Below are 115,343 nucleotides of genomic sequence, written 5' to 3' on the forward strand. Positions count from 1 at the left end.
ACAGTTATTTTGCCCTGGCAATAGTATTTTTCTTAATAGATCTGAGTTTACGATTGCATACTTTTATACTCATATACCCTAAATAATTCGAGTTGCAGGCAGGCGGCGACGCAGTGACAAATTCGTCTGATACGAATTTGAACAGCCGAAGGCTGCCTGCGGTGGGGGACAAGGATGTCCCCCATCAATCCCCGGGGCTTACGCTGGTCAGTGACTGGGGGGAGCGAGGACAAATTGGCAAGGCCGATGTGAACGCCACTTACGGCGGCCCTTTAGGGCGAGGCCCGGAGAGCCGGGCCATGCCAACACACAGGCAACGTAAAGTATAACGGGTAGATATATCAGACTACTTTGTAGATAATAACGTTTCACTTTACCCCCCGTGCAGTCGCCGTGCATCAATCACATCCGGCACCTGGTTCAGCTTACCGAGCACGCGGCCCAGCACCTGCAGGTTGTAGATCTCGATGGTCATATCAATGGTGGCGATCTGCTGTTTAATGTCGCTGCGGCTGGCGACGCCCAGCACGTTGACTTTTTCGTTAGCCAGAATAGTGGTGATATCGCGCAGCAAGCCGCTGCGATCGTTGGCCTGGACGCGCACCACCAGCGAATATCCCGCCGAGTAGCTTTCGCCCCATACCGCCTCTACGATCCGCTCCGGCGCATGGGAGCGCAGTTCCGCCAGCTGTTCGCAGTCGGCCCGGTGCACGGAAATTCCCCGCCCCTGAGTAATGAAGCCGACAATTTCATCGCCAGGAATCGGCTGGCAGCAGCGGGCAATGTGGTGCATCAGGTTACCAACCCCTTCCACCACCACGCGCCCGTCGTCTTTACGACGATTTTGCGGCGCGTATGTTTTTTGCTGAAGCTGTTTCAGCGCCGCTGCATCCTGCTCCTCCGCACTCGGCTTATTGAACTGCGATTGCAGGAAATTCACCATCTGATTAAGACGGATATCGCCGCCGCCTATCGCCGCCAGCAACTCTTCCAGCTCATTAAAGTTGTAGCGCGGCAGCAGATGTTTTTCGGCCTCTTTCAGGCTAATCCCCAAATGCGCCAGCTCATCGTCGAGGATCTGCCGTCCAGCCTGGATATTTTTGTCACGATCCTGCTTGCGGAACCAGGCGTGAATTTTCGAGCGTCCGCGGCTGGTCGTCACATAGCCCAGGTTTGGATTCAGCCAGTCGCGGCTGGGATTCGGCTGCTTCTGAGTGATAATTTCAATTTGATCACCCATCTGCAACTGATAGGTGAATGGCACAATACGGCCGCCGATTTTAGCGCCAATGCAGCGGTGCCCAACATCGCTGTGGATGTGGTAAGCAAAATCGAGCGGCGTAGATCCGGCAGGCAAGTCAACCACGTCGCCTTTTGGCGTAAAAACGTAGACCCGATCGTCAAACACCTGGCTGCGCACTTCATCCAGCATTTCGCCGGAATCGGCCATCTCTTCCTGCCAGGCGATCAGCTTACGCAGCCACGCAATTCTGTCTTCATGACCGGAGCGCACGCCGCCGGACGCGGCGCCTTCTTTATACTTCCAGTGTGCCGCCACGCCCAGTTCGGCGTCTTCATGCATCTGTTTGGTACGGATCTGGATCTCAACGGTTTTACCGCCCGGTCCCAGGACCACGGTGTGGATAGACTGGTAACCGTTCGGTTTCGGGTTAGCGACATAATCATCGAATTCATCCGGCAGGTGACGATAGTGCGTATGCACTATCCCCAACGCGGCGTAGCAGTCCTGCAGACGTTCAGCGACAATACGCACGGCGCGCACGTCAAAGAGTTCATCAAACGCCAGATGCTTTTTCTGCATTTTGCGCCAGATGCTATAAATATGTTTTGGTCGTCCGTAGACCTCCGCCTGCACGCCTTCGTTTTTCATTTCGGCGCGCAGATGTCCAACAAACTCTTCGATGTAATGTTCGCGATCGAGACGGCGCTCATGCAGCAGTTTGGCGATGCGTTTGTATTCCGCCGGATGCAGGTAGCGGAAACAGTAGTCTTCCAGTTCCCACTTCAGTTGCCCGATGCCCAGACGATTAGCGAGCGGCGCATAGATGTTGGTACATTCTTTCGCCGCCAGCACGCGCTCATCTTCCGGCGCCTCTTTCACTTCGCGCAAATGAGCGATTCGCTCGGCCAGTTTGATCACCACGCAGCGGAAATCATCCACCATCGCCAATAACATTCGACGGACGTTATCAACCTGCTCCGAAGAAACAGAGTCGTTATGAGTGGCGTTTAGCTGACGGATCGCCGCCATATCGCGCACGCCATGAATCAGGGTAACGATAGATTTGCCGACGCTTTCGCGCAGTACATCTTCGCTGACTACGTTGGCGTCGGCCAGAGGGAACAGTAGCGCCGCCCGCAGCGTGTCGATATCCATACTCAGCGTGGAAAGAATTTCTACCATCTCCACGCCACGCCACAGCAACAGATCCGCATCCGGATGTCCTTGTGTCTGTTGCAGGCAATACGCCCAGGTTTCGGCTAAGCGCTCACACGACTGCTGGCTGGAAATTCCCAGGCTTGCGATCCACTTCTTCGGATCAAATTCACCAGCTTTATTAATATGTGCACTTCTTACCGCGACCATCGTCCTCTCCTTAAGGGACCAGGCCTACCGAAGTCGGTAAGCCGGTAATCATTACATGCGCTCGAACAGAACCATTGATTCCAGATGTCCTGTGTGCGGGAACATGTCGAGCATCGCTAAACGCGTAACCTCATATCCCGCATTGACCAGCGCTTCACTATCGCGCGCCAGCGTCGCCGGGTTACAGGATACATAAACAATGCGAATAGGTTTTAATTTTATAATATGTCGCATCACTCCTGTAGCCCCCGCACGCGCAGGATCGAGTAAGACTTTGTCAAAGCCGTTTTTCGCCCACGGCTGCTTCGTGACATCTTCCTCCAGGTTCTCATGGAAGAATGTCACATTATGTAAACCATTGCGGATGGCGTTTTCACGGCCTTTTTCTACCAGCGCCGGAACGCCCTCAACCCCAATCACGCTTGCCGCGCGCGTTGCCAGCGGCAGCGTAAAATTCCCCATTCCGCAGAACAGATCCAGGACACGATCCTCGGCGCGCACATCAAGCCACTCCAGCGCGCGGGCGACCATTTGCTGGTTTACCGCCTCATTAACCTGAATAAAGTCTCGCGGACTGAAGGCTAAACGTAAGCCGTGCGAATCATACCAGGGCGCTTCGCCAGATACCGTTTCCAGTATCTCGCTAAACGGCGCCAGAAACAGAGACAATCCCTCAGAATGCGAAAAGCGTTCCAGTTTTTCTTTATCCGCCGCACTTAATGGCGCGGTATGGCGCAGAATCATCAGCGTACCGCTTCCCGCCTGTACCAGCTCAACATGCCCAAGATGTTGCCGTGTAAACTCGCCAGACACGCCCTGATTCGGGGCAGCAATGCTGCAAGCTGGGGCGCCAAAACAGGGCACTGTTCGACATTGACGATATCGCTGGAACCCGCTTTGCGAAATCCCATTTGCAGCGGTTTATCCGGCGGGCAATTCAGACTTAACCGCGCACGACGCCGATAACCCCAGGGCGCGCCGGCGATGATGTCATTCACCTCGTGTTTCATCAAACGCGCCAGCGCCGCGCTTTTGCTGCGTTGTTGCAGGGCGATGCTGACATGCTGTTGCTGACAACCGCCGCAGACGCCAAAATGCGGGCAGCGCGGCGTTTCTCGTTCCGGGCTATCATTCAAACGGCGCGAAACGCGTGCGCGGGCAAATTGCTTTTTATCTTCTGTAATAATGACTTCTGCGCTTTCCTCAGGCAATAAACCGGGGATAAACAGCGCTTTTCCGTTATGACGGGCTACGCCCTGACCAAATGAATCGAGGTCATTGACTTTAACGGTTATGATCTGACGCGTCGTCACGCGCCGTTTTGCAGAGTAGAATTGCGCCATCGACCAGCTTTTTCTCAATTTAACAGTGTGACCCTAATTGTCCCATAACGGAACTCCATGACCAACTACAGCCTGCGCGCACGCATGATGATTCTGATCCTGGCCCCGACCGTCCTGATAGGTTTGCTGCTCAGTATCTTTTTTGTAGTGCACCGCTATAACGACCTGCAGCGTCAACTGGAAGATGCCGGCGCCAGTATTATTGAACCGCTCGCCGTCTCCAGCGAATATGGTATGAACTTACAAAACCGAGAGTCTATCGGCCAACTTATCAGCGTCCTGCACCGCAGACACTCTGATATTGTGCGGGCAATTTCCGTTTATGACGATCATAACCGCCTGTTTGTAACGTCTAATTTCCATCTGGACCCCTCACAGATGCAGCTTCCCGCCGGAGCGCCGTTTCCACGTCGTCTGAGCGTCGATCGCCACGGCGATATTATGATTCTGCGCACCCCGATTATCTCGGAGAGCTATTCGCCGGACGAGTCAGCGATTGCCGACGCAAAAAATACCAAAAATATGCTGGGGTATGTGGCGCTTGAACTGGATCTCAAGTCGGTCAGGCTACAGCAATACAAAGAGATTTTTATCTCCAGCGTGATGATGCTTTTTTGTATTGGCATTGCGCTGATCTTTGGCTGGCGGCTTATGCGCGATGTCACCGGGCCTATCCGTAATATGGTGAATACCGTTGACCGCATTCGCCGCGGACAACTGGATAGCCGGGTGGAAGGATTTATGCTGGGCGAGCTGGACATGCTGAAAAACGGCATTAATTCCATGGCGATGTCGCTTGCCGCCTATCACGAAGAGATGCAGCATAATATCGATCAGGCCACCTCGGACCTGCGTGAAACCCTTGAGCAGATGGAAATCCAAAACGTTGAGCTGGATCTGGCGAAAAAGCGCGCCCAGGAAGCGGCGCGTATTAAGTCGGAGTTCCTGGCAAACATGTCGCACGAACTGCGAACGCCGCTGAACGGCGTCATTGGCTTTACCCGCCTGACATTAAAAACGGAGCTGAACCCCACCCAGCGCGACCATCTGAACACCATTGAGCGTTCCGCGAATAATCTGCTGGCGATCATTAATGACGTGCTTGATTTCTCCAAGCTGGAAGCCGGTAAGCTCATTCTGGAAAGTATCCCTTTTCCACTGCGCAACACGCTGGATGAAGTGGTTACGCTGCTGGCTCACTCGTCGCATGATAAAGGGCTGGAGTTGACGTTAAATATTAAAAACGACGTCCCGGATAATGTGATTGGCGACCCGCTGCGCCTGCAACAGGTCATTACTAATCTGGTGGGCAATGCCATTAAGTTCACCGAGAGTGGCAATATCGATATTCTGGTAGAAAAGCGGGCGCTCAGTAACACCAAAGTACAGATTGAAGTGCAGATCCGCGATACGGGGATCGGCATTCCGGAACGCGACCAGTCTCGACTGTTTCAGGCGTTTCGCCAGGCCGATGCCAGTATTTCTCGCCGTCACGGCGGCACCGGGCTTGGGCTGGTGATTACGCAAAAGCTGGTCAACGAAATGGGCGGGGATATCTCTTTCCACAGCCAGCCTAATCGCGGCTCGACCTTCTGGTTTCATATTCATCTTGATCTTAACCCAAATGTCATTATTGACGGGCCGTCGACCGCGTGTCTGGCCGGGAAACGACTGGCTTATATCGAACCGAATGCTACCGCCGCGCAATGTACCCTGGATCTGCTGAGCGACACGCCGGTGGAAGTGGTTTACAGCCCGACCTTCTCCGCGCTGCCGTTAGCGCACTACGATATTATGATTTTGAGCGTTCCGGTGACCTTCCGCGAGCCGCTCACCATGCAGCATGAACGTCTGGCGAAAGCAGCGTCAATGACGGACTTTCTACTGCTGGCGCTACCTTGCCATGCGCAAATTAACGCCGAAAAGCTGAAACAAGGAGGCGCGGCGGCCTGTCTGTTAAAACCATTGACGTCAACGCGCCTGTTGCCAGCGCTGACGGAATATTGCCAGTTGAATCACCATCCTGAACCGCTGCTAATGGATACCAGTAAAATCACCATGACGGTTATGGCGGTTGATGATAATCCCGCTAATCTGAAGCTTATCGGCGCGTTACTGGAAGATAAAGTCCAGCACGTAGAACTTTGTGATAGCGGACATCAGGCGGTGGATCGGGCGAAACAAATGCAGTTTGATCTGATTTTGATGGATATTCAGATGCCGGATATGGACGGCATACGCGCCTGCGAATTGATTCACCAGCTTCCTCATCAGCAGCAAACACCGGTTATTGCCGTTACGGCACATGCGATGGCCGGGCAAAAAGAGAAATTGCTCAGCGCGGGCATGAACGACTATCTGGCTAAACCGATAGAAGAAGAGAAGTTGCATAATCTGTTGCTGCGCTATAAACCTGGCGCCAACGTAGCAGCGCGCCTGATGGCGCCGGAACCGGCTGAGTTTATCTTCAATCCGAATGCAACGCTCGACTGGCAGCTTGCGCTCCGCCAGGCTGCCGGTAAGCCCGATCTGGCACGGGATATGCTGCAAATGCTGATTGATTTTCTGCCGGAAGTGCGCAACAAAATTGAAGAACAACTGGTGGGAGAAAATCCCAACGGTTTGGTCGATCTGGTCCATAAGCTACACGGGAGCTGCGGCTATAGCGGCGTACCGCGGATGAAGAACCTTTGCCAGCTTATTGAGCAACAGCTTCGCAGCGGCGTCCACGAAGAGGAGCTGGAGCCTGAGTTTCTGGAGCTGCTGGATGAGATGGATAATGTCGCGCGTGAAGCGAAGAAGATATTAGGCTGATATTCGCCGGATGGCGGCGTGACCGCCTTATCCGGCCTACAACTCAGCGTAATTGTTGCCCCGCTTTCAGCGTTGCAGCCACGTTGCGCGCGGTCATTCGTACGTTTTCACTCGCATTCTTCAGCGCGTCCTCCAGCGTGCAGATGGTATAAATCACGCTGAAAACGGCATCAAGCCCATGTTCATGAACCACGCCAACGTCCTCCGTCAGGCTACCCGCAATACCAATTACCGGCTTGTTATACCGTTTGGCGATGTTTGCCACGCCAATAGGGACTTTACCGTGAATGGTCTGGCTGTCGATGCGTCCCTCGCCGGTGATGACTAAATCAGCATCCGCAAGACACGCTTCCAGATGAAGCGCATCGGTGACAATCTCAATGCCACGCCGTAGCTGCGCGCCGCAAAACGCGTATAACGCCGCCCCCATGCCGCCTGCCGCGCCGCCGCCTGCCAGATCCAACACATCGACATGCAGATCGCGAGCAATCAAATGCGCATAGCGAGTCAATGCCGTCTCCAGGCGTTCAATCATTTCCGGCGTCGCCCCTTTTTGCGGACCAAAAACCGCAGACGCGCCCTCTTTGCCGGTAAGGGGATTCGTGACATCGCAGGCGACCTCTATATGGCACGCCGACAAACGCTTATCCAGGCCGCTGATATCAATGCTGGCGAGTGTTTCCAGCCCAATGCCGCCTTGCGCAATATCATTGCCCTGCGCATCCCGTAGCCTGGCCCCCAGCGCCTGTACCATCCCCGCGCCGCCATCGTTGGTGGCGCTACCGCCGATACCAATAATGATATGCTCAACGCCCGCATCCAGCGCATGACGGATCAGCTCGCCGGTTCCCCATGACGTGGTCTTCAACGGATCGCGTTGCGCGGGCGGCACCTGCTCCAGCCCGCTGGCGGCCGCCATTTCAATGAATGCGGAACGCGCATCGCCGGAAAGCCCATAAAACGCATTGACGCGATGCCCCAACGGCCCGGTGACCTCAACATGCACGATTCGACCCGCCGTCGCTTCAACCATCGCTTCGACAGTACCCTCTCCGCCATCAGCCAGCGGCAATTTCAGGTAATCGGCGTCAGGCCAGATCTCGCGAAATCCTTGTTCAATGGCGGTCGCTACCTCAAGAGCACTCAAACTTTCCTTATACGAGTCTGGTGCGATCACTATTTTCATAAGTCGTCCTTACGCATGTTGATCCTGTTAAGCATACACCCAGAGAAGAACCGGTTCCTTACGGAACCGGTTCTGACTTAACGCACCATGCAAGGACGCTTATTATCAAACGTCCAGCCAGGAATTAAGTACTGCATTCCCATCGCGTCGTCACGCGCGCCTAAGCCATGTTTTTGATAGAGCTCATGCGCTTTCATCACCTGATCCATATCGAGCTCAACGCCCAGACCCGGTTTGGTCGGTACTTGCACCATGCCGCCTTTAATTTCAAACGGTTCTTTAGTCAGACGTTGGTTGCCTTCCTGCCAGATCCAGTGGGTATCGATCGCGGTGATCTTGCCCGGCGCCGCCGCGGCAACATGGGTAAACATCGCCAACGAAATATCAAAGTGGTTGTTAGAGTGCGAGCCCCAGGTCAGACCGAACTCATGACACATTTGCGCCACGCGTACAGAGCCTTGCATAGTCCAGAAGTGCGGGTCCGCCAGCGGGATATCGACGGATTGCAGCGACAGCGTATGCCCCATTTGACGCCAGTCGGTCGCTATCATATTGGTGGCCGTCGGTAATCCGGTCGCGCGACGGAATTCCGCCATCACTTCACGTCCGGAAAAACCCTGCTCCGCGCCGCACGGATCTTCTGCATAGGCCAGAGAACCTTTCAGGTATTTACCAATGCTGATCGCTTCGTTCAGCGACCAGGCACCGTTTGGATCGAGCGTGACGCGCGCTTGTGGGAAACGTTTCGCCAGCGCCACGATTGACTCGGCCTCTTCTTCGCCCGCCAGCACGCCGCCTTTCAGTTTGAAGTCGTTGAAGCCGTATTTTTCATAGGCGGCTTCCGCCAGACGCACTACCGTTTCCGGCGTCATCGCCTCTTCATGGCGCAGACGATACCAGTCGCATTGCTCATCCGGCTGGCTCTGATACGGCAGCGGCGTAGCCTTGCGATTACCGACAAAGAACAGATAACCCAGCATTTCGACTTCGCTGCACTGCTGACCGTCGCCTAACAGCGAAGCGACGTTGACGCCCAAGTGTTGGCCCAAAAGGTCAAGCATTGCCGCTTCAATACCCGTCACCACATGGATAGTGGTACGGAGATCGAATGTTTGTAAACCGCGTCCGCCCGCATCGCGATCGGCAAACTGGTTGCGAACGGCGGTCAGGACATTTTTATATTCACCCAGCGTTTTTCCCACCACCAGTGGGATCGCATCTTCCAGCGTTTTGCGAATTTTTTCGCCGCCCGGAATCTCGCCGACCCCGGTATGGCCGGAGTTATCTTTAATAATGACGATGTTGCGCGTGAAGAACGGGGCGTGCGCGCCGCTCAGGTTCATCAGCATACTGTCATGACCCGCAACCGGGATAACCTGCATTTCAGTCACTACAGGCGTCGTAAATTGAGTACTCATAACTGTGTCCTTATTCAGAATTAGTGACGACCAAAAACAGGGCGTTTGCGGTCAAAAGTCCAGCTGGGGATCAGGTATTGCATCGGGCCTGCATCATTACGCGCGCCGCCTGGCAGCTTTTTATACGCGTCATGCGCTTTTCGCACCTGTTCCCAGTCAAGCTCCACGCCCAGTCCTGGCGCATCCGGAACGGCAATTTTGCCGTTTTTAATTTCCAGCGGATTTTTAGTCAGGCGGCAATCGCCCTCCTGCCAGATCCAGTGCGTATCAATAGCGGTGGGTTTGCCTGGCGCCGCCGCGCCGACATGGGTAAACATCGCCAGTGAAATATCAAAATGGTTATTCGAATGGCAGCCCCAGGTTAGCCCCCAGTCATCGCACAGTTGCGCCACGCAAACGGCGCCGGTGAGAGTCCAGAAATGCGGGTCGGCAAGAGGAATGTCTACCGCGTTGAGCATCACCGCATGCCCCATTTCGCGCCAGTTGGTGGCGATCATATTGGTCGCCACCGGCAGTCCTGTCGCGCGGCGGAACTCCGCCATGACTTCACGACCAGAGAATCCTTGCTCCGCGCCGCACGGATCTTCCGCGTAGGTCAGTGCATCTTTCAGCCCTTTGCACAACGCAATGGCTTCATCCAGTAGCCAGGCGCCGTTCGGATCCACGGTAATACGCGCGTCCGGGAAGCGTTTTTTTAGCGCGCGAATAGTATCAATCTCTTGTTCGCCCGGCAGCACGCCGCCCTTGAGTTTAAAATCTTTAAAGCCGTAGCGATCCTGAGACGCTTCCGCCAGCCGCACGACCGCGTCGCTGTTCAGCGCTTCCTGATGGCGCAGACGATACCATTCATGACTGCCCGGCGTGCTTTCCAGATACGGCAGATCGGTTTTAGTGCGATCGCCAATATAGAAGAGATAGCCCAACACGGTGACGGCATCGCGCTGTTTACCTGGCCCTAACAGTTCACAGACCGGCACATTAAGCGCCTGTCCCAGTAGATCAAGCAGCGCCGCTTCCAAAGCCGCCACCGCGTTAACCCGCAGTTCAAACGTCCATGCGCCTTTTGCCAAAGGTGTCAAAATCAGCAGCCTGGTTGCCTTTATGCACCTGCTGCACCACTTTGTTCAGGCGGGCGACTTCCTGGCCTAATACCATCGGAATAGCATCGACCAGCGTCTGATAAATCACTTCTCCGCCCGGCGCCTCGCCGACGCCAGTATGCCCGGCGTTATCGGTGAGGACGACGATGTTACGGGTGAAGTACGCGTTATGCGCGCCGCCGATGTTGAGTAGCATACTGTCATGTCCGGCAACCGGAATGACCTTCATGTCCGTAATAACGGGACTGGATTGCGTTGTCATGATAATTGTCCTGCGACAGGTTTCAGTTCAATACGCTTAATATCGCCTACCAGCACCAGATAGCTGATGATGGCCACCAGGGCATGTACGCCGACATAGATCAACGCGCCGTTGAAGGAACCGGTGGTGCCAACGATGTAACCAATCGCGATTGGCGTCACAATACCGGAAATATTGCCGAACATATTAAACAAGCCGCCGGAAAGACCGCTGATCTCTTTCGGCGCGGTATCCGCCATTACTGCCCAGCCCAACGCGCCGATACCTTTACCGAAGAAGGCCAACGCCATAAAGCCGATGATCATCCATTCCACGTTCACATAGTTACAGAACACCATAACCATTGACAGCAACATTCCCAGCACAATCGGCGTCTTGCGCGCGATATTCAGGGAGCCAGTACGACGCATCAGCCAGTCGGAAATGATGCCGCCCAACACGCCGCCGATAAAGCCGCAGACTGCAGGAACCGAGGCGACAAAGCCCGCTTTGAGAATCGACATGCCGCGCGCCTGGACCAAATAGACCGGGAACCAGGTAATAAAGAAATAGGTCAATGCGTTAATACAGTACTGACCGATGTAAACGCCAATCATCATACGAGAGCCCAGCAGCTGTTTGATCTGGCCCCATTTGACGCTAAACGGTACTTTCGCTTTGGTGTCTTTCTGATCCATATTGATCAGCGCGCCGCCTTCTGCGATGTACTCCAACTCTTTCTTATTTACGCCCGGATGGTTATTTGGTTCATGGATAACTTTCAACCAGATAAAGCTGATGATGATCCCTAACCCGCCCATAAAGAAGAAGACATGCGACCAGCCCACTTCGTGCGTCAGCCAGCCCATAATCGGCGCGAAAATAACCGTGGCAAAGTATTGCGCGGAGTTAAAGATGGCCACCGCCGTTCCCCTCTCCTGCGCCGGGAACCAGGCCGCAACGATGCGACTGTTGCCCGGGAAAGAAGGCGATTCCGCCAGACCGACCAGGAAACGAAGCGTAAAGAGGGCGACAATAATGCCGAAACCACTAAAGATATCGACAAAACCCTGCAACAGGGTGAAGACTGACCAAATGAAAATAGACCAGAAATAGACGCGTTTGGAACCAAAGCGGTCCAGCAGCCAGCCGCCCGGGATCTGCCCGATAACATAGGCCCATGAAAAAGCAGAAAAAACATAGCCCATGCCTACCGGATCAAGGCCGATATCTTTGGCCATTTCTGAGCCGGCAATGGACAATGTGGCGCGGTCGCCGTAGTTGAAGGATGTGACGATAAACAGCATCACCACTATCCAGTAGCGGGCGTTCGTGCGTTTCTCCGCACTGCTCGCCGCGTGACTTAATGAACTCATTGTTGCACTCCTGAAATTTCGCGTTAGCTACGCTCACTCTGAACTGCACAACCGGTAGGGAATCAGAGATAACGTTTCCTTGTTGCAGCTTTTATTAGGTCGTTTGCTTTGCACGCTGCATGCTTTTATTCACTGGCAGGAGAAGTATAAAAAGCGCGCCACACACACTCACCGTGCAACAACACAGTATTTTGGCGATGAATTACGCCTGTTTATGGCAAAAGCCCAGGACAGTGGAAGCCACTTCACGGAAATGAAATCAGAAGGCGTCGGCGTCGACGCAGGAGGAATAAAAAGAGAAGAATGTGAAACAGGTCGCTTGATTACATGAAAACGCCCGTAAAAAACTGCCGCTTTTGCGGGCATATGCCCAAAGCTAACACGATTCAGTTACTTTACACTGTGTACAGGTCGTGATTTTGCTTACTGGCAACGCAAGCAAACGAAAAGGTACCCTCCCGTAGGGGGGAGGGATTTACCTCAGGAAAGTAAAGTTCCCCGGTTTTCAACCCAGGGATTGGACTGGCTCTCCGGCTCCGGATGTTCGCTGGCGTCAATGAATAACATCTCCCCCACCCGCTGCGCGCTTTGCTCTTGCAACAGGGCATCAAACTGTTTGCCGCCATTACAGAAATTGGGGTAGCTGCTATCACCTAGCGCAATCACCCCGTAACGCAGGTTTGGCTGAAAACCCAACGTATCTTTAATGCCGTGAAAGAGCGGCGCAATGCTATCCGGTAGATCGCCCTGCCCGGTCGTCGAGGTAACGACCAGCGCAACCTTATCCTGATATTGCTGCCAGTCGGACAGTTCAGGATCTTCAAACACGATCGCGCTGTGCCCCTGTCTGGCGAGGATCGCTTCCGCTTCTTCCGCCACCAGCAGTGAGTTGCCATACATGGTCCCGACAAAAATACCAATTTCTGCCATTATGCGTATCTCCCTGAATTATGCCTGATGAGTCTCATCCTGCCGGGACGCCGCCGTAAACTCAACCCTTTCATTGTCAGGGAGAAGTCCACGCCAGCCAAACTGTGTCAGCGCCTGCATCCAGGTTTCATCCAACCCGGCCTGAATCATCAACGGCTGTCCGGTGAAGAGGTGCGTCAGCTCAAGCCGACTGGCATGAAGCATCAGGCGACGACAGGCAAAATGCTCTGCGGCGCTGCGGTTTTGTCGCAAATCGCCATGTTTACTGTCGCCGATGATAGGATGACGCAGATGCGCCAGATGACGACGGAGCTGGTGCTTACGTCCCGTTTTTGGTTCTAGCTCAACCAGACCATAACGCGTGGTGGGATAACGCCCGGTCGGTACCGCCATTTCGACCGTCGCCAGTCCGCGATACTGCGTTACAGCCGGCTGGGGCGCTTTATCTTCGCGGGCGAATTTATCGGCAATTTTATCGCGCTCTTCCACCAGCGGATAATCCAGTACCGCGTCATCCATCAGCCAGCCGCGCACAATGGCATGGTAGCGTTTACGGATGTGGTGCTGCTCGAACTGCTGCGCCAGACGGCGTCCCGCTTCGCTGGACAGCCCCATTAACAGTACGCCCGACGTGGGTCTGTCGAGACGGTGGGCGGTAAAAACATGCTGGCCGATTTGGTCGCGCACCGTTTGCATGACCACGACTTTTTCGTCGCGATCCAGCCAGCTCCGGTGAACAAGCCAGCCTGCGGGTTTATTCACGGCAACCAGCCACGGGTCTTGATAGAGGATCTCCAGCATCAGGATTTATCGCGGACGAATAGCGCATCCAGATCCTGCAAAACCGCCAGGATCGCCTCCCGCTGCGGATGATCCGCCGCCAGCGCCATTTCATAATAAGGGGCGACGGCAAATGCCTCGGGCAGCGGCTGCGCATTATCAAGTAGGGTATGCATACGTGGAATCAATACCCATTGCAGCCATTCCAGCGGTTCCATGGTATCCATAAAAAATGGTTGGGTGCTGGTAAACAGGTGCGCCTGCGGCGCATCCTGCCGCCAGTGGCGATGCTCGCGCAGCAGCGTTTCAAGCGCATGTAACTGCTGACGCGCACGGTCATGAGTCGTCATGTTAAAAACCTCAATGATGAAAATCTGGCGCGAAGAATAACAAAAAAAAGGGAGCACTGTATAAACAGTGCTCCCGGTTCGTTTCGCAGCATTCCAGCTACTTTTCGTGCTCCCTGCTCATCCGTGACAACTTTTCCTGTGACCTTACGGCCTGTTCATCCTGAACGTTTGCATCCTGCGCACATCGCCCGATGTGATAGCTTCTTCCTGAAGCGTCCCTGGTCATCCAGACCCGCCGAACATCCTGATCGGCTCTCGTTCTCCGTCCTGGAGGTGTCCTTTAACGCATCCTGCGCTTTCCACTTTGCTTCATCCTGAAGCCTTTCCTTGTAACACCATCCTGGCGTGTCCTGCCGAAGCGTCATCATCCTGACGTTCGCTTCGTTGTACGACTCCCTGTCGACGAAGATAGAATCGCCTGTTTCACCTTGTCTTACAAGACGCTTACAGACAATACCTTAAGTAAATTTTCATATGAAAGTGCGCAAAAACATTTTAACATGTTGTTTTATATATATTTATATAAGAAAACGGGGCTCAGTATCCGCTGCTATCCTGGCGATCTCCTACAGACTTTGTAAGAGATCTCTCACACCCGTTAGGGCAAACGATTACAGAAGAGGATTAAGTTGCGTAAGGAATTCCGCAAGCGTTGCGGCAAGAACGGTACGATTACGGGTGCCCAGCGTTTCTTTAATCACCTCGCCGGACAGATTACAGACCGAAATGACCTCAAGCTCATTTTCCTGCGTCGCAATAAAAAGCGTGGGAGGAAGCTTGAGCCGCTTTTGCGTGACCAGGTGGCCTATCAGATTTTCCTGCACGCGCCGAAAGTCATCCTGACTCCAGGTTTGCAGTAGCGTAAGCTTTTCATCCGCAAACTGCGCGGGCATGTCGCCAGCAAACTGCGTGGTGTAAAACGCGTGGAGCGCAGGTTGTACCATAATATCAAAGGCGCGTTCAACCGCGTTTACATTTTCTTCGCCTTCAAAAGGCTGCGGCTGCCAGTAAACGGCATCGCGGGTTGAAGAAATAATGCACGGAGAAGGTACGCCATACAGTTCTTCGCTCAACGGCCAGCTACCGTGTTTTTCTTGCCACGCGTCGCAGTAACGCGTCGTAAAGGCTTTCAATGCCTGCGCTGTCAGTTCGTCCACCAGTTTCTCTCTTCATAAAAGCCAGGATACACTTGACGCATAGTGTATCTGGTTTATGACGGTGAAACATGTCTTCTTATGAAAACCATCAGGCTCTCGATGGCCTGACTCTCGGAAAATCAACGGATTACCGGGACAATTATGACGCCAGCCTGCTGCAGGGCGTACCGCGCAGTTTGAATCGCGACCCACTCGGATTAACAGCCGATAATTTGCCGTTCCACGGCGCGGATATCTGGACGTTGTATGAACTTTCCTGGCTTAACAGCCAGGGTCTTCCGCAGGTCGCCGTCGGGCATGTCGAACTGGATTACACCAGCGTTAATTTAATCGAATCCAAAAGCTTTAAACTGTATCTGAACAGCTTTAACCAGACGCGCTTTGACACCTGGGAGACGGTGCGCCAGACGCTGGAGCGCGATCTGCGCGCCTGCGCGCAGGGCAACGTTAGCGTGAGGCTTCATCGTCTTGATGAGCTGGAAGGACAGCCTGTCGCCCATTTCCACGGCACCTGTATTGACGATCAGGATATCAGTATCGACAACTACCAGTTTACTACCGACTATCTGCAACATGCGGTCAGCGGCGAGAAGCAAGTAGAAGAAACGCTGGTCAGTCATCTGTTGAAATCCAACTGCCTGATCACCCACCAGCCGGACTGGGGCTCGATACAAATTCAGTATCGCGGACGCAAAATCGACAGGGAAAAACTGCTGCGTTATCTGGTCTCCTTCCGTCACCATAATGAATTTCACGAGCAGTGCGTAGAGCGTATTTTCAATGACATTCTGCGCTTCTGCCAGCCGGAAACGTTAAGCGTTTATGCACGCTATACCCGCCGCGGCGGGCTGGACATTAATCCCTGGCGCAGCAATACCGATTTCGTGCCCGCCACGGGCAGGCTGGCGCGACAGTAATTTTTTTGTCAATTTTGCGTGCCGGATTGCGCATGTAAGGTTGTGAAAGGTCATCAGCCAGGGCTATTGTAATCAACAGGGAATGGCGTGTTGCGTCCCATAAGGAGTTTACTTGATTACACATATTAGCCCGCTTGGCTCAATGGATATGTTGTCGCAACTGGAAGTGGACATGCTGAAACGCACGGCCAGTAGCGACCTGTATCAACTGTTTCGTAACTGTTCACTTGCCGTTCTTAACTCCGGCAGCCTGACCGACAACAGCAAAGAGCTGCTGTCCCGCTTTGAAAATTTCGATATTAACGTACTGCGCCGCGAGCGCGGCGTGAAACTGGAATTGATTAATCCGCCTGAAGACGCCTTTGTTGACGGGCGGATTATTCGTGCGCTACAGGCTAACCTGTTCGCGGTGCTGCGCGACATTCTCTTTGTGAATGGGCAGATCCATAATGCCGGCCGTTTCCAGCATCTGGATCTTGAAAGCTCAACACATATCACCAATCTGGTGTTCTCCATTTTGCGCAACGCCCGGGCGCTGCACGTCGGCGAAGCGCCAAACATGGTGGTATGCTGGGGCGGCCACTCAATTAACGAAAACGAGTACCTGTATGCCCGTCGCGTCGGCACGCAGTTGGGATTACGCGAGCTGAACATCTGCACCGGCTGCGGCCCTGGGGCGATGGAAGCCCCCATGAAGGGCGCGGCGGTCGGTCACGCACAGCAGCGCTATAAAGACAGCCGCTTTATCGGCATGACTGAACCTTCCATTATTGCGGCTGAACCGCCTAACCCGCTGGTGAACGAACTGATCATCATGCCGGATATCGAAAAACGCCTGGAAGCGTTCGTCCGTATCGCACACGGTATCATCATCTTCCCGGGCGGCGTGGGTACGGCGGAAGAGCTGCTTTATTTGCTGGGGATTCTGATGAATCCAGCCAATAAAAATCAGGTGCTGCCGCTGATCCTGACCGGACCAAAAGAGAGCGCCGATTACTTCCGCGTGCTGGATGAGTTTATTACCCATACGCTGGGCGAAGCGGCCCGCCGTCATTACCGCATCATCATTGACGATGCGGCGGAGGTAGCGCGGCTGATGAAGAAAGCGATGCCGCAAGTGAAAGAGAATCGCCGCGATACTGGCGACGCCTATAGTTTTAACTGGTCGATGCGTATTGCACCGGATCTGCAGGTGCCGTTTAAGCCGTCGCATGAGAATATGGCCAACCTGAAACTGTACCCGGATCAGCCGGTTGAGATTCTGGCGGCGGATCTGCGGCGCGCCTTCTCCGGTATTGTCGCGGGGAACGTGAAGGAGGTCGGGATACGCGCCATTGAAGCTAATGGTCCGTATAAAATCCACGGCGATCGAGAGATGATGCGTCGCATGGACGATCTGCTGCAGGGATTCGTCGCGCAGCATCGTATGAAATTGCCGGGTTCCGCCTACATCCCCTGTTACGAGATCTGCGCTTAACGCTTATGCCCGGTTGCCGCCAGCAGCCGGGCGCTTCTCCCATTCCTTTCATTGCGGTATGGCGATTCACGTATGCCTTCATTTTTTATGATGATCATCAGAGGCATAGCCCGCATTGTTTTATAAACACCATTTATAATTCACCATAAATAGATTGCCAGGCAAACGTTTACCTGACTCCTCTTACCGTGATTTATCGGTTCAAACTCTCATTCTTCGCAAGAATCCACTAAAAACCTTGATTTTTATAGTCAAACCTCCGTATCTTGCGCCCCAATCTTTCCGGCCTTATATCGTTAATGGTAGCCTTCGCGCCCGGAAATTCGTTATGACGTTTTTTTAATAGATTAATGGTCCAAATTTATCCATGTAAGAAGCGGATTATTGCATTTGAGATCGGGATCACTGATAGATTCATCACTTAAATGTATCTTTCCGCCCGAAAATTATTACGGCGAAAAATTATATAAAAAGCGTCCCTAAGCAGATTTCATTTTACGATCAGGTCTTTTTTCATTGGATTAGACCAGCAACCTGATTTTTAGCATCCTCCAGGAGAAATAGATGGAAACCACTCAGACCAGCACTATTGCTTCGATTGACTCTCGAAGCGCATGGCGCAAAACGGATACCATGTGGATGCTGGGCCTTTACGGCACGGCTATCGGCGCGGGCGTTCTGTTCCTGCCGATCAACGCAGGCGTCGGCGGCATGATTCCGCTCATCATCATGGCGATTCTCGCTTTCCCGATGACCTTTTTCGCACACCGTGGCTTAACACGCTTCGTGCTGTCCGGTAAAAACCCGGGTGAAGACATCACTGAAGTCGTTGAGGAACACTTCGGTATCGGCGCAGGTAAACTGATTACCCTGCTCTACTTCTTCGCGATTTACCCCATCCTGCTGGTTTACAGCGTGGCGATTACTAATACCGTGGAAAGCTTCCTGACCCACCAGTTAGCGATTAATCCGCCGCCGCGGGCGATTCTTTCCCTGATCCTGATTGTTGGCATGATGACCATCGTGCGCTTCGGCGAGCAAATGATCGTTAAGGCGATGAGTATCCTGGTATTCCCGTTCGTCGCTGCGCTGATGCTGCTGGCCTTGTACCTGATCCCGCAGTGGAACGGCGCGGCGCTGGAAACTCTGTCCTTTGATTCCGCCGCGTCTACCGGTAACGGTCTGTGGATGACGCTGTGGCTGGCGATTCCGGTGATGGTTTTCTCTTTCAACCACTCCCCGATCATCTCCTCCTTCGCGGTTGCGAAGCGTGAAGAGTACGGTGAAGGCGCAGAGAAGAAATGTTCTAAAATTCTGGCCTTCGCCCACATCATGATGGTGCTGACCGTGATGTTCTTCGTCTTCAGCTGCGTGCTGAGCCTGACGCCGGCAGATCTGGCAGCGGCAAAAGAGCAGAACATCTCTATTCTGTCTTACCTGGCGAACCATTTTAACGCGCCGATCATCGCCTGGATGGCGCCGATCATTGCGATGATTGCTATCACCAAATCCTTCCTCGGCCACTACCTGGGCGCGCGTGAAGGCTTTAACGGGATGGTGATTAAATCGCTGCGTGGTAAAGGTAAATCCATCGAAATCAACAAACTGAATAAAATTACCGCGCTGTTCATGCTGGTCACCACCTGGATTGTGGCGACGCTGAACCCCAGCATCCTGGGCATGATTGAAACCCTGGGCGGCCCGATCATCGCGATGATTCTGTTCCTGATGCCGATGTATGCCATCCAGAAAGTACCGGCAATGCGTAAGTACAGCGGTCATATCAGCAACGTATTCGTTGTGATTATGGGCCTGATTGCCATCTCCGCTATTTTCTACTCACTGTTCAGCTAAGTCCTTTAGCGCCGCTTACCGCGGCGCTTCTCTATGATACAACCGCAATGGATGCCCTATGATTAGCGTATTCGATATTTTTAAAATCGGCATTGGCCCTTCCAGTTCTCACACCGTCGGACCAATGAAAGCAGGCAAGCAGTTCACGGACGATCTGATTGCCCGCCATATCCTTACAGATGTCACCCGCGTCGTGGTGGATGTCTACGGCTCTCTGTCATTGACGGGTAAAGGCCACCACACTGATATCGCCATTATTATAGGCCTGGCGGGGAATCTGCCGGACACCGTCGATATCGACGCCATTCCGTCCTTTATCCAGGATGTGAACACCCATGGGCGTTTACTACTGGCTAATGGGCAGCATGAAGTCGAATTTCCGGTCGATAAGTGCATGAATTTCCACGCCGACAACCTGTCTCTGCATGAGAACGGGATGCGTATTACCGCGCTGGCGGGCGATAAGGTGCTCTACAGCCAAACCTACTACTCCATCGGCGGCGGCTTTATCGTCGATGAAGAGCACTTTGGTTTGACGAATAGCGAACCCGTTAACGTACCGTACCCTTACAAAACCGCCGCGGATTTACAGCGCCACTGCCAGGAGACGGGTTTGTCGCTCTCCGGTCTGATGATGCAAAACGAACTGGCTCTGCACAGTAAAGAAGCGCTGGAGCAGCACTTCGCCAGGATCTGGGAGGTAATGCGCAGCAGTATTGAGCGCGGTATCACCACCGAGGGCGTATTGCCGGGCAAACTGCGCGTTCCGCGTCGCGCGGCGGCGCTGCGTCGGGTGCTGGTCAGTCAGGATAAGACCACCACCGATCCGATGGAGGTCGTCGACTGGATCAATATGTTCGCGCTGGCGGTGAACGAAGAGAATGCCGCAGGCGGACGAGTAGTCACTGCGCCGACTAACGGCGCATGTGGTATTGTGCCGGCGGTGCTGGCGTACTATGACAAGTTTATCCGCGAAGTAAATGCTAACTCACTTGCTCGCTATATGCTGGTCGCCAGCGCGATTGGCTCGCTGTATAAGATGAACGCCTCTATTTCCGGCGCCGAAGTGGGTTGTCAGGGAGAGGTCGGCGTGGCCTGTTCCATGGCGGCAGCGGGTCTGGCCGAGCTGCTGGGCGGTAGTCCGGCGCAGGTGTGTATCGCCGCAGAAATCGCCATGGAGCATAATCTGGGGTTAACTTGCGATCCGGTTGCCGGTCAGGTACAGGTTCCCTGCATTGAGCGTAACGCGATTGCTTCAGTCAAAGCGGTCAACGCCGCGCGTATGGCGCTGCGCCGTACCAGCGAACCGCGTGTATGCCTCGATAAAGTGATTGAGACCATGTACGAAACCGGTAAAGACATGAACGCTAAGTACCGCGAAACTTCGCGCGGCGGCCTGGCGATGAAGATCGTTACCTGCGATTAATTCTCAGCACATTTTAGGATCTGTAGGCCGGATAAGGCGCTCGCCGCCATCCGGCTTTGTTGCCTGATGTCGCTTCGCTTATCAGGCCTACGGATAGCGCTATTTCGCAATGCTCGCCTCCCCCCGCCGTGAATGTTACCCTACGCGCAGGTTTGTAAGGGAGAACACCGTGGCTGCTCATCTGCTTATCGTCGACGCGCTCAATTTGATTCGCCGTATTCACGCCGTTCAGGGGTCGCCCTGTGTGGAAACCTGCCAACACGCGCTCGATCAATTGATTATCCACAGCCAGCCAACCCATGCCGTAGCGGTATTTGATGACGACGCGCGCAGCAGCGGCTGGCGTCATCAGCGTTTACCGGACTACAAAGCAGGACGTCCGCCGATGCCTGACGATTTACATAATGAAATGCCCGCCCTACGCGCCGCATTTGAACAGCGCGGCATACGCTGTTGGGCATCAGACGGTAACGAAGCGGACGATCAGGCGGCGACGCTGGCGCTAAAAGTTACCGAAGCCGGACACCAGGCAACCATTGTGTCAACCGATAAAGGCTATTGCCAGTTGTTCTCTCCGGGATTGCGCATTCGCGACTACTTCCAGAAACGCTGGCTGGACGCGCCGTTTATTGAAAAAGAGTTTGGCGTACTTCCCCGGCAGTTGCCGGATTACTGGGGTCTGGCAGGAATCAGCAGTTCGAAAGTCCCCGGCGTTGCCGGTATCGGCCCCAAAAGCGCGACCCAGCTGTTGATTCAGTTTCAAAATCTGGAGGGAATTTACGCCCATCTGGACGAGGTGCCGGAAAAGTGGCGCAAAAAGCTTGAGACGCATAAAGAAATGGCATTTCTTTGCCGCGATATTGCACGTCTGCAAACCGATTTACATATCGACGGAAACTTACAGCAGCTACGGCTGGCGCGGTAGTTTTGTTGCCGGATGGCGGCGTGAACGCCTTATCCTGCCTACAGGACTGCACGAAATGTAGAGCGGATAAGCGCAGCGCCATCCGGCAAAATTACCAGGCGATATGATACAGTTCGACAATGTCCGCCAGACTCGCTTCACGCGGATTGCCGCCCGTACAGACATCATCGAACGCCGCCTGCGCCAGCGCCGGGATATCCTCTTTTCGAACGCCGACATCACGCAAATGCAGCGGAATTCCCACATCGCGATTTAGCGTAAATACGGCTTCCACTGCGGCATTACGTGCCTCTTCAAGACTCAATCCTTCTACCTTCACCCCCATCGCCCGGGCGATATCACGGAATTTCTCGTTGGTAGACCCGGCATTAAAACGCATCACATGCGGAAGCAAAATAGCATTCGCGACGCCATGCGGCGTGTTGTAAAACGCGCCCAGCGGATGCGCCATCCCATGCACCAGCCCCAGCCCCACATTGGAAAACCCCATCCCGGCAACATATTGCCCCAGCGCCATCGCCTCACCGGCCTCTTTTTCTCCGGCCACGGCGCCGCGCAGCGCGCCAGCAATAATCTCAATGGCTTTGATATGTAATGCATCCGTCAGCGCCCATGCGGCCCGGGTAATATAGCCTTCAATAGCATGGGTTAGCGCATCCACGCCCGTTGCCGCTTTCAGCGCGGGCGGCATACCGTCCATCATATCGGCATCGATAAATGCCGCCTGCGGAATATCATGCGGATCGACACAAACGAATTTGCGCCGTTTCTCTTCATCGGTAATCACATAATTGATAGTGACTTCCGCCGCGGTTCCCGCCGTTGTCGGGATCGCCATAATCGGCACGCTGGGTTTACGGGTCGGCGATAGCCCTTCCAGACTGCGCACATCGGCAAATTCCGGATTGTTACTGATAATACCGATCGCTTTGCAGGTATCCTGCGGAGAACCGCCGCCAATGGCGATGAGATAGTCCGCGCCGCTTTGGGTAAAGACCTTAAGCCCTTCCTGGACAACGGAAATCGTAGGATTAGGGATCACGCCAGCATAGATCTCCCACGCCAGCCCTGCGGCATCCATTCTGCTTGTCACTTTATCGACCACACCGCATTGCACCAGCGTTTTATCGGTAACAATCAGCGCTTTATGATAACCGCGGCGCGTCACCTCATCGGTTAATGCGTCCACCGCTCCCCGGCCAAACCATGCCGTTTCATTCAGAATCATTCTGTTCGCCATCGCCTGTCTCCTGACATCACTCTTCAATACGTAATCCGTAAGTTTTAAATTTCTCCAGTACGATAGCGATCGCCTCGTCATCCAGTACCGGTACCGGATCGACAATGGCCAGCGTACTTAAATAGAGCTGCGCCAGCACTTCCACTTCATGCGCCAGCCACAACGCTTTGTCTAAATTTTCTTCACAAGCGATAAGCCCGTGATGCTGTAACAGCGTCGCTTTACGATTTTTAAGCGCCACGGCAACATGGTCAGAAAGTTCGCGGGTGCCAAAAGTGGCGTAGGGCGCGCAGGGAATAGAGTTTCCTCCTGCGGCGGCAATCATGTAGTGAATCGCCGGAATCGGGCGATTCAGGATCGAGACTGCCGTACAATGGACAGCGTGGTTATGTACCACGGCATTGGCGTCAGGGCGCGTCTGGTATGCCGCCATATGAAAACGCCACTCGCTGGAAGGCAGCTTGCCCTGCTCATGCTGACCGTCAGCATCAATAAAGACAATGTGCGACTCTGTCAGCTTCTTGTAGGGGATCCCCGTCGGCGTAATCAGCAATCCGCCCTGATAACGTACGCTCACGTTACCTGCCGTCCCCTGATTTAACCCTAACCGCGTCATTTCCAGACAGGTATCAATAATCTGCCGCGCCAGTCTATTTCGTTCCATTATTTACCTCTCTCTGTGATTCAAAATGAGACAACAAAACCGCCTTTCGCATCGCGCTGCTGTCCTGTTGAAATAATCGAATAGTTAGCAACTATCATCATACTGAATAAAGAGAAGGGAATTTAAATAACGATATTTTGTGATTCACATCAATTAATTCACCACGATAAACCAGACGACTACCGTTTCTCTCGCCGATAAATGCCCGCTCTTAATAATATTTTTTAAAACGGGCAAAGATGAAGAATAAGTTACTACTGCCCGTTTTCGTGGCAATAATTTAATTCGGGCATTCAGTCTGTGGTTTTTTAAATTAAACATCTCAAACGGTCATTTTTTTATGAAAATTAAAGTGATGATAATCACAGAACGCTCTGCTCTCAGGTATAAATGTGACCGCCATCATATTAAAAGGCCTTTTTTATTTAAAAATGACTCCATGAGTTCATTCCGGACGCCAATTTATTACCGGTAAGAAAAGCGAACTCACCTAATTTTACGGTCTGGTGACCAGAACCGACCGCACGCAAAAGCTTCTGAACCGATGAGGATGCTATGGGAAACACAACAATACAAACACAGAGTTTTCGTGCTGTGGATGCAGAGCAAAGTAAAAGCAAGCGCTACATTATTCCATTCGCCTTACTTTGCTCGCTATTTTTTCTGTGGGCCGTCGCCAATAATCTGAATGACATTTTATTACCGCAGTTTCAACAAGCTTTTACGCTAACTAACTTCCAGGCCGGACTTATTCAGTCAGCCTTTTATTTCGGTTATTTCGTCATTCCAATTCCCGCTGGGATTTTGATGAAAAAGCTCAGTTATAAAGCAGGGATTATCACCGGGCTTTTTTTGTATGCTGTTGGCGCCGCATTATTCTGGCCTGCCGCCGAGATAATGAATTACACATTATTTTTAATTGGCCTGTTTATCATCGCCGCCGGTTTAGGCTGCCTTGAAACTGCGGCCAATCCTTTTGTTACGGTATTAGGTCCAGAAAGCGGCGGACATTTCCGGCTTAATCTGGCGCAAACTTTTAACTCCTTTGGCGCTATTATCGCCGTTGTGTTTGGGCAAAGCCTTATTTTGTCTAACGTGCCGCATCAATCACAAGAAGCGCTTGATAAAATGACGCCGGATCAGCTTAGCGCCTATAAACACAGCCTGGTGTTATCGGTACAAACGCCATACATGATTATCGTCGCCATCGTATTAGTAGTTGCGCTGCTGATTATGCTGACCAAATTTCCGGCCCTGCAAAGTGACGATCATAGCGATGCTAAACAAAGCTCTTTCTTATCTTCTCTCTCCCGACTCATCCGTATTCGCCACTGGCGCTGGGCGGTGCTGGCGCAGTTCTGCTACGTGGGGGCGCAAACCGCCTGCTGGAGCTATCTGATCCGCTACGCCATTGAGGAGATTCCTGGAATGACGCCCGGTTTCGCCGCCAACTACCTGACCGGCACGATGGTGTGCTTCTTTATCGGCCGTTTCACCGGGACCTGGCTTATCAGCCGCTTCGCGCCGCATAAAGTGCTGGCCGCCTACGCCCTGTTTGCCATGCTCCTGTGTCTGATTTCCGCCTTTAGCGGCGGACATATCGGCCTGCTGGCGCTGACGTTGTGTAGCGCATTTATGTCAATCCAGTACCCGACCATCTTCTCGTTGGGTATCAAAAATCTGGGACAGGACACTAAGTACGGCTCGTCTTTTATCGTCATGACCATTATTGGCGGCGGTATTGTCACGCCAGTAATGGGCTTCGTTAGCGACGCCGCAGGCAAAATTCCGACCGCCGAACTGGTTCCGGCATTGTGCTTTGCCGTCATCTTCATTTTTGCCCGTTTCCGTTCACAAGCGGCGACAAACTGAACATTTATCCGAATAACGTGAGGAATCTGTCATGAAAAAAATCAGCTTACCGAAAATCGGTATCCGCCCGGTGATTGATGGACGTCGTATGGGCGTACGCGAGTCGCTCGAAGAGCAAACCATGAACATGGCGAAAGCGACGGCGGCGCTCATCACCGAGAAAATGCGCCACGCCTGTGGGGCACAAGTGGAGTGCGTCATTGCGGATACCTGTATTGCCGGAATGGCGGAATCCGCCGCCTGTGAAGAAAAATTCAGTAGCCAGAACGTGGGCGTGACCATTACCGTTACGCCGTGCTGGTGCTATGGCAGCGAAACCATTGATATGGACCCGATGCGTCCAAAAGCCATCTGGGGCTTTAACGGCACAGAGCGTCCTGGGGCGGTTTACCTTGCCGCGGCGCTGGCGGCGCACAGCCAGAAAGGCATTCCAGCGTTCTCCATTTATGGCCATGACGTGCAGGATGCCGACGATACCTCCATTCCTGCCGACGTCGAAGAAAAACTGCTGCGTTTTGCGCGGGCAGGGTTAGCGGTAGCCAGCATGAAAGGCAAAAGCTACCTCTCCGTCGGCGGCGTGTCGATGGGGATCGCGGGTTCCATTGTCGATCATAACTTCTTTGAATCCTGGCTGGGCATGAAGGTGCAAGCGGTAGATATGACCGAACTGCGCCGCCGTATCGATCAAAAAATTTATGATGAGGCCGAACTGGAGATGGCGCTGGCGTGGGCGGATAAAAACTTCCGCTACGGCGAAGATCAGAACGCCTCGCAGTATAAGCGCAATGAAGCCCAGAACCGCGCGGTGTTAAAAGAGAGCCTGCTGATGGCGATGTGTATTCGCGATATGATGCAGGGCAACAAGACGCTGGCGGACAAAGGGTTAGTTGAAGAATCGCTGGGCTACAACGCCATTGCCGCCGGCTTCCAGGGCCAGCGCCACTGGACCGATCAATACCCGAACGGCGATACCGCCGAAGCGCTGCTCAATAGTTCTTTTGACTGGAACGGCGTACGCGAACCGTTTGTCGTCGCCACCGAAAATGACAGTCTGAACGGCGTAGCGATGCTGTTCGGTCATCAACTCACTGGTACCGCGCAGATATTCGCCGACGTGCGAACCTACTGGTCGCCGGAAGCCGTAGAACGCGTCACCGGCCAGGCGCTCAGCGGCCTGGCGGAACACGGCATTATTCACCTGATTAATTCCGGTTCTGCCGCTCTGGACGGTGCCTGTAAACAGCGCGACAGCGAAGGCAAGCCGACCATGAAACCGCACTGGGAAATCAGCCAACAAGAGGCGGATGCGTGTCTGGCGGCCACCGAATGGTGCCCGGCGATTCACGAATACTTCCGCGGCGGCGGCTACTCATCCCGTTTTCTGACCGAAGGCGGCGTGCCATTCACCATGACCCGCGTGAATATCATCAAAGGCCTGGGACCAGTACTGCAAATCGCCGAGGGCTGGAGCGTCGAACTGCCGAAAGCGATGCACGATCAGCTTGATGCCCGCACCAACTCTACCTGGCCTAACACCTGGTTTGCGCCGCGTCTTACCGGCAAAGGCCCGTTTACCGATGTCTATTCGGTGATGGCGAACTGGGGAGCTAACCACGGCGTACTCACCATCGGCCATGTAGGGGCAGACTTTATTACTCTCGCCGCGATGCTGCGTATCCCGGTATGTATGCACAACGTGGAGGAGGCGAAGATCTACCGTCCTTCCGCCTGGGCGGCTCACGGTATGGATATCGAAGGCCAGGATTATCGCGCCTGCCAAAATTATGGCCCGCTGTATAAACGTTAATGCGGCTTAGCCCGGTGGCGCAGGCTTACCGGGCCTACGGGCGCGTGAACCGTAGGCCGGATAAGCGTAGCGCCATCGGGCGGCGTTTATGGAGTTATCTATGAAACAAGACGTTATCCTGGTTCTCGACTGCGGTGCGACTAACGTTCGGGCGATCGCCGTTGATCGCCAGGGGAAAATTGTCGCCCGCGCCTCAACCGCTAACGCCAGCGACATTGCCGCAGAAAATAGCGCCTGGCATCAGTGGTCGCTGGACGCCATCCTGCAACGTTTCGCCGACTGCTGCAGGTCACTCTCCAGCGCCCTGTCGGAGTGTGTTGTTCGCGGTATTACGGTGACTACGTTCGGCGTCGATGGCGCGCTGGTCGATGCGCAGGGTAAGCTGCTCTACCCGGTCATCAGTTGGAAATGCCCGCGAACCGCCGCCGTGATGGAAACGATTGAGCGCTTTATCTCGCCCCGGCAATTGCAGACGCTCTCCGGCGTCGGCGCGTTCAGCTTTAACACGCTGTATAAACTGGTCTGGCTTAAAGAGAATCATCCGCGCCTGCTGGAACAAGCTCACTGCTGGCTGTTTATCTCGTCGCTGATTAACCACCGTCTGACCGGCGAGTTTACAACCGATATCACTATGGCAGGCACCAGCCAGCTACTGGATATCCATCAGCGCGACTTTAGTCCGGAAATCCTGCAGGCGACGGGCCTGGCGCGCCGCCTGTTCCCGCGTATCGTGGAAGCAGGCGCCCAGATAGGCACGCTACAGACAGACGCGGCCAGGCTACTCGGTCTCCCGGCGGGTGTGCCGGTGATCTCTGCCGGACACGATACTCAGTTCGCGTTATTCGGCGCTGGCGCGCAGCAAGGTGAACCGGTGCTATCCTCCGGAGCATGGGAGATTCTGATGGTACGCAGCGGTCAGGTGGATACCTCGCTGCTCAGTCAGTATCCGGGCTCGACCTGTGAACTGGACAGTCAGTCGGGGCTTTATAACCCCGGAATGCAGTGGCTGGCCTCCGGTGTACTCGAATGGGTACGAAAACTGCTGTGGACGCCGGAAACACCATGGCAAACGCTGATCGACGAAGCGCGCGCTATTTCCGCTGGCGCGGAAGGCGTACGGATGCAGTGCGATCTGCTCGCCTGCCAAAATGCAGGCTGGCAGGGCGTGACGCTCAATACCACCCGCGGCCATTTCTATCGCGCCGCGCTGGAAGGCCTGACGGCGCAACTGCAGCGTAATCTGCGCACGCTGGAGAAAATCGGTCATTTTAACGCCACAGAACTGTTACTGGTTGGCGGCGGCAGTCGCAACGCTTTGTGGAATCAAATTAAAGCGAATCAGCTTGATATCCCTATCAAAGTGCTGGACGACGCGGAAACAACCGTGGCCGGCGCTGCCATGTTTGGCTGGTACGGCGTAGGCGAATTTAGTAGCCCGGAACAGGCGCGCGCGCAGGTCAATTATCAGTATCGCTATTTCTGGCCGCAAACCGAACCTGAAATTATTGAGGGAGTATGAAATGCTAAAAACCATTTCACCGTTAATTTCCCCGACACTGCTCAAAGTGCTGGCCGAGATGGGCCACGGGGACGAAATCATTTTTTCCGACGCTCACTTTCCCGCGCATAGCCTGGGCCCACAGGTGATTCGCGCCGATGGTCTTAGCGTCAGCGATCTACTGCGGGCAATTATTCCGCTCTTTGAGCTGGATAGCTACGCCCCGCCGCTGGTAATGATGGCCGCCGTGGAAGGCGACACGCTCGACCCCAGCGTTGAAGCGCGCTATCGCGATGCTTTGTCATTAGAAGCGCCGTGCCCGGATATCGTTCGTATCGACCGTTATGCGTTTTATGAGCGGGCGCAAAAAGCGTTTGCGATCGTTATCACAGGTGAGTGCGCGAAGTACGGAAATATTCTTTTAAAAAAAGGGGTAACGCCGTAATCTCTTGCCGGTGCGCCCGCATGACGCGGGCGTTCATCGAATGATGGGGTGAGAAAAATGAAAGCGGCACGCCAACAAGCGATAGTCGATCTGCTGATCAATCATAAAAGTCTGACCACCGAAGCGCTGGCCACCCGGCTTAACGTCAGTAAAGAGACCATCCGCCGCGATCTCAGTGAACTACAGACGCAGGGAAAAGTGCTGCGTAATCACGGACGAGCTAAATATATTCATCGTGAAAATCAGGACAGCGGCGATCCATTCCATATCCGCCTGAAAAGCCATTATGCGCACAAAGCCGATATTGCCCGTGAAGCGTTAGCGTGGATAGAAGAAGGAATGACGATTGCGCTGGATGCCAGTTCAACCTGCTGGTATCTGGCCCGCCAGTTGCCGGATATTCCCATTCAGGTTTTTACCAATAGCCATCCTATCTGTCAGGAGCTGGGAAAACGCGAACGCATTACGCTGATAAGTTCCGGCGGCCAGCTTGAACGTAAATATGGCTGTTATGTTAATCCGTCGCTTATCTCACAGCTAAAATCGCTTGATATCGATCTGTTCATCTTTTCCTGTGAGGGGATCGACGGCGGCGGCGATCTGTGGGACTCCAATGCGATCAACGCCGATTTTAAATCTATCCTGCTCAGGCGTGCCTCGCAGGCTTTATTATTGATTGATAAAAGTAAATTTAATCGTTCAGGAGAGGCGCGCATCGGCCATCTGGATGACGTGACGCATATTGTTTCAGATGCGCCGCAGTCATAGGCCGGATAAGCGTGCGTCATCCGGCGCTGATGACGCGCCGGATGACGGCAGCGCGTTTTTATCGCTCGTCGCGACGCCCGCCAACAGCCGCCCACAACCGACGCACGTGTACCGTCACTTCTTCGCGATCGTGATAAAGCTGACGCGCCTGGATCTGCGCATTAACGCCATGCTCATCCAACTGCGCCTGAAGATACGCCAGGTTATGCGATACCTCTTCATAGCGTTTTTTCATCGGCAGTTTAAGGTTAAAAATCGTCTCCCGGCACCAGCCGTTCACCAGCCACTGCGCCATTAACGCGGTGACTTTGGCCGGCTTCTCCACCATATCGCAGACCATCCATGAAATATTATTCCGGTTCGGACGGTACCTGAAGCCATCCTCACGCAACCAGGTCACCTGTCCGGTGTCCATCAGGCTTTGCGCCATCGGGCCGTTATCTACGGAGTAAACCCACATATTGCGCTTCACTAACTGGTACGTCCATCCGCCGGGACAGGCGCCCAAATCCACCGCATACATGCCGTTCGCCAGACGTTCATCCCACTCATCTTCCGGGATGAAAACGTGGAGCGCCTCTTCCAGTTTCAGCGTTGAGCGGCTCGGCGCATCAGACGGAAACTTCAAACGCGGGATGCCCATATAAAACGGTGAATTGTTATGCGCGAACGAATAACCGGTATAGCAGCATCCTGGCGCGATAAAAAAGACATGAACGACCGGACGCTTCGGCGTTTCATAATTCGTCAATACGCCCGCATCACGCAAAGCCGCGCGCAGCGGCACCGTAAATTTGCGGCAGAACTTCATCAGTTCTTTACTTTCATTGGTGTCGGCGACTTCAACTCGCAGCTCGCCGCCCTTTTCCACTACGCCCTGCAACATGCCGACAATCGGCGTAATTCTGTCTTCCGGCGGTAAATGTTGCAGCAGTTCACCCACCACAAACCACTGGCGGGCGAAAATCAGCGAACTGAACGGCAGCTCTGAAATCAGCTTTTCGCCATCTTCCGGCTGGTAGCATTCATAAATGACATAGCCTGCGTTCTCTTTTACGCGTGCAAAACCAAATATTTCCGTTTTCCCGCTTTATCGGTAATTTCTGCAGCGCACTCTTTTTCAAACCCCGGACGGCAGAGCAATACAACTTTATTCATGGCTCGCGCCCTTACGTTTCATACGAATGGCGCCAATCAGCAATAGCGCCCAGCCCACCAGGAAACTGACGCCGCCGACAGGCGTGATATACGCCCACAGGCGCAGATGCGAAAGCGCAAGGCAGTACAGACTGCCGCTAAACAGCACCGTGCCCAGCGCCAGAAAAACGCTGCTCCAATAAAACCAGATGCTGATACGGCGCTGCATCGCCACCGCCAGGCCAAAGATCGCCAGCGTATGGAACGCCTGATATTGCAGGCCGGTCTGAATCCAGCCCATTTCAACCACGCCCAGGGTTTTACTCAAAACATGCGCCCCGAACGCGCCCAGAGCAACGTAAATAAAACCGCTGATAGCGGCGACAATCAGCATAAAACGGCTGGTCATGGTCATACCCTAAGTTAATTATTGTTCGTAACGAAAACGGAATTTTTCTTGCTCCGTCGCCGCCTTCGCCAAAATCCACTGACGGAAGGCGGCTATTTTACCCAGTTCTGCCTGGCTGTCATGACAAACCAGATAAAAAGCATTCTTACTCACCAGAACATCGTTAAATGGACACACCAGTCGCCCGGCTTCAATTTCCGACTGCGCCATAACATTATTCGCCAGCGCGATCCCCTGTCCGTGAATAGCGGCCTGTAGCACCATCGCGCTGTGGCTAAATATCGGCCCTTGCTGAACGTTAATATGGTTGAGCCCTAACTGACGAGTATAGGCCTGCCAGTCACGCCGGGAGGCATCGTGCAATAACGTGTGTTTCGCCAGATCTTCCGGCGTTTTTAACGGTTTTTCGCCTGTGAGTAATAAAGGAGAACAGACGGGCAGTAAATATTCTGCGTATAATTTTTCGACGCGCAAGCCCGGCCAGTTTCCCCGGCCATAAAAAATCGCGACATCGACATCGTCTGCCAGTTTATCTTCCTGACGGTCAACGGCTTGTATCCGAACGTCAATTCCCGGATAAGCTGAGTTAAAGCTGGAGAGCCTGGGCACCAGCCATTGGATGGCAAAACTGGGCGGTAAACTCACCGTCAGCGCCCCTTTGGCACTGCGCGCCTGGAGCTTACGCGTTGCTTCCGTGAGCTGGGAAAATATCTCTTTAATGTCGAGAAAATAGCTTTGGCCTTCTTCCGTCAGCAGCAGCGAACGATTGCGGCGGCGGAACAGTTTTAGCCCCAAAAAATCCTCAAGTGACTTAATTTGGTGGCTTACTGCGGCCTGCGTCACAAAAAGTTCTTCCGCTGCTCGCGTAAAGCTCAAATGGCGCGCGGCAGCATCAAAAACGCGTAACGCATTTAAAGGAGGTAATCGTTTTGACATGGCCTCTGGACTTAATGTCGAATGAATTTAACAAATAGGTAACAATATGTAACCTATTAGTTTTTTTAATCTGAGACATTATAAATTGTCCGTTGAGGTTCTACCAGCAAATACCTATAGTGGCGGCACTTCCTGAGCCGGAACGAAAAGTTTTATCGGAATGCGTGTTCTGATGGGCTTTTGGCTTACGGTTGTGATGTTGTGTTGTTGTGTTTGCAATTGGTCTGCGATTCAGACCACGGTAGCGAGACTACCCTTTTTCACTTCCTGTACATTTACCCTGTCTGTCCATAGTGATTAATGTAGCACCGCCATATTGCGGTGCTTTTTTTTGTATAACAAACGGTTAGTTTTCCAGAGCCACCATCTCTTTCACGTCAGTACGATTGATCTGCTGTTTGTTGCCATTAGCGTCTTTATACGAAATCATACCGGTATCGTTATCGGTCTGGGGTTTACCGTCGGTCACAATGCTACGTCCACCATTGGTGTGCATAACGTAATTAGGACCGGAACAGGCGCTCAGGGCAAAAGTCAGCATACATGCAGAGATAATTGCGGCAGTCTTTTTCATCTTCTTCTCCTTAAAGCTGTTTGTGCTATTTAAAGCGGACTCCGTAACAGGCTTAAACATTCGCCTAACATTATTCAGCATAACCTCCTTTACATAATTCGCCAGGATATACAGACGATTCCGATGGTTAGGACAAACCTTGTATCAGCCGCGCTTTTACGCCACGATCGGTAAACTGAACCGAGGAATATCATGAACGCTTTTAATCCCACGCAGTTTCGCGCGCAGTTTCCCGCGCTAGCCGATGCGGGTGTTTATCTCGATAGCGCCGCCACGGCATTAAAGCCACAGGCAGTCATTGACGCCACGCACCAGTTTTATTGTTTGAGCGCCGGTAACGTTCATCGTAGCCAGTTTGCGCAGGCGCAGCGCCTGACGGCGCAATATGAAGCGGCCAGAGCAAAAGCAGCGCGGCTGTTAAACGCGCCCGATGAAAAAAGTATCGTCTGGACACGCGGCACCACCGAAGCGATCAACATGGTGGCGCAGTGTTACGCCCGTCCTCGTCTGCGCCCCGGCGATGAAATTATCGTTAGCGTCGCCGAGCATCACGCCAACCTTGTGCCCTGGCTGATGGTGGCGCAACAAACCGGCGCGCAGGTCATAAAACTGCCGCTTAATGACCGACGTCTTCCTGATGTTGAGCGTCTGCCGGAACTGATCACGTCGCGCAGCCGGATTCTGGCGCTGGGGCAAATGTCGAACGTAACGGGCGGCTGCCCGGATCTCGCAAGCGCTATCAGCACCGCTCACGCAGCGGGAATGGTCGTGATGGTAGATGGCGCGCAAGGCGCGGTACACTTCCCGGCGGATGTCCAGCAGCTTGATATCGATTTTTATGCTTTTTCCGCTCACAAACTGTATGGCCCGACCGGTATCGGCGTGCTGTACGGTAAGCCGGAGCTTCTTGAGGCGATGTCGCCCTGGCTCGGCGGCGGCAAGATGATCCGTGACGTTAGCTTTGAAGGCTTCACCACTCAAAGCGCTCCCTGGAAGCTGGAAGCGGGGACGCCGAACGTCGCCGGGGTCATCGGCCTGAGCGCTGCGCTGGAATGGCTGTCCGATATCGATATTGAACAGGCCGAAAACTGGAGCCGGGGGTTGGCGACGCTGGCGGAAGACGCACTGGCGAAACGTCCGGGCTTTCGTTCGTTCCGCTGCCAGGACTCCAGCCTGCTGGCCTTTGATTTTGTCGGCGTGCACCACGGCGATATGGTGACGCTGCTGGCGGAATACGGTATTGCGCTCCGGGCCGGGCAACATTGCGCCCAGCCATTGCTGGCGGAACTTGGCGTCACAGGGACTCTGCGCGCCTCTTTTGCGCCGTATAATACCCAACATGATGTGGATGCGTTGGTTAACGCCGTTGACCGCGCGCTGGAACTGCTGGTGGATTAATGACAAACCCTCTTTATACCGGACACCCGTTCGGCACAACGGTAACGGAAGAGACGTTACGCGCTATCTTTCTCCCGCTGACCCAGTGGGAGGATAAATATCGTCAGTTGATTCTGTTAGGAAAACAGCTCCCCGCTCTGCCGGATGAATGCAAAGCGCAGGCGAAAGAGATAGCCGGCTGCGAGAACCGCGTCTGGCTGGGCTTTACCCAGTCAGATAACGGAACGATGCACTTTTTCGGCGACAGTGAGGGGCGGATTGTCCGCGGCCTGCTGGCGGTATTGCTCACCGCAGTGGAAGGAAAAAACGCCGCCGAATTACAGGCTCGTTCACCGCTGGCGCTGTTTGATGAGCTGGGTTTACGCGCCCAGCTTAGCGCCTCACGCAGTCAGGGGCTGAACGCGCTGAGCGAAGCGATTGTTGCCGCAACGCATAAGGGTTGAAATAGCGTAAATATTCTGTCGCCTGACAGCGCCGTCCTCGGCGGTCAGGCGATGCAGATAAAATAATCCAGTCACTTTATTAGTTTCGGCGTCAGATTTCCCTGATAAACATTCTTTTGATTTTTATCAGCTATCACAATGAAATTACAATGTTAGAATCCATGTTAAAACGGCGTGAAGATTTTAGAGTAAATAAAGCCACTCGATGTAGCGTAGCAGGAGAACTGGAAAATTCATACGCATCGGGTGAAGTTATAACAGGATATGGATAAGTGGAAAAATATCTGCGTAACGGTACCATGTTTGTGGTGCTGGCATTTATATTATGGGGGTTAACACCTTTATACTATCAATATTTATCAGGGGGGAACCTCGCACAAATATTGATATACCGGGTATTCTGGTCAATACCATTATTACTGGCAGTAAGGTTCTTATTTCGGCAGCGAACGCGATTTCATGATGTCTGGAAAGATAAAAAATCCTTTTTCTTCTGCATGATCGCCGGACTTTTGATGATTGTATCATGGTCATCTTTTATTTATGCGCTAACCCATCATCTGGTGCTTGATGCCAGCCTCGGCTATTTTATCAACCCGCTATTTGTTATTGCGCTGGGATGCATTTTTCTTAAAGAAAAACTGTCGTTGTTTCAGGCCATCGCCGTTTTTTCCGGTGTCTGCGGCCTGACTTTTCAAATTATCATGCTACGGCATTTCCCGGCGCTGGCGCTAACCATGGGATTATCATTTGCGCTATATGGCCTGGCGCGAAAGTTTATACATTATGATGTGATGACATCGATAACGATTGAAACATTATGGGCATTGCCTGTCTCACTATTAATTTTTCTCTTTAGCGATACTGGACCAATTATATCCGCTAATACTCCTTTCTTTTTGTATGTCATGACGGCGCCAGTGACGATCATTCCACTGGTATTATTTGCCATCGCGTTAAATCACACCTCGTTGATTGTCACCGGACTGGCGCAATATATAGAGCCGTCTTTACAGTTCTTACTTGCCATTATGATATTTGGCGAGCACATTAATTACGCGGAACTGCTCTGCTTTTGTGCAGTATGGTTCGGGTTGTTTCTATGCATATCTGAAAATTTATATTCCCATTATCTCCGCGCCCGTCTGAAACCGGTGTTCGGCAGGGTACAGCGCTTCTTTCGCTAACGAAGGGCGCAGGGCCGGATACGCGTCTGCGTGACACTCCGCCCCGTCCTTTTATTCTTGTCGCGCCGCTTTAGCCATGATCTTCTTCAGCGCATGGGAAGCGGCGACAAAACCGAACGTTGCCGTCACCATCGTCGCCGCGCCGAAGCCAGAGGCGCAATCCATCCGTTTTGGCCCTTCTGCGGTAGCTTTCATCGCGCATACGGAACCGTCCGCCTGTGGGTAAACCAGCGCTTCGGTGGAAAAAACACAGTCCACGCCCAGTTTACCTTTACTGTTCTTCACTACGCCAAAATTATGTTTCAATCTCTCACGCAGTTTTGCCGCCAGCGGATCCTGGATAGTTTTCGCCAAATCAGCGACCTGGATTTGCGTCGGATCGATCTGCCCGCCCGCGCCGCCTGTGGTCACTAAAGGAACCTTATATCGGCGACAGTACGCAATCAGCGCGGCTTTTGGACGAACGCTGTCAATGGCGTCAATGACATAGGTAAAACCCGCGTTCATATAACCCGCCACATTATCCGGCGTGATGAAATCATCGATAACCGTTACCCGGCACTCCGGGTTAATTTGCCGAATCCGTTCGGCCATCACTTCCGCTTTCGCCAACCCGACGTTATCACGCAACGCATGGATCTGACGGTTCGTATTGGTCACGCAGACATCGTCCATATCAATCAGCGTAATCGCGCCGATGCCCGTACGCGCCAGCGCCTCTGCCGCCCATGATCCCACCCCGCCGATTCCCACGACGCAGATATGCGCCTCAGCAAACCGCTGCAGCGCTTTTTCACCGTACAGACGCGCGGTGCCGCCAAAGCGTTGGCGCCAGGCATCACTTATCACCACTGACATATGACCTCAGAATAAAAAAAGGTGAGGTTATTCCTCACCCCTGCTCACTATTTTCAGGCCCGATAGCGATCGCGTTATCGGGCAATCCGGTTGTCGCAGAATACCACAATCAGCCGCTAAACACGTTACCGGCGCCCGGCGCGCTTTTTAACACCCAGACGCGACCATAGTGATTATACCATCCGGCACGATGCCCGGCATCCGGGCCAATTCCCTGGTAAATATCAAAGTGCTGGCCTTTAATCGCTCCGCCGACATCCAGTGCGACCATCAAACGTAGCTCATACTGACCGCTAAATTTACCGTTGTTATCCAGCAATGGTACTTCCGCCAACAAGGTCGTGCCAGGCGGAATGATGCTGCGGTCGGAGGCGACGGATGCTCGCCCAATCAGCGGTACAGCGCTGACGCCTTTGACCGGCGCAAAAGATTGCGGCTTAAAGAAGACGAACGACGGGTTCTGCTCCAGTAATTCACGCACTTCCGCTTCGCTGTGCTTCTCTCCCCATTCGCGTATAGCCTGCATCGACATATCTTCTTTTTTCACTTCACCGCGATCGATAAGCACTTTACCAATACTGCGATAAGGCCAGCCGTTTTTACCGGCATAACTAAAGAAGTTCAGCGGACTACCGTCACCGAAATCAATATAACCGCTGCCCTGGACATCCATAATAAAGTTATCCATCAGCGAATTACTCCAGGCCAGGATGTACTTATCGCTCAGCGCGCCTGCGTAGATCTGAGCGCGGGACGGTAAGCGTCCGCGTTTTGGCGGCATACTATAGATAGGATACTGGAACGCGCCCTGGCGCGTATGGCGAGCCTGAACGACGGGCGTATAGTAGCCCGTGAACTGGACGTTACCGTAGTTGTCGGTGCCTTCCATCTGCCAGGCATCGATACCAAACTGACGCATAGTGCGCGTATCGCCTCCGGAACGTAACCAGTTCTGGACAGCGTTATAGACGTTGCTTTGATTGGTGTATAAACGCGGCGACGCGGAACGGATCTGGTTGACCTGCTCGGCAAAGTCTCCAGCATTAATCGGCGCGCCCACTGCGTCCGGCTGGTTTACCAGGGAGAAGGGCTGGGTAAATTTCCCGTCCTTATATTGCTGACCGCGATCGGTCGGTTTTGATGAACAGGCAGCCAGCATTGCCAGCATTACGCCTGTCGCCACATATTTTTCCCAACGTCCTTTCATGGTGTCTCGTCTTCTGCGTAATCGAAAGTGCCCGGTGAAGATAACAAACCGTCCGAAGTAATGAAATGCGATCGCGATCTCATTATGTAAATTCGTTTAAAAATCGTGCTATCTGCGGTGTATTTGCGCAATTCATGAGAAATTAGCGATTTATATGAAAAAAGGGTTGCAACAAAAGCTCAGCGGAGTATAGTGCGCATCCACGGACGCGGGGTGGAGCAGCCTGGTAGCTCGTCGGGCTCATAACCCGAAGGTCGTCGGTTCAAATCCGGCCCCCGCAACCAATTACAATGAGAATGCAAGTTTAGACGGACGCGGGGTGGAGCAGCCTGGTAGCTCGTCGGGCTCATAACCCGAAGGTCGTCGGTTCAAATCCGGCCCCCGCAACCAACTTAATGAACACCCTTACGGGTGTTTTTTTGTATCTGTCGTCTGGTCCGCAACGACAGTGCGGGCAGCATCCTACTTACCCGCGCAATAAACTCGCCGTCATCTCAGGTTAACTTCTTCTCGCCAGCGTCGCCCCATCGGCAAAATACGCTTTAATGCCCGCCAGAATCGACTCTGCGACCTGTTGCTGGAACGTCGCGGTCTTGAGCTTGCGTTCTTCTTCAATGTTACTGATAAACGCCGTCTCGACCAGAATAGACGGAATATCGGGCGCCTTTAACACCGCAAACCCCGCCTGCTCGACCTTGTTTTTATGCAGGTCATTAATTTTACCAAGCTGCTTCAACACCGCTTTACCGAATTTCAAACTATCGGCAATGGTCAGCGATTGCACCATATCGAACATCGTATGGTCGACATAACGGTCACCGCTTTTGCTCACGCCGCCAATTAAGTCCGAGGCGTTCTGCGTTTGCGCCAGATATTTCGCCGCGGTACTGGTGGCGCCTTTGGTCGATAGCGCGAATACGGATGAACCGCTAGGCTGCCGGCTGGTGAAGGCATCCGCATGAATAGAGACAAACAGGTCGGCGCGCTGTTTCTGCGCTTTCGCCACCCGGACTTTTAACGGAATGAAGATGTCTTCATTGCGCGTCATATAGACCTTCATGTTGCCTTCTTTTTCGATCAACGCGCGCAGGCGGCGGGCTATCTGGAGCACCACGTCTTTTTCACGCGTTTTGTATTTGCCTATCGCGCCGGGGTCTTCGCCGCCGTGTCCCGGATCAAGCATAATGACAATGGGACGATCGCGCCCCGCTTTACCGGGCTGCGGCCCGCTTTGCGAAGGCGGCACCTGTTTATCCAGATCGCCTTTATTGTAGTCTTCCAGCAGCGCCAGCAGCGGATCCTGCATATCCTGCGCATTGGCAGGATAAAGATCCATCACCAGACGTTCTTTAAAGCCTGCCACAGGCGCCAGCGCAAATAGCTGCGGCTTCACGTTTTGTTTTAGCTCAAAGACCATACGCACAGTCTTAGGATCAAACTGCCCTACCCTTGCGGATTTGATATACGGATCGTCGCTGCGAATCTGCGCGCCAATGCCTTTAAGCACCGAGTTCAGATTCACATCCTCAATATCTACTACCACGCGGTCCGGGTTACTTAAGGCAAATTGTTTATATTTCAGCAGACGATTCGACTCTACCGTGACGCGGGTATAGCTGGACGCAGGCCAGATACGCACCGCAACGACCTGGCTTACGGCAGCCAGCCCGACCTGGCTCACGCTTAATAGCCACATGGCGCCCGCGCCTTGTAGTAAACGGCGACGGCTGATTGCTGAATTGGCTCCCGACATGCTTCTCCCGAGCAAAAACTAAATAGAGATCATACAAAGTTCATCCAAATTGACCGGAAACTTTAGCGAATGACGCATAATCTGTCATCTATAAAAGGGTAAACATTCTTTTTATATTCACGGCATTACTAAGAAAAGCGATCGGACCGCATAAAATTTACGCTTGCACAGAGGGCAAAAACAGAATAAAAATACACTAATTTAGAATAATAATTCACTAGTGGGGCGCGCAATGATAAAGGAACGTAAAACCGAACTGGTAGAAGGGTTTCGCCATTCAGTTCCCTATATCAACACCCATCGCGGAAAAACCTTTGTCATTATGCTCGGCGGCGAAGCCATTGAGCATGACAATTTTTCCAGCATCGTTAGCGATATCGGGCTACTGCATAGCCTCGGTATTCGCCTTGTCGTGGTGTATGGCGCGCGACCGCAAATCGACGCCAATCTGGCCGCGCATCATCATGAACCGATTTACCACAAAAACACGCGGGTGACGGACGCCAAAGCACTGGAGCTGGTGAAACAGGCCGCCGGTTTACTCCAGCTTGATATTACCGCCCGTCTGTCGATGAGTCTGAACAATACGCCGTTGCAGGGCGCGCACATTAATGTCGTCAGCGGCAATTTCACCATTGCGCAGCCGCTGGGCGTTGATGATGGCGTGGACTACTGTCATAGCGGCCGTATCCGGCGCATTGATGAAGATGCGATCAACCGCCAGTTGGATAACGGCGCGATCGTTCTGATGGGGCCGGTCGCCGTCTCAGTGACCGGCGAAAGTTTTAATCTGACCTCAGAAGAGATTGCCACTCAACTCGCCGTTAAACTGAAAGCGGAAAAAATGATCGGTTTCTGTTCTTCTCAGGGCGTTACCAATAGCGAGGGCGGCATCATTTCTGAACTCTTCCCGAATGAAGCACAGGCGCGGGTGGAAGAGTTGGAAGCGCAGGGCGATTACAACTCCGGAACCGTACGTTTTTTGCGCGGCGCGGTAAAAGCCTGTCGTAGCGGCGTTCGTCGTTGCCATCTGATCAGCTATCAGGAAGATGGCTCGCTATTACAGGAATTGTTCTCGCGTGACGGTATCGGTACGCAGATCGTCATGGAGAGCGCCGAGCAGATCCGCCGCGCTACCATCAACGATATTGGCGGTATTCTGGAGCTTATCCGCCCACTGGAACAGCAGGGCATTCTGGTACGCCGTTCCCGTGAACAACTGGAGATGGAGATCGATAAATTTACCATTATTCAGCGCGATAATATGACTATCGCCTGCGCGGCGCTGTATCCTTTTGTGGAAGAGAAAATAGGCGAAATGGCCTGCGTAGCGGTACATCCGGATTACCGCAGCTCATCGCGTGGAGAAGTGCTTCTGGAGCGGGTTGCCGCCCAGGCGCGGCAAATGGGGCTGCGTAAATTGTTTGTGCTGACGACGCGCAGTATTCACTGGTTCCAGGAGCGCGGTTTCACGCCTGTCGATATTGAGTTACTGCCTGAGAGCAAGAAAAAAATGTATAACTATCAGCGACGTTCAAAGGTGCTGATGGCGGATTTAGGGTAACGAGGGAGGCCTGATGGCGCTGCGCTTATCAGGCCTACGCTCGAAAGCATCATTTGGAGGCCGGATAAGACGCTACGCGTCGCCATCCGGCGAGAACTCGTCTTATCCGGTACGACTGACTTCATCAAATAAGGTGGCTAGCCCGCTGCGCCGCTCCGTACGCGTCACAATCGCGCCTGCCAGGATCCGTTCATCGGCATACAGCGATAACCGCCGCCGCGCTCGCGTAACAGCGGTATACACCAGCTCCCGCGTCACGACCGGCGAACGCTGGCTGGGTAAAATCAGCGCGGCGTGATCAAATTCAGACCCCTGTGATTTATGTACCGTCATCGCCCAGGTTGTATCATGTTCCGGCAGACGGCTGGGCTGAACGGACTTGATCGTGCCGTCCGGCATCACAAACCAGACGCGTAACCCCTGCCCGCGATCGAGCGCAATACCAATATCGCCGTTAAATAGCCCCAACGCGCTATCGTTGCGCGCAATCATTACCGGACGCCCTTCGTACCAGCGAGAATGCGGGTGCCGCTGAATTTTTCGTTGCTGCACCATCGCCTGCTCAATGCGGTCATTCAATCCCCTCACGCCAAATGGGCCTTCGCGCAGCGCACAAAGCAGTTGATACTCATTGAAAGCCTGAAGGATTGCCTCCGGCGTCGCTTTTTCATGCAGCAACCGCAGGTAGCGACCATAGCCCGCCAGCGCTTCATCCAGCATCCCGGCATAATCGTCGCTGCTTTGCAATGTACGCTTCTCTATATCGCTAAACCCCTGCTGAAAAACAGCCTGGATTGCCGACCTGTCGCCGCAGTTAATTGCCGCCGCCAGCTTGCCGATGCCAGAATCGCTGCCGAAACGATAGCTCTTTTGCAACAAACAGAGGCTATCGCGTAAAGATGCGGCTTGCGTTCCGGCCCCCGCCGGAATGGCGCTACCAGTGAGTCGACTTAGCTGTCGGGCGCGTTCCGCCGTAAACCCTGCGTTGACATAGGCGCAAATATCGCCCAACACAGCGCCCGCCTCAACGGATGCCAACTGATCGCGATCGCCAAGAAAAATGACCCGCCCGTGCGGCGGCAGAGCGTCAATCAAACGTGACATCATCGGCAAATCAATCATTGATGCTTCATCGACCACCAGCACGTCCAGATGTAGCGGGTTGCCCGCATGATGGCGTAATCGCTGGCTGCCGGGCTGTGCGCCTAGCAGTCGGTGCAGCGTACTGGCGTCCTCCGGTATACGCTTTTTCTGCGCATCGGTAAGTGGAAGCTGACGCAACGCCGCGCCGAGCGACTCCGTCAGGCGTGCGGCCGCTTTCCCGGTCGGCGCTGCCAGCCGGATACGGCAACGTTCGCCATCCGCCATTTGAATTAATGCCGCCAGCAGCTTCGCGACGGTGGTGGTTTTACCGGTGCCGGGACCGCCTGAAATCACGGAGATACGGCGAGTTAGCGCTACGGCGGCGGCCACCTTTTGCCAGTTCACCTCGTCTGTCGGAGGGAATAGCGCGTCCAGAATACGGGATAACTGATCTTCATCTACGGCGATGGCCTGGTTAACCTCGTTAAAAAAGCGCGCAACCGTACGTTCGTTGCACCACATGCGATTCAGGTAGAGACGCTCGCCGCACAGAATTAACGGCGCGGGGCTATCGCCGCAGCTAACCGCCGCAGACGCCAGTAACCGCTTTTTCCAGTCGATTGGCGTAGCCGTTTCGCTTATACAGGCGACCAGTAAGGGATGCGCCTCCTCCGTTAACGTTAAACGCGACAACGGCAGACACACGTGACCTTCACCTGCGTCATGACTAAGCAGCGCTGCCGCCAGCGTCACGGCGGGATCGTCGTTACCGGCGACGGTTAAAGCAAACTGGGCATCAATGGGCCGTAAGAGTTTTTGTTCAACGGCCTCCAGCAACCGCTCCTGGATTGTCATTGCGCCTCCTCACTCATTTCACCTGCAAACATATCATCCAGTTGGTTAATTAACGCCGCCGCAGGGCGAGTGGTAAAAATACCCTGCTGCGGACGTTCGCTATCCACCCCGCGTAAAAAGAGATAGATGACGCCGCCGAAATGGCGTTCATAGTCGTAATTCGCCATGCGATGACGAAGGTAACGATGCAATGCCAGCGTATAAAGCTGGTACTGCAAATCATAGCGATGCGCCTGCATCGCCGTAGCCATCGCCGCCTGGGTATAAGCGGCGCTATCCTCGCCCAGCCAGTTAGATTTATAGTCGAGCAGGTAATAGCGCCCCTCATAACGAAAAACCAGGTCGATAAAGCCCTTTAACATGCCGCGAACCTGCATGAAATCCAGCGCAGGGCAACCTGCTGAAAGCGGGTCGTATCGACGAATCAACGCATCCAGCTCTCCGGCGGTAAGCGGCTGGGCAATCGGCAGATAAAACTCCATTTCGACCTGTTTTTCACGCTCGGTCAGCACGCTCAGACTAACGCCCGTCTCGTTAAGGGGAACGTGCAACACGGTGTCCAGCCAGCGGGTAAGTACGGGCTCCCATCGCGTCTCAAAACCACTCAGCTCCAGTTTTTCCTGTACCCATTGGGGGTTTATCGGTTGAGTAAAATCAAGCTCTTCAAACAGGTTGTGCAAAAATGTTCCCGGCGATGCCCCGCGAGGAAAGTGATGCGGCGTCATTGCCGGCGCTTCCGCCGCTTCGCCAACGCCTGCGGCGTCAATGTCGAGACGAGGAATAAGATCTTGCGCCACGCTATGTCCCCGCTGCTGCAAACCGGAATAACTGGTGACGCGCCAGCTATCATAAAGCAGGCGTTGCAGCGTTCTGGCACTGAGTTCCGCGTGCGATGCAGCGGCAATTTGCCAGCGGTCGTTATCCGTATTGCCTGGCGTTCGACACACGATATCCTCGTCGCATAGCGCCTCAATACAGGCGCGAAGGCCTGCGGCATCCATCGGTTCGCCTTTTTGCAGGAGTCGCCCAAGCGCGCTTTGGTGCACATCCGTCTCTCCTTTCTTATCGCTACGACGCCGCACCAGCGGCGCGACGCCGAGGCTGCAATGCCACACTGCACGGGTCAGCGCGACATAAAGTAGGCGCAGGTCTTCCGCCAGGCGTTCGGCTTCCGCCAGTGCTATGCTCTCTTCGGCGTGACTAAGGTCCAGCACCGCCTCGTAGGAGTGCCTGTCGTGATAAAAAGCCTGGTCCTGCACGCGGAAATGGGTGATAAAAGGTAACCAGACCAGCGGGTATTCCAGACCTTTCGATTTATGAATGGTGACGATTTGCACCAGATGCTTATCGCTTTCCAGACGTAGTTGCTGGCTGGAAGCATTGCTATCGGGTTCAAGGATATGCTGCGCCAGCCAACGCACCAGCGCATGTTCGCCTTCCAGCTGCGAACCGGCTTCCTGTAACAGCTCGCTAATATGCAAAATATCCGTCAGCCGACGTTCGCCTCCCGCCGTCGCCAGCAGGTTTTCAGCAATATTGCGCGCCGACATTAGCGCGCGCAGCATAGGCATCACGCCGCGTTTATGCCAAATCTGTCGGTAGCCATCAAACTCTTCGACAACCGCATCCCACGCATTTTCATCATTGTTAAGCGTTTCGATATCCAGCGCGGTAAGGCCCATCATTGATGTCGCCAAAGCGCTACGCAGCGTATTCTCACGTTCGGGCGCCATCACCGCCTGCAACACCCACAGCATCTCCTGCGCTTCGAGCGTTTCGAATACGCTGTCGCGGTTAGAAAGATAGACGGAGGGGATCGCCAGTAAGGTCAGCGCATCCCGTATCAGCGCGGCTTCCCGCCTGCTGCGCACCAACACGCTGATATCCGAGGCACGAACGGGCCGCGACGAATCGCCGTTCGTCAGCAGCGCGTCGCCCGTTTGCCCGGCACGCAGCCAGTCGCGAATTTGCGTGGCGCACACCTGCGCCATATAACTTTGATAATCGCCCGAACCGCAGCTTTCCCCCTCCATTAGCCACAGGGTCATCGCCGGTTGAGGCGCGTCATTCACTTTAAATTGCAGCGACTGGTTTCTGGGCGCAAACTTTACCGGACTGAAGGGAATATCGCGGAACATAAAGGCGTCGTTCATCTGACTGAACAGCTTGTTAACGCTATTCACCATCCCCGGCGCGGAGCGCCAGTTAGTGTCAAGCGTATAGTGCGCGCTCACTTCGCTGCGAGCCTTCATGTAGGTGAAGATATCCGCGCCACGAAACGCATAAATCGCCTGTTTAGGATCGCCAATCAGCAATAGCGCCGTATCGGGTTGATGTCGCCAGATACGGCGAAAAATACGGTACTGTTGTGGGTCGGTATCCTGAAATTCATCGATCATCGCCACCGGAAAACGGGTACGAATCGCCGCAGCCAGCGCCTCGCCGCTTTCACTACGCAGCGCGGTATCTAAACGGCTGAGCATATCGTCAAACCCCAGCTCGCCGCGCCGGCGTTTTTCCTGAGCCACCGTTTCACGGATCTCTGATAGCGCTCGGGTAAGAACCAGATCTTTAATCGATAGCGGTTCGCCCAACAGGTTATCAATGGCGACAAACAATGGGTGCTGGGGCGTCACGCCGCCAGCTTTGGTGCGCTCAGCTAAAAAACGCTGTGAAAATTTTCCCAACGCCTCGGGTAATTGATAGTTTTTCGTCTCTTCTTGCGCCCACGCGGTGATCTTTTCGATCCATTTCGCCTGATTGCCGCGGTTGAACTTTCTGCGATCGATGCCGGATGATTCGATCAGCGCGTCCAGCTCGCTAACCGCCTCACACCACTGCTGCTTCACCTGGTTGATGCGCGCCAGGAGCTGTTCATGACGCGATGCCAGCGTCTCCTCCTGCGATGGCGGCGCTTTAATGACCGGCGCTTCGCCCTGCAGATAACGATCGATATCCTTTAAGAGCGCCTTCGGTCCCTTCCACACGTCAAACACCACCTGCGCGATGTCGCGCGGCAGCGGATAGCAATGACGCCGCCAGAAATCGGCGCAGGCCTGATAACGCAACAAAGATTCGTCTTCAATAAGCTGTTGCTCAAACAACATACCGGATTCGAAAGCGTTCAGGCTGAGCATACGCTGGCAAAAACCGTGGATGGTAAAGACCGCGGCCTCGTCCATTTGTCGTTCTGCCAGTAATAACCACTGCGCGGCCTGCTTTTTGTCGCTAATTTCTTCCAGCAAGCGGGCATACAGCGGATTATCCGTGCTTTCCCGCAGACAGGCGATGCGCAACTCATGGATATTACTGCGGATGCGCCCACGCAGCTCTTCAGTGGCGGCCTCCGTAAAGGTTACCACCAGCAGTTCTTCAACGGTCAACGGACGGGGAAATGCGGTGCTGCCGCCTAAACCGAGCAGTAGCCGCAGATACAGCGCCGCGATAGTAAACGTTTTGCCTGTGCCCGCTGATGCTTCAATCAAACGCTCGCCTGTAAGGGGCAAGCGCAGAGGATCAAGAGTCTCGGCGACATCATTCATTCTTTTCGCTCATTAGAGGTAACGTTTGCTGCAAAGCGCTGACGTTATCCCACACTTTCCAGCCTGTCGGATGCACGTATTCTGCTTTTCCATTCTGGCTACCGGCAATCTGTGACAATATTGCCATACCTTGTGGTTCCACCACCGCCTGGTGGAAGAAATCGGCAAGCTTTTGTGGCGTCAGCAATTTTATCTGAGCGATGATTTTATCACGCGAGTCAAAGCGCATATTACCCCGATCGAAATCCTTGCTTAAACGGGATGCTTCTTCGCCCAACGTTTGCGGCGCCTGGCGCATTTGCGTAATGATCGCCTGCTGAATTTGGGCGAACTCTTCCGGCTTCATCGCCCTCAGCTTCGCCTCGGCGTCAGGGAAAAATGCCTGATAGCGTTGCCACAGGTAAGAGGGCTGTTTATCGTTGCTCTGTAGCAGGAATCCCATTCCCCACTGACGGCCAACGCTCATCGGAAAGGCGAAAACAGCGTATCCCAGTTGCTCTTCGGTTCGTAGCTGATTGTAAAACCACGGTTGAACAATCTGACCTAACATCGCGCTGTAGGCGGCGCTGACGTACTCGTCGTAGCCGACCGGGACAAAGACCGCTGCTAACGCGGAGTCGGTGCTACTGCCCGCTTTTTCAAATATTACGGACTGCTTTTTCTCAACCACCACGTCTTTGTTACGACACCACGCCGATCCGTTCGCCGCGAGCTGTTTTTGGACATCTTGCGCCAGAGAGGTCGCCTGGGCTTCGCTCATATTCCCTATAACCAGAAATTCCGGACGAGCGCCCGTTTTTAACGCATTACGATAGGCCATCACCTCTTTTAACGTAATGGACGGCAGCAAAGCGCGACGTTCATCACGGGAAAAATAAGGCACCTGCGAAATCATCTGCACCGGCATAATCGCCTGTTCGTAGGCTTTTCCCTTCTCCGCAGAATCCATCATCTGCGTATACCAGGATTTTGCCTGCGCCAGCTGTTCCTCCGTGGCGTCGTAGCTAAAATATCCTTCCAGCAGCGCCAGGAAAAGCTGCGGCAAACGCTGGGTATAACCGTTCGCAGTGACCATCAGACCATTGTTGGCGTTAGTGGAAAAGCTAATGCCGCCCACTGCCGCCTGGTTGCTGAGCTGATCGAGCGCCATTCCCGCCAGATAATCATTAAGGGCGAACAGTACCTGATTGCGGGCGCTGTCCATCGCCTGCGGGTTACGCAATACCACGCTCACGTCAGCTTTTGGCTCGCTGGCGAAATAACGACTCGGCGCATAAACCACGCGCAAATCCGCTTTATCGACAATCAGTTCTGGCCGCACGTAGTTTTTGTCATTCTTAACAAGCGAAAAATCATCAGGAATATAGGGGTTTAACTCCGGCAGCGACAACGCAATGCCCTGTGCTTTTTGCTGCCAGTTTTTAAACGTCTGTTCGCTAATCTTATCGACCTGATAAGGCGCATCCACAAAATACGCAATCTTATTATGGGGCTCCTGGGGACTGATGTACCAGATGCGCGCATTCTGCGGCGTCATCATCGCCAGGCGATTTTTGATAGCGGCAGGATCGTAACGATCGGCGATATTCGCCGCATCCAGCGTATGCGCTACCGGGACGCGGATCATAGTGTCCGCCAGCCACTCGACATAGTCCATATCGCGGGTAATCGACGGATAGCGGAAGTCGAGATCCAGCACATGCGCCAGCTCGTCAAAGTAACGTTTATCTATCCCTTTTTCACGTAACGTATTGAGATAGCTAAAGATAGCTGCGACGACTTCATCACGATTGGCCAAACCTTTATCAGTCAGCGTTGCCGAAATGGCAAATACGCCGCTGTTACCATTAACAATCGGATCGGAATCCGCGCTAATACCTTCGACCAGTCCTTGTTTTTGCAGCCAGTCAGAGAGCGTCCCCGGGCTACGATTGCCAATCAGATAAGAGACCAGTTCATCGGTCTTGCTACGGAACTGCGCGCTATTGTTATCAATACGAAACTCCACGCGCAGCACTTTACGCGGTAGCGCCGGCACGTAATGAATAATGATGCCCTTCTGCGCCTCGGTGATGACAGGTACGGTAATTTCCGGTTTTTTAATCTGTTTATTCGGCACGCGACCATAGGTTGCGGCGGCAATACTCGCCAGTTCCGGCAAGGGTTTATTACTGTAAATCACCGCCTTCATCAGATTAGATGAATAGTATTTTTCATGAAAAGCGATCAACGCCTGTTGCACCGGATTTCCCGGCTTATCGCTTAGCGTTTCCAGATTGCCGCCAGAAAAGTGCGAGCCTGGATGCGCCGGGTTAATGGTTTCGGCGCTTACCTGCGCCATACGCATACCGTCGCGGGTGCGCGCCATCGTCAGCTCGGCATTCACCGCGTTTCGTTCGCGTTCGGCATACTTTTTATTGAGCAATGGCGCGGCAATGGCGTCGGCCAGTCGATCTACGGCACCTGGAAGCGCGTCGTTTTCAACCTCCAGGTAGAAGGCTGTTCGATAAGGCGCGGTGCTGGCGTTGTGGCTACCGCCATGTCTTTTAAGGTATTCGGCAAGGCTATCCGCCTGCGGATATTTTTTTGACCCCATCAGGCACATATGCTCAAGATAATGAGCAAGCCCCTGATGAGCCTCAGGATCTTCAAGCGATCCAACGGGCACCACTAACGCTGAAAGCGACTTTACAGCCTGCGGATCGGATACGAGCAACACCACCATGTCATTATCAAGACGTATCGCCTGATACTGCCGGGTATCTTTATCGCTTTTACGGATAGTTTCTTGCAGCGGTTGCCAACCGATATCCGCCTGAACTGCAGGCCCCCAGAGGGCGACCAATAACAATAACGCTTTGAACCAGGTGCTGCGGGGCATTCACGGACCTCATCATTAACTTTCATTCCCACTCATCTGTATGGTCACGTAAACCATCGACCTGAGCGGAACGGGATATTATTGTGCTGAACCAGGCAGCATTTTTTTATCAGTAATCAGTCCGTGACGAAGAGCGCATCATAGTCGAAGCCTTTTAATGGCGCGATTTTCATACAATCAACGAGACTGATTAAAACGAAACAGCGGTAACAGGTAATGCCGTGACTGCGCAATGATAGCCTGCAACGTTTCAGATTCCAGCTGACGCCAAAGACGTTGATACCAGATATCTTCGCCTTCGCCGCTCACCATCATGTTGCCTTCATAAGCCTGTAGAAACTTTGTTCTGGCCTTCTGTAAGGTGTCATCGTCGTCTAACATGACATCATTTTCAGCGTCATAACAGGCTTTTATCCATGCGCCGCCGCTTTCCGGCAGTACCAATAGCGGAGAAGACATGCCTTCCCGGTAGCCTTCAATCAGTTGCGCCAGGTAAGCCATTGCCTGCGTTTTATCAAGAGGCGGAAATCGCCACTCTCCCTCTTTGCGCAAAAACAGGCGACTTTCGCCACTCCCGCCGCTGGCACAATAGACAAGGTGTTCCAGCCAAAGTTGCACACCTTGCGCCACGCTGATTAAAGCGGGACGCCAGCGCAATAATCCATCCTCCTGTACCTGCGGCAGCCAGCCGGTTAGCTGAACGCCATTGCAAAGCAGATCCACTTCCAGGCTTTGGCTCGGCTTACGGCAGGCGATGACCCGGCTTGCCAGTTGCTGCATCTCCTGACATTGCGCATCCCAGAATATTTCGCCAAACGCGCCGTAAGGCAACTCTCCCGCAGCCCGGAAACGGCGGAACAAGCGTTCGGCGTCGTCCTCTTCAACCAGCGTATTGAGCAACTGTTGGTTAAGTTGATATCGCGTCAATCCCTCTAATTCAAACGGTTCCGCATCAGGAATCTCACTCTCTTCCGAGCGGAAATTAACCTGAAGCCGCATCTGAAAAAATGCGCGTACCGGATGGGCCCAAAAACGCTGCAGACTTTCCAGAGTCAATGTTTCCGGCATCGTAAAAGGAAGCGGCTGCACAAAGTCAGAATGCGCTTTTCCCGACTGACTCGCCGCGGGCAACCACTCTCTGGCATAACTTTGCTGTTCGCCGGGTTGGTAATTTTGCGCATCAAAAGGCATACGGGTATGCAGACGCGTAATATGCGCTTTGACTCGTGCTTCGCTCTCATCACAGGTCAGCGTTTCGTCGCCCGGCAAATAGTGGCTTTGTCCGATGTAATCCACCAATTCTTGCACCAGTACAGAGGGAAAGCGTTCGCTATTATCCTGGATGGAGCGACCGATGTAGCTGATATACAGCGTCTGCTGCGCCGAGATTAACGCTTCCAGAAACAGGTAGCGGTCATCGTCGCGACGGCTACGATCCCCGCGCATGGGTTTTTGGCTCATCAGGTCAAAGCCCAACGGCGCAAGCTGGCGCGGGTATACGCCGTCGTTCATTCCCAGCAGGCAAACGACTCTAAACGGAATGGAACGCATCGGCATCAGCGTACAAATATTGATGGGGCCCGCCAGGAAGCGCTGGCTAATACGTTCCTGATCCAGACGCTGCGCCAGTTCATCCCGCAGTAGCGAAATCGGTACCGCGTCGCCATATTCCGCCGCGACGCCTTCGGCGATAATGGCCTGCCACTGCTGTTCAATCAATGTCATTGCCGCTTCCGTGTCCGCATCGGGCAGGAAGAAATCATTGAGCATATCGCGACAAACGGGCAGCCACTCTTCCAGCGGTCGCTCCTGCGCCAGACCGCGCCGCCAGATATTAAGCTGCATCAGCAGCGAAGCCAGATGCCCGACCAGCTCAGCAATCAGACCGCTGGATTCGTCATAAGGCAGAACCGACTGCCACTCGCCCTGGGCGCTTTCCATCGCATACCCCAGCAGCATACGCGTCAGGCCAAATTGCCACGTATGCTGCCCCGTGGCAGGAAGTTCCAGCTCGCGTACGTTGTCATCGTCAATTCCCCAGCGAATGCCTGACTCATTGACCCACAAGCGCAAATAACGCAACCCTTCTTCGTTGATCGTAAAGCGGGCAGCCAATACCGATACGTCTAACAACGCCAGAACATCCTCGGAGACAAAGCGGCTGTCCGGTAACGAAAGTAGGCTGATAAATGCCTGTAACACCGGATGTGACTGACGCGCCCGCCGATCGGAAATGGCATAAGGCAGATAGCGCTCCGTTGGCGCGCTACCAAACACCGCCTGGATAAACGGGCTATAGCTGTCAATATCAGCCACCATAACGATAATGTCGCGCGGCGTTAGTGTCGGATCGGCTTCCAGCATCGCCAGCAGGCGATCGTGCAGTATCTCCACCTCGCGCTGCGGGCTGTGACAAACGTGAAAAGAGAGGCTGTTATCCTCGGGATCGAGCAGACGCTTATTGTCGCTGCGCGAATACTCCTCAAGATTTACGCCCGCCACCGCATGGCTTTCCAGTTCAAGGATGTCCGCCTGAATCCGATGCAAAAGATTATCTGGCGTAATATCAACAAACGCATCCAGCTCCTGGCTGTTTTCCAGTTCAGATAGCAGGTAGATATAATCCCGTCCCAGTTTTCCCCATGAGGCCAGTAGCGGATTACCGATATCCTGTTCACCGTCGCTGTTAAATAAGGCTTCCGGATTCTGGTTTTCACGGAACAACGGTAAATGACGGTCTTCAAAACTGTGACGACGCTGGCGAGCCATGAGTTTTGCCAGCCAGGCTGGGTCTTTAATATCCCCCCAGTAATACCGACACGGATTAGTAAAAAGGAGATGGATTTCAATATGTTTACCCAGCGCCTGCAATGCTCTGAGATACACTGGCGGTAACGCGGAAATGCCGCAAATAAAAACGCGGGACGGCAACCCTGGCGGGCAGGCGGTCGCGCTTTCCAGCGTTTGAATAAAGCGTTGGTAGAGATTGGCGCGATGCCAGCGCGGCTGCCCCAGCGCGGCGGTATATTCCACCAATGCTTTCCACAACGGCGCCTGCCAGTTTTGCGCCTCTCCCAGACCTTCCACGGTTTTTCCCGCTTCCCACTGCGTAAGCCAGTCAGGCCGATAAACCAGATACTGATCGAACAGGTCGGCGGCGCGCGCGGAAAGCTGAAAGAGTTTGCGTTTATCGGTGTCGTCGGTCAGATAATGGAGCAGCAGTACAAACTCATCCTTATCCAGCAACTGCGGCAGCAAGGTCATCAGTTTCCAGCTCATGCTTTGTTTGCTGAAAGCGCTTTCTTTGGGGATATCCGGCAACACGCGGACAAACATCTCCCAGATAAAACTCGCCGGTAACGGAAAAGCGATATTCGCCGCAATACCAAACTTTTGTGAAAGGGTCATCTGCAGCCACTGCGCCATACCCGTGCTTTGTACCAGAATCATTTCTGGTTCAAAGGGATCATCCAGCCGCTCGCGTTCGACGATGAATTCCATCAACGCTTCCAGCACATCCAGACGATTGGAGTGGTAGACCCTTAACATAATTACTCCTGACGATTAACGATTTGGACAATGCAAGCGCGTCATCTGCCCCTGCCTGCCAGAGGGTGAAACCATCGTGACACTGATGCTGACACATCCCGATTGCGTTGTCTGCATCCGGTTGGCCTTCCAGCCTTCAGCAGGCGAAAATGGATACAGAGCCGTTTGCTGCCACGCCTGCCGCCAGATCTGAAGATACTGGTGTCGTAATGCAAAACTGTGCATTAATACCCGCTGATAGCCTGACAGCGCGGTGACGATCATTACCATTAGAACCATCGCCACTAAAACTTCCGGGAGGCTAAACCCGCGTTGTAAATTCAGGGGATGCGACATAACGCCACCTCTTTTAACGGACAAAAATCGCTCCAGCCGTGGGGAGAAAAGACAATGCTTCCCTGAATGACGTTGCCCAAACGCCATAACGTCATGCTGTCATCTTGCGCCGCCATCACCACCTCATCCCCCGGTAACCTCCGCAAACAGACTCTCGCTCCTGAAGAGGAATAGCGCCGACATTCCATTTCGGTTACGCCTGACCATAGCTGCCCCCGCCCCCATTCCAGCGCCGACTGTACGAGCGCCTGGCGTTGTATCGCCAGGCTCTGCGTCGTCACGCGGGTGGCATAGCTGGCCTGCTGCTGATTTACGCCTTGCAGTAGCAGACTGCCCAGAATCAGTATTAAAAGCGCCAGTATTAGCGAAGAAGCGCCACGTTCCCGATTCACAGATTAAATCCCGTTACGCTGTATTGCGCGTCAATAACCGTCTGAGGCTCGGCTTTGCTGGCGCCGCGCAGATGCAGCATGAGCACTGGCGAGAATCCCGTTATATCCCGGCGCTCAACGGTAAACGCCGTGATGAGTACCGTATTGGGATCGGTCATTTTTTCCCATCCCTTACCCTGGCAAGATGTTGCTCCGCGTAATGTCTCCAGAACGTTATCCTTCACACGAAACCCGGTCTGGTCGGCCTCTTTCGCCGGTATGGTATCCCAGACACCGTTATTATTCCCGTCCCACTGAACGATGACGCATTGCCCCTGTTCGGCAAGATGTAACCCTTCGCCAATACAGTGGCCATGACAGTAACCCGCACGTTGAAGATGCTTCGCTACGGTATAGGTTCGCTGCCAGATTTCATCTTCCAGCGATAACTGTCGCGTGTTGTGCCAGATCTCACGCTGTAGCGCCGGTAAAAATCGTGCGGACCCAAGCAGTAAAATGGAACCTATCGCCATCGCCAGCACGACCTCCAGTAGCGAGAACCCCCGCGTGGTTATTGACACGTGGCGGCCTCGTTACGCTCGCATAGCCTGATTCGCCCCCAGGAGGAGACGACCAGACGCCACTCTCCGGCAGCGTTTTTCAGTACGATGTGCCCTGCCCATGCCGTATTGCGCAAGCCAAAGAAGGCTAACGACGGCGTGATATCGGCAAGGACGACATCACGCCAGTCGGGCGTAAACACAAAGGGGGAAGATGGCGTACACGATGTTTGCGTAGCAACAGAGCTGACAAAGCACCATGAACCGCCTTCGCTGACCACGCGAAGAATGTGATCGCGGTTATGCCAGTGAGCATCCTCACGAAGTTGCAGCAGGTAATCCCGCACCTGACATGCGGTTTGCCACAGGCGCTGTTGCTGCTGCCAGCGTTGCCAGCCATAAAGTCCTGTGGCGCTGAGAATGATAATGAGCGACATCGCGACCACCGTTTCAATGAGCGTATAGCCCTGTTGTTTTTTCATGTCGGCAGTATGGCGGGCGGAAGAAAAATAACGAGCGCCAAATACAGATTGTTCGGCGCGTTACGGAAAAAAGTTCATGTCTTGCAGCGCGTTGCAAAATTTCAGGAATCCGCGCCGAAGATTGAGACGAAGGGTAAAAAAAACCGACGCGCAATGACGTCGGTTATGGCAGGATCGTCAGCGCTTAGATAGCGACCGGCGCTTTAATACCGGGGTGCGGATCATAGCCTTCAATTTCGAAATCATCGAACCGGTAGTCAAAAAGCGAATCGGGTTTACGCTTAATCACCAATTTCGGCAGCGCGCGAGGTTCACGGCTTAATTGCAGGTGCGTCTGCTCCATATGGTTGCTGTACAGGTGCGTGTCGCCGCCGGTCCAGACAAAATCGCCGACGTCCAGGTCGCACTGTTGCGCCATCATATGCACCAGTAACGCGTAGCTGGCAATGTTGAACGGCAGACCGAGGAACACATCGCAGGAGCGCTGATAAAGCTGACAGGAGAGTTTTCCATCTGCGACATAAAACTGGAAAAAGGCGTGACACGGCGCCAGCGCCATCTTATCCAGCTCGCCGACGTTCCACGCAGAAACGATAATACGACGAGAGTCCGGGTCGTTTTTAAGCTGGCTTAAGACCGTGGCGATCTGATCGATATGGCGGCCATCCGGTGTTGGCCATGCACGCCACTGCTTACCATAAACCGGGCCTAAATCGCCGTTCTCATCGGCCCATTCGTCCCAGATGGTGACATTATTTTCGTGCAGGTAAGCGATGTTGGTATCGCCCTGCAAAAACCATAGCAGTTCGTGAATAATTGAACGTAAATGGCAGCGTTTTGTCGTCACCAGAGGAAAGCCTTCCTGCAGGTTAAAACGCATCTGATGGCCAAAAATGGAAAGCGTGCCGGTGCCGGTACGGTCGTTTTTCTGTGTGCCTTCATCCAGCACTTTTTGCATCAGTTCTAAATACTGTTTCATGGTTCCTCAGGAAACGTGTTGCTGCGGGCGGCGGCGATATGCCCAAACCATCATGATCGCGCCAGCGATAATCATCGGGATAGAGAGAATCTGCCCCATGCTGATGTACTGTACCCACGCGCCGGTAAATTGCGCGTCCGGCTGGCGGAAGAATTCAACAATGATACGAAACGCGCCATAGCCAATCAGGAATAATCCGGAGACTGCGCCCATCGGACGCGGTTTGCGAATAAAGAGATTAAGGATGATAAACAGCACCACGCCTTCTAATGCCAGCTCATACAACTGGGAAGGGTGGCGCGGCAATACGCCGTAGGTATCAAAAATAGGCTGCCATTGCGGATGTGACGGCAGCAGCGCAATATCTTCCGCGCGTGAGCCAGGAAAGAGCATGGCAAACCGGAAGTCAGGATCGACGCGCCCCCACAATTCACCGTTGATAAAGTTGCCCAGACGCCCGGCGCCCAGGCCGAACGGAATTAACGGCGCAATAAAATCAGACACCTGAAAGAACGAGCGCTTCGTGCGCCTGGCGAAGATAATCATCACCAGTATCACGCCGATAAGCCCGCCGTGAAAGGACATGCCGCCGTCCCAGACGCGGAATAAATAGAGCGGGTTATCCAGAAACAGAGGGAAGTTATAAAACAGGACATAGCCAATACGTCCCCCCAGGAAGACCCCCAGGAAACCTGCATAGAGTAAATTTTCAACTTCGTTTTTGGTCCAACCGCTTCCCGGACGGTTAGAGCGACGCACCGCCAACCACATCGCGAAAACGAACCCCACCAGATACATCAAGCCATACCAGTGAAGCGCGACGGGCCCAATTGAGAAAATGACCGGATCAAAGTCCGGAAAATGCAGATAGCTACTGGTCATCTGTCACCACAATTTCTTGTTATTTCGCTGAAGAGATAGCGATTGATAAGCGCGCCTGCGCGTTGCAGACGCTCCAAAGGTGCGAATAATAGCACAAGGGTTAAAAGCGAGATGCCGATTACCGTTAAAAGATATGTATACGCATTGTCTTTCATCTTGCAGGCGTGTTGTCTGCGCCGTGAATCCACAGTCACTCTCTTTTCCCGCTCCAGTCGTTACAACCCTCCGCGAATCAATCCCCCCATCCCGCGGCGCTCCATAAACGCCGCCACCTGATGACGCACCTCGGTCGCCATCTGCGCCTCAAGGCTGCGTCTGGCAAGGGTTTGCGCGTCTTCAAAATCGATATGCCGCAGCAGATATTTCACACGCGCTACCGAACGGCCATTCATCGAAAGATGGCGATATCCCAGACCGATAAGAATCGCCACGCACATCGGATCGCCCGCCATCTCGCCGCACAAGCGAAGATCGAGGCCATTTTTTTCGGCTTCCTGCGCAATCATGCTCAGTGCGCGCAGCATAGCCGGATGCAGACTGTCGTAAATACTGGCCACGCGGGTATTGTTGCGATCTACCGCCAGGATATATTGCGTTAAATCGTTGGTGCCGACCGAGATAAAGTCGATCCGGTTAGCCAGATGCGGCAGCATAAATACCATTGACGGTACTTCCAGCATAATGCCGATACGCGGTTTCGGGATCGCATAGCCGATCATCTCCTCGACCTCGCGCCCGGCGCGTTCGATCAGACGCCGCGCTTCATCGACTTCATCAATACTGGTGACCATCGGCAACAAAATGCTGAGGTTGCCAGTCGCCGCATTGGCGCGCAGCATCGCGCGGACCTGGATCAAAAAGATCTCCGGCTGATCCAGCGTAATGCGGATCCCGCGCCAGCCCAGACACGGGTTCTCCTCGCTGATCGGCATATAGGGCAGTTGCTTATCCGCTCCCACATCCAGGGTCCGCAGCGTCACCGGTTTATCGTTAAACATTTGCAGCATCCCTTGATACTGCGCCACCTGCTCTTCTTCCGAGGGAAACCCGCTTTGCAGCATAAAGGGAATTTCAGTACGGTACAGGCCGATACCGTCGATCCGACTGCCTAACTTTTCCTCATTCTCGGGACTGAGCCCGGCATTCAGCATCACTTTGATACGCTCGCCGCTTTTCAGTTGGGCGGGAAGATTGACGTCGTCCTCCGCCAGACGACTGAGTTCTATCTCTTCACTAATGAGCCGCTGATATTCCTGAATAAGTACGGGTTCAGGATCGACCAGTAATTCACCGCGATAGCCATCCACCACCAACGTACGGCGATGTAGCACCGAAGGCTGGATATCCGCACCCATGACGGTCGGGATACCGAGCGCGCGCACCATAATCGCCGCATGCGAGTTTGCCGCGCCGTCGCGCACCACAACGCCCGCCAGCCTGTCCTGCGGCAGCTCCGCCAGGGTGGTCGCCGACAGCTCATCCGCGACCAGAATAAAACGTTCCGGCCAGGCGTTTGGCCCCTGAACTGAATCATCAAGGTGGAATAACAGCCGCTGCCCCAGCGTGCGTAAGTCTCCCGCACGTTCTTTGAGGTAGTTATCGGTTAGCGCCGCAAATTGCTCGGCAAATTTTTCGATGATTTTTTTAACGGCCCACTCCGCAACAGCGCCTTTGTCGACCTCGGCGAAGAGTTCGCGACGCAGTCTGGCGTCTGAAAGCAGGTGTGAGTACAGATCAAAAATGGCCGCCGTCTCTTTTTGCGCGCCGGCGGCAAAGCGTTTGCTGTATCGTCGGAATTCGTTCGCCGCCTCTTCCAGCGCGCCGGTCAGTCGTTCACGTTCAAGAGAGGTATCCAGCGTAGACGCTTCGTAAACCTGTTCCATCAGCGGCATGGTCGCGTCTTGCCAGCCCGTTGCGATAGCCACGCCCGGCGCCGCAGGAAGCGCGCGGATTCGCGTCTGCCGGTATTGCCCGAACAGCGCTGTGACCTGCGACTGTGACAGGATAGCCGCCATCTGCGTAGCGAGCGTGACAAGGAAAGACTCTTCGCTTTCATCGTACTGGCGCAATTCGCGCTGCTGTACGACCAGCACGCCGAGAAGTTGGCGACGCTGAATGATCGGCACGCCGAGAAACGCGCGAAAACGCTCCTCTTTTACCGAAGGAATGTATTTAAAGCTGGGATGTTTTTGCGCATCGGCAAGGTTAATGGGTTCCGCCAGTCTGCCCACCAGACCGACGATCCCCTCATCAAACGCAAGCGCAACGGTTCGACCACGCGGTTTTTTCAACCCCCGCGTCGCCATCAGGTAATAACAGCGTCGGTCATGATCGGCCAGGTAAACCGAGCAAACCTCAGTATCCATCGCAAGACAGATATCCGTGACCAGAATATTCAGCGCCTCGTTCAGACGCGGCGCACTGGCCACTTTTTCGACTATTTCGCGCAGGCGAGTGAGCATAATTTGCGTGGCTTAACCTCTTTTACGTCGATAAGCAGGCGCGCTTTGTAGCTTAGGGGGATTATCCTGAAGCGCCATGACAACACTTGCAAACTCTTTCATTACCCTGCGGTAGACATCGCGTTTAAATGACACCACTTGTCGAACCGGATACCAGTAACTTACCCAGCGCCAGCCGTCAAACTCCGGCGTACTGCTGGTTTGCATATTGATTTCGGCGTCGGCGCTCATTAACTGCAAAAGAAACCACTTTTGTTTCTGGCCGATACATACCGGCTTTGTGTCCCAACGCACCAAACGTTTTGGTAACTTGTAACGCAACCAGTTGCGAGTAGAAGCAAGGATCCGCACATCTTTACGGCTTAACCCAACCTCTTCAAACAGTTCCCGGTACATCGCCTGTTCTGCCGACTCCCCTGGATTTATCCCGCCCTGCGGGAACTGCCAGGAGTGCTGACCAAATCGCCGGGCCCACATCACCTGCCCCTGACGATTACAAATTACGATACCTACATTTGGGCGGTAGCCATCGTCATCAATCACCGGACTACCTCAACATAAACCTTATATATGAACGATTGTTTCATACTCCAGTGAGGCGGTAAACCACTCTGTAATAGTGACACAGCCTAATAACAATTGAATAACTCACAGTAAATAGCCGAGTTATAAACAGATGATGACGCCCTTGCGCCATTTTATTCACCTTTTCTGTGGATATAGTTGTGAAGAAGTATGGAATTACCACGGGAAAACCCAGAACAGTCTGAATTCCTCATGCTGGAGACAGTAAAAATAGTGCCTTATATTCATTGCGTTATAGACAAATCTTACATGCTACCTTCATAAAGCGTGACCAGCATCACATCTAAGATCCTTATGCTGATGAAAGATCAACCAGCGTCGGTTTTATCCACAGATTGTGCCAATAACTTACGCACTATTTGTCTGAATTTTCGATTTTCGTCGCACGTCAAGGCTGTAAATGGAAACAGTAGTGGTGGTTTTACACAGTTATCCCAACTTTCTGTGGATAACATAGTGTAAGATCCTGTTTATTGTCAGTGACCAGAATTGGAAAACCCGCTTCAGCGTTGCGCAACACGAAGAAACAACACAAAAAAGGCAATAAAAATCAGTCTATTGAATATAAGACACAGAAAAAGATAAACTCTGCCCATACGGTATAAAATCACTGCTCATTTTTTGACCTAAGGTAATTGTCATGTCCGCTCTTTGTCCGCTACTGACTCCGCCTGCTTCGGAAGCATTGCTGTTAGCCCAGGCGCGGCAGCTTTCCGGCTATACGTTAGGCGAGCTGGCGGCGATGGCCGGCATTACCACGCCTAAAGATTTGAAGCGAGACAAAGGCTGGATCGGCGTCTTGCTGGAGATCTGGCTCGGCGCCAGCGCCGGGAGCAAGCCGGAGCAGGATTTCGCCGCATTAGGCGTAGAACTGAAAACCATCCCGGTGGATAGTCTGGGTCGTCCTCTGGAAACAACCTTTGTTTGCGTGGCGCCGTTAACCGGTAACAGCGGCGTGACCTGGGAGACAAGTCACGTACGGCATAAATTGAAGCGCGTGCTATGGGTGCCGGTCGAAGGCGATCGCAGCATACCGTTAGCCGAACGCCGCGTAGGTTCGCCGCTACTCTGGAGTCCGAGTGAAGAAGAGGACAGGCAGCTACGCCTCGACTGGGAAGAGCTGATGGACATGATAGTGCTGGGCCAGGTGGAACGCATTACCGCCCGCCATGGCGAAGTCTTGCAACTGCGGCCCAAAGCCGCCAATGCCAGGGCGCTCACCGAGGCTATCGGTGCGCGCGGGGAACCTATTTTGACGCTACCGCGTGGATTTTATCTGAAAAAAAATTTTACGCAGGCGCTGCTGGCTCGCCATTTTTTATTGCAGAATCCGTAACGTCCATTACACGCAAATGCACCTCCGCTATGGCTACGCGTCGGACCGACGCCCGATAAACGTAAGCGTATTGTCGCCGCTATTTTACACCGTTCCTGGTTGCGCAAATTCAGCCTGGGCTTTCGCCCGTCACCCGACGGGCCTATAATTACCGCTTCTTTTTTTGGCAGGACTTTGTTCGATGTTATTTGCATGGATAACCGATCCTAATGCCTGGCTGGCGCTCGGTACGCTGACGCTGCTGGAGATTGTACTTGGGATCGACAACATTATTTTTCTTTCTCTGGTGGTAGCAAAACTTCCTACGGCGCAACGGAACCACGCACGGCGGCTTGGGTTGGCGGCGGCGATGGTTATGCGCCTGGCGCTGCTGGCGTCAATCGCCTGGGTCACTCGGCTGACTAATCCGCTGTTTGAGCTTTTCGGCGAAGCGATTTCCGCCCGCGATCTCATTCTGTTACTGGGCGGGTTATTTTTAATCTGGAAAGCCAGCAAGGAGATTCATGAGTCCATCGAAGGCGAAGAAGAAGGGTTAAAAACCCGGGTTTCTTCTTTCCTGGGCGCAATAGTGCAGATTATGCTGCTGGATATTATTTTCAGCCTTGATTCAGTTATCACAGCGGTTGGCCTCTCCGATCATCTGTTTATTATGATGGCGGCAGTCGTTATTGCCGTGGGCGTCATGATGTTTGCGGCACGGCCCATCGGCGAGTTTGTCGATCGTCATCCGTCGGTAAAAATGCTGGCGCTCTCCTTTCTGATCCTGGTTGGCTTTACCCTGATTCTGGAAAGTTTCGACGTTCACGTTCCGAAAGGGTATATCTATTTCGCCATGTTCTTCTCTATCGCAGTAGAGAGCCTGAACCTGTTGCGTAATAAAAAGAATCCGCTGTAATCCTGTCTCGCTCCCCCGCCGGGGAGCGAATACTCACTTTATTTCCTTTCTTCTCACAGATTAAGATTTTGCTGCTTCCGACATGCAGAGCCGCGCGTTATTACTAGACTATTATCAGACATATGATTAACAGACTATTATCAGATGCAGGCTACGTGAGGACAAACGGATGAAAAAGTGGGCAGTTGTAATTTCCGCAGTAGGGTTGGCTTTTGCGGTATCCGGATGCAGCAGCGATTATGTAATGGCGACGAAAGATGGTCGTATGATCCTGACCGATGGAAAACCGCAAGTTGACGATGATACCGGTCTGGTCAGCTATACCGATGCACAGGGAAACGAGATGCAAATCAACCGTGACGAAGTGTCTCAAATCATCGAACGTTAAGCGGTGGCCTGTGATCGAGGTCAGCGTTCTGCAAGCCTTCAGGCTGCGTCCCGTAACGGTGCGTGGCGACCACGCCCGGTAACAATTACGCCGCGCAGCCTGCAATTTTACTTTCCCTTTTGCCTTCCCTCTGCCATTTTTATTGTCCTTTGTCGGGAATTTCTGACTTCATAATAAAAAGGAAACGGCTATGCACTATCACCGTATACCCCACAGCTCGCTCGAAGTAAGTACGCTAGGGCTGGGCACAATGACATTTGGTGAACAAAACAGCGAAGCCGACGCTCACGCACAGCTCGACTATGCCATCGCAAATGGCATTAACCTTATCGATGCCGCCGAGATGTATCCGGTACCGCCGCGCCCGGAAACACAAGGGCTGACGGAGTCCTATATCGGTAACTGGCTCGCCAAACGCGGCAACCGTGAAAAACTGATCATCGCCAGCAAAGTTAGCGGACCGGCACGTAATAATGATCAAGGCATCCGGCCTCATCAGGCGCTGGATCGTAAAAATATTCGCGAAGCGCTACACGACAGTTTGACCCGATTGCAGACCGACTATCTGGATTTGTATCAGGTGCACTGGCCGCAGCGCCCCACTAACTGCTTCGGTAAACTCGGCTATAACTGGACGGACTCCACGCCAGTAGTAAGTCTACTGGAGACGTTAGACGCGCTAAGTGAGTTTCAGCGAGCGGGTAAGATTCGTTATATTGGCGTTTCAAATGAGACAGCGTTTGGCGTTATGCGCTATCTGCATCTGGCGGAAAAACATGACCTGCCGCGTATTGTCACGATCCAGAACCCCTATAGCCTGTTAAACCGCAGCTACGAGGTCGGGCTGGCGGAAGTCAGCCAGTATGAAGGTGTTGAATTGCTCGCCTACTCCTGTCTGGCGTTTGGCACATTAACCGGTAAATACCTGAACGGGGCCAAACCCGCAGGCGCGCGGAATACCTTGTTCAGCCGCTTCACACGTTACAGCGGCGAACAGGCGCAAAAAGCCGTTGCCGCCTACGTCGATATCGCGAAGCGTCACAATCTTGATCCGGCGCAGATGGCGCTGGCCTTTGTTCGCCGCCAGCCGTTTGTCGCCAGTACGTTACTGGGCGCAACCACGATGGCGCAGCTCAAGACGAATGTGGAAAGTCTGCATCTGACGTTAAGCGAAGAGGTCCTGGCGGAGATAGAGGCGGCGCATCAGGTTTATACCTACCCGGCGCCGTGATAGTCAGTGCCCGGTGGCGCTACGCTACCGGGCTTACAGAGACAATGTAAGCCGGATAACGCGCACTCGCCGCCCGGCATATTCACTCAGTATGATGCCTGCCGGCGCTGCCAGATCCACAGCGCCGCGATCGCCAGCGCGAACAGCACGCCAAAGCCGATACCTATCGCCACTGCCGGAACGCCAACCAGCACCGCCAGCGAGTACAGTCCCAGCATTAATAGCATGGCGCTATTCTCGCCCAGATTTTGTACGGCAATGGCATTCCCGGCACCAACGCTCTTCTTACCGCGCTCCTGGAGCAAGGCGTTGAGCGGCACCACAAAAAAGCCGCCCAGCATACCTATCAACAGCAACAAGGCATAAGCAGGCAGCAATGCGTGCTGTAATGAGAAGATCGCAACCACAACGCCAATCAAAATCCCGGCGGGCATACAGCGCGATACGGTCTCCAGCGTCACCAGTTTTGCCGCCGCGCCCGCGCCGACCACAATGCCTACCGCCACCATGGCGTTCAGGTAAGTCGGCGTGGCGTTATCCGTAATGCCCAGCGCCACTGGCACCCACAGCACCAGCAGAAAACGCAGCGTCACGCCTGCGCCCCAGAATAGCCCGGTCCCCACCAGCGAAAAACGCGTTTCACCGTTACGCCAAAGGACAACGCAAGCGCTGAAGAAACTACGCGTCATCGCCGACAACCGCCAGGATTGTCCTGGACGCTCCGCCACAAGCTTCGGGATAAACAGGTTAGCCGCCACTGCGCCAGCGTAGGCCAACGCGCAGGCAACCAGCGCGGCGATGACATGCCAGTCGGCCAATACGCCGCCCGCGACGGAACCGAGCAAAATCGCCGCAATCGTAGAGGCTTCCATCAGGCCATTGGCTTTCACCAGCTTATCACCCGTCGTCAGTTCGCCCAGAATACCGTATTTCGCCGGAGAATAAGCCGCCGCGCCAATCCCGACCAACGTATAACCGACAAAAGGATTTACGCCGAGGCAGATACCTGCCGCTCCCGCCAGTTTAAGACCATTGGCAACCATCATCACCCGGCCTTTGGCAAAGCTGTCCGCTATCTGGCCGACAAACGGCGCAAAAAGAATGTAAGCGCCCACAAACACCATTTGCAAAACAGGCTGGCTCCAGTCCGGGTAAAACTGAGCTTTCAGCAGTGCCAGCGTCGCAAACAGCAGCGCATTATCGCCAAAAGCCGAGAGAAACTGCGCGACAATCACCGACAGCATCCCTTTCGACCAGATGGAGGTGTTAGTACGTACTGACTCACTCATGATGTTGTTCCGGCGCATCCACCCAACTTTTCAGCGTCACAAAATCGGGTTTCCCGCTGCCAAGCAAGGGAAGCTGCTTCAGATAACGGATATCACGCGGGACGGCAAGTTCCGGAATACCGTGTTCACGAGCATAGTGCTGTAACTTTTCTCGGGTGAGTTCGCTGTCAGTCGTAAACAGTACCAGCGCTTCACCTTTGCTGGCATCACTTTTAATGGCGGTAGCGTGCATTTTGTCCGCCGAAACGCCAAGCGCCAGTTGCTCGACCATCTCCAGCGAGACCATTTCGCCAGCAATTTTCGCAAAGCGTTTCGCGCGCCCCTGAATCTGCACAAAACCATTTTCATCGAAGCGTACAATATCGCCCGTGTCGTACCACCCGCGCTCGGTTTCGCCTCTGGCGTTTTCCGCCGACGGCACCTCCAGCACGCCCGGTTTTTCCACGCGCAGATAGCCATTCATGATATTCGGCCCTTTCAGCTGTAGCCGACCGCCGTTTTCAATACCGGGCACCGCCAGCAGACGCGCGTCCATGCCAGGCAGAATGCGGCCAACAGTGCCAGGCTTAGCCGCCATCGGCACGTTAATCGAGACTACTGGCGCGCATTCCGTTACCCCGTAGCCCTCAAGAATGCGCAGACCGAATTTATCCTGCCACAGTTGTTTGGTGCTCTCCTGAAGTTTTTCCGCACCGGCCACCACATAGCGCAGGCGATAAAAATCATACGGATTGGCAAAGCGCGCATAGTTGCCGAGGAAGGTTGACGTACCAAACAACACGGTACAGTTACGGTCATAGACCAGTTCCGGCACAATGCGGTAGTGCAGCGGACTTGGATAAAGAAACACTTCCGCGCCGGTCAACAACGGCGTAAACAGGCCCACCGTCAAACCGAACGAGTGAAAGAGCGGCAGCGCCGACATAAAACGGTCATTGGCGGTGAAATCCGCAATCGTTTTTATCTGCTCGACGTTCGCCAGAATGCTTTTATGGCTGTGCACCACCCCTTTCGGGTGCCCTTCCGAGCCGGAGGTAAAAAGAATGATCGCCGCGTCTTCCGGCTGCTGTTTTACCTGCGCCAGTCGCGGCGCCAGGAGGTGGGCAAAAATCCACAGCTTGTCGGCGGGTGTGACGTCCGCTTTTAAATCTTCCAGGTAAACCCAGCGAACCTGCGTTAGCTGCTCCGGCAGGTGCCACAATTTACCTTTATCGAGGAACTGGCGGGAGGTAAAAATCGTTTTAATTTCCGCCGCGGTAATCGCGCTGGTCAGCCCTTTTACCCCCGCTGTGTAGTTCATCATGGCCGGAATGCGGCGACGAGAAACCGCGCCGAAAATCACCGCCGCGCTGATGGCGGCATTCGGCAGCATTAAACCAATTTTCTCGCCCTCAACGCTGTACTTTTCCAGAATCCGGCCAACAAAGAGCGTCTTGGTCAGTAACTTACGATACGTATCCGGCGTAAAGTTAATGTCCTCAATACAGTTTTTACCCGCGCCGTAACGATATTGCGCCGCCAGCAACGATTCGTATAACGTCTCGCGCGGGCGCACCGCCATACGCGCTTCCATCATGATCTGGTGCAGCATCTCACCCGCTATCTTACGTCTGTCGCGCGCGCGCGGCGCTTCCGGCATCGGTATTTGCGTCGGCGGTAAAATATGAAGCTGAATGCGGGGGAATAAGCGCCGTTTAACCAGACCTTTCAGGCGACTGAAAGGGGTAAGCTCCGCGCCGTCAATGCGGAGCGGAATGATGGTTGCGCCCGATTTTGCCGCCACAAAGCCTGCGCCGTCATAAATTTTCATCAGCGAACCGGTCACGGAAATCCGCCCTTCCGGGAAAATCACCACTGGACGCCCCTGTTCCACCAGACGCACCAGGTGTTTAATGGACATGGGTTTAGTGGGATCGAGCGGCACAAAATCGATCAGCGGCGTTAACCAGCGCATATACCATTGCTGGCTGATGGAGGTATATACCGCAAAGACAGGCCGTACCGGCAAAAACAGCGCCAGTAGCATACCATCGATAAATGAAACGTGATTGGGGGTAATTAAGACCCGGTTCCCCTGTAGCGCCCGGACATCGCCAGTGACGCGCACACGATAAAGCACGCGAAACAGGTTACGGAAAAATCCAAACAGCATTTCAACTCCCTTTGGCCGACAATTCGCTAAAACATGAATTGTGGCAGATTACACGAGTTGCGTAACAGGAGCGATAGCAAAATAGGTTCGAAAAAAAACCTGCGCATCCGCGCAGGTTGGTGCAAGAGACAGGTACGAAGAGCGTACCGAATAATCTCACCAATCAATACCTCTGGGATCTTGATTGTGGGCTTCGCGCGTCTGCATCGCCAGTCCGAAAACGCAAAGGAATAAACGGAAATGCAACGAGTTGTGTAAATTATCCGTTACTGTTACAGGTTCAGGCGAAACAAAAAAAACCTGCGCATCTCTACGCAGGTTGGTGTAATTCGTGTGATCAACAATGACGTTGATTCCACCTATCAATACCTCTGGGATCACCACTCTATCAACCTGACTCGCTGGCCTGCCAGCAGACAATCGCAACAGCGCTTCGCAAACTGTAACGAAAGATTTGTATTGTCACTTTACAGACGCATTTCTCCCGTGCAGGTCACATTTGCCCGACACGGCGGGGCAAGAGGCTTGAACAGACGTTCATTTTCCGTAAAACTGGCGTAATGTAAGCGTTTACCCACTATAGGTATTATCATGGCGACCATAAAAGATGTAGCCCGACTGGCCGGTGTTTCAGTCGCCACCGTTTCTCGCGTTATTAACGATTCGCCAAAAGCCAGCGAAGCGTCCCGGCTGGCGGTGACCAGCGCAATGGAGTCCCTGAGCTATCACCCTAACGCCAACGCGCGCGCGCTGGCACAGCAGGCAACGGAAACCCTCGGTCTGGTGGTCGGCGACGTTTCCGATCCTTTTTTCGGCGCGATGGTGAAAGCCGTTGAACAGGTGGCGTATCACACCGGCAATTTTTTACTGATTGGCAACGGGTATCATAACGAACAAAAAGAGCGTCAGGCTATTGAACAGTTGATTCGTCATCGTTGCGCAGCGTTAGTGGTACACGCCAAAATGATTCCGGATGCGGACCTGGCCTCATTAATGAAGCAAATCCCCGGCATGGTGCTGATTAACCGCATTTTACCGGGGTTAGAACACCGCTGTGTCGCGCTGGATGACCGTTACGGGGCATGGCTGGCGGCCCGGCATCTGATCCAGCAAGGTCATACGCGTATTGGGTATATCTGTTCCAATCACACTATCTCTGATGCCGAAGATCGCCTGAGGGGCTATTACGATGCGCTGGCGGAAAGCCATATCCCGGCTAACGATCGGCTGGTGACGTTCGGCGAACCGGATGAAAGCGGCGGCGAGCAGGCGATGACTGAGTTATTAGGCCGCGGCAGACATTTTACCGCGGTGGCCTGCTATAACGACTCGATGGCGGCCGGCGCGATGGGAGTATTAAATGATAATGGCGTGGGGGTGCCGGGCGAAGTATCGCTCATCGGTTTTGATGATGTACTGGTCTCACGCTATGTGCGTCCCCGACTGACCACCATTCGGTATCCGATCGTCACCATGGCGACACAGGCGGCGGAGCTGGCGTTAGCGTTGGCGGGGAAATGCCCTACGCCAGAAGTAACTCATGTATTTAGTCCGACACTGGTACGCCGACATTCGGTATCCACGCCGACGGATACCGGGCACCTGTCGACAACCGATTAATCAGGGTAGCATGATGGCGACAATGCTGGATGTTTCCCGCCATGCGGGCGTATCAAAGGCCACCGTCTCACGAGTGCTGAATGGGACGGGGCAGGTAAAAGAAAGCACGCGCCAGAAAGTGTTTACGGCGATGCAGGCTCTGGGCTATCGCCCCAACCTGCTGGCACGCTCGCTGGCGAATCGCACCAGCAACAGCATCGGTCTGGTCGTCTCTACGTTTGACGGCTTCTATTTCGGCAGTTTGTTGCGCCGGGCGTCGCGCCAGGCGGAGTTTCATAACAAGCAGTTGATCGTCACCGATGGTCACGATACGCCGGAACGAGAGCAGAAAGCCGTACAAATGTTGGCCGACAGACAGTGCGACGCTATTATTCTTTACACTCGCTATATGGATGAGCCGGCGATTTTGTCGTTGATTGACGCCACGGAAATGCCGCTGGTGATTATTAATCGCAACGTCACTCAGGCCCGCGATCGCGCTATTTTCTTCGAGCAGGAGACGGCGGCATTCCAGGCGGTGGAATACCTGATTACGCAGGGCCATCGCGATATCGCCTGTATTACGCTGCCTGTTCATACTCCCACTGGCACATCACGCGTAGCGGGTTATCGCAAGGCGCTGGAAAAGTATGGTATTCCCTGGCAACCGGCAAAAGTGAAATACGGCGATTACACGCTGACGCGCGGCTATGACGCCTGCCGGGAATTACTGGAGGAAGGCGTCACGTTTAGCGCGCTATTCGCCTGTAATGATGACACGGCGCTGGGCGCGGCAAAAGCGCTGCGCCAGGCCGGATTACGCATCCCGCAGGATGTGTCGCTGTTTGGTTTTGACGATGCGCCGGGCGCAACCTGGCTTGAACCGGGGCTTTCAACAGTCTATTTACCCATCGAGGATATGATAGCCACCGCGATCGATCAGGCCGTTCGCCTGGCGAACAGCGAGCCGGTCGCCCCGATCCCGCCCTTTACCGGCACGCTGATTCTGCGCGAGTCCGTCGCCGCGGGCCCGTTTTTTCAACGTCCGGCCTAATGAGGCGCTTCAGAGCATCTCCAGCGCTAACAGCTCTTCAATGGTCTGACGACGGCGGATCAGCCGCGCCTGTCCATTGTCAAACAGTACTTCCGGCAGGAGCGGGCGGCTGTTGTAATTCGATGACATAGACGCGCCGTACGCGCCGGTATCGTGCAATACGAGGTAATCGCCGGGGATGACCGCAGGTAAGGCGCGTGTTTCAACCATTCCCCCTTCCTGCTGCGTAAAAACATCGCCTGATTCGCATAGCGGCCCGGCGACCACCGTCTCGACCCACGGGCCATTTTCAAGCGCGCGACCATCCGCCGCCAGCGCCGAAATACGGTGATAGCTACCGTACATCGCCGGGCGCATCAGATCGTTAAAACCCGCATCTACCAGCACGAAATGGCGGCTTCCCATCTGTTTTACGCTACGCACCTGCGTTACCAGCACGCCCGATTGCGCCACCAGAAAACGTCCGGGTTCGATCTCAAGTTTGACCGCATGTCCCAGATGGCGGGCGATTTGCTCGCGCGCCGCGTTCCACAGACCATAGTAATGGCGCGTATCAACGGGCTCTTCTCCCTCACGATAAGGTATCGAGAGTCCGCCGCCTGCCGAAATCGCCTCCACATCCTGACCACATTCCAGCACCTGGCGTACCATCGCGCCGCAAACCTGCTCCAGATGGCCATAATCGACGCCGGAACCAATGTGCATATGGATACCAACAAGTTTCAGTCGGTATTTCTGCATTACCGCCAGCGCCGCCGGAAGATCGCTATGCCAGATGCCGTGTTTGCTGTTTTCGCCCCCGGTGTTGGTTTTCTGGCTGTGGCCGTGACCAAAGCCAGGATTCACGCGCAACCAGACGCGATGCCCAGGCGAAACCTGACCAAGCTGCGTCAGCATATCTACCGAGCCGGCATTGACCGGAATATGCAGTTCGCTGACGCGCGCCAGCGTGGCGGCGTCAATCACATCGGCGGTAAAAACGATATCATCAGGGCACGTTTGCGGATCGTAGCCCGCCGCCAGCGCACGTTCGATCTCCCCCAATGAAACAGAATCCACCTTGACGCCCTGCGCGCGCATTAAGCGCAGGATATGAATGTTCGAACAGGCTTTTTGCGCAAAACGCACGACGTCAAACTGCTGCAGGGCGGCTATCTGACGGCGAATAATGTGCGCGTCATAGACCCAGACCGGACAGCCGAATTCAGCAGGCAATCTGAGCAAATTTTCAGCGTTAAGGTCAGTTTCAGCGTAATAATGCGGCAATGACATAACAAACTCCGGAACAGGCTTTTTAACGATTACGCCATACCTTAGAAAGAATAAAAAATATCGTTTTATTGTCAGTCTATGCAAAAATGATATGGGATAAATGATTCAGGGAAACGTATGGCTGCCGTTAATTTACGTCACATTGAAATTTTTCATGCCGTAATGACCGCCGGAAATCTCACCGAAGCGGCGCGGCTGCTGCATACCTCGCAGCCTACCGTCAGTCGCGAGCTGGCGCGTTTTGAGAAAGTGCTGGGATTAACGCTGTTTGAGCGCACACGTGGGCGCTTACATCCGACGGTGCAAGGGCTACGCCTGTTCGAAGAGGTACAACGCTCCTGGTATGGGTTGGATCGCATCGTCAGCGCGGCGGAAAGTCTGCGCGAGTTCCGTCAGGGCGAGCTCTCTATCGCCTGCCTGCCGGTCTTTTCACAATCCTTTTTGCCGCCGTTACTACCGCCTTTTCTGGCGCGTTATCCGGATGTCAGCCTGAATATTGTGCCGCAGGAGTCGCCGTTGCTGGAAGAGTGGCTCTCCGCCCAGCGCCACGACTTAGGGCTGACGGAGACGCTTCATGCCCCGGCAGGAACAACCCGCACCGAGTTACTAACGCTAAATGAAGTGTGCGTACTGCCCTGCGACCATCCGCTTGCCGCCAAAACGGTACTGACGCCAGACGATTTTCAGGGGGAAAACTTTATCAGCCTCTCCCGCCTGGACAGCTACCGACAGTTGTTGGATACGTTATTTGCCGAACATCAGGTGAAGCGCAGAATGGTGGTGGAAACGCATAGCGCGGCCTCCGTCTGCGCGATGGTGCGCGCCGGGGCGGGCGTTTCGATCGTTAACCCGCTGACCGCGCTGGACTATGCCGCCAGCGGCGTCACCGTCCGCCGCTTCAGCATTGACGTGCCCTTTACCGTCAGCCTGATTCGCCCGCTACACCGCCCCGCCTCCGCGCTGGTTGACGCCTTCAGTAAGCATTTACAAACGCATCTTTCGCGCCTGGTCGAACCGCTGGAGGTTATTCTGGGGCCGATGACGAAAGCATAAAGCTCACGGCATCTGCAGCATGAATTGCCGTGGCATCGAAAACCGGTAGCGCGCTTTGCGTCTGGGGAACAAGCAAACCTATTTCAGTGCAGCCAAAAATAACGCCCTGCGCGCCTTGCGCAGCCAGTTGTTCGATAACCTGTAAATAATAGTGGCGCGACGCGTCGGTGAATGTCCCCTGACAGAGCTCGTCAAAAATGACCTGATTGATACGCGCCCGATCGTCCGCCTCCGGCACGATGGTCTCAATCGCAAATTGCTGTTCCAGCCGCCCGCGATAAAAATCCTGCTCCATCGTATAGCGGGTCCCTAATAGCGCCACGCGATGCAACCCCTGACGGGCGATAGCTCGCCCGGTAGCATCCGCGATGTGTAGGAAAGGCAGAGAACAACGAGATTCAATAACGTGCGCGATTTTATGCATGGTGTTGGTACACAGCACAATGCCTTCTGCACCCGCCTGCTGTAACCCCTGCGCGGCCTGCGCCAGGATATCGCCCGCTTTATCCCACTCGCCGCGGCGTTGACATACTTCAATATCGTGGAAATCTACGCTATGCAGCAGTAAGCTCGCCGAGTGCAGGCCTCCCAGCTGCTGTTTAATGCCTTCATTGATTAAACGGTAATAAGGGATAGTCGATTCCCAGCTCATCCCCCCCAACAGTCCGATCGTTTTCACTGCGCTCTCCTTTTTGTAAAGCATTATGGCAGTGAAGCAAACTTACACATCCGTTTCCAGTCTATTTTTCATCATGCCGGATAACAGGCGTCATCCGGCATGGGAGGGGTGATTACACGCCAATATTTCTTAGCTTCTCGCCCGCCATCAGCTTGCGTTCGATGTGCTCCAGGGTGACATTTTTGGTTTCCGGAATCAGCCAGAAAGTGATGCCGATAAAAGCGATATTCAGCGCGGTGTAGAGCCAGAATGTACCTGCCGCGCCAATGCTGTCCAACAGTGTCAGGAATGTCGCGCCGATGATCATGTTCGATACCCAGTTTGTCGTGGTTGAACAGGTAATGCCAAAATCACGGCATTTCAGCGGCTGGATTTCCGAACACAGTATCCACACCACCGGAGCGGCGCTCATCGCGTAACCGGCGATACACATCATCGTCATCCCAACGGAAAGCCAGGAGAGACCGCTTGATGCCGTACCGTTATCAAACTGCATCAGGCAGTAGCCCAACACCAATGTCCCTAACGCCATTACGCTGAAACCGATTTTTAACGCCGGTTTACGCCCGGCCTTATCGACCGTAAAGACGGCGATAAACGTCGCGAACATAAAAGTCAGTCCGACCACCAGCGTGGCGATCATTTGCTGTTCCGTGGTGGTAAAGCCGGCCATTTTAAAAATGCGCGGCGCATAGTACATAATGATGTTCATGCCGGTGAACTGCTGCATTGCCTGTAGCAGCATACCGAGGAACACGGCGCGGCGAACATTGCGGTTAGCTTTAAATAATGCCCACCCTCCCTGCTTGAGTTTGAGGCTTTCCCGAATTTCATTCAGTTCATCACGGGCTTTTTCCGAGGTATCGCGCAGCATACGCAGCACCTCTTCCGCTTCAATATGGCGACCTTTTTGCGCCAGCCAACGCGGACTATTCGGCAGGAATACCACGAGAATAATGAGCAACACCGCAGGCAGCGCCAGCACGCCCAACATCGCGCGCCAGTTGCCGCTGTAGCTGAATGCCGTATCGGATAAAAAAGCCAGCACAATGCCTAACGTCACCATCAGTTGATACATACTGATCATTTTGCCGCGAACATTTTCGCTAGCCATTTCAGAGAGATAAAGCGGCGCGGTATAGGAGGCAATCCCTACTGCTACGCCCAGTATCACGCGGGCGCCAATCAATACTTCCACGCTGGAAGCAAACGCCGACCCCAGCGAGCCGAGCACGAACAAAATCGCGCCAGCCATCAGGCTATACTTACGCCCCAGCCGGAATGAAAGCCAGCCGTTAAATAATGCGCCAATTGCCGCGCCAAGCATCATGCTGCTGACGACCCATTCCTGCAGCCGGCTGGTCAGTACGAAATGGTCGGTAATAAAAGGCAGCGCCCCGGCGATAACGCCGATATCCAGACCAAATAACAGTCCCGCTACCGCTGCAGAAACCGAAACAAACATATTCATACGTCGTGTGTCGCGAAGCGAACGCGGCGTTAAAGCAGAGTCATGATTAATAGAGACCATATTTTCCTGCCACAACAGAGTAAGACATAGCCTGAAAGTACGGGATACTCTTCCTCAAGTGTCAGGCTGGAAACGGCATAAATATGGATTAAATGGCTACGCTATAGCGATATGTGATGGATATTACACTTTTTAAATTTAACGCCGTTGCCGGGTATTTTTTCAAACCACCAATATTTCAATAAGTTAAAGCATTGATCATAGCTATTATTTAACAATATATGGATTAAGTTAAACCCACAATATGGACTATGCTAATGAGATCATAAAAAAACCCTGTACGAGGACAGGGCTTTATCAGTTTTTTCGGCCAAAGAGTCGACTTTCCCAGAAACGCATTTGTCAGTAGCGGATTAACGCGCCAGCCAACCGCCATCTACCGCTATGGTATAGCCGTTAACATAATCAGCGGCGCTGGATGCCAGGAAGACTACCGGCCCCATTAAATCGCCCGGTAGCCCCCAACGTCCAGCCGGAATACGGTCGAGAATTTCGGCGCTACGTTGTGCATCAGCGCGCAATTGCTGGGTATTATTCGTGGACATATAGCCCGGCGCGATGGCGTTTACATTGATATTGTGTTTCGCCCACTCGTTCGCCATCAGACGCGTTATTCCCATTACGCCGCTTTTCGACGCGGTATAAGACGGAACGCGAATGCCGCCCTGGAAGGAAAGCATAGACGCGATATTAATAATTTTGCCGCCGTTGCCCTGGGCAATAAAATGTTTTGCCGCCGCCTGAGACATAAAGAACACGCTCTTGATGTTCAGGTTCATGACGTCATCCCAGTCTTTTTCCGTGAAATCAATCGCATCTTCACGACGGATTAAACCCGCGTTATTCACCAGAATATCAATATGACCGTATTCTGCCACCGCCCGTTCCAGTAATGCCGGAATACCATCGATTTGACGCAGATCGGCTGTCAGGCTTAAAAAACGACGTCCCAGAGCGGTGACGCGCGCAATAGTTTCCGTCGGTTCAACAATGTTAATACCGACAATGTCACAGCCCGCTTCCGCCAGCCCTAACGCCATTCCCTGCCCCAATCCGGTATCGCACCCCGTCACAACCGCGACTTTACCTTCAAGAGAAAATGCATTCAAAATCATTGTTAATCCTTATTTTTGTCATGCCTGTCACGCACAGGCGTTATCACCGGTCGCGACTAGCGCAGATCTTGTACCGCAACGTGATCCATGTCATCGAAGACCTGATTTTCTCCCACCATGCCCCAAATAAACGTATAGGCTTTGGTGCCAACGCCAGAATGTATTGACCAGCTTGGGGAAATAACCGCCTGTTCATTACGCATCACAATATGACGGGTTTCCTGAGGCTGCCCCATCATATGGAAAACGCAACTGTCCTCTTCCATATTGAAATAGAGGTAAACTTCCATACGGCGCTCATGGGTATGGCATGGTGTTCCATAGATTACCGGGCGCCAGTTCGGTGAGTCCCATACTGAGCTGACAGGTTTCCAGTACATCCGGTACGAAGTATTTATTGATGGTGCGACGGTTACTGGTGAGGTTATCGCCTAAGGTGACGGGCGCAACGTCGGCAGGCGACACTTTTTTCGTCGGATAAGCGGTATGCGCTGGCGCGCAGTTGTAATAAAACTTCGCCGGTCTGCTCGCCTCATTGCTGACGAAGACCAGCTCTTTCGCCCCTTTACCAATATACAGAGCATCACGATGACCAATATCATGGCGCTGCCCGTCAACGATAATGGCGCCCGCGCCGCCAATATTAATGACGCCCAGCTCGCGGCGGTCCAGTAACCGGGAAACGCCAAGCTGTTTACCCACCTCTCCGCCGATTTCAACAGAATGGCTGACGGGCATAATGCCGCCGACAATAATACGGTCGATATGGCTGTAGACCATCGTATATTCATCAGCGACAAAAATATTTTCTATTAAAAACTCGCGTCGCAGCGCCTGGGTGTCCAGCGTTTTAGCGTGCTCGCTATGGATGCTTTGCCTTACGTCCACTTTTCCCTCCAATGATAAATCGATCGCAATGGCATAAAATTCAAAACACTGTTTTGATTTATTTAACGGCATCATAGTCGCCTGGATAAAGGTTTTCAACAATAAATAAAACAACGTTTCATTTATATGGTTGGTTATTTTTAAAACTGCTGTAGCGATCACGAACGGCGCTAAAACTTACGCACATGTCTGATTTTCAGACATGTGCGCCAGATGCTGTATGCGGTTACCCAGATAAAAATTGGAGCTTGTTTTGGAACGGGGTCTGATGTGCGAATTGAATTAAAAGCGGTATGCGTCTGCAATGCCCGACGCGGCAAGACGTTCTGCGCTATAACGAAAAAGGGGGTTCTGTCACTGGCTTTGCCCTCGTGATAGAGGGCTTTTTACAACGGAATACTGAAGCAGGAAAAGGATGGCTGGCGCAGGATCAGTCGCGTTCAATGGTTAAAGCAACGCCCTGGCCGCCACCGATACACAGCGTCGCCAGACCTTTTCGCGCGTCGCGTTTAACCATTTCGTGCACCAGTGAAACCAGAATTCGACAACCGGAAGCGCCAATGGGATGCCCCAGCGCAATCGCGCCGCCATTAACGTTTACCCGTCGCTCATCCCATTCCAGCATTTTTCCTACCGACAACGCCTGGGCGGCAAACGCTTCGTTGGCTTCGATAAGGTCGACCTCCGTCAGTTGCCAGCCGGCACGCTCCAGACAGCGCCGGGTAGCATATACCGGCGCAATCCCCATTAGCGCAGGATCGACGCCGACGCTGGCAAACGCGCGGATGCGCGCCAGCACCGGCAGCCCCAGCGCCTGGGCTTTCGCCTCGCTCATCATCATCACCGCGGCGGCGCCATCGTTGATTGAGGAGGCATTACCCGCCGTCACCGAACCTAAACTATCAAACGCCGGATGCAGCAGGGCTAACCCCTCCGCACTGGCGTCGGCCCGCGGTTGTTCATCCGTATCGACAATTGCGGTCTGCCCATTACGTTGCGTGACGATGGGGACAATCTCATCTTTAAAACGCCCGGTATCAATCGCGGCCCTGGCTTTTTGCTGCGAACTGAGCGCATAAGCATCCTGTAACTCGCGGCTGATGCCATATTCCCGCGCCAGGTTTTCTGCCGTCACGCCAATGTGATAATCGTTGAAGGCATCCCATAAGCCATCATGTACCAGACTATCCACCAGATTGTCGGCATCAGGCAACGCGCCGGTACGGCTGTCATTGAGGACATGCGGCGCACGGCTCATATTCTCCTGCCCGCCCGCAATAACAATGTCCGCTTCGCCGCACTGAATAGCCTGCGTCGCCAGGTGCAACGCTTTGAAACCGGAACCACAAACGTCATTAATAGTAATGGCGGAAACGGTAGTCGGCAGCCCTCCTTTGATGGCTGACTGGCGCGCCGGATTCTGCCCGGCGCCAGCCGTCAGCACCTGACCGAGGATGACCTCATCGACAGCGTTAGCGTCCACGCCGGTGCGCTCAATTAACGCTTTTACGACCATGCTCCCCAGCTCGACGGCGGAATGACGGGCCAGCGTTCCCTGAAAACAGCCGATGGGTGTCCGTAAAGCCCCCACTATCACAACCTCTTTCATTACCACCTCAGCGCAAAATGACACCGCCATAGTAGAGCATTGTTAAAATTAGTTATCTTGATTGTTTAAAAAAAGTGAGTTTTATCACAAAGGAAATGACGCTGATTTGACGGTGACGCAGCTTATTTCTGCTGCAAATGGTAGCGAAGCCAGTTCCCTGCCGTTCCGGGCGGCGTCTTCTTGTTCCACAGCAAATCAATAGCAATCGCCCTCGGCCAGCCAGGAACTTCCAGCTGGGCCAGCGGTTTTTCCGCCGCAAACTCTTCCACCAGCGCGCAGGGCAATACGCACCAGCCAAATCCCTGAACCGCCATGCTCAACAGTAATAAATAGTTTGGCGCTGACCAGGCCGGGCCGCGCGTAATGTTGGCATTAGATTCAAGGTAGGTATTCAGACGCAGCTCGCGCCAGGTATGCAGTTGCTCCCATTGCAGGTTCGTCTGCGACGCCAACGGATGCGTGGTCGCCACATAAACCCCCATCCAGCTTTGAACAGGCAGACGCGTCGCGCCAATGTCTGTGGGATAGTCATCACGCGCTTCAATCAGGCCTATCTGGGCGCGCCCTTTTTGCAACAGGTCGATGACATCATCATTTTCTCCGATCAAGCATTCAAACTCGGTATGCGGAAATTGACGATCAAACTGCGCCATTAACTCTTCCAGACTGTCAGGGTGCAGGGTATCAGAGAGGACGAACGTGAGTCTTGCCTCCGTCTCGCCGGATAACGTCAGCGCCACCTCATCCAAACGATCGCTCGCCGATAAAATAGCCTGAACATAGCTAAGCACCCGTTTTCCTTCTTCGGTCAGAACGGGCTGGCGCGAAGATCGATCAAATAATGAAAATCCCAGATCCGCCTCCAGATGCGCAATGGCGGTACTAATGGTGGACTGGCTTTTACGCAGGCGGCGCGCCGCCGCAGAAAACGAACCGCAAGAGACGGTCTCAACAAATGCCATTAACGCTTCAGGTGAGTAACGCATAACCTATCTACTTTATCGATGGATATTATCTTTTAGGTATCACATTAAACGATAAAATAGCGGAAATTTCTTTATTTTGATTAAGAGTAAGGTTTTTTCGTTTATGCAACATGACGCCATACAACGTCGCTCGCTGCCGGAGCGTATTTTCCATGCTGTCTGTTTTGAAGGTATTGCGACTGCGATACTGGCGCTAACGACCGCCTGGCTAATGCAGCGCTCGGTGCTAGAGATGGGCAGCCTGACGATATTGCTGGCAACGACGGCCATGATCTGGAATATCATTTATAACGCTCTGTTTGATCGACTGTGGCCTACGCATCAGGTGAGACGAACCGCCAAAGTGCGCGCACTCCATGCGTTAGGATTTGAAAGTGGGTTTATTGTCATTGGCGTGAGTATTGTCGCCTGGGTACTGAATGTCAGCCTGCTACAAGCATTCACCCTGGAAATTGGTTTCTTCCTGTTCTTTTTGCCGTACACGATGCTGTACAACTGGGCATACGATGTTTTACGCCAACGAATAGTGACTCGCCGCCAACAGCGCGTTAGTGCATGATATTGCTCTTTTTTGCCGGGATCGCAACGCTCCCGGCCCTCCGCCTCCACGACATCCATCTGCTTAAAACGCCCCCAACTGACGCTATTTATGGTAAATTGCGCTTCTTTTTGTGTGTTTTATAGTTGATAAATTCAAATAATGTCTAAAATTTGGTCAAAAGATGAGACTCTCTGGAGTTTTGCATTATACGGAACGGCTGTAGGCGCAGGCACTCTTTTCCTTCCCATCCAGTTGGGATCGGCAGGCGCAATCGTGCTATTTATTACCGCGCTGGTCGCCTGGCCTCTGACATACTGGCCGCATAAGGCGCTGTGTCAGTTTATTCTTTCCTCAAAGACTTCTGCCGGTGAGGGAATTACTGGCGCCGTTACTCATTATTACGGCAAGAAAATCGGCAGTATTATTACCACGCTTTATTTTATTGCGTTTTTTGTCGTGGTATTAATTTATGCGGTGGCGATTACCAATTCCCTGACAGAGCAATTAGCGAAGCATATTCAGATAGATATTCGCATCCGGATGGCAGTTAGCTTCGGCGTAGTACTTATCCTGAATATGATTTTCTTAATGGGAAGACATGCCACTCTTCGCGTAATGGGCTTTTTAGTCTTTCCACTTATCGCTTACTTCTTGTTCCTTTCGCTCTACTTAACCGGAAGCTGGCAACCCTCGTTACTGACCGGGCAGATGTCTTTGGATAGTCACACGTTGCACCAGGTATGGATTTCTATTCCGGTGATGGTTTTTGCTTTTAGCCATACGCCCATTATTTCGACGTTTGCCATCGACAGACGGGAAAATTTTGGCGATCAGGCCATGGATAAATGCAAAAAGATCATGAAGGTCGCCTACCTGATTATCTGCCTGAGCGTGCTATTCTTTGTCTTTAGCTGCCTGCTCTCCATTCCGCCGTCATACATTGAAGACGCGCGCAACGAAGGCGTTACCATCCTTTCCGCGCTCTCGATGATGCCCAATGAGCCGGCCTGGCTCTCTATTTCCGGTATTATCGTTGCCGTCGTGGCCATGTCGAAATCTTTCCTCGGCACCTATTTCGGCGTCATCGAGGGCGCAACCGAAATGGTAAGAACCACCCTACAGCAGGTTGGCGTGAAAAAAAGCCGGGCGTTCAATCGCGCGCTGTCTATCATGCTGGTTTCCGGGATTAGGTTTATTATTTGCTGTATTAACCCGAATGCCATCTCTATGATTTATGCCATTAGCGGCCCGCTCATTGCGATGATTCTGTTTATTATGCCCACGTTGTCAACGTACCTGATACCGGCATTGAACCCCTACCGTTCAGTAGGTAATTTCATTACGTTGGTCGTCGGTTTACTTTGCGTATCGGTGATGTTTTTCGGCTAAAGTAAAAGATAGCCGGGATATAACTCCCGGCTATTTTATATAAGAATCCAGCACCTTTAATATTACGTCCAGATCTTCTTCACGTCTGGCTTCATCACTCTGATGAACGATATGTTCGGTCAGATGCCCTTTAATCACCTCGCGCATTAAGCCATTTACCGCGCCGCGAATCGCCGCGATCTGTTGTAACACGGCCGCGCATTCATGCGGTTCATCCAGCATTTTTTTTAGCGCTATCACCTGCCCCTGAATCTTGCTGGTTCTGGCTTTAAGCTTTTGTTTGTCCCGGATGGTATGTGACATTGCAACACCTCACTAACATTAACGAATACAAATTATAGCATTACGATGCTACTGGGGGGTAGTATTCAATACTGGGGGGGAGTAGAATGACACCCACATAAAACAACTAAGAATCATTCTCATGGGTGAATTTTCGACACTTCTTCAGCAAGGAAACGGCTGGTTCTTCATTCCCAGCGCCATTTTATTAGGTATTTTGCACGGGCTTGAGCCAGGGCACTCCAAAACTATGATGGCGGCTTTTATTATTGCCATTAAAGGTACGGTTAAACAGGCCGTCATGCTCGGTCTGGCAGCAACGCTTTCTCATACCGCGATCGTCTGGTTAATCGCGCTGGGTGGGATGTATCTTAGCCGGGCATTCACCGCACAATCAGTGGAACCATGGCTGCAGTTAATTTCTGCGATTATTATTCTGAGCACCGCGTGCTGGATGTTCTGGCGGACATGGCGAGGCGAGCAGCAGTGGCTGGCGGGAAACCACCATCACGACCACGACCACGACCATGACCATGACCATGACCATCATGGTCACATACATCCGGAAGGTGCAACGTCAAAAGCGTATCAGGATGCCCATGAACGCGCCCATGCTGCCGATATTCAACGCCGTTTTGATGGTCAAACAGTGACTAATGGACAGATCCTGCTGTTCGGCCTGACCGGAGGGCTTATCCCCTGTCCGGCTGCGATCACCGTTTTACTGATTTGTATCCAGCTTAAAGCGTTTACGCTGGGCGCCACGATGGTACTGAGCTTTAGTCTTGGCCTGGCATTAACGCTGGTGACGGTAGGCGTTGGCGCGGCGATAAGCGTTCAACAGGCAGCAAAGCGCTGGAGTGGTTTTTCGACGCTTGCCCGGCGGGCGCCCTATTTTTCGAGCATTCTGATTGGTCTGGTCGGCGTGTATATGGGAATTCATGGCTATACCGGGATCATGCAGTAAATATGTAACGCTTCTGCTCAGGCCGTATCATTCACATCGGGTTTCATTCCAGAAGCGTTTTTACTTATCAAACGGTATGAAAGGCCATACATTCAGCGTCCCGCCTGAATTCTGTATTTTACTCCACTACACCACAGGCAAAAAATACCCCACCGCCACCGGGTTTAGCCGGCGTGTCAGTGTTTCTGGATAGGGTCGCCGGAGGCGGGTTATTGCGGAGCGATAAACGGAGTTCGCTGCAGTGATTTACAAAACCGGGTACCAAACAGCAGTTCCCGTAATCGGTTCCGCATTCCCAGCTTCACCAGTAACCGGTATTTGTCCTGCCAGATTTGCTTCTCCTGTGTATTCAGCCTTCCACACAACGCTGACAACCTTCCTCGTCCACGGTAAACTTCCTGAAGCAAGCGTAACTGGGCCAGGCTCACTCCGCATGCCAGTATCTCCCGGTGCATCAACTGATCCATATAGTTCATCAACCGCTTCGGATTGTTAAATATCGGTGGCACTTCCAGAAAGCCCGTCACCGGATCCGGAGATAACAAAAAGGCGTCCAGCCCTCCTGTCCTGCGCAGGCGTGCGCCCCCGGCCCACTGTTCATCCCGCCGCCACCGAATAAGTATCTCCGCCAGTTCCTGCTCCAGCAGCGTCGGGATGCCGCCGTATACCTTCAGTACCACCCGGTCGCTGAAAAACAGCTCATCGCTGATAATCATAACCGGGTAGTCCGGCAGTATCTGTCTCAGGGAATAGAACAAAAAGAGATGTTCACGGGGACGCAGACACAGTATCAGTATGGCCTCCGGTTTCCGACGTAATTGCTGCAACAGAACAGGCAGACTGTATGCGGTTTCACAGTTGCAGCCCGGCAGAAATCTCCGGACCAGGTGTGCCACGGCGATCGTCACCGGCCAGCAGTCACCGTAAACGATAATCTGCCGGGCCGGCATCCGGTTATGTTCCGTCATCCTCATCCTCCTTCTTTTTCAGGATTTTCCCCGCATTTCTGTTACTGCATAGCCGGTTCCACAGTTCATTTGCCATCGACCTGTCACCATTACCGACCCGGCGTTTTGATACCAGCGGCGGTCCGGCTTTTTCACGGCGCGTGGACGGGGTGGGACTGTCAAGAACCCGGATAACATAAATCTCATAGCGTCGTGCTTTATTAGGCAGGGTCTGGTGACGGCAGATGCTGACCACCCGCGATGTTTTGCTTCGCAGATAGGCAATCAGGTAGCTGGCCCGTCTGGCCGTGATGTGAAACGCCTCTGCTATCTGGTTACGCTGAACCCAGTTCTGCTGCAACAGGCACCAGTGTGCCACAATGATATACAGGGGCTCGTCGGCATACTGGCGGACGCTTTCCGGAATAAAACAGGCATCATGGTTGGTCTGTCCGGGATAATGAATATCGTTACCAGGGGTAAGGTACTGCTTTTTTGCGTGTGTATTATCAGGGCACATAAAACCTCTCCATAACTGGGTAAATGATTTCCCGGAGGTGAAGAACAACTCTTAAATAGTATTTATTATTAATGTGGGTTTATTCGGGATTAGCTCCCCGATAACTCAGTCAGTTCTTTTATTTTTATTATCTGCCCCCCCGATTAGTTATAGGTAACAGTAACGGGTATTGCAGCAGAAAACGTTCCTGTCTTTACACTTCCCCCCGGGGTCGGGGTTATTACTGCAGTATATACCTTCGACACATTACCGGTGACAGCTCCTGTAATAGTAATATCCCCCAGTACTTCTTGTTTATCAAAAGTAATCTCTTTTCCTTTATCATCTTTTATTGAAAGCCGGAGTCCATTAGGCTGACCTTTGTTGGGGCCATCCAGGCTGACAAGATTCAGAGTTTGCCCGGTATCCTGTGTCAGTGCACCTTTCCCGAAGGTGATGGCCAGAGGGATCGTGAATACCTGTCCCATAGCCGGTCGTAAAACCTGCGTGGCGATCACTGTAAAATTTGCCTGTCTGGTCTGTGAAGGTTCATAAGTCGTATAAATATGCCCAAAGTTGACCTGTAATGGAACAATGTCAACTTTACCCAATCCGTTTCTGAGAATTCTCACATTAAAACCAGATAAAACAAATCCGTTTTGTCTCAAAGAATAAGAAAAAGGTACAATATTTAAAACATTACTTATCCCCGTAAAAGCTGTAACTGCACTACTCTCTGAATATGCTTTTGTATATAAGAAATCCAGTGTTATCTTTACTTTTCGTTCTGTAGTCCCAACAGGTAGTTTTGTGCCAAACTCTTTTCGTAACTCATTTCCTGACTGAGTACTCTTTATTTCATCCCAGGAGAACGAAACAGCACTTGAAGCATTTCCTGTTTCTTTAATGGACATTATGAATCCAAGTCCCATCGCATCTAGTGTCTTGGTAAATTTACTGAAGTAGCCCTGATTAAATACCAGCTGTGGAAATTGCGTGTCATATCCCATGTAACATTTAAAAACTGCATCCTGATTGATTGTATAGATAACCGAATCCGTGCCGGGTTTAAAATCATCGGTTGTCAAATTTATACTTCTTAAATTAATATTCTGACCGGAAGTGACTGCACATTCATTTATACCTAGCTCAACCGCATACACTTTAGTCACACATAAAGAGCACAACATCATCACCAGCACGGTCAGTTTTGTTTTCAGATTAAAAATCCATTCTGTCATGATGTCGCCCCTGCGTCCTTAAACGCGCAGTTCAGGGCATCGCAGGTGTAGCGATTCATCTGCAGTCCCCCGTAATCATCAATATACCCCACCCACAGCGTCCGGGTTTCTGCCGGCAGAACAGCCTTTAAAGGCAGGTTCCCCAGGGGCGGTACCATCACGCCCTCGCGGAAACCGCTGAGCCTGTGGCTACGGTCTGCTCCCAGCCACGCCACAGTGATGTAGTACGGCGTCGGGTTTCTGAGGGTCAGATGTCCCGCATTCCGCTCAGCAGTCAGCTTTCTTTCCGGCTGGTCACTGCTGCTTCTGATAATGGCTTTCGGACGGTAAAACAGTTTCAGCTGGCTCTGCATGGCCAGTTGCAGAACGTTGTCGTCTTCTGGCTTCGGGGGAACGCCCCGCACGTTAAGCCAGAACAGTGTTTCCCTGTCCTGAGGGAGCTTATCTGTCAGCCCGCGAACCTGGGTGATGCGGACCTGGGATTTCTGTCCGGCATCAATACGCTGCAGCGGCGGCAGCGCCATCAGCGCATCGGTTCTCACCCCGTCAGCGTCCGTCACCCAGGACTGCGCCAGGAACGGCGTGGTTTTGTCATCGTTATTCAGCGTGATGGCCACCGTTTTCTGCGGCGCATCCATGATAATACGGGTCCGGTCAACATTGACGGCCGCCGGGCTGTACTGGCTCCATGCTGCCGCCAGTGCGAGTAAAATCACACGGCTTCTTCTGCTGTTTTTCACCTGTTTTCTCCTTTAGACCTGCTCTGTGACAGGAATATTTTTATCTGCAGGGCAGTAACAGCGGCCCCCGGCTGAGTGTCACCGTTTCCGGCAGGGTGAGTCTGCACTGCACCCGGCCATCCCAGGACACATTCAGGGTCCGGCGGTCTTCCCCGCTGAGACCTGTCAGGTAGGCCAGACCGCCATCTCCGACCATCCCCGCGGTTCTGCCGGTTTTCCCGGACACCACCAGGGCGCCAAACGGCGGACTTGCGCCATCAGCCAGCCGGATATGACCGAGCACCTGCTCCCCCTGGCTGGCGTCAATCTTCCGGTAGCCCACCGCGCCCTCCGTCAGTACCTGACTGATGACGGAGCTGCTGACGTCCACGTCCTCCGGCAGGGCGGCCACATCAACCGAAATATCGCTGCGGCGATAGCTGCTGCCGGCGCTCACCACGCCCACCCCGAAGCGGTTGGTCACCCCGCTGTTGCCGTTCACCGGCACACCGGCCACGTCTCCGGTATCTATCATCATGCGGGGCTCATTCCCGGCCATCGACTGGCTGAAAGCGGCACCGTGGGCGGTGGCAGTCACCGAGCCGTACCAGCTCAGGCCCAGGCTGCGGTACTGTCCGGGCTGCAGGGTGGCGTCCGCTGCCGCCTGGCCCCACGGCAGACGGCTCTGCACGCTGCCGCTGAAGCTGCTGTTGCTGCCGGTGTCATAACGGTTATGACCGGCGCTGATGTTCCATGTAGTGTCCGGGTTATGGAAATCGCTGTAATTCACGGTCTGCTGCAGGCCGCCCCGGTTATCTTTCTGTACGCTGTAACTCACCTGGCGACTGTCTCCCCACGGGATACTGATGGTGGCGTAGACCTGGTTCTGGCTACCCCCGCCGGTGTACTGGTTACGGGCAAACGACACCGAGGCCGAGAGTCCCTGAAGGTCGCCGAGACTGAACACCTTGTTGAGGCTGAGCATGTAGTTATTGTTGGACTGTGCGTTCCAGTAATTGAGCCGGCTTACCGAGAGGGCCGCGCTCATGTTGAGTACCGGAACGGACTGGCTATAAGTCACGGTGTAGCTCTGTTTTTCATGCCATGCATCGCCGCCGTCAGTGGTCCGACGCTGCAGGTACTCCGGCATGGACAGAAAATGGCGGTCCGAGAAGCGGTATCCGACGAACGCCAGGGTACTGCCGGTTTTATCAAACGTTTTGGCATAGTTGATACGGTAGCTGTAACCGGACTGCTTCTGCCCATGCGGCAACCGCGCATCTGAGCGGGTGACGTCCGCAGACAGAGCGCCCAACAGCCCCATATTCTGGCCGATCCCGAGCGCCGCGGACTGGTAGTCGCCGGTGGAGGCAATGAGGCCGCCATACAGCGACGTGTTGTTAAATGCTCCCCAGGTGGCCTCCCCGAGCAGAAAGTCAGGGCTGACCGTGCTGTTGTTATGCGTCCCGCCGTACAGCGGACGTCCGGCGGCCACCTTATAGCGAACCTATCCCTGGCGTGCCATAAAGGGGACGCTGGCCGTGTTGACCTGCCAGGTCCGGACGCTACCGTCGCTTTCCCGGACGCTGACATCCAGGTTGCCGCTGATATTCTGGCTCAGGTCGGGAAGCTCAAAAGGCCCCGGCGACACCCGGGTCTGGTACAGAATGCGACCATTCTGGCTGACGGTGACCTGTGCATTACTGTTCGCAATGCCGCTAATTTTCGGGGCATACCCCTGAAGAGAGGGCGGCAGCATGCGCTCATCGCTGGCCAAAGTGAGCCCGGCAAAGCGGAAGGAGTCAAAAATAGCGGAGCTGAGGTACGTCTGTCCGAGCGTCAGTTTTGAGCGCAGTGCTGGCAAGGCACGGAACAGATACGTCTGCGGCAGATAAAAATCGGACTGTGATGCGCCCTGCCCACTGTCAAAACGGCTGTACTGGTAATCGCTCCGCAATCGCCAGGCGCCGAGATTAAACCCGGCGGTGCCGTAGAGGCTGTAGCTGGTAGAGGTTTCCCCCTGCTGCGGCATATAGCGGTTGACCATCAGGCTGTAATCAAGCAGGCCGGCGGTGACGCCGTCGCTCCAGCGTGAAGGGGGCACCCAGTCCGGGTCCTGATAACGCATCCAGGCCTGGGGAATAATGAAGGTCAGACGCTGATTTTCAGCGCTGTACCGTACCTGACTGTCAGCGGAGCGCAGCTCAAGGCATTGCCCGTCCGGGATACCGGTAACGGGTTTCAGGCCATGAATAATCTTATCCTTAAGACCCAGCATGGCCACCATGTCTGTTGTCACACAGATGACGGCCGCGTCGCGTCCGGCAACCGGTACAACCCTGACCGGATACTGTTCCCGTACCGGCTGGTCATTGAGCCAGATATCGAGAATATAGTTACCGGGCGCCACATACCCCTCGCGGCTGAAGGCCGTGAGGTCCACGTTAGACAGGTTCCCGCTGTCCAGCAGGCTGGCATTGAACTCCGTGGCCTGCGACTTCAGGACGGAAAATGTCAGGGTAATCAGAATGGCAAGCCGGGTAATTTTCATGGCATGGCGCTTTCGTGTTGTCGTCCGTGTAACAGACAGCCCGCAGGCACAGTCAGATATAAAAGCCGTCCGATCCCCTCCGTGGACGGCTTCTCCCTGTCGTTATTTACCGCGTGAAATCACAGGTATTTCAGGGTGTAGGTGACGGATGCGTTGAAGTCACCGGGAGTGACGCCATTATCCAGTGCTATTAGTCGGGCAAAGAAGTTGAGTTCGTTGTTTCCGGCCTGCAGTTGCTGAGCGTCGCCATCCGGCATCGGGGTGTTGGGATCGATAATTGTGGCGTTGTCACTCTTCAGTAGCTGGACACCAACATGCTGTGCGATACCGCTGGTGGTGTAAGCCTTTTTGCTGGTATTCGCTGCGCCAGAGAAAGATACGGTTACTTTGGACATTTTCCCTGAGGAGCCAGCTGTGTCCGGGGTATTCGGATCGAAAGCACAGTTCTGTAGATGAATGATGAACGGTTTTGATTCCGTAGTTGCGTCGGCGGTATTCAGTTTACGGTAAGAAATCTGTCCAAACGGAACGGTGATCGCATCGTCGCCCGGTGCGATATCACAGGGGGAGTTGGTGATGGTGCCAGTGAAGGTAATTTTACCTGAGCCGAACGGGCCTGCTGTGGGTGGATCGACTGCATATACAGAAGCGCCATACATCATACCGGCAGCCGCCATGGCAAGTATTATTTTATTACGCATAGATAATATGTCCTTTGGGTAAATGAGAATTATTTTGCAAAGGCTGAAAACAACTCTGAGGGTATTAATGAAAGCGTTCAGAAAAGATTCGTATGAATAATAAACGCCTGGTGTTAAACGAAGCACCTGAACTTTCCATCGAAAAATATTGATTTCAGCTAATGCCTAATCAGTTGTAAGAAAATTCTTATTCAAATTAAAACAATAAAAATAGATCGATACGATCGATGATTATGATCGTAATTTAAGAATAATCATCAAAGAAATACTTTTTAATGTAATTATAAGCGGGTGAATACCTAACAGACAGATATTCGCAGCGGACATGAAATATTTTGTAATATATTATCGGGAATGTATGTTTTGCTTTTCCATTACACTGGATATTTACAAAACATAATACTAATCATATATAACAATGAAATTACTGGTAGCATAAAAAACTGGATATAACGCAAGCAAAAGGCATTTAATTCCAAAACATTAACTTAATAAATCATTATGAACCACCATAAGTGGAAGGAATAAAAAATAATAAATGAAATGATATTCTTCTGTATTTGTGATGAGCATCACAATAGATATAAATGCAGGTACCCTGACATTTCTAAACTTCGCGGATGAAATTTAAAAACAATGCCGACAGCAAAGAACAAACTGGTAATAGCTGTCAGACATAATGCTGCCTGCTGTAATGTATACAGCAGGCTGGGGGATATTAATGCGCGGCGTCGTGCTGCACGGAGTGCGTGGGTGATTCCTGAACTGACTGAGAGTCTACAACTATGCCATCCTGAGCTGATTTCAGTAATAGACCTGCCTGATAGTATTTTCCTTCGTTCATCAAGGAAAGCGCTGTGGTCACATCCTTACGGGTTTGCTGAAGAGGAATGAGTTCCTGATTTTCAATAACACTGACGCCTGCTAGTTTCAGGGCCTCTATAGTCCCTTTTTTATCTCCTTCTTTCATTTTCTGGTTTGCTTTATTAATAGCATCATTTTTCTGGCCCGCAGGGAGATAATCTTCTGCTACCGTAATCGATGAATTTATCCGAATATAGTGGTCTCCTTCAACTGGGGCTTTTTTATCTGATTTGACATACAGATTCCAGTCAGTGCTGTCATCGTTCAGGAGTTTTTCTGCTTGCGCAGCCAGTTGTTCCGCCTTTTGGGTGCGACCATTAAACAACTCGAATCGCGACATTCCGATATCACGCATGGCCTGCCAGGCCTGTCCGGATATCTTGTCATTATTCAGAGTAACGTTATCAGTCATGTTTGTTGCGGCCATAATATTTCCTGAAAACAGGATAACCATCAGCGCAACGCCTGGCATAATATGGCTTTTCATAATCCATCATCTCCACAAAGTAACATTTTTTATCGGATTATCCTATTCAGAACCGGTAACCCACGCCAAGATTAAAACCATTGCTATTAAGGCTTCCGCTGTTATGGGTAGCATCAAAATCCGCTCCCTCATAACCCAGAGTTATAGCGACACTACTGACCGAGGTATAAGCCACGCCAGCAGAATAACCATATCCGACCTTACTGTCAGACTCATTTATCCCGTGATCACGCTGATGCAATAATACGGGGCCCACTTGACTATACAGACTTAACTGGTTATTTATTTTCCATGAGGGGCCTGCAAGCAGGGAGTAATAACGGGTTGTTACACGACCATTACTGCTTTCATCGGAATAGCGCTGGCTTCCATTTAGCCATGCAAATGAGGTTGTCAGCCCCCAGTCCGGTGACATTTCATAGTTGTTTGCCAGCCGTACCCCACGCAACGTCCCGGCGTGATTAGTATGGGACTGGGCGTATCCAAGTGAAAATGTACTGGCATTATCGTCTGCCCATACCGGACTGGCTGCAGCAGACAGCAGAACAATACCGGCACTTCCGGCTAATAGCATTTTGTTCATCTTCTTCTCTCCGGTTATTTTTACCTGATGCCTTACTGGCATGTATTAAGTTAAAATCTTTCCGTGATAACAAACTATAAATAAATCTTTTAAATTATGAGCGCTGTTACGCCAGCAAATACCTTTATCTCCGGCTGTCGGGAGGCTATTCACGAAAATATATCCAGGCCAGAAACAGAATTTAATAATAAATAAACTGAAAAATAAAAACTGACCAAAATAGAAGTTCACTGATATATACCCAAAATAATTCGAGTTGCTTAAAGGTGGCAAGGGAGTGAGTCCCCGGGAGCATAGATAACTCTGTGACTGGGGTGAGCGACAATTCTGCCGGGAGCAGATTTGAACGTCGCGTGCGACGGCCCGTCAGGGCGAGGCCCATGGATGGACCGAGTAATCCGTAGCCAACACATAAGCAACTTGAAGTATGAAGGATATATAACGGGAAAGAAGGCATATCGGCCTGGTAAATCAACGTCTGTGATTTAAGTTGCAGGAAACGGCTATGGAGAGGGGGGGGCGGCAGTTATCGGGCAGTAACGGCATTGTTCAGTGAGTATCCAGGAAACAAAAAAAGAAGGGAGCGGTACTCCCTTCGTAAACATGTCAGAATACGACATTTTGGTACTCTTTTATTTATTATCTGGCCGTAAAAGTTATGCTGTTGGCAGATATCTCCAGTCAACATAAAAAAATACCACCAGCTAAAAATGTGATGCAAACCACCATTAAGCAGCTAACCAAATTGACTGTGCCACTAAATCCGGAAAAGAGTTTGAATCCGGGGATAACATCTGATGCAGAAATTAGCACCAGTCTTCGATTCGGATACCCGGAATGCGTTCAAATTCGCGGAGATTGTTTGTGACGACGACCAGTCCGCGGCTACCGGCATGGCCAGCAATCATCTGGTCATAAGGCCCGACAGGTGTTCCCTTGCGGGCCAATTCGGCACGGATTTGACCGGTATGTATCGCTGCCTGTGTATCGTAATCCAGAACCTCAAGGCGGGAGATAAATCCCTCCACGACGGCAAGATTACGCTCCGGCGCCAGGCTTTTTTCAGCACCGTAAATCAGCTCCATTAAGGTGATGGAGCTGATACACATTCGGGATGTATTGAGGTTGAAGCGTTCTCTGATGTGTTCGGGCTTATTTTTGATGGTGAAAATACAGGTATTGGTATCAAGCATGAATTTCAGCATCAAAATCCTTCCCGTTCCTGTACTGCGGGTTGTTCTCTGGTACTCATAAAATCAGTACTGGCGCCTTCGCCATCGAACCAGCTGTCCCAGGATTCTCCGACTGGAGTAATGATTCTGCTTCTACCAACCGCAATGATTTCGACATGTTTCACATCCTCCGGAAAGGATATCGATTTAGGCAATCTGACTGCCTGGGTCCGGTTACTAAAAAAAAGTGTTGTGTGCATAACTGCCTCCTTTCTGGATATACAACGCGTATATCCATTATGAGTAGAGGCGATGTATATGTCAAAGAGATATACAGGAAAAAATAATCCAGTCGCTTAACGCGCACTCCGCAGGGCATCCTTGTCCAACCCCGGCAATCGGGGAAAACGAGTTTCCCCGACTCCGGCATTTCTGAATACATCCAATGAAGGAAATACCATGCAAACAATGCATAAAAAACATATGTGCCGATGGCTTCTGCCCGGTTTGCTCGGTCTGGCTCTGTGTGCGCCAGTACCACATACTTACGCAGCCATCATTGAGGCAGGATTTTATCCGGAAGGTACAGATCTCCAGCTTGTTCTTAAGATAATTGAGACCGCGCGACAGGAAATCCGTCTGATGGACTATTCCTTCACCTCTTGGGAGGTGGTCCGGTTCGAACATTCAGTGAGTACAAAATTCTCCATGTCAAAGTGATCGTCAGCGACGACCGCCACACCGAGGTGGACGCGTCAGAATCGCTGATCGGACACGTCGCAATCTACACTCTGACTTATAAGCCAGCCTGAAGGGGCATGTTGGCTTTGACGATCAGGCAAAAAACAACGGCGAATAAAATAAAGTCGTATGATGATCTTCACATTTATCATCATCAGCGTTCATATTACTCAACCTGTAATCAACCTCTGGCGTTTTTCTGTATTCATCACAACCATTTCCGGTAAAGGTAAAAAAGGGATTTGAACCTTTCCGGAGATGATAATGAAGGTAAATACATGGACAATTTTGCTTATGTCGGCGCATCTGACGGCCTGTGCCGTCCCTGGCACAGAAAAATATCAGACCAGCATGGACAGCGTTACGGCAGAAAAAATAAGCCGGATTATCCAGTCGGATGTCATTCCTTATAAAGGCGAAAACCATGGAGAAGTTATCAGCCGCGTATCGTCTGCTTTTCTCGGAACACCTTATCAGGCGGATACGCTCATCGGTGGGCCCGGCATCCCCGAAGTCCTTGTAGCGAATTTCAACGGCGTGGACTGCTTTACACTGGCTGATTACGTTGAAGCCCTGGCCCGCAGCGATAATCAGAAATCGTTTCTGCATAATCTTGCCAGGACTCGCTACGCCGCGGGCAAAGTTGCTTATCTCAGCCGCCGGCACTTCTTCTCTGACTGGTTCGCCGCAACACCGCGTAATGCACGGGATGTAACGCCGGATATCAGCCCTGATTATGTCGTTGTTGACAAGCAGCTTAACCATAAACCTGATGGCGGCGAGTACATTCCTGGTCTGGGCATCCATCCTCGTAAAATAAACTACATTCCCGGAAGAGCCATCAACCAGCAGGTCATGAACCACCTAAAAAACGGGGATTATATCGGTGTCTACTCCCCGCTTGACGGGCTGGACGTTTCACATGTGGGTATCGTAGTTCGCCATGATGAACAGGTGTGGTTCAGGAACGCCTCCTCATTGGCCGCAAACAGAAAAGTGGTGGATACACCGTTTATGGAATACATGCATTCCAGACCGGGCATCGTTGTGTTGCGGGCTGAATGATAAAGTCATTACCGGAGTCACCAGCTGATAATAGCCGTCCGACATAGGTATTGAAACCCTGTGTACTGTGGGGCCGACACGGAAAATTGCTGTAAATTCGTGGTTTTAGTAAATACTAGAAGATATTTGTCTGGAGCGGGCGAAGGGAATCGAACCCTCGTATAGAGCTTGGGAAGCTCTCGTTCTACCATTGAACTACGCCCGCTTTGAGATGCGTAAGGCATTATAAACCTTACGCTCTGGTTGGCAAGAGACTTACTGGCTGACTGGCGATTAATTCGCCGTCAGCACTTCGGTTTACTCCCCTGCGGCGGCAGATAACGCAGCGGATCGATGGCCGTCGCCCGGTAGCGAATCTGGAAGTGTAGTCTTACGGATGCAGCATCCGTGCTGCCCATCGTAGCGATTTTTTGCCCCGCTTTAACGCTTTGTCCATTATTAACCAGCATGGTGTCATTATGAGCGTAAGCCGTAATGTAATCTTCATTGTGCTTAATCATGATGAGATTGCCGTAACCGCGCAGCTGGTTCCCGACATAGACAACTTTACCCGCTCCCGCCGCATAAACAGGCGTTCCGCGCGCGCCCGCAATATCGATCCCCTTATTTCCGCCCTCCGCGGTGGAATAAGGTAAAATCACTTTACCGTTAGCAGGCCATACCCAACAACGCTGCCCCACCGGCGGCCAGGAGGATTTTGGCACCGAAGATGACGGTCTGACCGCAGCAGTTTTTGTTGCTGTTTTATTGCTGGTTTTGCGTGTTGAACTGCTACTCTTTGCGCTGCCGCGTACTTTAATTAGCTGCCCCACCTCAATAGTATAAGGCGGAGAAATGCCATTCAGTCGGGCCAGTTCTTTCACGCTGGTTCCCGTAGCGCGCGATATACGATACAACGTATCGCCGCGCTTAACGGTATAGACGGAGCCGGAATACGTTCCTGAGCCGGAATTACTGGAACACCCCGCCAGCAGCAGCCCTGTGCATAACAGCACCGCAATACCCAGGCTATTTTTGTTCAGGCGTCCTGCGCTCAAAACCATTCCTCACTCTATTGACAGACGCCTTATGATAGCAGCCAAATGCCGTATGCCCAATCCATTGACGCCGGAAAGGGTCCGCGTGGATGATGATGCCGCGAATATCCGATATGCCAGCATAATATCGACTCACGGCACAATGGCGCTCGTCTGCGTTCTGTCAGGGCCTGTTTTGGTAATGCCTTTCTTTCTGTTATGCGCTACGCTGATCGTCTGAGTATATGGCCTGGCCATGCTGCCGGGTCATTTTAATTTTCAGGAGCTTTCATGACTGAGGAACATGTCGTTTTATTGGATGAGCAGGATAAGCCTTCCGGCACACTGGAAAAGTATGCGGCTCATACGCTTAATACGCCTTTGCATCTGGCTTTCTCCTGCTGGCTATTTAACGAAGATGGCCAGTTGCTGGTAACACGACGGTCGCTGAGCAAGAAAGCCTGGCCAGGCGTGTGGACGAATTCGGTTTGCGGTCATCCGCAACAAGGCGAAACCACCGAAGAGGCGATCATCCGCCGTTGTCGGTTCGAACTCGGCGTGGAAATTACCGATCTCACCCCCGTCTATCCGCACTTCAGCTATCGAGCGACAGATCCAAACGGTATTGTGGAAAATGAAGTCTGTCCGGTATTTGCCGCGCGGGCAACCAGTGTGTTACAGGTTAACAGCGAAGAGGTGATGGACTATCAGTGGAGCGAATTTAAAAGCGTATGGAAAAGCCTTCTCGCTACGCCGTGGGCATTTAGCCCGTGGATGGTCATGCAAGCGTCAGACGAACAAGCGCGTGAACGACTGCTCAATTACTGCCAGCGTTAAAAATTGCCTGATGGCGCTACGTCTGAACGAAGAGATGCCGGATGGCGGCTAATGCCCCATCCGGCAATTTACATCTTATTTCACCGGACGCATCGCCGGGAACAGAATAACGTCGCGAATCGTGTGGCTGTTAGTAAACAGCATCACCATACGGTCGATACCAATTCCCAGACCCGCTGTCGGCGGTAACCCGTGTTCCAGCGCCGTCACGTAGTCTTCGTCGTAGAACATGGCTTCGTCGTCGCCCGCCGCTTTTGCATTAACCTGATCCAGGAAACGCTGCGCCTGGTCTTCCGCATCGTTCAACTCGCTAAAGCCATTACCGATTTCACGACCGCCGATAAAGAACTCGAAGCGGTCAGTGATTTCCGGGTTCACATCATTACGACGCGCCAGCGGAGACACTTCAGCCGGATATTCGGTGATGAAGGTCGGCTGAATCAGATGCGCTTCAGCGACTTCGTCAAAGATCTCGGTGACGATACGGCCCAGACCCCAGCTTTTCTCGACGTGAATGCCGATGCTTTCAGCAATCGCCTTCGCGGAATCGAAGTTGTCCAGATCAGCCATATCCGTTTCCGGGCGATATTTCTTGATCGCTTCACGCATGGTCAGTTTTTCGAACGGCTTACCGAAGTCAAACACTTCATCACCGTACGGAACCTGGGTGGTGCCCAGAACATCCTGCGCCAGCGTACGGAACAGAGACTCCGTCAGCTCGATCAGGTCTTTGTAGTCCGCATACGCCATATAGAGTTCCATCATGGTGAACTCAGGATTATGGCGCACGGAGATGCCTTCGTTACGGAAGTTACGGTTAATTTCGAATACGCGTTCGAAGCCGCCAACCACCAGACGCTTGAGGTACAGTTCCGGCGCGATACGCAGGTACATGTCCAGATCCAGCGCGTTGTGATGGGTGATAAACGGACGGGCAGACGCGCCGCCTGGGATCACCTGCATCATCGGGGTTTCGACTTCCATAAAGCCGCGAGCAACCATAAACTGGCGAATACCGGCCAGGATCTTCGAACGGGTTTTGAAGGTGTTACGGGATTCATCGTTAGAGATGAGATCCAGATAACGCTGGCGATAGCGCGCTTCCTGGTCCTGCAAGCCGTGGAATTTATCCGGCAACGGACGCAGCGCTTTCGTCAGCAGGCGCAGTTCGGTGCAGTGGATAGACAGCTCGCCGGTTTTGGTTTTGAACAGCTTACCTTTCGCGCCGAGGATATCGCCAAGATCCCACTTCTTGAACTGCTCGTTGTAAACGCCTTCCGGCAGATCATCGCGCGCCACATACAGCTGAATGCGGCCGCCTACGTCTTGCAGGGTAACAAAAGAGGCCTTACCCATAATACGGCGAGTCATCATACGGCCCGCGACGGACACTTCAATATTCAGCGCTTCCATTTCTTCAGCTTCTTTCGCGTCAAACTCTGCGTGCAGTTGGTCTGAGGTACGGTCACGACGGAAATCGTTCGGGAACGGGATACCCTGCTCACGCAGTGCAGCCAGCTTCTCGCGACGTGCCTTCATTTCATTGTTAAGATCGACTACCTCGTCAGCGCCCTGTGCGTTTTGTTCAGACATGTTGATTCCTCATAGCCCTGCTTTCAAACTTGCTTCGATAAATTGATCCAGACTACCGTCCAGTACCGCCTGTGTATTGCGGGTTTCCACCCCAGTACGCAGGTCTTTAATGCGGGAATCGTCCAGGACATAGGAACGAATCTGGCTTCCCCAGCCGATATCGGACTTAGTGTCTTCCATCGCCTGTTTTTCAGCGTTCTTTTTCTGCATCTCCAGTTCATAAAGCTTCGCTTTCATCTGCTTCATGGCCTGGTCTTTGTTTTTGTGCTGCGAACGGTCGCTCTGGCACTGCGTCACAATCCCGGTGGGAATATGGGTGATACGCACGGCGGATTCCGTACGGTTAACGTGCTGACCGCCTGCGCCAGACGCGCGATAGACGTCGATACGCAGATCCGCCGGGTTAATGTCGATATCGATATCGTCGTCCACTTCCGGGTACACAAACGCGGAGCTAAACGAGGTATGACGGCGACCGCCGGAGTCGAACGGGCTTTTACGCACCAGACGATGTACGCCAGTTTCAGTGCGCAGCCAGCCATAGGCATATTCGCCGGAGATTTTGATAGTCGCGGACTTAATACCGGCGACGTCCCCTTCCGATTCTTCAATGATTTCCGTCTTGAAGCCGCGCGCTTCCGCCCAACGCAGATACATACGCAGCAACATGCTGGCCCAGTCCTGCGCTTCAGTACCACCGGAACCGGCCTGAATATCGAGATAGCAATCGGCGCTATCGTACTCGCCGGAGAACATCCGACGGAATTCCAACTGCGCCAGTTTCTCTTCCAGCGTATTCAGTTCCGCGACGGCTTCGTTAAACGTCTCTTCGTCGTCAGCTTCTACCGCCAGTTCCAGCAGCCCGGAAACGTCGTCCAGCCCCTGAGTCATTTGATCAAGCGTATCGACGATCGCTTCGAGCGATGAACGCTCTTTTCCCAGCGCCTGCGCGCGCTCAGGTTCGTTCCAGACATCCGGCTGTTCCAGCTCGGCGTTTACTTCTTCCAGACGCTCTTTCTTAGCATCGTAGTCAAAGATACCCCCTAAGAACGTTGGTGCGTTCCGTGAGGTCCTGAATGCGGTTATTCACCGGGTTAATTTCAAACATGGTCTGATTTCTTTTATTTGACTTGTCAAAATGCGGTTATAAGGGCGAAATATTAGCGGATTTCGCCCCTTAATTACAGCGAAAGTGTTGTTAAATCGCCCCGATCATAGCGGCCAAATATCATCGATAATAATCTGTAAACTACGGTTGCCGCGAAACTCGTTAATGTCCAGTTTATAAGCCAGTTCTACCTCCCGCACGCCGTTATCCGGCCAACAGGTCGTATCAATATTAAATGCGATGCCATCCAACAGCGGGCCGCCGCCGACAGGCTCCACCATCACCTTGAGGTGACGCTCGCCCACCAGACGCTGCTGTAGCAGACGGAAACGACCATCGAATAACGGTTCCGGGAACATTTGCCCCCACGGTCCGGCATCCCGCAACAGTTGCGCCACTTCCATAGACATCTCCGCCGCGCTTAATGGACCATCGGAGATCACCTCGCCTTGCAACAGGGCAGGATCGAGCCATTCCGTCACCAGCTCGCCAAACCGTTGCTGAAACTGCTCGAATTTATGCTCTTCCAGCGACAATCCCGCCGCCATCGCATGGCCGCCGAACTTGATCATCAGATCAGGGTAAAGGGTATCCAGCCGTTCCAGCGCATCGCGCATATGCAGCCCCTGAATCGATCGGCCTGAGCCTTTTAGCGTGCCGTCGCCCGCAGGCGCAAAGGCGATCACCGGGCGGTGAAAACGCTCTTTAATGCGCGACGCCAGAATTCCGACCACGCCCTGGTGCCATTCAGGATGATACATCGCCAGACCGCCCGGAAGCGTTTCACTACTGCGCTCAAGCTTTTCGCACAGGATAAGCGCTTCCGCCTGCATCCCCTGCTCTATTTCTTTGCGCGTCTGGTTAAGCGCATCCAGCTCGCTGGCCAGAACACGCGCTTCGCCGAGGTTGTCGCACAACAGTAACGCCACGCCAACGGACATATCATCCAGCCTGCCGGCGGCATTCAGGCGAGGCCCCAACGCGAAGCCTAAATCACTGGCGGCAAGCTGCTGCGGATCGCGATTCGATATCTCCAGCAACGCTTTAATTCCCGGACGGCATTTCCCGGCACGAATACGACTTAGCCCTTGCCAGGTCAGAATACGGTTGTTAGCGTCCAGCGGCACAACGTCTGCTACCGTTCCCAACGCCACTAAATCCAGCAGCTCCGCCAAATTCGGCGGCGCAATGTTGCGCTCGTCGAACCATCCTTTGTCGCGCAAAAATGTTCGCAACGCCAGCATCAGGTAAAACGCCACGCCGACGCCCGCCAGCGACTTAGACGGGAATTCGCAGTCGCGCAGATTGGGATTAATAATCGCTTCGGCCTCCGGCAATGTATCGCTAGGCAGGTGGTGATCGGTCACGATCACCGGAATCCCCAACGTCTTTGCATGCGCTACGCCGGCGTGGGATGAGATGCCGTTATCTACGGTGACGATAAGCTGCGCGCCGCGCGCCTTCGCCTGATCGACCACTTCAGGGCTTAAACCGTAGCCGTCCTCAAAGCGATTAGGCACCAGATAACTGATGTTGTCACATCCCAACGCACGCATTCCCAATACGCTTAGCGCAGTACTGGTCGCGCCGTCGGCGTCAAAATCGCCAACAACAATAATGCGGATACCTTCGCGAAAGGCGTTGTAGAGGATCTCCACCGCGTTATCTATGCCGCTAAGCTGTTGCCAGGGCAGCATTCCTTTCACGCTGCGCTCCAGTTCGCGGGCGCTACGAACGCCCCGGCTGGCATATAAACGTCGTAGTAATGGAGGAAGATCGGCGGGGAGTTCCGCCGTCTCATCAGCCTCGCGCCGACGAAGTTGTCTCTGTTGTTTCACGCGTATTATTTACCACTGGTCTGTTTTTGATGCTCATCAAGAAACGCTTTCATCTCTTTCGGTCCCTGATAGCCAGGCACCACATAGCCGTTACTCAATACAATGGCTGGCGTACCGCTGACGCCCAACTGCACGCCCAACGCATAATGATCAGCAATGTTCACGTCACAGCTTGCCGGTTTCACGCCCTTACCTGCCATGGCGTCATCAAACGCTTTGTTTTTGTCTTTGGCGCACCAGATAGATTTCATATCCTGCTCCGCCTGGCTTTCCAGCCCCTGGCGCGGGAAGGCCAGATAACGTACCGTGATCCCCAGCGCGTTATAATCTTTCATCTCTTCATGTAGCTTATGACAATAGCCGCAGGTGATATCGGTAAAAACAGTAATGACATGTTTCTCATCCGGCGCTTTATAGACGATCATCTCTTTTTCCAGCGCATTTAGCTGGCTCATCAGCAGTTTGTTCGTCACGTTTACCGGATGCGCGCCGCTCACGTCATACATCGGCCCTTGAATAATATGTTTGCCGTCATCAGTGACGTACAGTACGCCGCTGTGAGTGAGGACGGTTTTCATCCCTGCCACTGGCGAGGCCTGAATTTCCGTACTCTGAACGCCCAGCTTAGCCAGCGACTGACGGATAGCCGCATCATCCGCATGGGCCACGCCTGAAAACGCCGCCGCCAGTAAAGTGAACATCATAAAACGCTTTTTCATAAACTATCCTTTCCTGTCAGCACTCATGCCCGCGGATGGTGCTGTTGATGAAGTTGACGCAAACGCTCCGTTGCGACATGCGTATAAATTTGTGTCGTCGAAAGATCGCTATGCCCAAGTAGCATTTGTACAACGCGCAAGTCGGCACCGTGATTCAGCAAATGCGTGGCGAAAGCGTGACGTAAAACATGCGGCGATAGTTTTTCGCTATCGATTCCAGCCAGTACCGCATAATGTTTAATACGGTGCCAGAAGGTCTGCCGCGTCATCTGCTGCGCACGCTGGCTGGGGAATAATACGTCAATCGATACGCCATTGAGTAACCAGGGACGCCCATGCTCCAGATACGTTTCCAGCCAATATACCGCCTCTTCACCTAACGGCACCAACCGCTCTTTATTGCCTTTACCGATAACCCGCACCACGCCCTGCCGCAGACTGATATCGCTCATTGTCAGCCCCACCAGTTCCGACACGCGCAAACCGGTGGCATACAGCACTTCCAACATAGCTTTATCGCGCAGCTCCAAAGGTTGATCAATAAGCGGCGCCTGCAAGAGCCGTTCAACCTGCGCCTCGCTAAGATCTTTCGGTAAACGCTGCGGAAGCTTAGGCGAGGCCAACTGCGCGCTCGGATCATCCTCACGATACTTTTCACGGTACAGATGCTGGAAAAAGCGCCGCATAGCGCTTAACAGGCGTGCGGAGCTGGTCGCTTTGTATCCGCCCTCCACCCGTTCAGCCAATAGCGTTTGTAAATCATCAGCCTGCGCCGTCGCAAGCGTTTTTCCGCGATGATGCAACCACGCAACGACCATCGATAAATCGCGACGATACGCGCTTAATGTATTTTCCGCCAGATTTCGTTCCAGCCACAGGGCATCCAGAAACTGCTCAATACGCGCTAAATCCTGTTCCATTCGCGCTCCCTACTTCACGCTTACTTTTGGTGCATTATGCCTCATTGTGCCGTGAATGCAGTGATTCTGTTACACTACCCGCAACGCTATAGCAGAATCGAGATGTAACGTAATGAACATGGGTCTTTTTTACGGTTCCAGCACGTGCTACACCGAGATGGCCGCAGAGAAAATTCGCGATATCCTCGGCCCGGAGCTGGTGACATTACATAACCTCAAGGATGACGCCCCCGCCTTAATGGAGCAGTACGACGTGCTCATTTTAGGCATCCCCACCTGGGATTTTGGCGAAATTCAGGAGGACTGGGAAGCCGTCTGGGAGCAACTGGACGATCTCAATCTGGAAGGCAAAATCGTTGCGCTTTACGGTATGGGCGACCAGCTCGGCTACGGCGAGTGGTTCCTGGATGCGCTGGGTATGTTGCATGACAAACTTGCCCTCAAAGGCGTTAAATTTGTCGGCTACTGGCCCACAGAAGGCTACGAATTTACCAGCAATAAACCGGTCATTGCGGATGGGCAACTGTTTGTCGGCCTGGCGCTGGATGAAACGAACCAGTACGATCTCAGCGATGAGCGTATACAGACCTGGTGTGAACAAATTCTCGGCGAAATGGCCGAACACTACGCCTGAAACCTTACTCGCTGTACTTCCCTCTCGACGGAACCGCGTTTACGCCGTTCCGTTAGTGTTGGCCTGATATCGGCTGCTGTAACAGTATCCGACGCAACTCACGCCATTCCGCTTCTTCCATGCTATCCGCCGCCAGCCATAAATGCTGATGACGTCCAGACTCTGCGCGTAAACGCAACACCATCCCGCTCTTCAGTAACCAGGGCGGACGCAAGAGCGTCCAGTCCTGCCCCTGCCAGCGTAAGCGCCCGTCCATGAGTAGCTTGATCTCTCCCTGGCAGGTATTAATCCTGCGCTGGCTACGTACACAGTCAAACACGACCAGCGACAGTAGTATCATCCATAACGGGGTATAACTCAGCGGCCAGGGCATCAATAAAATCACCGCGGCAACCAGCCCATGAATGAGCAATGAGATCCACTGAGCGCGCCATGAGACGCGTAAATCAGATTGCCACAGGACCACGTTCCCGATTCCGTGTCTGAATGAGTCGGACCATCTGTTCCAGTTCAGCGTCAGCCGGTTTACCGTGATTCATTAACCAGTTAAATAAATCCGGGTCGTCACTCTGCAACAAACGGACAAAAATACGCTTTTCTTCATCACTTAAACTATCGTACTCATGTTCAAAAAACGGCATGATGGAAATATCAAGTTCGCGCATACCGCGACGACATGCCCAGTGAATACGTGCTTTATTGTGAATATCCATGTTCTTCCTGCCTCGCGAAAATGAAGTACCGGGCTATTGTAACGTGTTTTTGGCGTTGTTTTACGGGAATCTCAGTAATCTGGAACGCGATCGCGAAATAAAAGGCTGGGAATCAATATGTTCATCCGTTTTGGATACCGCCTCGCAAAACGATCAATCCGCTCTCAATGGGCTATTTAAAGCACTTGCAATGACCGATGGCTCTTTTACCATTAACCATTATTCTTGCAGCTAACCAGGACATTATTTATGGCTTTTATCTCCTTTCCACCACGTCATCCTTCATCGTCAGCCCGCCTGCCGCTGACGCTGATCGCGCTTGACGACTGGGCGCTGTCGACCATTACCGGCGTAGACAGTGAAAAGTATATTCAGGGCCAGGTCACCGCTGACGTAAGCCAGATGACTGAACAGCAACACCTTCTCGCCGCCCACTGCGATGCTAAAGGTAAGATGTGGAGCACTCTGCGCCTGTTCCGTGAGCGCGACGGTTTCGCCTGGATTGAACGCCGTAGCGTGCGTGAAGCGCAATTAACGGAGCTGAAAAAGTACGCCGTATTTTCCAAAGTAGTCATCGCGCCAGATGACGAACGCGTATTGCTTGGCGTGGCAGGTTTTCAGGCCCGCGCGGCGCTGGCTAATGTCTTTAGCGAACTGCCCAATAGCGAAAATCAGGTGGTCAGAGACGGCGCCTCCACGCTGCTATGGTTTGAACATCCTGCGGAACGATTCCTGCTTGTCACCGATGTCGCGACGGCTAACATGTTAACGGAGAAGTTGCATGGCGAAGCCGAACTGAATAACAGTCAACAGTGGCTGGCGTTGGATATTGAAGCAGGCATTCCGGTGATTGACGCGGCGAACAGCGGTCAGTTTATCCCCCAGGCGACTAACCTACAGGCGCTGGGCGGCATCAGCTTCAAGAAAGGCTGCTACACCGGACAGGAGATGGTCGCACGGGCAAAATTCCGCGGCGCCAATAAACGCGCGCTTTGGTTGCTGGCGGGCAAAGCCAGCCGGGTACCGGAAGCAGGAGAAGATCTGGAGCTACAGATGGGCGAGAACTGGCGTCGTACCGGCGCTATTCTGGCGGCGACGCAGTTGGACGATGGTCAGTTACTGGTTCAGGCCGTCATGAATAACGATTTAGAAGCCGAAAGCGTCTTCCGCGTTCGCGACGATGCCAACACCCTGCATATCGTCCCGCTGCCCTACTCGCTGGAAGAGTGATATCACGTTAAAAGCCGGATAGCCTGATAGCGCAACGCCATCAGGCTCGCACGTGCTGTTCTCGTAGGCCGGATAAGGTACGACAGCGCCGCCATCCGGCACGGGCATCCGGGAATTATGCCTGTCCCACATACAAATAGATGGCCAGGAAGTGGCACACGCTGCCGCCCAGCACAAAGCCATGCCAGATGGCGTGGTTATAAGGTATGCGTTTGCAAACATAGAAAATTACGCCTAGCTAGTAAACGACGCCACCTACCGCCAGCAGCGTCACGCCGCCTATCGCCAGCTTAATCGCCAACTGATAAACCACTATCAGCGACAGCCAGCCCATTGCCAGATACGTAACCAGTGAAAGCACTTTAAATCGGTGCGCAATCGTCAACTTGAAGAGGATACCGAATAGCGCCAGGCTCCAGATCACAATCATTAGTCCGCGCGCCAGCGGCGAATCCAGACCTACCAGCAGAAATGGCGTATAGGTTCCGGCAATGAGCAGATAGATAGCGCAGTGATCAAATTTCTTTAACCAGATTTTTGCCCGCTGATGAGGAATGGCATGATAAAGCGTTGAGGCAAGAAAAAGCAGGATCATGCTCCCGCCATATAAACTGTAGCTGGCGATAGCCGTCATACCCGCATTCGCCTCTACCGCCTGAACCAACAACAGCACCAGGCCGACAATACCAAATACCAATCCAATGCCGTGGCTAATACTGTTGGCGATTTCCTCAGCCAGCGAATATCCCTGCGTCATTAATGGTTTTTGCACCATAACTTACTCCGGAGAAACGTTCATAACGATGAACTTCGCCTCTAGCGTAACTGAGAATGGTTCCAGTGAACACATGTTAGCTAAAATAAATTCGCAAAATTAAATTTTCTTTCTTATTCAATAATTTAATCACAGAAACTCAACTAACACGCGTTCATATTTATCAAAAGCATTTAAAATCAATCACATAAAATTGCGTCTGGTTGGGATAGATTTCAGCAATGACCCGTTTTAGCTCATCAAGCGACATATTTTCCTGTTGCGCATGTTTTTCGTTCAGCGTATCCAGCGTCACAGTTGACGTTCCTGTCACTTCAATTGTGCAAAAATAGCCATCATCTTCGAACCGCCCCACGCGTAGCACATCGCCTGCTTTAAAGTGGGACTCGGAGGCATCACGAATAGTGATGGTTTTACGCCCTGCCAGAATATCATTCTGGAAACGTTGAAAGAAAGTAATGTCGTTTGGCTGCATGTGGTTATCCCTTGAATATGCCCCGTTGAAGTGAATGTTACGATCTGAATATGTTCTTGTCCCGACACGCGAGCACCCTGGAATTTTGCGTACGCTTTACATGTCATTTGGTGCAGAATGAATGATAACAGACTAAATAAATTGAGATTATGCAACAATGAGAAAACTCACCTTGCCAAAAGATTTTTTATGGGGCGGCGCGGTTGCTGCACACCAGGTTGAAGGCGGCTGGAATAAAGACGGTAAAGGCCCCAGCATCTGCGACGTGCTAACCGGCGGCGCACACGGCGTGCCACGCGAAATCACCCAGAATGTCGTTGCTGGCAAATACTATCCGAACCACGAGGCGGTGGATTTTTACGGACATTACAAAGAAGACATCCGTCTTTTCGCCGAAATGGGGTTCAAATGCTTCCGTACCTCTATTGCCTGGACGCGTATCTTCCCGAATGGCGACGAATCCCAGCCAAACGAGGCCGGTCTGAAATTCTACGACGACATGTTTGATGAGTTACTCAAATACAACATCGAACCGGTCATCACCCTTTCCCACTTTGAAATGCCATTACATCTGGTACAGCACTACGGCGGCTGGACCAATCGTAAGGTCGTTGATTTCTTTGTCCGTTTTGCTGAAGTCGTGTTTGAACGCTACAAACATAAGGTCAAATACTGGATGACCTTCAACGAAATTAACAACCAGCGAAACTGGCGCGCGCCGCTGTTTGGCTACTGCTGTTCCGGCGTGGTGTATACCGAGCATGAGAATCCAGAAGAAACCATGTATCAGGTCTTACATCATCAGTTTGTCGCCAGCGCGCTGGCGGTAAAAGCGGCACGTCGCATTAACCCGCAGATGAAAGTGGGTTGTATGCTGGCGATGGTCGCGCTGTATCCTTTCTCCTGTAAACCAGAAGATGTGATGTTTGCTCAGGAGTCGATGCGTGAACGCTACGTCTTTACCGATGTGCAGCTGCGCGGCTATTACCCGTCCTATGTGTTGAACGAGTGGGAGCGCCGCGGATTTAACATCAAAATGGAAGATGGCGATCTTGAAGTGCTGCGCGAAGGCACCTGCGATTATCTTGGTTTCAGTTATTACATGACCAACGCGGTCAAAGCCGAAGGCGGTAGCGGCGATGCGATTTCCGGTTTTGAAGGCAGCGTACCGAACCCCTATGTTAAAGCATCTGACTGGGGCTGGCAGATTGATCCGGTGGGCCTGCGTTATTCATTGTGTGAACTGTACGAACGCTATCAAAAGCCGCTGTTTATTGTCGAAAACGGTTTTGGTGCTTACGACAAAGTAGAAGAAGATGGCAGCATCAACGACGACTACCGAATTGACTACCTGCGCGCCCATATTGAAGAGATGAAAAAAGCGGTGACTTACGATGGTGTCGACCTGATGGGCTACACGCCGTGGGGCTGCATCGACTGCGTGTCGTTCACCACCGGTCAGTACAGCAAGCGCTACGGCTTCATCTACGTGAACAAGCACGATGACGGTACGGGCGATATGTCGCGTTCGCGTAAGAAGAGCTTCAACTGGTACAAAGAGGTGATTGCCAGCAACGGCGAGAAGCTTTAACTCCTGCACGTTACCCGCCAGTCGGCGGGTAACACTTTGAACGAGTCTTACCAGGTCTTACCTATTTTAAATTCCCAGCGTACATCTTCCATTTTGGTTGGCGACTTCGCTTCCTGCATTACCGGGAAGAAGGCTCCGGCACCAAACCATAATTTCAGTGAATCGACGGCAATATTAAATGACGGACCAACAACCCATTCGGTAGTTCCAGAATGGTTATTAATTACGCTGCCATTAGACAGTTTTTTCGTTCCAGAGGCATTATTGCTGTAGGCACTTTCCAGACCAAGATCCAGCGGTAAATCGCTAAACATATACCGCACCTGGGTATTCCACTGGAATTCGTTACCTCGTTTCACGTCCTGGTTACCGCGCTCAAATGGTCCCTGATAGACAAAACCCATATCCCCTTTAATGTTAGGAGTAAATAATTTTGTTAAAGTGAGTGTTACTCTTCCTCCCCAGGCGCTATTCCCAGGCAAATGATTATCTCCATCTTGCCCGGTGGGTAGTAATACTGCCCCACCTACCGTAACCCAAAACGGATCACCTCTTCGCTGGCTCATTAAAGCATAATTGACCCCCACTGATTGGTCGCCCATTCCCTCTATGTGCTCAGGAGACAGATTGTCTCGTTTGTTATTGATATAGGAACCCACAGTTGATAATTCCAGTCTGTCGGTCAAACCGTAACGAATCTTCAATAACCATATCTGGGAGTAAACATCCGGACTTCCGTGCCCCTCGATTTGATGATCTTTATCGCGAAATGAGCTATTCACGGCGGTTAATAACTTTCCTTCCGGCAATACTGAACCACCAGAAATAGCAGTATTAACTGGTGCACCTAATAGATTACTGGGATTATTTTCTCCGTTAGCTGCCATTGCATTCATTAATAGAAAATATGTCATTAATGGCAGAAATATAAATCGTTTCATTATTCCCTCCAGGTATAAAAAACAAAGAGCTAAGTTAATAAATATTTACGTTATTTATGTTTATTTTTAATTTATAATTTAAATTAATAACTTGATGAATTTAATATACGGAAATTTTTGTAACTATATTGAGAGGTAAATAACGATTCCGGAGAGAAACTATTTGTAACTACATGTAAATATACTGTGTTGTTTTGATTAAATAACAGCAAGGTAAAAATGATGCACAATGAATCATTAGGCTCTAAAAAAGCGGTAATTTAATTCTGGCTAATACACTGATACAAACGCCAGGTTGCCTGACAGGAGCCAACGATTTAGTGTAATATATTGAATTATTAACACTTTGTAGCCTGAATAAGGCACTCACACTGCATCCGACATAAACAAAGCGCACTTTATTAACAAGCTGAAAAGGCGCCGAAGCGCCTTTAGAAAACAGTCGAATCAGTAAATTACTGGTAGTCGCTAATCGGTACGCAGGAGCAGAACAGGTTACGGTCGCCATAAACATCATCCAGACGTTTCACCGTCGGCCAGTATTTGTCTGCCACGCCTGCCGGGAATACGGCAACTTCACGGCTGTACGGATGCGCCCACTCGGCGACCAGTTCGCTCTGAATGTGCGGCGCGTTCACCAGCGGGTTATCTTCCAGCGGCCAGACACCCGCTTTCACCTGGTCAATCTCTGCGCGAATAGCCAGCATCGCATCGATAAAGCGATCCAGCTCAGCCTTACCTTCAGATTCCGTCGGCTCTACCATCAGCGTGCCCGCCACCGGGAACGACATGGTTGGCGCATGGAAACCGTAGTCGATCAGACGCTTGGCAATATCCAGCTCGCTGATGCCGGTTTCTTCTTTCAATGGGCGAATATCAAGAATACATTCGTGCGCCACACGGCCATCGCGACCAGTATACAGTACCGGATAGGCATCTTTCAGACGGCTGGCAATGTAGTTAGCGTTAAGAATCGCGACCTGACTTGCCTGCTTCAGGCCTTCTGCGCCCATCATGCGGATGTACATCCAGCTGATTGGCAGGATAGAGGCACTACCGAACGGCGCCGCAGAAACCGCGCCCTGACGGGTTAACATGCCTTCGATTTGCACCACGCTATGGCCCGGTACGAACGGTGCCAGATGCGCTTTCACGCCGATCGGTCCCATGCCTGGGCCACCGCCGCCGTGCGGAATGCAGAAAGTTTTATGCAGGTTAAGATGCGAAACGTCCGCGCCAATAAAGCCCGGTGAGGTAATGCCGACCTGGGCGTTCATGTTCGCGCCGTCAAGGTAAACCTGACCGCCGAACTGGTGCACAACTTCACACACTTCACGGATCGTTTCTTCATAGACGCCGTGGGTGGAAGGATAAGTCACCATGATGCAAGAGAGGTTCGCAGCATGTTGTTCTGCTTTTGCCCGCAGATCGTCCAGGTCGATGTTGCCGTTCTTATCACAGGCGACCACCACCACCTGCACTCCTGCCATATGTGCAGAAGCAGGGTTAGTGCCGTGAGCAGAGGCCGGGATCAGGCAGATATCGCGATGCCCTTCGTTGCGGCTTTCGTGATAGTGACGAATCGCCAGCAGCCCCGCGTATTCCCCCTGTGCGCCGGAGTTAGGCTGCATACAGACGGCGTCGTACCCGGTGAGTTTCACCAGCCAGTCAGAAAGCTGGCTAATCATCTGATGATATCCTTCGGCCTGTTCCGGCGGGCAGAACGGGTGCAGTTCAGCGAATTCCGGCCAGGTGATAGGAATCATCTCGGCGGCGGCGTTCAGCTTCATGGTGCAGGAACCCAGCGGGATCATCGCCTGGTTCAGCGCCAGATCTTTACGCTCCAGCGAGTGCATATAGCGCATCATCTCGGTTTCGCTGTGGTAACGGTTAAATACCGGATGCGTCAGAATCGCATCGTCACGCAGCATACTTTGCTGAATGGAACGGCTATCAAGCGCCACGTCTTTATCCAGTGTTTCAATGTTCAGACCGTGGCTGCCGCCCAGCAAAACATTGAACAACTGCGCCACATTCTCACGGGTGGTGGTTTCATCGAGCGTAATACCAACCGCGTTATGAATATCGCTGCGCAGATTGATCTCTGCCGCTTCCGCACGCGCCAGTACCGCAGCTTTATCAGCCACTTCCACACACAGGGTGTCGAAGTAGTGCGCATGACGCAGCTTTAAGCCTTTCTGTTGCAGACCTGCCGCCAGAATATCGGTCAGGCGGTGGATACGATTAGCGATGCGCTTCAGACCAACCGGACCATGATAAACGGCATACAGACTGGCGATGTTAGCCAGCAGTACCTGCGAGGTACAAATGTTGGAGTTCGCTTTCTCACGACGGATATGCTGCTCGCGAGTCTGCATCGCCATGCGCAGTGCGGTATTGCCCGCCGCATCTTTTGAGACGCCGATAATACGGCCTGGCATGGAGCGTTTAAATTCGTCTTTGGCGGCAAAGAACGCCGCATGCGGGCCACCGTACCCCATCGGTACGCCGAAGCGTTGCGCAGAGCCGAAAACAATGTCCGCGCCCTGTTTACCCGGCGCGGTAAGCAGCACCAGCGCCATAAAGTCGGCGGCGACGCTGACAATCACTTTACGGGCTTTGAGTTCGCTAATCAGCGCGCTGTAATCGTAAATTTCGCCCGTGGAGCCAACCTGCTGCAACAGCACGCCAAACACATCCTGGTGATCCAGTGCTTTCGCCGCGTCATCCACAATGACGTCAAAGCCAAAGGTTTCGGCGCGAGTACGCACGACGTCCAGAGTTTGCGGATGGACATCAGAGGCGACAAAGAACCGGTTGGCATTTTTCAGTTTGCTGACGCGCTTTGCCATCGCCATCGCTTCAGCGGCGGCGGTCGCTTCATCCAGCAGCGAGGCGGAAGCCATGTCCAGCCCCGTCAGGTCCAGCGTCACCTGTTGGAAGTTGAGCAGCGCTTCCAGACGCCCCTGAGAGACTTCCGGTTGATACGGGGTATAAGCGGTGTACCAGCCTGGATTTTCCAGCATGTTGCGCAGGATAACCGGCGGTAGCTGCACGGCGGTGTAGCCCATGCCAATGTACGACGTGAAGCGCTTGTTACGCCCGGCGATGGCTTTTAATTCCGCCAGTGCGGCATATTCGGTTGCCGCCTCGCCAACCTGCGGCGGGGTCGCGAGCTGAATGTCTTTCGGCACAATCTGACCTGTCAGCGCGTTTAACGACTCGGCGCCAACCGCATTCAGCATCTCTTGTTGCTGTGCGGCGTCCGGTCCGATGTGGCGTTCAATGAAAGCGCCGCGGTTTTCAAGCTGGCTTAACGTCTGTGTCATGGGCGATGGTTCCTGAAACGTGCAGTGAATCGTGATTGTCTCTAACTCAATTGCCCGGTGGCGCTGACGCTTACCGGGCCTACGCGTGCGAAAACGAATACGCAAAATCATTCGCGTTGCAGTGAGTAGGCCGGATAAGCATTAGCGCCATCCGGCACAACATTATTCGTCTTCTAACAATGCCTCATACGCGGTGGCATCCAGCAGCGATTCAAGTTCGCTTTCATCGCTGGCTTTGATTTTAAAGATCCAGCCACCGGCATACGGTTCGCTGTTCACCAGCTCCGGGGAGTCGCTCAGCGCATCGTTTACCGCCACGATCTCGCCGCTTACCGGCGCATAAATGTCGGACGCCGCTTTTACGGACTCCGCCACGGCGCAGTCGTCGCCCGCGCTTACGGTCGCGCCGACTTCCGGCAGATCAACAAAAACCATATCGCCCAACAGCTCCTGAGCGTGTTCAGTAATGCCAACAGTGTAAGTGCCATCCGCTTCTTTACGCAGCCATTCGTGTTCTTTGCTGTATTTCAGTTCTGCGGGTACGTTGCTCATCAATTAATCTCCAAAAAAGGATGAGTCACGCGACGGCTTTGCCGTTACGCACAAAAACAGGTTTAGTCACTTTTACCGGCATTTCACGGTTACGAATTTGTACAATCGCCGTCTCGCCGATGCCCGCCGGAACACGCGCCAGCGCAATGCTGTAGCCCAACGTTGGGGAAAACGTCCCGCTGGTGATAATGCCTTCTTGCTGATTGCCCTGCGCATCGGTAAAACGCACCGACAGTTCATTACGCAATACGCCTTTCTCGGTCATCACCAGACCGACAAGCTGCTCATGGCCTTTTTCACGCTGCATCTCCAGCGCCTCACGGCCAATAAAGTCGCGGTCAGCAGGTTCCCAGGCGATAGTCCATCCCATATTAGCCGCCAGCGGAGAGATACCTTCATCCATCTCCTGACCGTACAGGTTCATGCCAGCTTCCAGACGCAGCGTGTCGCGCGCGCCAAGACCGCACGGCTTCACGCCCGCCTCCACCAGCGCACGCCAGAAATCCGCCGCTTTTTCATTCGGCATGGCGATTTCATAGCCCGCTTCGCCGGTATAACCGGTGGTGGCGATAAACAGATCGCCCACCTGAACGCCGAAGAACGGCTTCATACCTTCTACTGCATGGCGCTGTTCGTCAGTAAACAGAGTCGCCGCTTTTTCCTGCGCATTCGGCCCCTGTACCGCAATCAGCGACAGGTCGTCACGAACGGTAATGTCGATGGCATAAGGTTCAGCGTGTTGGGTAATCCAGGAGAGGTCTTTTTCGCGGGTGGCGGAGTTAACAACGAGACGGAAGAAATCTTCAGTGAAGTAGTAGATGATAAGGTCATCAATCACGCCGCCCGATGCGTTAAGCATACCGGAGTAGAGGGCTTTACCCGTCTTCGTTAGCTTCGCGACGTCGTTGGCCAGCAGATAACGTAGAAACTCTCGTGTGCGGCTGCCATGAAGATCGACAATGGTCATATGCGATACATCAAACATCCCGGCATCGGTGCGCACAGCGTGGTGTTCATCAAGCTGAGAGCCGTAATGCAGGGGCATCATCCAGCCATGAAAATCGACCATGCGGGCGCCGCATAGCGTGTGTTGTTCGTACAAAGGCGTCTGTTGGGCCATCTTTTCCTCGTTGAATTAGCGGGGGCTAACAACCATTTTCATGGGAAATCTTCGCCACGAAACCTGGCATCGACGCCCTTTTTCCTGCGCCGACGCAAACGCTCTCTTGCTCCTGAACTTACCACCGAACCAGGCGCTAAACCATAAGGCTGAATTTACCATCACATTAGCTTATGACTAAAAAACGCCAAAACCCCATCAGCACAAAAAACCACTATTACGCTAAATAACCTCCATAAAAATGAAGCTGATACGATTTATCACAACATAAATTAATATTAAATGCGGAAAAAATGTCGAAAATCGCGTTCGCCAAAAATAGTGTCATTAGAAAATATAATGCGAAATAAGCGGTGAAATTAGATTATTTCAAACGAGGAAAGCCCCCCGGCGCGATAGCCGGGAAAGCAAAGTGTGACGGGTTTCAAACTCTTGCTGGCGTGCAGTCAGACGCTTAACGAAGCCATTGCGGAAGGTCGTTTAGCCCCATTGCCTGGCGAAGCAGTTGGGGTTTGACGCCGGGGAGCGTATCCGCCAGTTTCAGCCCGATGTCGCGCAGCAATTTTTTTGCCGGGTTTTCGCCGGCAAACAGGTCACGAAAACCTTGCATCCCGGCAAGCATCATCGCCGCGCTATGTTTACGGCTACGCTCATAACGACGGAGATAAAGATGTTGGCCAATGTCTTTGCCCTGGCGCTGAAGCCGGCGCAGATCGTCCACCAGTTCGGCCGCGTCCATAAAGCCGAGGTTGACGCCCTGCCCTGCCAGCGGATGGATGGTGTGCGCGGCATCGCCGACCAACGCCAGACGATGCGCGGCAAACTGGCGAGCATAGCGGCCCGTCAGCGGAAAAACCTGCCGTTCGCTTTCCAGGCGGCATAAGCCCAGCCGATTATCGAAGGCGATAGTCAACGCCTGGTTAAACGCCTCGTCGCCGCTCTGTTGCATACGCTCCGCATCCTGCGGAGAAAGCGACCAGACAATGGAACACAGATGCGGATCGCTTAACGGCAAAAACGCCAGAATACCTTCACCATGAAACACCTGGCGAGCAACCGCGCCGTGCGGCTCTTCGGTGCGGGTAGTCGCTACCAGCGCATGGTGACGGTAGTCCCAGAAAGTTAAGGGAATATCCGCTTTGTTACGCAGCCAGGAGTTGGCGCCATCCGCGGCAATCACCAGACGCGCGGTTAACATCGCGCCGTCTTTTAAAGTCAGGAAGGCGTCGTTCTCCCCCCAGGCGACCTGCTGTAACTCCGCTGGCGCCATTAAGGTGATATCCGCCGCTTGCTGCGCTTTTTGCCACAATGCGTAGTGAATGACGCTGTTTTCAACAATATGCCCCAGATGGCTATATCCCATGCTTGCGTCATCAAACGTAATACGGCCAAAGCTGTCTTTATCCCAGACTTCCATACCGTGGTAGCAACTTGCCCGTCGCGCCACAATGTTTGACCATACGCCAAGACGGGTAAGCAGTTTTTCGCTGGCGGCATTAATCGCCGACACCCGAAGCTGAGGCGACGCATCGTTCGCCAACGGCTGGGGGACAACGTGATCCAGTACCGCAACGCGCAAACCGCTCCCCTGCAAGCCGCAGGCGACAGCCAGTCCCACCATGCCTCCGCCAACTATTGCTACATCAACACTTTGCACTATTTACTCCTGGAAACCGGAACAATCAAAACCGTAGGCCGGATAAGGCGAAGCTGCCATCCGGTATTTTTACGAACACGATGCCGGATGGCGGCGTAAATGCCTTATCCGGCCTACAGATCGGCTTAACGCGCAACCCAACCTAAGGTCCGCTGTGCCAGCGCATCGCGCGCAGGCGGTAATAATTCCATCGCCATTAAACCGATATTGCGCCCAATAACCAGCGGCGCCCAACGATTT

The 115,343-nt window shown here is 52.9% G+C and carries 95 protein-coding genes, 3 tRNA genes and 6 pseudogenes (2 of these 104 cut by a window edge); 35 read left to right on the top strand and 69 right to left on the bottom strand.

Translation table 11 applies throughout. From position 1 onward, the window contains the following. A protein-coding gene (locus ACQ29O_RS18655) for a hypothetical protein (RefSeq protein WP_001072353.1) crosses the window boundary here: on the top strand, positions 1-24 show its 3' portion. The gene continues 1,008 nt to the left of window position 1, outside the view; 24 of the gene's 1,032 nt are visible here — the last part of the coding sequence; its start codon lies beyond the left edge, outside the window; it ends in the stop codon at positions 22-24. A gap of 349 nt (positions 25-373) precedes the next feature. Here the strand turns inward: ACQ29O_RS18655 and relA are convergent, their stop codons facing one another. After that, positions 374-2,608, bottom strand: coding sequence for a GTP diphosphokinase (gene relA, locus ACQ29O_RS18660; protein WP_000226838.1), 2,235 nt, complete (start codon positions 2,606-2,608; stop codon positions 374-376). Between the two features lie 51 nt (positions 2,609-2,659). Continuing rightward, a pseudogene (rlmD, locus tag ACQ29O_RS18665) lies at positions 2,660-3,951 on the bottom strand (23S rRNA (uracil(1939)-C(5))-methyltransferase RlmD). A gap of 57 nt (positions 3,952-4,008) precedes the next feature. Here rlmD and barA point away from each other — a divergent pair. Continuing rightward, positions 4,009-6,765, top strand: coding sequence for a two-component sensor histidine kinase BarA (barA, locus tag ACQ29O_RS18670; RefSeq protein ID WP_000186394.1), 2,757 nt, complete (start codon positions 4,009-4,011; stop codon positions 6,763-6,765). A gap of 43 nt (positions 6,766-6,808) precedes the next feature. Here the strand turns inward: barA and ACQ29O_RS18675 are convergent, their stop codons facing one another. The 4 genes and pseudogenes from ACQ29O_RS18675 to gudP form a co-directional block, all read right to left on the bottom strand. Then, on the bottom strand, positions 6,809-7,951 hold the full coding sequence (locus tag ACQ29O_RS18675; RefSeq protein WP_000706485.1) for a glycerate kinase: 1,143 nt from the start codon (positions 7,949-7,951) through the stop codon (positions 6,809-6,811). Positions 7,952-8,028: 77 nt separating this feature from the next. Beyond that, entirely contained in the window at positions 8,029-9,369 is a 1,341-nt protein-coding gene (gene gudD / locus ACQ29O_RS18680) for a glucarate dehydratase (protein ID WP_000107108.1), read from the bottom strand. Between the two features lie 20 nt (positions 9,370-9,389). After that, positions 9,390-10,731: pseudogene (locus tag ACQ29O_RS18685) on the bottom strand (enolase C-terminal domain-like protein). Next, complete coding sequence (gene gudP, locus ACQ29O_RS18690; protein WP_000097015.1) at positions 10,728-12,086, bottom strand: galactarate/glucarate/glycerate transporter GudP; 1,359 nt, start codon at positions 12,084-12,086, stop codon at positions 10,728-10,730. Before gudP ends, ACQ29O_RS18685 begins: the two are co-directional and overlap by 4 nt. Before the next feature lie 79 nt (positions 12,087-12,165). Here gudP and ACQ29O_RS18695 point away from each other — a divergent pair, with 79 nt between their 5' ends. Beyond that, complete coding sequence (locus ACQ29O_RS18695) at positions 12,166-12,417, top strand: hypothetical protein (protein WP_001540820.1); 252 nt, start codon at positions 12,166-12,168, stop codon at positions 12,415-12,417. A gap of 149 nt (positions 12,418-12,566) precedes the next feature. Here ACQ29O_RS18695 and ACQ29O_RS18700 read toward each other — a convergent pair whose 3' ends face one another. From ACQ29O_RS18700 to syd, 4 genes are all read right to left on the bottom strand, one after another. After that, positions 12,567-13,016, bottom strand: coding sequence for a flavodoxin (locus ACQ29O_RS18700; protein ID WP_253336080.1), 450 nt, complete (start codon positions 13,014-13,016; stop codon positions 12,567-12,569). Between the two features lie 18 nt (positions 13,017-13,034). Continuing rightward, positions 13,035-13,817 (bottom strand): tRNA pseudouridine(65) synthase TruC, encoded by a 783-nt coding sequence (gene truC, locus ACQ29O_RS18705; protein ID WP_000890026.1) that lies wholly within the window; start codon positions 13,815-13,817, stop codon positions 13,035-13,037. Further along, positions 13,817-14,146, bottom strand: coding sequence for a YqcC family protein (locus ACQ29O_RS18710; RefSeq protein ID WP_001747278.1), 330 nt, complete (start codon positions 14,144-14,146; stop codon positions 13,817-13,819). Before ACQ29O_RS18710 ends, truC begins: the two co-directional genes overlap by 1 nt. Positions 14,147-14,757: 611 nt before the next feature. Next, the gene (syd, locus tag ACQ29O_RS18715; protein ID WP_000343990.1) at positions 14,758-15,303 is read right to left on the bottom strand and encodes a SecY-interacting protein; all 546 of its coding nucleotides are present in this window, start codon (positions 15,301-15,303) and stop codon (positions 14,758-14,760) included. Between the two features lie 68 nt (positions 15,304-15,371). On the opposite strand from syd, the gene queF reads away from it, so the two are divergent. The 5 genes from queF (at position 15,372) to xni (ending at position 21,902) form a co-directional block, all read left to right on the top strand. Next, entirely contained in the window at positions 15,372-16,220 is an 849-nt protein-coding gene (queF, locus tag ACQ29O_RS18720; protein ID WP_000100463.1) for an NADPH-dependent 7-cyano-7-deazaguanine reductase QueF, read from the top strand. A gap of 112 nt (positions 16,221-16,332) precedes the next feature. Next, positions 16,333-17,697, top strand: a complete 1,365-nt coding sequence (gene ppnN / locus ACQ29O_RS18725) for a nucleotide 5'-monophosphate nucleosidase PpnN (RefSeq protein ID WP_000627977.1) — start codon at positions 16,333-16,335, stop codon at positions 17,695-17,697. A gap of 564 nt (positions 17,698-18,261) precedes the next feature. After that, positions 18,262-19,551 carry an HAAAP family serine/threonine permease SdaC gene (gene sdaC / locus ACQ29O_RS18730; protein ID WP_000450462.1) on the top strand — a complete coding sequence of 430 codons (1,290 nt, stop codon included), beginning with the start codon at positions 18,262-18,264 and terminating at the stop codon, positions 19,549-19,551. A 58-nt stretch (positions 19,552-19,609) separates the two neighbouring features. After that, positions 19,610-20,977 (top strand): L-serine ammonia-lyase, encoded by a 1,368-nt coding sequence (locus tag ACQ29O_RS18735; protein ID WP_020937163.1) that lies wholly within the window; start codon positions 19,610-19,612, stop codon positions 20,975-20,977. Between the two features lie 169 nt (positions 20,978-21,146). Beyond that, a complete protein-coding gene (gene xni / locus ACQ29O_RS18740; protein ID WP_001747277.1) occupies positions 21,147-21,902 on the top strand; it encodes a flap endonuclease Xni in 756 nt (251 codons plus the stop codon). Positions 21,903-21,993: 91 nt separating this feature from the next. On the opposite strand, the gene fucO is transcribed toward xni, so the two are convergent. Both fucO and fucA read right to left on the bottom strand, forming a co-directional pair. Then, positions 21,994-23,142 (bottom strand): lactaldehyde reductase, encoded by a 1,149-nt coding sequence (gene fucO / locus ACQ29O_RS18745; RefSeq protein ID WP_000013564.1) that lies wholly within the window; start codon positions 23,140-23,142, stop codon positions 21,994-21,996. A gap of 16 nt (positions 23,143-23,158) precedes the next feature. After that, a complete protein-coding gene (gene fucA / locus ACQ29O_RS18750) occupies positions 23,159-23,806 on the bottom strand; it encodes an L-fuculose-phosphate aldolase (RefSeq protein ID WP_000440822.1) in 648 nt (215 codons plus the stop codon). A 555-nt stretch (positions 23,807-24,361) separates the two neighbouring features. Here fucA and fucP point away from each other — a divergent pair. The 5 genes from fucP (at position 24,362) to fucR (ending at position 30,196) form a co-directional block, all read left to right on the top strand. Next, positions 24,362-25,678 (top strand): L-fucose:H+ symporter permease, encoded by a 1,317-nt coding sequence (fucP, locus tag ACQ29O_RS18755; protein ID WP_000528622.1) that lies wholly within the window; start codon positions 24,362-24,364, stop codon positions 25,676-25,678. A 31-nt stretch (positions 25,679-25,709) separates the two neighbouring features. Then, the gene (gene fucI / locus ACQ29O_RS18760; RefSeq protein ID WP_000724133.1) at positions 25,710-27,485 is read left to right on the top strand and encodes an L-fucose isomerase; all 1,776 of its coding nucleotides are present in this window, start codon (positions 25,710-25,712) and stop codon (positions 27,483-27,485) included. Positions 27,486-27,585: 100 nt separating this feature from the next. Then, positions 27,586-29,004: an L-fuculokinase gene (fucK, locus tag ACQ29O_RS18765; RefSeq protein WP_000806783.1), complete on the top strand. Its 1,419-nt coding sequence runs from the start codon at positions 27,586-27,588 to the stop codon at positions 29,002-29,004. A 1-nt stretch (position 29,005) separates the two neighbouring features. After that, a complete protein-coding gene (fucU, locus tag ACQ29O_RS18770; protein WP_000920848.1) occupies positions 29,006-29,428 on the top strand; it encodes an L-fucose mutarotase in 423 nt (140 codons plus the stop codon). A gap of 57 nt (positions 29,429-29,485) precedes the next feature. After that, a complete protein-coding gene (gene fucR, locus ACQ29O_RS18775) occupies positions 29,486-30,196 on the top strand; it encodes an L-fucose operon activator (RefSeq protein WP_000642332.1) in 711 nt (236 codons plus the stop codon). Positions 30,197-30,254: 58 nt separating this feature from the next. Here the strand turns inward: fucR and rlmM are convergent. The 4 genes and pseudogenes from rlmM to ACQ29O_RS18795 form a co-directional block, all read right to left on the bottom strand. Further along, positions 30,255-31,354: pseudogene (rlmM, locus tag ACQ29O_RS18780) on the bottom strand (23S rRNA (cytidine(2498)-2'-O)-methyltransferase RlmM). Then, positions 31,347-31,742: a DUF423 domain-containing protein gene (locus ACQ29O_RS18785; RefSeq protein ID WP_000203913.1), complete on the bottom strand. Its 396-nt coding sequence runs from the start codon at positions 31,740-31,742 to the stop codon at positions 31,347-31,349. Before ACQ29O_RS18785 ends, rlmM begins: the two are co-directional and overlap by 8 nt. Before the next feature lie 18 nt (positions 31,743-31,760). Then, the gene (gene gcvA, locus ACQ29O_RS18790; RefSeq protein WP_000044409.1) at positions 31,761-32,678 is read right to left on the bottom strand and encodes a glycine cleavage system transcriptional regulator GcvA; all 918 of its coding nucleotides are present in this window, start codon (positions 32,676-32,678) and stop codon (positions 31,761-31,763) included. 346 nt (positions 32,679-33,024) lie between these two features. After that, positions 33,025-33,252, bottom strand: coding sequence for a YgdI/YgdR family lipoprotein (locus ACQ29O_RS18795; RefSeq protein WP_000750395.1), 228 nt, complete (start codon positions 33,250-33,252; stop codon positions 33,025-33,027). 192 nt (positions 33,253-33,444) lie between these two features. On the opposite strand from ACQ29O_RS18795, the gene csdA reads away from it, so the two are divergent. The 3 genes from csdA (at position 33,445) to rarD (ending at position 36,280) form a co-directional block, all read left to right on the top strand. Beyond that, positions 33,445-34,650: a cysteine desulfurase CsdA gene (gene csdA / locus ACQ29O_RS18800; protein WP_000991056.1), complete on the top strand. Its 1,206-nt coding sequence runs from the start codon at positions 33,445-33,447 to the stop codon at positions 34,648-34,650. Then, the gene (gene csdE / locus ACQ29O_RS18805) at positions 34,650-35,093 is read left to right on the top strand and encodes a cysteine desulfurase sulfur acceptor subunit CsdE (protein ID WP_000184195.1); all 444 of its coding nucleotides are present in this window, start codon (positions 34,650-34,652) and stop codon (positions 35,091-35,093) included. Before csdA ends, csdE begins: the two co-directional genes overlap by 1 nt. Before the next feature lie 299 nt (positions 35,094-35,392). Then, positions 35,393-36,280 (top strand): EamA family transporter RarD, encoded by an 888-nt coding sequence (gene rarD / locus ACQ29O_RS18810; protein ID WP_001752699.1) that lies wholly within the window; start codon positions 35,393-35,395, stop codon positions 36,278-36,280. A 51-nt stretch (positions 36,281-36,331) separates the two neighbouring features. Here the strand turns inward: rarD and tcdA are convergent, their stop codons facing one another. Together tcdA and mltA are read right to left on the bottom strand one after the other, a co-directional pair. Beyond that, a complete protein-coding gene (tcdA, locus tag ACQ29O_RS18815; protein WP_000117747.1) occupies positions 36,332-37,138 on the bottom strand; it encodes a tRNA cyclic N6-threonylcarbamoyladenosine(37) synthase TcdA in 807 nt (268 codons plus the stop codon). Between the two features lie 109 nt (positions 37,139-37,247). Continuing rightward, positions 37,248-38,345 carry a murein transglycosylase A gene (gene mltA / locus ACQ29O_RS18820; protein WP_000678629.1) on the bottom strand — a complete coding sequence of 366 codons (1,098 nt, stop codon included), beginning with the start codon at positions 38,343-38,345 and terminating at the stop codon, positions 37,248-37,250. A 207-nt stretch (positions 38,346-38,552) separates the two neighbouring features. On the opposite strand from mltA, the gene ACQ29O_RS18825 reads away from it, so the two are divergent. Both ACQ29O_RS18825 and ACQ29O_RS18830 read left to right on the top strand, forming a co-directional pair. Then, positions 38,553-38,629, top strand: a tRNA-Met gene (locus ACQ29O_RS18825). 29 nt (positions 38,630-38,658) lie between these two features. Continuing rightward, positions 38,659-38,735 (top strand) — tRNA-Met (locus ACQ29O_RS18830). A gap of 109 nt (positions 38,736-38,844) precedes the next feature. Here ACQ29O_RS18830 and amiC read toward each other — a convergent pair. After that, a complete protein-coding gene (gene amiC / locus ACQ29O_RS18835) occupies positions 38,845-40,098 on the bottom strand; it encodes an N-acetylmuramoyl-L-alanine amidase AmiC (RefSeq protein ID WP_000011919.1) in 1,254 nt (417 codons plus the stop codon). A gap of 232 nt (positions 40,099-40,330) precedes the next feature. Here amiC and argA point away from each other — a divergent pair, with 232 nt between their 5' ends. Next, a complete protein-coding gene (gene argA / locus ACQ29O_RS18840; protein WP_000588964.1) occupies positions 40,331-41,662 on the top strand; it encodes an amino-acid N-acetyltransferase in 1,332 nt (443 codons plus the stop codon). A 102-nt stretch (positions 41,663-41,764) separates the two neighbouring features. On the opposite strand, the gene recD is transcribed toward argA, so the two are convergent. The 12 genes from recD to rppH form a co-directional block, all read right to left on the bottom strand. Beyond that, entirely contained in the window at positions 41,765-43,600 is a 1,836-nt protein-coding gene (gene recD, locus ACQ29O_RS18845) for an exodeoxyribonuclease V subunit alpha (RefSeq protein WP_000155128.1), read from the bottom strand. Next, positions 43,597-47,142, bottom strand: coding sequence for an exodeoxyribonuclease V subunit beta (gene recB, locus ACQ29O_RS18850; protein WP_001000559.1), 3,546 nt, complete (start codon positions 47,140-47,142; stop codon positions 43,597-43,599). The genes recD and recB overlap by 4 nt, the downstream gene beginning before the upstream one ends. Further along, positions 47,135-50,023, bottom strand: a complete 2,889-nt coding sequence (gene ptrA, locus ACQ29O_RS18855) for a pitrilysin (protein ID WP_001138256.1) — start codon at positions 50,021-50,023, stop codon at positions 47,135-47,137. Before ptrA ends, recB begins: the two co-directional genes overlap by 8 nt. A gap of 177 nt (positions 50,024-50,200) precedes the next feature. After that, the gene (recC, locus tag ACQ29O_RS18860) at positions 50,201-53,572 is read right to left on the bottom strand and encodes an exodeoxyribonuclease V subunit gamma (protein WP_000946808.1); all 3,372 of its coding nucleotides are present in this window, start codon (positions 53,570-53,572) and stop codon (positions 50,201-50,203) included. 15 nt (positions 53,573-53,587) lie between these two features. Beyond that, entirely contained in the window at positions 53,588-53,908 is a 321-nt protein-coding gene (locus ACQ29O_RS18865) for a prepilin-type N-terminal cleavage/methylation domain-containing protein (protein WP_000019294.1), read from the bottom strand. Next, entirely contained in the window at positions 53,893-54,300 is a 408-nt protein-coding gene (locus tag ACQ29O_RS18870; RefSeq protein ID WP_001078539.1) for a DUF2509 family protein, read from the bottom strand. Before ACQ29O_RS18870 ends, ACQ29O_RS18865 begins: the two co-directional genes overlap by 16 nt. After that, positions 54,297-54,860 carry a prepilin peptidase-dependent protein gene (locus ACQ29O_RS18875; protein ID WP_000029153.1) on the bottom strand — a complete coding sequence of 188 codons (564 nt, stop codon included), beginning with the start codon at positions 54,858-54,860 and terminating at the stop codon, positions 54,297-54,299. The genes ACQ29O_RS18870 and ACQ29O_RS18875 overlap by 4 nt, the downstream gene beginning before the upstream one ends. After that, on the bottom strand, positions 54,851-55,321 hold the full coding sequence (locus ACQ29O_RS18880; protein ID WP_000744668.1) for a prepilin peptidase-dependent protein: 471 nt from the start codon (positions 55,319-55,321) through the stop codon (positions 54,851-54,853). Before ACQ29O_RS18880 ends, ACQ29O_RS18875 begins: the two co-directional genes overlap by 10 nt. A 184-nt stretch (positions 55,322-55,505) precedes the next feature. After that, positions 55,506-56,300, bottom strand: a complete 795-nt coding sequence (thyA, locus tag ACQ29O_RS18885; protein WP_000816247.1) for a thymidylate synthase — start codon at positions 56,298-56,300, stop codon at positions 55,506-55,508. Positions 56,301-56,306: 6 nt separating this feature from the next. Next, complete coding sequence (lgt, locus tag ACQ29O_RS18890; protein ID WP_000204649.1) at positions 56,307-57,182, bottom strand: prolipoprotein diacylglyceryl transferase; 876 nt, start codon at positions 57,180-57,182, stop codon at positions 56,307-56,309. Positions 57,183-57,397: 215 nt separating this feature from the next. Further along, on the bottom strand, positions 57,398-59,644 hold the full coding sequence (gene ptsP / locus ACQ29O_RS18895) for a phosphoenolpyruvate--protein phosphotransferase (protein WP_000957886.1): 2,247 nt from the start codon (positions 59,642-59,644) through the stop codon (positions 57,398-57,400). Between the two features lie 12 nt (positions 59,645-59,656). Further along, on the bottom strand, positions 59,657-60,187 hold the full coding sequence (gene rppH, locus ACQ29O_RS18900; protein WP_000564481.1) for an RNA pyrophosphohydrolase: 531 nt from the start codon (positions 60,185-60,187) through the stop codon (positions 59,657-59,659). Between the two features lie 682 nt (positions 60,188-60,869). Here rppH and mutH point away from each other — a divergent pair. From mutH to ACQ29O_RS18920, 4 genes are all read left to right on the top strand, one after another. After that, entirely contained in the window at positions 60,870-61,565 is a 696-nt protein-coding gene (gene mutH, locus ACQ29O_RS18905; protein ID WP_001274930.1) for a DNA mismatch repair endonuclease MutH, read from the top strand. A 181-nt stretch (positions 61,566-61,746) separates the two neighbouring features. Further along, positions 61,747-62,460, top strand: a complete 714-nt coding sequence (locus ACQ29O_RS18910) for a TerC family protein (RefSeq protein ID WP_000895635.1) — start codon at positions 61,747-61,749, stop codon at positions 62,458-62,460. 169 nt (positions 62,461-62,629) lie between these two features. Further along, a complete protein-coding gene (locus ACQ29O_RS18915; RefSeq protein WP_000758662.1) occupies positions 62,630-62,848 on the top strand; it encodes a YgdI/YgdR family lipoprotein in 219 nt (72 codons plus the stop codon). 190 nt (positions 62,849-63,038) lie between these two features. Continuing rightward, positions 63,039-64,079: an NADP(H)-dependent aldo-keto reductase gene (locus tag ACQ29O_RS18920; RefSeq protein WP_000558960.1), complete on the top strand. Its 1,041-nt coding sequence runs from the start codon at positions 63,039-63,041 to the stop codon at positions 64,077-64,079. Between the two features lie 86 nt (positions 64,080-64,165). On the opposite strand, the gene lplT is transcribed toward ACQ29O_RS18920, so the two are convergent. The 3 genes from lplT to ACQ29O_RS18935 all read right to left on the bottom strand — a co-directional run bounded on the left by lplT (position 64,166) and on the right by ACQ29O_RS18935 (position 67,904). After that, complete coding sequence (gene lplT / locus ACQ29O_RS18925) at positions 64,166-65,368, bottom strand: lysophospholipid transporter LplT (RefSeq protein WP_000004688.1); 1,203 nt, start codon at positions 65,366-65,368, stop codon at positions 64,166-64,168. Beyond that, on the bottom strand, positions 65,361-67,520 hold the full coding sequence (gene aas, locus ACQ29O_RS18930; RefSeq protein ID WP_000896089.1) for a bifunctional acyl-ACP--phospholipid O-acyltransferase/long-chain-fatty-acid--ACP ligase: 2,160 nt from the start codon (positions 67,518-67,520) through the stop codon (positions 65,361-65,363). The genes lplT and aas overlap by 8 nt, the downstream gene beginning before the upstream one ends. A gap of 156 nt (positions 67,521-67,676) precedes the next feature. Then, positions 67,677-67,904, bottom strand: a complete 228-nt coding sequence (locus ACQ29O_RS18935) for a hypothetical protein (RefSeq protein ID WP_071525129.1) — start codon at positions 67,902-67,904, stop codon at positions 67,677-67,679. A gap of 207 nt (positions 67,905-68,111) precedes the next feature. On the opposite strand from ACQ29O_RS18935, the gene galR reads away from it, so the two are divergent. Together galR and ACQ29O_RS18945 are read left to right on the top strand one after the other, a co-directional pair. Continuing rightward, positions 68,112-69,140 carry an HTH-type transcriptional regulator GalR gene (gene galR / locus ACQ29O_RS18940; RefSeq protein ID WP_000201027.1) on the top strand — a complete coding sequence of 343 codons (1,029 nt, stop codon included), beginning with the start codon at positions 68,112-68,114 and terminating at the stop codon, positions 69,138-69,140. Between the two features lie 10 nt (positions 69,141-69,150). Next, entirely contained in the window at positions 69,151-70,173 is a 1,023-nt protein-coding gene (locus ACQ29O_RS18945; protein ID WP_000968353.1) for a LacI family DNA-binding transcriptional regulator, read from the top strand. Positions 70,174-70,182: 9 nt separating this feature from the next. Here ACQ29O_RS18945 and lysA read toward each other — a convergent pair whose 3' ends face one another. Next, the gene (gene lysA, locus ACQ29O_RS18950; protein ID WP_000056599.1) at positions 70,183-71,445 is read right to left on the bottom strand and encodes a diaminopimelate decarboxylase; all 1,263 of its coding nucleotides are present in this window, start codon (positions 71,443-71,445) and stop codon (positions 70,183-70,185) included. Positions 71,446-71,562: 117 nt separating this feature from the next. Here lysA and ACQ29O_RS18955 point away from each other — a divergent pair, with 117 nt between their 5' ends. After that, on the top strand, positions 71,563-72,498 hold the full coding sequence (locus ACQ29O_RS18955) for a LysR family transcriptional regulator (RefSeq protein WP_000741798.1): 936 nt from the start codon (positions 71,563-71,565) through the stop codon (positions 72,496-72,498). Here the strand turns inward: ACQ29O_RS18955 and ACQ29O_RS18960 are convergent. From ACQ29O_RS18960 to ACQ29O_RS18985, 6 genes and pseudogenes are all read right to left on the bottom strand, one after another. Continuing rightward, the gene (locus ACQ29O_RS18960) at positions 72,470-73,177 is read right to left on the bottom strand and encodes an aspartate/glutamate racemase (RefSeq protein ID WP_020937165.1); all 708 of its coding nucleotides are present in this window, start codon (positions 73,175-73,177) and stop codon (positions 72,470-72,472) included. The two genes, ACQ29O_RS18955 and ACQ29O_RS18960, sit on opposite strands and share 29 nt — an antisense overlap. A 112-nt stretch (positions 73,178-73,289) precedes the next feature. Continuing rightward, on the bottom strand, positions 73,290-74,708 hold the full coding sequence (gene araE, locus ACQ29O_RS18965) for an arabinose-proton symporter AraE (protein WP_000253650.1): 1,419 nt from the start codon (positions 74,706-74,708) through the stop codon (positions 73,290-73,292). Positions 74,709-75,061: 353 nt separating this feature from the next. Further along, positions 75,062-75,823 carry a 2-dehydro-3-deoxy-D-gluconate 5-dehydrogenase KduD gene (gene kduD / locus ACQ29O_RS18970; RefSeq protein ID WP_000602491.1) on the bottom strand — a complete coding sequence of 254 codons (762 nt, stop codon included), beginning with the start codon at positions 75,821-75,823 and terminating at the stop codon, positions 75,062-75,064. Between the two features lie 56 nt (positions 75,824-75,879). Then, positions 75,880-76,711, bottom strand: a pseudogene (kduI, locus tag ACQ29O_RS18975) (5-dehydro-4-deoxy-D-glucuronate isomerase). Positions 76,712-77,141: 430 nt separating this feature from the next. Continuing rightward, positions 77,142-78,320 (bottom strand): acetyl-CoA C-acetyltransferase, encoded by a 1,179-nt coding sequence (locus ACQ29O_RS18980; protein ID WP_020937166.1) that lies wholly within the window; start codon positions 78,318-78,320, stop codon positions 77,142-77,144. A 122-nt stretch (positions 78,321-78,442) separates the two neighbouring features. Next, positions 78,443-79,306: a LysR family transcriptional regulator gene (locus ACQ29O_RS18985; RefSeq protein ID WP_001270774.1), complete on the bottom strand. Its 864-nt coding sequence runs from the start codon at positions 79,304-79,306 to the stop codon at positions 78,443-78,445. Positions 79,307-79,409: 103 nt separating this feature from the next. On the opposite strand from ACQ29O_RS18985, the gene ACQ29O_RS18990 reads away from it, so the two are divergent. Next, positions 79,410-79,865 (top strand): multidrug/biocide efflux PACE transporter, encoded by a 456-nt coding sequence (locus ACQ29O_RS18990; RefSeq protein WP_001747397.1) that lies wholly within the window; start codon positions 79,410-79,412, stop codon positions 79,863-79,865. 141 nt (positions 79,866-80,006) lie between these two features. Then, positions 80,007-81,236, top strand: a complete 1,230-nt coding sequence (locus ACQ29O_RS18995; RefSeq protein WP_001747398.1) for an amino acid permease — start codon at positions 80,007-80,009, stop codon at positions 81,234-81,236. Positions 81,237-81,266: 30 nt separating this feature from the next. On the opposite strand, the gene rcnR is transcribed toward ACQ29O_RS18995, so the two are convergent. Next, on the bottom strand, positions 81,267-81,539 hold the full coding sequence (gene rcnR, locus ACQ29O_RS19000) for a Ni(II)/Co(II)-binding transcriptional repressor RcnR (RefSeq protein ID WP_000019953.1): 273 nt from the start codon (positions 81,537-81,539) through the stop codon (positions 81,267-81,269). A gap of 121 nt (positions 81,540-81,660) precedes the next feature. Between rcnR and ACQ29O_RS19005 the strand changes: the two genes are divergently transcribed. Then, positions 81,661-82,485 (top strand): nickel/cobalt efflux protein RcnA, encoded by an 825-nt coding sequence (locus ACQ29O_RS19005; RefSeq protein WP_000503695.1) that lies wholly within the window; start codon positions 81,661-81,663, stop codon positions 82,483-82,485. A gap of 209 nt (positions 82,486-82,694) precedes the next feature. Here ACQ29O_RS19005 and ACQ29O_RS19010 read toward each other — a convergent pair whose 3' ends face one another. From ACQ29O_RS19010 to vapB, 10 genes and pseudogenes are all read right to left on the bottom strand, one after another. Continuing rightward, positions 82,695-83,453 (bottom strand): hypothetical protein, encoded by a 759-nt coding sequence (locus ACQ29O_RS19010; protein ID WP_001747400.1) that lies wholly within the window; start codon positions 83,451-83,453, stop codon positions 82,695-82,697. Then, entirely contained in the window at positions 83,440-83,952 is a 513-nt protein-coding gene (locus ACQ29O_RS19015) for a CaiF/GrlA family transcriptional regulator (protein WP_000336257.1), read from the bottom strand. The genes ACQ29O_RS19010 and ACQ29O_RS19015 overlap by 14 nt, the downstream gene beginning before the upstream one ends. Positions 83,953-84,095: 143 nt before the next feature. Beyond that, the gene (locus ACQ29O_RS19020) at positions 84,096-85,172 is read right to left on the bottom strand and encodes a hypothetical protein (RefSeq protein WP_253336079.1); all 1,077 of its coding nucleotides are present in this window, start codon (positions 85,170-85,172) and stop codon (positions 84,096-84,098) included. Continuing rightward, entirely contained in the window at positions 85,169-85,912 is a 744-nt protein-coding gene (gene stdC, locus ACQ29O_RS19025; RefSeq protein WP_001747402.1) for a fimbrial biogenesis chaperone StdC, read from the bottom strand. Before stdC ends, ACQ29O_RS19020 begins: the two co-directional genes overlap by 4 nt. A 40-nt stretch (positions 85,913-85,952) precedes the next feature. After that, positions 85,953-88,442 (bottom strand): annotated as a pseudogene (stdB, locus tag ACQ29O_RS19030) (fimbrial outer membrane usher protein StdB). Positions 88,443-88,561: 119 nt separating this feature from the next. Beyond that, positions 88,562-89,143: a fimbrial protein gene (locus ACQ29O_RS19035; protein ID WP_001747403.1), complete on the bottom strand. Its 582-nt coding sequence runs from the start codon at positions 89,141-89,143 to the stop codon at positions 88,562-88,564. 718 nt (positions 89,144-89,861) lie between these two features. Further along, complete coding sequence (locus ACQ29O_RS19040) at positions 89,862-90,494, bottom strand: YfdX family protein (protein WP_000835265.1); 633 nt, start codon at positions 90,492-90,494, stop codon at positions 89,862-89,864. Positions 90,495-90,540: 46 nt separating this feature from the next. Further along, positions 90,541-91,077: an STM3031 family outer membrane protein gene (locus ACQ29O_RS19045; RefSeq protein ID WP_001747404.1), complete on the bottom strand. Its 537-nt coding sequence runs from the start codon at positions 91,075-91,077 to the stop codon at positions 90,541-90,543. An 806-nt stretch (positions 91,078-91,883) separates the two neighbouring features. Further along, the gene (gene vapC / locus ACQ29O_RS19050) at positions 91,884-92,282 is read right to left on the bottom strand and encodes a tRNA(fMet)-specific endonuclease VapC (protein ID WP_000911336.1); all 399 of its coding nucleotides are present in this window, start codon (positions 92,280-92,282) and stop codon (positions 91,884-91,886) included. After that, entirely contained in the window at positions 92,282-92,509 is a 228-nt protein-coding gene (gene vapB / locus ACQ29O_RS19055) for a toxin-antitoxin system antitoxin VapB (protein ID WP_000557549.1), read from the bottom strand. Before vapB ends, vapC begins: the two co-directional genes overlap by 1 nt. Positions 92,510-92,717: 208 nt before the next feature. On the opposite strand from vapB, the gene ACQ29O_RS19060 reads away from it, so the two are divergent. After that, on the top strand, positions 92,718-92,969 hold the full coding sequence (locus tag ACQ29O_RS19060) for a hypothetical protein (RefSeq protein WP_001576352.1): 252 nt from the start codon (positions 92,718-92,720) through the stop codon (positions 92,967-92,969). A 279-nt stretch (positions 92,970-93,248) separates the two neighbouring features. Next, positions 93,249-94,055, top strand: a complete 807-nt coding sequence (locus ACQ29O_RS19065) for a DUF1460 domain-containing protein (protein WP_001574939.1) — start codon at positions 93,249-93,251, stop codon at positions 94,053-94,055. A gap of 131 nt (positions 94,056-94,186) precedes the next feature. Here the strand turns inward: ACQ29O_RS19065 and ACQ29O_RS19070 are convergent. Together ACQ29O_RS19070 and actS are read right to left on the bottom strand one after the other, a co-directional pair. Then, a tRNA-Gly gene (locus ACQ29O_RS19070) sits at positions 94,187-94,260 on the bottom strand. A gap of 79 nt (positions 94,261-94,339) precedes the next feature. Next, positions 94,340-95,098 carry an amidase activator ActS gene (actS, locus tag ACQ29O_RS19075; protein ID WP_020937168.1) on the bottom strand — a complete coding sequence of 253 codons (759 nt, stop codon included), beginning with the start codon at positions 95,096-95,098 and terminating at the stop codon, positions 94,340-94,342. A 264-nt stretch (positions 95,099-95,362) separates the two neighbouring features. On the opposite strand from actS, the gene idi reads away from it, so the two are divergent. Beyond that, a complete protein-coding gene (gene idi, locus ACQ29O_RS19080) occupies positions 95,363-95,908 on the top strand; it encodes an isopentenyl-diphosphate Delta-isomerase (protein WP_000133994.1) in 546 nt (181 codons plus the stop codon). A 75-nt stretch (positions 95,909-95,983) separates the two neighbouring features. On the opposite strand, the gene lysS is transcribed toward idi, so the two are convergent. The 5 genes from lysS to xerD all read right to left on the bottom strand — a co-directional run bounded on the left by lysS (position 95,984) and on the right by xerD (position 102,086). Then, positions 95,984-97,501 (bottom strand): lysine--tRNA ligase, encoded by a 1,518-nt coding sequence (gene lysS, locus ACQ29O_RS19085; RefSeq protein WP_000003342.1) that lies wholly within the window; start codon positions 97,499-97,501, stop codon positions 95,984-95,986. 9 nt (positions 97,502-97,510) lie between these two features. Then, positions 97,511-98,609 (bottom strand): peptide chain release factor 2 gene (gene prfB, locus ACQ29O_RS19090; protein WP_102047854.1). Its coding sequence is split into 2 segments (ribosomal slippage): positions 97,511-98,533 and positions 98,535-98,609, totalling 1,098 coding nucleotides; the frame shifts between segments, so codons are not numbered across the junction. Between the two features lie 104 nt (positions 98,610-98,713). Beyond that, on the bottom strand, positions 98,714-100,447 hold the full coding sequence (gene recJ / locus ACQ29O_RS19095; RefSeq protein WP_000813390.1) for a single-stranded-DNA-specific exonuclease RecJ: 1,734 nt from the start codon (positions 100,445-100,447) through the stop codon (positions 98,714-98,716). A gap of 5 nt (positions 100,448-100,452) precedes the next feature. Continuing rightward, positions 100,453-101,166, bottom strand: a complete 714-nt coding sequence (gene dsbC, locus ACQ29O_RS19100) for a bifunctional protein-disulfide isomerase/oxidoreductase DsbC (RefSeq protein WP_000745614.1) — start codon at positions 101,164-101,166, stop codon at positions 100,453-100,455. 23 nt (positions 101,167-101,189) lie between these two features. Beyond that, entirely contained in the window at positions 101,190-102,086 is an 897-nt protein-coding gene (gene xerD / locus ACQ29O_RS19105) for a site-specific tyrosine recombinase XerD (RefSeq protein ID WP_000434302.1), read from the bottom strand. Positions 102,087-102,198: 112 nt separating this feature from the next. Here xerD and fldB point away from each other — a divergent pair, with 112 nt between their 5' ends. Beyond that, the gene (gene fldB / locus ACQ29O_RS19110) at positions 102,199-102,720 is read left to right on the top strand and encodes a flavodoxin FldB (RefSeq protein ID WP_001055885.1); all 522 of its coding nucleotides are present in this window, start codon (positions 102,199-102,201) and stop codon (positions 102,718-102,720) included. Positions 102,721-102,772: 52 nt separating this feature from the next. Here fldB and ACQ29O_RS19115 read toward each other — a convergent pair whose 3' ends face one another. Both ACQ29O_RS19115 and sdhE read right to left on the bottom strand, forming a co-directional pair. After that, the gene (locus ACQ29O_RS19115) at positions 102,773-103,186 is read right to left on the bottom strand and encodes a protein YgfX (RefSeq protein ID WP_000244756.1); all 414 of its coding nucleotides are present in this window, start codon (positions 103,184-103,186) and stop codon (positions 102,773-102,775) included. After that, a complete protein-coding gene (gene sdhE / locus ACQ29O_RS19120; protein ID WP_000351186.1) occupies positions 103,167-103,433 on the bottom strand; it encodes an FAD assembly factor SdhE in 267 nt (88 codons plus the stop codon). Before sdhE ends, ACQ29O_RS19115 begins: the two co-directional genes overlap by 20 nt. 249 nt (positions 103,434-103,682) lie before the next feature. On the opposite strand from sdhE, the gene ygfZ reads away from it, so the two are divergent. After that, positions 103,683-104,663 carry a tRNA-modifying protein YgfZ gene (ygfZ, locus tag ACQ29O_RS19125; RefSeq protein WP_000874176.1) on the top strand — a complete coding sequence of 327 codons (981 nt, stop codon included), beginning with the start codon at positions 103,683-103,685 and terminating at the stop codon, positions 104,661-104,663. A gap of 115 nt (positions 104,664-104,778) precedes the next feature. Here the strand turns inward: ygfZ and trhA are convergent. Together trhA and yqfB are read right to left on the bottom strand one after the other, a co-directional pair. Next, positions 104,779-105,438: pseudogene (gene trhA, locus ACQ29O_RS19130) on the bottom strand (PAQR family membrane homeostasis protein TrhA). Between the two features lie 163 nt (positions 105,439-105,601). Next, the gene (yqfB, locus tag ACQ29O_RS19135) at positions 105,602-105,913 is read right to left on the bottom strand and encodes a N(4)-acetylcytidine aminohydrolase (RefSeq protein ID WP_001182975.1); all 312 of its coding nucleotides are present in this window, start codon (positions 105,911-105,913) and stop codon (positions 105,602-105,604) included. Positions 105,914-106,070: 157 nt separating this feature from the next. On the opposite strand from yqfB, the gene bglA reads away from it, so the two are divergent. After that, positions 106,071-107,504 carry a 6-phospho-beta-glucosidase BglA gene (gene bglA / locus ACQ29O_RS19140; protein ID WP_001230141.1) on the top strand — a complete coding sequence of 478 codons (1,434 nt, stop codon included), beginning with the start codon at positions 106,071-106,073 and terminating at the stop codon, positions 107,502-107,504. Between the two features lie 47 nt (positions 107,505-107,551). On the opposite strand, the gene ACQ29O_RS19145 is transcribed toward bglA, so the two are convergent. The 6 genes from ACQ29O_RS19145 to ubiH all read right to left on the bottom strand — a co-directional run. Continuing rightward, positions 107,552-108,445: a transporter gene (locus tag ACQ29O_RS19145; RefSeq protein WP_000819375.1), complete on the bottom strand. Its 894-nt coding sequence runs from the start codon at positions 108,443-108,445 to the stop codon at positions 107,552-107,554. 455 nt (positions 108,446-108,900) lie between these two features. Beyond that, positions 108,901-111,774, bottom strand: a complete 2,874-nt coding sequence (gene gcvP / locus ACQ29O_RS19150) for an aminomethyl-transferring glycine dehydrogenase (protein WP_020937169.1) — start codon at positions 111,772-111,774, stop codon at positions 108,901-108,903. A gap of 162 nt (positions 111,775-111,936) precedes the next feature. Beyond that, positions 111,937-112,326, bottom strand: coding sequence for a glycine cleavage system protein GcvH (gcvH, locus tag ACQ29O_RS19155; RefSeq protein WP_001295377.1), 390 nt, complete (start codon positions 112,324-112,326; stop codon positions 111,937-111,939). A 25-nt stretch (positions 112,327-112,351) separates the two neighbouring features. Further along, positions 112,352-113,446: a glycine cleavage system aminomethyltransferase GcvT gene (gcvT, locus tag ACQ29O_RS19160; RefSeq protein WP_253336078.1), complete on the bottom strand. Its 1,095-nt coding sequence runs from the start codon at positions 113,444-113,446 to the stop codon at positions 112,352-112,354. A gap of 454 nt (positions 113,447-113,900) precedes the next feature. Then, positions 113,901-115,103 carry an FAD-dependent 2-octaprenylphenol hydroxylase gene (ubiI, locus tag ACQ29O_RS19165; RefSeq protein WP_001192151.1) on the bottom strand — a complete coding sequence of 401 codons (1,203 nt, stop codon included), beginning with the start codon at positions 115,101-115,103 and terminating at the stop codon, positions 113,901-113,903. A gap of 125 nt (positions 115,104-115,228) precedes the next feature. Continuing rightward, positions 115,229-115,343, bottom strand: the end of a protein-coding gene (ubiH, locus tag ACQ29O_RS19170) for a 2-octaprenyl-6-methoxyphenyl hydroxylase (protein WP_000111150.1). 1,064 nt of this gene lie beyond the right edge of the window; only the last 115 of its 1,179 coding nucleotides appear in the window; the start codon falls outside the window, past its right edge; its stop codon occupies positions 115,229-115,231.

The organism is Salmonella sp. GDC200615 (assembly GCF_050574145.1).
Lineage (GTDB): Bacteria > Pseudomonadota > Gammaproteobacteria > Enterobacterales > Enterobacteriaceae > Salmonella > Salmonella enterica.

Bases quoted from the DNA above. Each gene is read 5' to 3' on its own strand.
- vapB (WP_000557549.1), bottom strand. From the start codon at position 92,509: ATGCACACAACACTTTTTTTTAGTAACCGGACCCAGGCAGTCAGATTG.
- ACQ29O_RS18920 (WP_000558960.1), top strand. From the start codon at position 63,039: ATGCACTATCACCGTATACCCCACAGCTCGCTCGAAGTAAGTACGCTA.
- sdhE (WP_000351186.1), bottom strand. From the start codon at position 103,433: ATGGATATTCACAATAAAGCACGTATTCACTGGGCATGTCGTCGCGGT.
- fucR (WP_000642332.1), top strand. From the start codon at position 29,486: ATGAAAGCGGCACGCCAACAAGCGATAGTCGATCTGCTGATCAATCAT.
- relA (WP_000226838.1), bottom strand. From the start codon at position 2,608: ATGGTCGCGGTAAGAAGTGCACATATTAATAAAGCTGGTGAATTTGAT.
- queF (WP_000100463.1), top strand. From the start codon at position 15,372: ATGTCTTCTTATGAAAACCATCAGGCTCTCGATGGCCTGACTCTCGGA.
- gudP (WP_000097015.1), bottom strand. From the start codon at position 12,086: ATGAGTTCATTAAGTCACGCGGCGAGCAGTGCGGAGAAACGCACGAAC.
- ACQ29O_RS18980 (WP_020937166.1), bottom strand. From the start codon at position 78,320: ATGAAAGAGGTTGTGATAGTGGGGGCTTTACGGACACCCATCGGCTGT.
- ptsP (WP_000957886.1), bottom strand. From the start codon at position 59,644: ATGCTCACTCGCCTGCGCGAAATAGTCGAAAAAGTGGCCAGTGCGCCG.
- ACQ29O_RS18910 (WP_000895635.1), top strand. From the start codon at position 61,747: ATGTTATTTGCATGGATAACCGATCCTAATGCCTGGCTGGCGCTCGGT.
- idi (WP_000133994.1), top strand. From the start codon at position 95,363: ATGACTGAGGAACATGTCGTTTTATTGGATGAGCAGGATAAGCCTTCC.
- recB (WP_001000559.1), bottom strand. From the start codon at position 47,142: ATGAATGATGTCGCCGAGACTCTTGATCCTCTGCGCTTGCCCCTTACA.
- galR (WP_000201027.1), top strand. From the start codon at position 68,112: ATGGCGACCATAAAAGATGTAGCCCGACTGGCCGGTGTTTCAGTCGCC.
- ACQ29O_RS18675 (WP_000706485.1), bottom strand. From the start codon at position 7,951: ATGAAAATAGTGATCGCACCAGACTCGTATAAGGAAAGTTTGAGTGCT.
- lysA (WP_000056599.1), bottom strand. From the start codon at position 71,445: ATGTCATTGCCGCATTATTACGCTGAAACTGACCTTAACGCTGAAAAT.
- ACQ29O_RS19145 (WP_000819375.1), bottom strand. From the start codon at position 108,445: ATGAAACGATTTATATTTCTGCCATTAATGACATATTTTCTATTAATG.
- ACQ29O_RS19015 (WP_000336257.1), bottom strand. From the start codon at position 83,952: ATGTGCCCTGATAATACACACGCAAAAAAGCAGTACCTTACCCCTGGT.
- rcnR (WP_000019953.1), bottom strand. From the start codon at position 81,539: ATGTCACATACCATCCGGGACAAACAAAAGCTTAAAGCCAGAACCAGC.
- gcvT (WP_253336078.1), bottom strand. From the start codon at position 113,446: ATGGCCCAACAGACGCCTTTGTACGAACAACACACGCTATGCGGCGCC.
- actS (WP_020937168.1), bottom strand. From the start codon at position 95,098: ATGGTTTTGAGCGCAGGACGCCTGAACAAAAATAGCCTGGGTATTGCG.
- tcdA (WP_000117747.1), bottom strand. From the start codon at position 37,138: ATGTCAGTGGTGATAAGTGATGCCTGGCGCCAACGCTTTGGCGGCACC.
- ptrA (WP_001138256.1), bottom strand. From the start codon at position 50,023: ATGCCCCGCAGCACCTGGTTCAAAGCGTTATTGTTATTGGTCGCCCTC.
- ygfZ (WP_000874176.1), top strand. From the start codon at position 103,683: ATGGCTTTTATCTCCTTTCCACCACGTCATCCTTCATCGTCAGCCCGC.
- fucK (WP_000806783.1), top strand. From the start codon at position 27,586: ATGAAACAAGACGTTATCCTGGTTCTCGACTGCGGTGCGACTAACGTT.
- thyA (WP_000816247.1), bottom strand. From the start codon at position 56,300: ATGAAACAGTATTTAGAACTGATGCAAAAAGTGCTGGATGAAGGCACA.
- ACQ29O_RS18880 (WP_000744668.1), bottom strand. From the start codon at position 55,321: ATGAAAAAACAACAGGGCTATACGCTCATTGAAACGGTGGTCGCGATG.
- ACQ29O_RS18945 (WP_000968353.1), top strand. From the start codon at position 69,151: ATGATGGCGACAATGCTGGATGTTTCCCGCCATGCGGGCGTATCAAAG.
- argA (WP_000588964.1), top strand. From the start codon at position 40,331: ATGATAAAGGAACGTAAAACCGAACTGGTAGAAGGGTTTCGCCATTCA.
- mutH (WP_001274930.1), top strand. From the start codon at position 60,870: ATGTCCGCTCTTTGTCCGCTACTGACTCCGCCTGCTTCGGAAGCATTG.
- ACQ29O_RS18990 (WP_001747397.1), top strand. From the start codon at position 79,410: ATGCAACATGACGCCATACAACGTCGCTCGCTGCCGGAGCGTATTTTC.
- ACQ29O_RS18710 (WP_001747278.1), bottom strand. From the start codon at position 14,146: ATGACGACTCATGACCGTGCGCGTCAGCAGTTACATGCGCTTGAAACG.
- truC (WP_000890026.1), bottom strand. From the start codon at position 13,817: ATGCTGGAGATCCTCTATCAAGACCCGTGGCTGGTTGCCGTGAATAAA.
- fucI (WP_000724133.1), top strand. From the start codon at position 25,710: ATGAAAAAAATCAGCTTACCGAAAATCGGTATCCGCCCGGTGATTGAT.
- fucU (WP_000920848.1), top strand. From the start codon at position 29,006: ATGCTAAAAACCATTTCACCGTTAATTTCCCCGACACTGCTCAAAGTG.
- aas (WP_000896089.1), bottom strand. From the start codon at position 67,520: ATGCTGTTTGGATTTTTCCGTAACCTGTTTCGCGTGCTTTATCGTGTG.
- dsbC (WP_000745614.1), bottom strand. From the start codon at position 101,166: ATGAAAAAGCGTTTTATGATGTTCACTTTACTGGCGGCGGCGTTTTCA.
- fucA (WP_000440822.1), bottom strand. From the start codon at position 23,806: ATGGAACGAAATAGACTGGCGCGGCAGATTATTGATACCTGTCTGGAA.
- lgt (WP_000204649.1), bottom strand. From the start codon at position 57,182: ATGACCAGTAGCTATCTGCATTTTCCGGACTTTGATCCGGTCATTTTC.
- fucP (WP_000528622.1), top strand. From the start codon at position 24,362: ATGGGAAACACAACAATACAAACACAGAGTTTTCGTGCTGTGGATGCA.
- vapC (WP_000911336.1), bottom strand. From the start codon at position 92,282: ATGCTGAAATTCATGCTTGATACCAATACCTGTATTTTCACCATCAAA.
- ACQ29O_RS18865 (WP_000019294.1), bottom strand. From the start codon at position 53,908: ATGTCGCATCCCCTGAATTTACAACGCGGGTTTAGCCTCCCGGAAGTT.
- barA (WP_000186394.1), top strand. From the start codon at position 4,009: ATGACCAACTACAGCCTGCGCGCACGCATGATGATTCTGATCCTGGCC.
- ACQ29O_RS18995 (WP_001747398.1), top strand. From the start codon at position 80,007: ATGTCTAAAATTTGGTCAAAAGATGAGACTCTCTGGAGTTTTGCATTA.
- amiC (WP_000011919.1), bottom strand. From the start codon at position 40,098: ATGTCGGGAGCCAATTCAGCAATCAGCCGTCGCCGTTTACTACAAGGC.
- ACQ29O_RS19045 (WP_001747404.1), bottom strand. From the start codon at position 91,077: ATGAACAAAATGCTATTAGCCGGAAGTGCCGGTATTGTTCTGCTGTCT.
- mltA (WP_000678629.1), bottom strand. From the start codon at position 38,345: ATGAAAGGACGTTGGGAAAAATATGTGGCGACAGGCGTAATGCTGGCA.
- gcvP (WP_020937169.1), bottom strand. From the start codon at position 111,774: ATGACACAGACGTTAAGCCAGCTTGAAAACCGCGGCGCTTTCATTGAA.
- gcvH (WP_001295377.1), bottom strand. From the start codon at position 112,326: ATGAGCAACGTACCCGCAGAACTGAAATACAGCAAAGAACACGAATGG.
- ACQ29O_RS18955 (WP_000741798.1), top strand. From the start codon at position 71,563: ATGGCTGCCGTTAATTTACGTCACATTGAAATTTTTCATGCCGTAATG.
- lplT (WP_000004688.1), bottom strand. From the start codon at position 65,368: ATGAGTGAGTCAGTACGTACTAACACCTCCATCTGGTCGAAAGGGATG.
- ACQ29O_RS19040 (WP_000835265.1), bottom strand. From the start codon at position 90,494: ATGAAAAGCCATATTATGCCAGGCGTTGCGCTGATGGTTATCCTGTTT.
- lysS (WP_000003342.1), bottom strand. From the start codon at position 97,501: ATGTCTGAACAAAACGCACAGGGCGCTGACGAGGTAGTCGATCTTAAC.
- ACQ29O_RS18795 (WP_000750395.1), bottom strand. From the start codon at position 33,252: ATGAAAAAGACTGCCGCAATTATCTCTGCATGTATGCTGACTTTTGCC.
- csdE (WP_000184195.1), top strand. From the start codon at position 34,650: ATGACAAACCCTCTTTATACCGGACACCCGTTCGGCACAACGGTAACG.
- ACQ29O_RS18985 (WP_001270774.1), bottom strand. From the start codon at position 79,306: ATGCGTTACTCACCTGAAGCGTTAATGGCATTTGTTGAGACCGTCTCT.
- ACQ29O_RS18915 (WP_000758662.1), top strand. From the start codon at position 62,630: ATGAAAAAGTGGGCAGTTGTAATTTCCGCAGTAGGGTTGGCTTTTGCG.
- kduD (WP_000602491.1), bottom strand. From the start codon at position 75,823: ATGATTTTGAATGCATTTTCTCTTGAAGGTAAAGTCGCGGTTGTGACG.
- ACQ29O_RS18735 (WP_020937163.1), top strand. From the start codon at position 19,610: ATGATTAGCGTATTCGATATTTTTAAAATCGGCATTGGCCCTTCCAGT.
- sdaC (WP_000450462.1), top strand. From the start codon at position 18,262: ATGGAAACCACTCAGACCAGCACTATTGCTTCGATTGACTCTCGAAGC.
- ACQ29O_RS19005 (WP_000503695.1), top strand. From the start codon at position 81,661: ATGGGTGAATTTTCGACACTTCTTCAGCAAGGAAACGGCTGGTTCTTC.
- fucO (WP_000013564.1), bottom strand. From the start codon at position 23,142: ATGGCGAACAGAATGATTCTGAATGAAACGGCATGGTTTGGCCGGGGA.
- rarD (WP_001752699.1), top strand. From the start codon at position 35,393: ATGTTTGTGGTGCTGGCATTTATATTATGGGGGTTAACACCTTTATAC.
- ACQ29O_RS19060 (WP_001576352.1), top strand. From the start codon at position 92,718: ATGCATAAAAAACATATGTGCCGATGGCTTCTGCCCGGTTTGCTCGGT.
- ACQ29O_RS19035 (WP_001747403.1), bottom strand. From the start codon at position 89,143: ATGCGTAATAAAATAATACTTGCCATGGCGGCTGCCGGTATGATGTAT.
- ACQ29O_RS19020 (WP_253336079.1), bottom strand. From the start codon at position 85,172: ATGACAGAATGGATTTTTAATCTGAAAACAAAACTGACCGTGCTGGTG.
- recD (WP_000155128.1), bottom strand. From the start codon at position 43,600: ATGACAATCCAGGAGCGGTTGCTGGAGGCCGTTGAACAAAAACTCTTA.
- yqfB (WP_001182975.1), bottom strand. From the start codon at position 105,913: ATGCAGCCAAACGACATTACTTTCTTTCAACGTTTCCAGAATGATATT.
- csdA (WP_000991056.1), top strand. From the start codon at position 33,445: ATGAACGCTTTTAATCCCACGCAGTTTCGCGCGCAGTTTCCCGCGCTA.
- ACQ29O_RS19065 (WP_001574939.1), top strand. From the start codon at position 93,249: ATGATAATGAAGGTAAATACATGGACAATTTTGCTTATGTCGGCGCAT.
- fldB (WP_001055885.1), top strand. From the start codon at position 102,199: ATGAACATGGGTCTTTTTTACGGTTCCAGCACGTGCTACACCGAGATG.
- ACQ29O_RS18700 (WP_253336080.1), bottom strand. From the start codon at position 13,016: ATGGCAGAAATTGGTATTTTTGTCGGGACCATGTATGGCAACTCACTG.
- recC (WP_000946808.1), bottom strand. From the start codon at position 53,572: ATGTTAAGGGTCTACCACTCCAATCGTCTGGATGTGCTGGAAGCGTTG.
- gcvA (WP_000044409.1), bottom strand. From the start codon at position 32,678: ATGTCAAAACGATTACCTCCTTTAAATGCGTTACGCGTTTTTGATGCT.
- araE (WP_000253650.1), bottom strand. From the start codon at position 74,708: ATGGTCTCTATTAATCATGACTCTGCTTTAACGCCGCGTTCGCTTCGC.
- gudD (WP_000107108.1), bottom strand. From the start codon at position 9,369: ATGAGTACTCAATTTACGACGCCTGTAGTGACTGAAATGCAGGTTATC.
- ACQ29O_RS19010 (WP_001747400.1), bottom strand. From the start codon at position 83,453: ATGACGGAACATAACCGGATGCCGGCCCGGCAGATTATCGTTTACGGT.
- xerD (WP_000434302.1), bottom strand. From the start codon at position 102,086: ATGGAACAGGATTTAGCGCGTATTGAGCAGTTTCTGGATGCCCTGTGG.
- ACQ29O_RS18785 (WP_000203913.1), bottom strand. From the start codon at position 31,742: ATGACCAGCCGTTTTATGCTGATTGTCGCCGCTATCAGCGGTTTTATT.
- bglA (WP_001230141.1), top strand. From the start codon at position 106,071: ATGAGAAAACTCACCTTGCCAAAAGATTTTTTATGGGGCGGCGCGGTT.